The 113647-nt window shown below is 61.1% G+C and carries 106 protein-coding genes and 3 pseudogenes (2 of these 109 only partly in view); 50 read left to right on the forward strand and 59 right to left on the reverse strand.

Translation table 11 applies throughout. The features are described 5' to 3' along the window. Positions 1 to 238, reverse strand: the start of a protein-coding gene (locus tag A6U98_RS34365) for a zinc-dependent alcohol dehydrogenase family protein (protein ID WP_064655841.1). 746 nt of this gene lie to the left of the window's left edge; only the first 238 of its 984 coding nucleotides appear in the window; the start codon lies at positions 236 to 238; its stop codon lies off the left edge, out of view. A gap of 164 nt (positions 239 to 402) precedes the next feature. Between A6U98_RS34365 and A6U98_RS34370 the strand changes: the two genes are divergently transcribed. Beyond that, a complete protein-coding gene (locus tag A6U98_RS34370; protein WP_064655675.1) occupies positions 403 to 702 on the forward strand; it encodes a hypothetical protein in 300 nt (99 codons plus the stop codon). A gap of 1 nt (position 703) precedes the next feature. Then, positions 704 to 1114 carry a universal stress protein gene (locus A6U98_RS34375; RefSeq protein ID WP_064655676.1) on the forward strand — a complete coding sequence of 137 codons (411 nt, stop codon included), beginning with the start codon at positions 704 to 706 and terminating at the stop codon, positions 1112 to 1114. Positions 1115 to 1124: 10 nt separating this feature from the next. Here A6U98_RS34375 and A6U98_RS34380 read toward each other — a convergent pair whose 3' ends face one another. Together A6U98_RS34380 and A6U98_RS34385 are read right to left on the reverse strand one after the other, a co-directional pair. Beyond that, a complete protein-coding gene (locus tag A6U98_RS34380) occupies positions 1125 to 1496 on the reverse strand; it encodes a hypothetical protein (protein WP_064655677.1) in 372 nt (123 codons plus the stop codon). A 46-nt stretch (positions 1497 to 1542) separates the two neighbouring features. After that, entirely contained in the window at positions 1543 to 2001 is a 459-nt protein-coding gene (locus A6U98_RS34385) for a pyridoxamine 5'-phosphate oxidase family protein (RefSeq protein ID WP_064655678.1), read from the reverse strand. A 129-nt stretch (positions 2002 to 2130) separates the two neighbouring features. Between A6U98_RS34385 and A6U98_RS34390 the strand changes: the two genes are divergently transcribed. Continuing rightward, positions 2131 to 2952: a universal stress protein gene (locus A6U98_RS34390; protein ID WP_064655679.1), complete on the forward strand. Its 822-nt coding sequence runs from the start codon at positions 2131 to 2133 to the stop codon at positions 2950 to 2952. Here the strand turns inward: A6U98_RS34390 and A6U98_RS34395 are convergent. Together A6U98_RS34395 and A6U98_RS34400 are read right to left on the reverse strand one after the other, a co-directional pair. Then, a complete protein-coding gene (locus A6U98_RS34395) occupies positions 2949 to 4811 on the reverse strand; it encodes a heavy metal translocating P-type ATPase (protein WP_064655680.1) in 1863 nt (620 codons plus the stop codon). The genes A6U98_RS34390 and A6U98_RS34395 overlap by 4 nt on opposite strands. 28 nt (positions 4812 to 4839) lie before the next feature. Further along, positions 4840 to 5163, reverse strand: coding sequence for a TraR/DksA family transcriptional regulator (locus A6U98_RS34400; protein WP_064655681.1), 324 nt, complete (start codon positions 5161 to 5163; stop codon positions 4840 to 4842). Positions 5164 to 5388: 225 nt separating this feature from the next. On the opposite strand from A6U98_RS34400, the gene A6U98_RS34405 reads away from it, so the two are divergent. Further along, a complete protein-coding gene (locus A6U98_RS34405) occupies positions 5389 to 8064 on the forward strand; it encodes an HAD-IC family P-type ATPase (protein ID WP_064655682.1) in 2676 nt (891 codons plus the stop codon). A gap of 67 nt (positions 8065 to 8131) precedes the next feature. Further along, a complete protein-coding gene (locus tag A6U98_RS34410; protein ID WP_064655683.1) occupies positions 8132 to 8965 on the forward strand; it encodes a universal stress protein in 834 nt (277 codons plus the stop codon). Positions 8966 to 9184: 219 nt separating this feature from the next. Here A6U98_RS34410 and A6U98_RS34415 read toward each other — a convergent pair whose 3' ends face one another. The 5 genes from A6U98_RS34415 to blh are packed head-to-tail and all read right to left on the reverse strand — an operon-like array spanning position 9185 to position 12435. Continuing rightward, positions 9185 to 9982 (reverse strand): sulfite exporter TauE/SafE family protein, encoded by a 798-nt coding sequence (locus tag A6U98_RS34415; RefSeq protein ID WP_064655684.1) that lies wholly within the window; start codon positions 9980 to 9982, stop codon positions 9185 to 9187. Beyond that, the gene (locus tag A6U98_RS34420) at positions 9964 to 10395 is read right to left on the reverse strand and encodes a YeeE/YedE family protein (protein WP_064655685.1); all 432 of its coding nucleotides are present in this window, start codon (positions 10393 to 10395) and stop codon (positions 9964 to 9966) included. The genes A6U98_RS34415 and A6U98_RS34420 overlap by 19 nt, the downstream gene beginning before the upstream one ends. Beyond that, the gene (locus tag A6U98_RS34425) at positions 10392 to 10802 is read right to left on the reverse strand and encodes a YeeE/YedE family protein (RefSeq protein WP_064655686.1); all 411 of its coding nucleotides are present in this window, start codon (positions 10800 to 10802) and stop codon (positions 10392 to 10394) included. The genes A6U98_RS34420 and A6U98_RS34425 overlap by 4 nt, the downstream gene beginning before the upstream one ends. After that, positions 10799 to 11146, reverse strand: coding sequence for a sulfite-sensing transcriptional repressor BigR (gene bigR, locus A6U98_RS34430; protein ID WP_156667928.1), 348 nt, complete (start codon positions 11144 to 11146; stop codon positions 10799 to 10801). Before bigR ends, A6U98_RS34425 begins: the two co-directional genes overlap by 4 nt. After that, complete coding sequence (gene blh, locus A6U98_RS34435) at positions 11137 to 12435, reverse strand: bifunctional sulfur transferase/dioxygenase Blh (RefSeq protein ID WP_064655842.1); 1299 nt, start codon at positions 12433 to 12435, stop codon at positions 11137 to 11139. The genes bigR and blh overlap by 10 nt, the downstream gene beginning before the upstream one ends. Positions 12436 to 12554: 119 nt before the next feature. On the opposite strand from blh, the gene A6U98_RS34440 reads away from it, so the two are divergent. Continuing rightward, positions 12555 to 12791, forward strand: coding sequence for a hypothetical protein (locus tag A6U98_RS34440; protein ID WP_064655688.1), 237 nt, complete (start codon positions 12555 to 12557; stop codon positions 12789 to 12791). Between the two features lie 172 nt (positions 12792 to 12963). Here A6U98_RS34440 and A6U98_RS34445 read toward each other — a convergent pair. Beyond that, positions 12964 to 13681: pseudogene (locus A6U98_RS34445) on the reverse strand (IS6 family transposase). A gap of 294 nt (positions 13682 to 13975) precedes the next feature. On the opposite strand from A6U98_RS34445, the gene A6U98_RS34450 reads away from it, so the two are divergent. The 5 genes and pseudogenes from A6U98_RS34450 to A6U98_RS34470 all read left to right on the forward strand — a co-directional run bounded on the left by A6U98_RS34450 (position 13976) and on the right by A6U98_RS34470 (position 18229). Next, positions 13976 to 15361, forward strand: a complete 1386-nt coding sequence (locus A6U98_RS34450) for a TadE/TadG family type IV pilus assembly protein (RefSeq protein WP_064655689.1) — start codon at positions 13976 to 13978, stop codon at positions 15359 to 15361. Further along, positions 15358 to 15888 (forward strand): TadE/TadG family type IV pilus assembly protein, encoded by a 531-nt coding sequence (locus A6U98_RS34455; RefSeq protein WP_064655690.1) that lies wholly within the window; start codon positions 15358 to 15360, stop codon positions 15886 to 15888. Before A6U98_RS34450 ends, A6U98_RS34455 begins: the two co-directional genes overlap by 4 nt. Before the next feature lies 1 nt (position 15889). Beyond that, positions 15890 to 16474, forward strand: a complete 585-nt coding sequence (locus A6U98_RS34460; protein WP_064655691.1) for a TadE/TadG family type IV pilus assembly protein — start codon at positions 15890 to 15892, stop codon at positions 16472 to 16474. Between the two features lie 80 nt (positions 16475 to 16554). Then, a pseudogene (locus tag A6U98_RS34465) lies at positions 16555 to 17105 on the forward strand (hypothetical protein). 2 nt (positions 17106 to 17107) lie between these two features. Then, positions 17108 to 18229, forward strand: coding sequence for a hypothetical protein (locus tag A6U98_RS34470; protein WP_064655692.1), 1122 nt, complete (start codon positions 17108 to 17110; stop codon positions 18227 to 18229). Between the two features lie 10 nt (positions 18230 to 18239). Here the strand turns inward: A6U98_RS34470 and A6U98_RS34475 are convergent, their stop codons facing one another. After that, positions 18240 to 19091 carry a hypothetical protein gene (locus tag A6U98_RS34475; protein WP_064655693.1) on the reverse strand — a complete coding sequence of 284 codons (852 nt, stop codon included), beginning with the start codon at positions 19089 to 19091 and terminating at the stop codon, positions 18240 to 18242. A gap of 302 nt (positions 19092 to 19393) precedes the next feature. On the opposite strand from A6U98_RS34475, the gene A6U98_RS34480 reads away from it, so the two are divergent. Continuing rightward, positions 19394 to 20176, forward strand: a complete 783-nt coding sequence (locus A6U98_RS34480) for a pyrroline-5-carboxylate reductase (RefSeq protein ID WP_064655694.1) — start codon at positions 19394 to 19396, stop codon at positions 20174 to 20176. On the opposite strand, the gene A6U98_RS34485 is transcribed toward A6U98_RS34480, so the two are convergent. Beyond that, positions 20173 to 20721: a cupin domain-containing protein gene (locus A6U98_RS34485; RefSeq protein WP_064655695.1), complete on the reverse strand. Its 549-nt coding sequence runs from the start codon at positions 20719 to 20721 to the stop codon at positions 20173 to 20175. The genes A6U98_RS34480 and A6U98_RS34485 overlap by 4 nt on opposite strands. A 143-nt stretch (positions 20722 to 20864) precedes the next feature. Here A6U98_RS34485 and A6U98_RS34490 point away from each other — a divergent pair, with 143 nt between their 5' ends. Next, positions 20865 to 22199, forward strand: coding sequence for an aspartate aminotransferase family protein (locus A6U98_RS34490; RefSeq protein WP_064655696.1), 1335 nt, complete (start codon positions 20865 to 20867; stop codon positions 22197 to 22199). A gap of 84 nt (positions 22200 to 22283) precedes the next feature. Here the strand turns inward: A6U98_RS34490 and A6U98_RS34495 are convergent, their stop codons facing one another. The 3 genes from A6U98_RS34495 to alr form a co-directional block, all read right to left on the reverse strand. After that, positions 22284 to 23306: an AraC family transcriptional regulator gene (locus A6U98_RS34495; protein ID WP_064655697.1), complete on the reverse strand. Its 1023-nt coding sequence runs from the start codon at positions 23304 to 23306 to the stop codon at positions 22284 to 22286. Between the two features lie 86 nt (positions 23307 to 23392). Continuing rightward, entirely contained in the window at positions 23393 to 24643 is a 1251-nt protein-coding gene (locus A6U98_RS34500; protein ID WP_064655698.1) for a D-amino acid dehydrogenase, read from the reverse strand. Positions 24644 to 24672: 29 nt separating this feature from the next. Next, on the reverse strand, positions 24673 to 25806 hold the full coding sequence (gene alr, locus A6U98_RS34505) for an alanine racemase (protein ID WP_064655699.1): 1134 nt from the start codon (positions 25804 to 25806) through the stop codon (positions 24673 to 24675). A gap of 126 nt (positions 25807 to 25932) precedes the next feature. Here alr and A6U98_RS34510 point away from each other — a divergent pair, with 126 nt between their 5' ends. Continuing rightward, a complete protein-coding gene (locus tag A6U98_RS34510; RefSeq protein WP_003550368.1) occupies positions 25933 to 26397 on the forward strand; it encodes an Lrp/AsnC family transcriptional regulator in 465 nt (154 codons plus the stop codon). An 88-nt stretch (positions 26398 to 26485) separates the two neighbouring features. Here the strand turns inward: A6U98_RS34510 and A6U98_RS34515 are convergent, their stop codons facing one another. From A6U98_RS34515 to A6U98_RS34545, 7 genes are all read right to left on the reverse strand, one after another. Further along, positions 26486 to 27520, reverse strand: a complete 1035-nt coding sequence (locus A6U98_RS34515) for an L-idonate 5-dehydrogenase (protein ID WP_064655843.1) — start codon at positions 27518 to 27520, stop codon at positions 26486 to 26488. Positions 27521 to 27530: 10 nt separating this feature from the next. Then, positions 27531 to 28937 carry a TRAP transporter large permease gene (locus A6U98_RS34520; RefSeq protein WP_064655700.1) on the reverse strand — a complete coding sequence of 469 codons (1407 nt, stop codon included), beginning with the start codon at positions 28935 to 28937 and terminating at the stop codon, positions 27531 to 27533. Positions 28938 to 28941: 4 nt separating this feature from the next. Continuing rightward, complete coding sequence (locus A6U98_RS34525) at positions 28942 to 29514, reverse strand: TRAP transporter small permease (RefSeq protein WP_064655701.1); 573 nt, start codon at positions 29512 to 29514, stop codon at positions 28942 to 28944. A 280-nt stretch (positions 29515 to 29794) separates the two neighbouring features. Next, a complete protein-coding gene (locus tag A6U98_RS34530) occupies positions 29795 to 30769 on the reverse strand; it encodes a sialic acid TRAP transporter substrate-binding protein SiaP (RefSeq protein ID WP_064655702.1) in 975 nt (324 codons plus the stop codon). A gap of 23 nt (positions 30770 to 30792) precedes the next feature. Further along, on the reverse strand, positions 30793 to 31551 hold the full coding sequence (locus tag A6U98_RS34535; RefSeq protein WP_064655703.1) for a FadR/GntR family transcriptional regulator: 759 nt from the start codon (positions 31549 to 31551) through the stop codon (positions 30793 to 30795). 190 nt (positions 31552 to 31741) lie between these two features. Beyond that, positions 31742 to 32062 carry a hypothetical protein gene (locus tag A6U98_RS34540; RefSeq protein ID WP_064655704.1) on the reverse strand — a complete coding sequence of 107 codons (321 nt, stop codon included), beginning with the start codon at positions 32060 to 32062 and terminating at the stop codon, positions 31742 to 31744. 195 nt (positions 32063 to 32257) lie between these two features. Next, positions 32258 to 32962: a transcriptional regulator NanR gene (locus A6U98_RS34545; protein WP_064655705.1), complete on the reverse strand. Its 705-nt coding sequence runs from the start codon at positions 32960 to 32962 to the stop codon at positions 32258 to 32260. Positions 32963 to 33101: 139 nt separating this feature from the next. Here A6U98_RS34545 and oiaX point away from each other — a divergent pair, with 139 nt between their 5' ends. The 20 genes from oiaX to A6U98_RS34650 all read left to right on the forward strand — a co-directional run bounded on the left by oiaX (position 33102) and on the right by A6U98_RS34650 (position 59205). Next, the gene (gene oiaX / locus A6U98_RS34550; protein WP_245304606.1) at positions 33102 to 34397 is read left to right on the forward strand and encodes a 3-oxo-isoapionate-4-phosphate decarboxylase OiaX; all 1296 of its coding nucleotides are present in this window, start codon (positions 33102 to 33104) and stop codon (positions 34395 to 34397) included. Between the two features lie 5 nt (positions 34398 to 34402). Continuing rightward, positions 34403 to 35740: a four-carbon acid sugar kinase family protein gene (locus A6U98_RS34555; protein ID WP_064655845.1), complete on the forward strand. Its 1338-nt coding sequence runs from the start codon at positions 34403 to 34405 to the stop codon at positions 35738 to 35740. A 145-nt stretch (positions 35741 to 35885) separates the two neighbouring features. Beyond that, positions 35886 to 36713: a phosphogluconate dehydrogenase C-terminal domain-containing protein gene (locus A6U98_RS34560; RefSeq protein ID WP_025396970.1), complete on the forward strand. Its 828-nt coding sequence runs from the start codon at positions 35886 to 35888 to the stop codon at positions 36711 to 36713. A gap of 75 nt (positions 36714 to 36788) precedes the next feature. Then, on the forward strand, positions 36789 to 37730 hold the full coding sequence (locus A6U98_RS34565) for a D-ribose ABC transporter substrate-binding protein (protein WP_003550404.1): 942 nt from the start codon (positions 36789 to 36791) through the stop codon (positions 37728 to 37730). Between the two features lie 73 nt (positions 37731 to 37803). Beyond that, complete coding sequence (locus A6U98_RS34570) at positions 37804 to 38448, forward strand: DUF2291 domain-containing protein (RefSeq protein WP_064655706.1); 645 nt, start codon at positions 37804 to 37806, stop codon at positions 38446 to 38448. Then, complete coding sequence (locus tag A6U98_RS34575; RefSeq protein ID WP_064655707.1) at positions 38445 to 39995, forward strand: sugar ABC transporter ATP-binding protein; 1551 nt, start codon at positions 38445 to 38447, stop codon at positions 39993 to 39995. Before A6U98_RS34570 ends, A6U98_RS34575 begins: the two co-directional genes overlap by 4 nt. Further along, positions 39992 to 41056: an ABC transporter permease gene (locus A6U98_RS34580; RefSeq protein ID WP_017957302.1), complete on the forward strand. Its 1065-nt coding sequence runs from the start codon at positions 39992 to 39994 to the stop codon at positions 41054 to 41056. The genes A6U98_RS34575 and A6U98_RS34580 overlap by 4 nt, the downstream gene beginning before the upstream one ends. 2 nt (positions 41057 to 41058) lie before the next feature. Further along, on the forward strand, positions 41059 to 42093 hold the full coding sequence (locus A6U98_RS34585; protein ID WP_064655708.1) for a Gfo/Idh/MocA family oxidoreductase: 1035 nt from the start codon (positions 41059 to 41061) through the stop codon (positions 42091 to 42093). Beyond that, positions 42090 to 43970 carry a hypothetical protein gene (locus A6U98_RS34590; RefSeq protein ID WP_064655709.1) on the forward strand — a complete coding sequence of 627 codons (1881 nt, stop codon included), beginning with the start codon at positions 42090 to 42092 and terminating at the stop codon, positions 43968 to 43970. The genes A6U98_RS34585 and A6U98_RS34590 overlap by 4 nt, the downstream gene beginning before the upstream one ends. A gap of 56 nt (positions 43971 to 44026) precedes the next feature. Then, entirely contained in the window at positions 44027 to 45031 is a 1005-nt protein-coding gene (locus A6U98_RS34595; RefSeq protein WP_064655710.1) for a dihydroxyacetone kinase subunit DhaK, read from the forward strand. Positions 45032 to 45034: 3 nt separating this feature from the next. Continuing rightward, positions 45035 to 45679, forward strand: coding sequence for a dihydroxyacetone kinase subunit DhaL (gene dhaL, locus A6U98_RS34600; protein WP_064655711.1), 645 nt, complete (start codon positions 45035 to 45037; stop codon positions 45677 to 45679). 55 nt (positions 45680 to 45734) lie between these two features. Continuing rightward, positions 45735 to 46988 (forward strand): extracellular solute-binding protein, encoded by a 1254-nt coding sequence (locus A6U98_RS34605; protein ID WP_064655712.1) that lies wholly within the window; start codon positions 45735 to 45737, stop codon positions 46986 to 46988. Between the two features lie 93 nt (positions 46989 to 47081). Then, positions 47082 to 47981 (forward strand): sugar ABC transporter permease, encoded by a 900-nt coding sequence (locus tag A6U98_RS34610; RefSeq protein ID WP_064655713.1) that lies wholly within the window; start codon positions 47082 to 47084, stop codon positions 47979 to 47981. Continuing rightward, a complete protein-coding gene (locus tag A6U98_RS34615; RefSeq protein ID WP_197496479.1) occupies positions 47978 to 48862 on the forward strand; it encodes a carbohydrate ABC transporter permease in 885 nt (294 codons plus the stop codon). The genes A6U98_RS34610 and A6U98_RS34615 overlap by 4 nt, the downstream gene beginning before the upstream one ends. 34 nt (positions 48863 to 48896) lie before the next feature. Beyond that, positions 48897 to 50417: a DUF5060 domain-containing protein gene (locus tag A6U98_RS34620; protein ID WP_064655714.1), complete on the forward strand. Its 1521-nt coding sequence runs from the start codon at positions 48897 to 48899 to the stop codon at positions 50415 to 50417. A gap of 20 nt (positions 50418 to 50437) precedes the next feature. Beyond that, on the forward strand, positions 50438 to 51508 hold the full coding sequence (gene ugpC, locus A6U98_RS34625; protein ID WP_064655715.1) for a sn-glycerol-3-phosphate ABC transporter ATP-binding protein UgpC: 1071 nt from the start codon (positions 50438 to 50440) through the stop codon (positions 51506 to 51508). 121 nt (positions 51509 to 51629) lie between these two features. Beyond that, on the forward strand, positions 51630 to 52139 hold the full coding sequence (locus tag A6U98_RS34630; protein WP_064655716.1) for a GNAT family N-acetyltransferase: 510 nt from the start codon (positions 51630 to 51632) through the stop codon (positions 52137 to 52139). A 310-nt stretch (positions 52140 to 52449) separates the two neighbouring features. Continuing rightward, complete coding sequence (locus A6U98_RS34635; RefSeq protein WP_064655847.1) at positions 52450 to 53361, forward strand: rRNA adenine N-6-methyltransferase family protein; 912 nt, start codon at positions 52450 to 52452, stop codon at positions 53359 to 53361. A 3406-nt stretch (positions 53362 to 56767) separates the two neighbouring features. Next, positions 56768 to 57847: a YihY/virulence factor BrkB family protein gene (locus A6U98_RS34645; RefSeq protein WP_064655718.1), complete on the forward strand. Its 1080-nt coding sequence runs from the start codon at positions 56768 to 56770 to the stop codon at positions 57845 to 57847. A 74-nt stretch (positions 57848 to 57921) separates the two neighbouring features. Next, complete coding sequence (locus A6U98_RS34650; protein ID WP_064655719.1) at positions 57922 to 59205, forward strand: cystathionine gamma-synthase family protein; 1284 nt, start codon at positions 57922 to 57924, stop codon at positions 59203 to 59205. A 47-nt stretch (positions 59206 to 59252) separates the two neighbouring features. Here the strand turns inward: A6U98_RS34650 and A6U98_RS34655 are convergent, their stop codons facing one another. Both A6U98_RS34655 and A6U98_RS34660 read right to left on the reverse strand, forming a co-directional pair. Next, complete coding sequence (locus tag A6U98_RS34655; protein WP_064655720.1) at positions 59253 to 59666, reverse strand: cupin domain-containing protein; 414 nt, start codon at positions 59664 to 59666, stop codon at positions 59253 to 59255. Positions 59667 to 59728: 62 nt separating this feature from the next. Then, positions 59729 to 60493 carry an SDR family oxidoreductase gene (locus A6U98_RS34660; RefSeq protein WP_064655721.1) on the reverse strand — a complete coding sequence of 255 codons (765 nt, stop codon included), beginning with the start codon at positions 60491 to 60493 and terminating at the stop codon, positions 59729 to 59731. A gap of 382 nt (positions 60494 to 60875) precedes the next feature. Here A6U98_RS34660 and A6U98_RS34665 point away from each other — a divergent pair, with 382 nt between their 5' ends. Continuing rightward, positions 60876 to 61334: a carboxymuconolactone decarboxylase family protein gene (locus A6U98_RS34665; protein WP_064655722.1), complete on the forward strand. Its 459-nt coding sequence runs from the start codon at positions 60876 to 60878 to the stop codon at positions 61332 to 61334. A 76-nt stretch (positions 61335 to 61410) separates the two neighbouring features. Here the strand turns inward: A6U98_RS34665 and A6U98_RS34670 are convergent, their stop codons facing one another. The 4 genes from A6U98_RS34670 to A6U98_RS36590 all read right to left on the reverse strand — a co-directional run bounded on the left by A6U98_RS34670 (position 61411) and on the right by A6U98_RS36590 (position 65467). Beyond that, positions 61411 to 62160, reverse strand: a complete 750-nt coding sequence (locus A6U98_RS34670) for an ATP-binding protein (protein WP_064655723.1) — start codon at positions 62158 to 62160, stop codon at positions 61411 to 61413. Between the two features lie 151 nt (positions 62161 to 62311). Continuing rightward, positions 62312 to 63514 (reverse strand): thiolase family protein, encoded by a 1203-nt coding sequence (locus A6U98_RS34675; protein WP_064655724.1) that lies wholly within the window; start codon positions 63512 to 63514, stop codon positions 62312 to 62314. Next, positions 63492 to 65021 carry an AMP-binding protein gene (locus A6U98_RS34680; protein WP_064655725.1) on the reverse strand — a complete coding sequence of 510 codons (1530 nt, stop codon included), beginning with the start codon at positions 65019 to 65021 and terminating at the stop codon, positions 63492 to 63494. Before A6U98_RS34680 ends, A6U98_RS34675 begins: the two co-directional genes overlap by 23 nt. Before the next feature lie 29 nt (positions 65022 to 65050). Next, positions 65051 to 65467, reverse strand: a complete 417-nt coding sequence (locus A6U98_RS36590) for a thioesterase family protein (protein ID WP_011649139.1) — start codon at positions 65465 to 65467, stop codon at positions 65051 to 65053. Positions 65468 to 65520: 53 nt separating this feature from the next. On the opposite strand from A6U98_RS36590, the gene A6U98_RS34690 reads away from it, so the two are divergent. After that, complete coding sequence (locus A6U98_RS34690) at positions 65521 to 66495, forward strand: zinc-dependent alcohol dehydrogenase family protein (protein ID WP_064655727.1); 975 nt, start codon at positions 65521 to 65523, stop codon at positions 66493 to 66495. A 12-nt stretch (positions 66496 to 66507) separates the two neighbouring features. Here the strand turns inward: A6U98_RS34690 and A6U98_RS38185 are convergent. Further along, positions 66508 to 66612 (reverse strand): annotated as a pseudogene (locus A6U98_RS38185) (transcriptional regulator); the annotation flags it as partial. Between the two features lie 109 nt (positions 66613 to 66721). Between A6U98_RS38185 and A6U98_RS34695 the strand changes: the two are divergent. The 3 genes from A6U98_RS34695 (at position 66722) to A6U98_RS34705 (ending at position 68080) form a co-directional block, all read left to right on the forward strand. Continuing rightward, entirely contained in the window at positions 66722 to 67276 is a 555-nt protein-coding gene (locus tag A6U98_RS34695) for a DUF3299 domain-containing protein (protein WP_064655728.1), read from the forward strand. 136 nt (positions 67277 to 67412) lie between these two features. Next, the gene (locus tag A6U98_RS34700) at positions 67413 to 67673 is read left to right on the forward strand and encodes an AbrB/MazE/SpoVT family DNA-binding domain-containing protein (protein ID WP_064655729.1); all 261 of its coding nucleotides are present in this window, start codon (positions 67413 to 67415) and stop codon (positions 67671 to 67673) included. Beyond that, on the forward strand, positions 67670 to 68080 hold the full coding sequence (locus A6U98_RS34705) for a type II toxin-antitoxin system VapC family toxin (protein ID WP_064655730.1): 411 nt from the start codon (positions 67670 to 67672) through the stop codon (positions 68078 to 68080). Before A6U98_RS34700 ends, A6U98_RS34705 begins: the two co-directional genes overlap by 4 nt. Before the next feature lie 64 nt (positions 68081 to 68144). On the opposite strand, the gene katG is transcribed toward A6U98_RS34705, so the two are convergent. Then, complete coding sequence (gene katG / locus A6U98_RS34710) at positions 68145 to 70331, reverse strand: catalase/peroxidase HPI (protein ID WP_064655731.1); 2187 nt, start codon at positions 70329 to 70331, stop codon at positions 68145 to 68147. A 143-nt stretch (positions 70332 to 70474) separates the two neighbouring features. Here katG and A6U98_RS34715 point away from each other — a divergent pair, with 143 nt between their 5' ends. Next, the gene (locus A6U98_RS34715) at positions 70475 to 71389 is read left to right on the forward strand and encodes a hydrogen peroxide-inducible genes activator (RefSeq protein ID WP_064655732.1); all 915 of its coding nucleotides are present in this window, start codon (positions 70475 to 70477) and stop codon (positions 71387 to 71389) included. Between the two features lie 21 nt (positions 71390 to 71410). On the opposite strand, the gene panB is transcribed toward A6U98_RS34715, so the two are convergent. Further along, entirely contained in the window at positions 71411 to 72232 is an 822-nt protein-coding gene (gene panB / locus A6U98_RS34720; protein WP_064655733.1) for a 3-methyl-2-oxobutanoate hydroxymethyltransferase, read from the reverse strand. Further along, entirely contained in the window at positions 72229 to 73140 is a 912-nt protein-coding gene (panC, locus tag A6U98_RS34725; RefSeq protein ID WP_064655734.1) for a pantoate--beta-alanine ligase, read from the reverse strand. The genes panB and panC overlap by 4 nt, the downstream gene beginning before the upstream one ends. A gap of 279 nt (positions 73141 to 73419) precedes the next feature. Between panC and A6U98_RS34730 the strand changes: the two genes are divergently transcribed. After that, on the forward strand, positions 73420 to 73905 hold the full coding sequence (locus tag A6U98_RS34730; protein ID WP_064655735.1) for a ProQ/FINO family protein: 486 nt from the start codon (positions 73420 to 73422) through the stop codon (positions 73903 to 73905). A gap of 162 nt (positions 73906 to 74067) precedes the next feature. Here A6U98_RS34730 and ugpC (A6U98_RS34735) read toward each other — a convergent pair whose 3' ends face one another. The 6 genes from ugpC (A6U98_RS34735) to A6U98_RS34760 form a co-directional block, all read right to left on the reverse strand. Then, positions 74068 to 75129, reverse strand: a complete 1062-nt coding sequence (gene ugpC / locus A6U98_RS34735; RefSeq protein ID WP_064655736.1) for a sn-glycerol-3-phosphate ABC transporter ATP-binding protein UgpC — start codon at positions 75127 to 75129, stop codon at positions 74068 to 74070. Positions 75130 to 75151: 22 nt separating this feature from the next. Next, positions 75152 to 76006, reverse strand: coding sequence for a sugar phosphate isomerase/epimerase (locus tag A6U98_RS34740; protein ID WP_064655737.1), 855 nt, complete (start codon positions 76004 to 76006; stop codon positions 75152 to 75154). Positions 76007 to 76049: 43 nt separating this feature from the next. Further along, positions 76050 to 77288 carry an ROK family transcriptional regulator gene (locus A6U98_RS34745; protein ID WP_064655738.1) on the reverse strand — a complete coding sequence of 413 codons (1239 nt, stop codon included), beginning with the start codon at positions 77286 to 77288 and terminating at the stop codon, positions 76050 to 76052. Between the two features lie 38 nt (positions 77289 to 77326). Further along, positions 77327 to 78169: a carbohydrate ABC transporter permease gene (locus A6U98_RS34750; protein ID WP_011649125.1), complete on the reverse strand. Its 843-nt coding sequence runs from the start codon at positions 78167 to 78169 to the stop codon at positions 77327 to 77329. Beyond that, on the reverse strand, positions 78166 to 79095 hold the full coding sequence (locus tag A6U98_RS34755) for a sugar ABC transporter permease (RefSeq protein ID WP_003550501.1): 930 nt from the start codon (positions 79093 to 79095) through the stop codon (positions 78166 to 78168). Before A6U98_RS34755 ends, A6U98_RS34750 begins: the two co-directional genes overlap by 4 nt. Positions 79096 to 79266: 171 nt before the next feature. After that, positions 79267 to 80565: a hypothetical protein gene (locus A6U98_RS34760; protein WP_064655739.1), complete on the reverse strand. Its 1299-nt coding sequence runs from the start codon at positions 80563 to 80565 to the stop codon at positions 79267 to 79269. Between the two features lie 370 nt (positions 80566 to 80935). On the opposite strand from A6U98_RS34760, the gene A6U98_RS34765 reads away from it, so the two are divergent. Further along, positions 80936 to 81982, forward strand: a complete 1047-nt coding sequence (locus A6U98_RS34765; RefSeq protein WP_064655848.1) for a Gfo/Idh/MocA family oxidoreductase — start codon at positions 80936 to 80938, stop codon at positions 81980 to 81982. A gap of 11 nt (positions 81983 to 81993) precedes the next feature. On the opposite strand, the gene A6U98_RS34770 is transcribed toward A6U98_RS34765, so the two are convergent. Then, complete coding sequence (locus A6U98_RS34770; RefSeq protein ID WP_064655740.1) at positions 81994 to 83133, reverse strand: ROK family transcriptional regulator; 1140 nt, start codon at positions 83131 to 83133, stop codon at positions 81994 to 81996. Between the two features lie 149 nt (positions 83134 to 83282). On the opposite strand from A6U98_RS34770, the gene A6U98_RS34775 reads away from it, so the two are divergent. Beyond that, positions 83283 to 83825: a hypothetical protein gene (locus A6U98_RS34775; RefSeq protein WP_064655741.1), complete on the forward strand. Its 543-nt coding sequence runs from the start codon at positions 83283 to 83285 to the stop codon at positions 83823 to 83825. Between the two features lie 65 nt (positions 83826 to 83890). Here the strand turns inward: A6U98_RS34775 and A6U98_RS37950 are convergent, their stop codons facing one another. Continuing rightward, positions 83891 to 84079: a hypothetical protein gene (locus A6U98_RS37950; RefSeq protein ID WP_082934055.1), complete on the reverse strand. Its 189-nt coding sequence runs from the start codon at positions 84077 to 84079 to the stop codon at positions 83891 to 83893. 490 nt (positions 84080 to 84569) lie between these two features. On the opposite strand from A6U98_RS37950, the gene A6U98_RS34780 reads away from it, so the two are divergent. Then, positions 84570 to 87596, forward strand: coding sequence for a glycoside hydrolase family 38 C-terminal domain-containing protein (locus tag A6U98_RS34780; RefSeq protein WP_064655742.1), 3027 nt, complete (start codon positions 84570 to 84572; stop codon positions 87594 to 87596). A gap of 154 nt (positions 87597 to 87750) precedes the next feature. Here the strand turns inward: A6U98_RS34780 and A6U98_RS34785 are convergent, their stop codons facing one another. The 3 genes from A6U98_RS34785 to A6U98_RS34795 are packed head-to-tail and all read right to left on the reverse strand — an operon-like array spanning position 87751 to position 90372. Then, on the reverse strand, positions 87751 to 88419 hold the full coding sequence (locus tag A6U98_RS34785) for a TetR/AcrR family transcriptional regulator (RefSeq protein WP_064655743.1): 669 nt from the start codon (positions 88417 to 88419) through the stop codon (positions 87751 to 87753). Beyond that, positions 88409 to 89581 (reverse strand): amidase family protein, encoded by a 1173-nt coding sequence (locus A6U98_RS34790; protein ID WP_245304607.1) that lies wholly within the window; start codon positions 89579 to 89581, stop codon positions 88409 to 88411. Before A6U98_RS34790 ends, A6U98_RS34785 begins: the two co-directional genes overlap by 11 nt. Positions 89582 to 89583: 2 nt before the next feature. Then, positions 89584 to 90372 (reverse strand): cysteine hydrolase, encoded by a 789-nt coding sequence (locus tag A6U98_RS34795; protein ID WP_064655745.1) that lies wholly within the window; start codon positions 90370 to 90372, stop codon positions 89584 to 89586. Between the two features lie 332 nt (positions 90373 to 90704). Here A6U98_RS34795 and A6U98_RS34800 point away from each other — a divergent pair, with 332 nt between their 5' ends. From A6U98_RS34800 to ggt, 5 genes are read left to right on the forward strand one after another with little or no spacing between them, the layout of a single operon-like run. After that, positions 90705 to 91652, forward strand: coding sequence for a BMP family protein (locus A6U98_RS34800; protein ID WP_245304608.1), 948 nt, complete (start codon positions 90705 to 90707; stop codon positions 91650 to 91652). After that, complete coding sequence (locus tag A6U98_RS34805) at positions 91652 to 93214, forward strand: ABC transporter ATP-binding protein (RefSeq protein ID WP_064655747.1); 1563 nt, start codon at positions 91652 to 91654, stop codon at positions 93212 to 93214. Before A6U98_RS34800 ends, A6U98_RS34805 begins: the two co-directional genes overlap by 1 nt. After that, positions 93211 to 94299 (forward strand): ABC transporter permease, encoded by a 1089-nt coding sequence (locus A6U98_RS34810; protein ID WP_064655748.1) that lies wholly within the window; start codon positions 93211 to 93213, stop codon positions 94297 to 94299. The genes A6U98_RS34805 and A6U98_RS34810 overlap by 4 nt, the downstream gene beginning before the upstream one ends. After that, complete coding sequence (locus A6U98_RS34815; protein ID WP_003550518.1) at positions 94296 to 95201, forward strand: ABC transporter permease; 906 nt, start codon at positions 94296 to 94298, stop codon at positions 95199 to 95201. Before A6U98_RS34810 ends, A6U98_RS34815 begins: the two co-directional genes overlap by 4 nt. A 33-nt stretch (positions 95202 to 95234) precedes the next feature. Beyond that, on the forward strand, positions 95235 to 96824 hold the full coding sequence (ggt, locus tag A6U98_RS34820; RefSeq protein WP_082934056.1) for a gamma-glutamyltransferase: 1590 nt from the start codon (positions 95235 to 95237) through the stop codon (positions 96822 to 96824). A gap of 35 nt (positions 96825 to 96859) precedes the next feature. Here ggt and A6U98_RS34825 read toward each other — a convergent pair whose 3' ends face one another. Beyond that, entirely contained in the window at positions 96860 to 97498 is a 639-nt protein-coding gene (locus A6U98_RS34825; protein ID WP_064655749.1) for a TetR/AcrR family transcriptional regulator, read from the reverse strand. 201 nt (positions 97499 to 97699) lie between these two features. Here A6U98_RS34825 and A6U98_RS34830 point away from each other — a divergent pair, with 201 nt between their 5' ends. After that, positions 97700 to 100162, forward strand: coding sequence for a glycoside hydrolase family 3 C-terminal domain-containing protein (locus A6U98_RS34830; protein ID WP_064655750.1), 2463 nt, complete (start codon positions 97700 to 97702; stop codon positions 100160 to 100162). 93 nt (positions 100163 to 100255) lie between these two features. Here A6U98_RS34830 and A6U98_RS34835 read toward each other — a convergent pair whose 3' ends face one another. The 14 genes from A6U98_RS34835 to A6U98_RS34900 form a co-directional block, all read right to left on the reverse strand. Beyond that, positions 100256 to 100792, reverse strand: coding sequence for an OmpA family protein (locus A6U98_RS34835; RefSeq protein WP_064655751.1), 537 nt, complete (start codon positions 100790 to 100792; stop codon positions 100256 to 100258). Positions 100793 to 100805: 13 nt separating this feature from the next. Then, the gene (locus tag A6U98_RS34840; protein ID WP_064655752.1) at positions 100806 to 101480 is read right to left on the reverse strand and encodes a L,D-transpeptidase; all 675 of its coding nucleotides are present in this window, start codon (positions 101478 to 101480) and stop codon (positions 100806 to 100808) included. A gap of 204 nt (positions 101481 to 101684) precedes the next feature. Further along, on the reverse strand, positions 101685 to 102620 hold the full coding sequence (locus A6U98_RS34845) for a dihydrodipicolinate synthase family protein (RefSeq protein WP_064655753.1): 936 nt from the start codon (positions 102618 to 102620) through the stop codon (positions 101685 to 101687). A gap of 26 nt (positions 102621 to 102646) precedes the next feature. Further along, positions 102647 to 103600, reverse strand: a complete 954-nt coding sequence (locus tag A6U98_RS34850) for an ABC transporter ATP-binding protein (protein ID WP_064655754.1) — start codon at positions 103598 to 103600, stop codon at positions 102647 to 102649. Then, the gene (locus A6U98_RS34855) at positions 103601 to 104617 is read right to left on the reverse strand and encodes an ABC transporter ATP-binding protein (RefSeq protein WP_064655755.1); all 1017 of its coding nucleotides are present in this window, start codon (positions 104615 to 104617) and stop codon (positions 103601 to 103603) included. An 8-nt stretch (positions 104618 to 104625) separates the two neighbouring features. After that, a complete protein-coding gene (locus A6U98_RS34860; RefSeq protein WP_064655756.1) occupies positions 104626 to 105543 on the reverse strand; it encodes a dihydrodipicolinate synthase family protein in 918 nt (305 codons plus the stop codon). A gap of 18 nt (positions 105544 to 105561) precedes the next feature. Next, positions 105562 to 106440 carry an ABC transporter permease gene (locus A6U98_RS34865; RefSeq protein WP_064655757.1) on the reverse strand — a complete coding sequence of 293 codons (879 nt, stop codon included), beginning with the start codon at positions 106438 to 106440 and terminating at the stop codon, positions 105562 to 105564. Positions 106441 to 106442: 2 nt separating this feature from the next. Then, entirely contained in the window at positions 106443 to 107402 is a 960-nt protein-coding gene (locus tag A6U98_RS34870; protein WP_064655758.1) for an ABC transporter permease, read from the reverse strand. A 71-nt stretch (positions 107403 to 107473) separates the two neighbouring features. Further along, the gene (locus tag A6U98_RS34875) at positions 107474 to 109072 is read right to left on the reverse strand and encodes an ABC transporter substrate-binding protein (protein WP_064655759.1); all 1599 of its coding nucleotides are present in this window, start codon (positions 109070 to 109072) and stop codon (positions 107474 to 107476) included. Next, a complete protein-coding gene (locus A6U98_RS34880; RefSeq protein ID WP_003550551.1) occupies positions 109056 to 109799 on the reverse strand; it encodes a FadR/GntR family transcriptional regulator in 744 nt (247 codons plus the stop codon). The genes A6U98_RS34875 and A6U98_RS34880 overlap by 17 nt, the downstream gene beginning before the upstream one ends. A 167-nt stretch (positions 109800 to 109966) precedes the next feature. Beyond that, positions 109967 to 111259, reverse strand: a complete 1293-nt coding sequence (locus A6U98_RS34885; RefSeq protein ID WP_082934057.1) for a GGDEF domain-containing protein — start codon at positions 111257 to 111259, stop codon at positions 109967 to 109969. A gap of 274 nt (positions 111260 to 111533) precedes the next feature. Next, on the reverse strand, positions 111534 to 112538 hold the full coding sequence (locus tag A6U98_RS34890) for a C-terminal binding protein (RefSeq protein ID WP_064655761.1): 1005 nt from the start codon (positions 112536 to 112538) through the stop codon (positions 111534 to 111536). Positions 112539 to 112556: 18 nt separating this feature from the next. Further along, the gene (gene msuE, locus A6U98_RS34895) at positions 112557 to 113117 is read right to left on the reverse strand and encodes an FMN reductase (protein WP_064655762.1); all 561 of its coding nucleotides are present in this window, start codon (positions 113115 to 113117) and stop codon (positions 112557 to 112559) included. 74 nt (positions 113118 to 113191) lie between these two features. Then, positions 113192 to 113647: the 3' portion of an acyl-CoA dehydrogenase family protein gene (locus tag A6U98_RS34900; RefSeq protein ID WP_064655763.1), read on the reverse strand. It continues 726 nt past the right edge of the window; 456 of the gene's 1182 nt are visible here — the last part of the coding sequence; its start codon lies off the right edge, out of view; it ends in the stop codon at positions 113192 to 113194.

Here is a 113647-nt window from a genome sequence, read left to right on the forward strand (position 1 = left end):
GACCGATAAGACGACGAGGAACGCCCTCGCCCGCTGCGATCACGGTTCCCACAATCTCATGCCCCGGAACGAGGGGAAGCTTTGGCTGGGGAAGGTCTCCGTCGCAGACGTGAAGGTCCGTCCGGCAGACGCCGCAGGCCTCCACCTTGACGACGACGTGGCCGGGCGACGCTGGCGGGTCCGGCCGCTCCACGAGACGGAGCGGCCGCCCCACCTGTTCGAGTACCATCGCCCTCACGCTTCCCTCCACCGGCATGTGCCACGCTCTAATCGTATCACCACCTTCCCGATCTTGGCTTGATCCCGGTCAAACATCCGGATTGATGCTCGTCAAAGACGGAACGCGTTGGAGCAGATAGGCTTCTGGACACAGCGCCACGACCTCATCCAAAGGAGACGGACATGCGCGAACAAGAAAAGACCCGCAAGGCAGCAACCGACATAGCCACGACCGTTCCTCCAGTCGAGCGAACGTCCGCAGACCTTGTTCTCGAACGTCGGGACGAGGATCGCTGGGAGGTGACGGCGGCCACGCCGCGGGGCCAGGCGTGGGCGAGAGACCATTTCTGCTGCGCGCTCCGGCAATCCTTCGCTGGCACCATGTGTCTCGACATCATGAGCGCCGATCGGCTTCTCAAGGAAGCGCATGGCGATGGACTGACCACCGAGTTCGTCAGCCTGTCTGGAAAGGACATATACTGACATGTTCGCCACAGTCGTCTGCGCCATCGGCCGAGGATCCCGGCAACGCATGCTCCAGCTGGTCGAAACGGCCCGCGCGCAGCTCGCGCCCAACGGAAGCCTCCACCTCGTTCACGCGCTGGAGGGTCTGCCCTCGTCGGCTACGCCGGACGTTTGGCCGGTCGAGGTGATGGCCGCCGCCGAGGCCAGACTTTCGGAAGCGTTGCGGTCGACCGGCACTCCTGCTTCGATACACGTCCGCGCGGGAAACCCGCCTCAGGTCATCGTCGCCATCGCGAAGGAGATCGCCGCCGATCTCGTCTTGATCGCCTCTCACCGGGACGACGTGCTCGACCGGGTCTTCGGCTCAGTCGTGGACCATGTCGTGCAGCGCGCACCATGCTCCGTGCTCGTCTTGCGAACGACCCGGTGAGCCGCGCGCTTCAAACAACCGTCTTCGCTTCAGCCTCCCGGACCTGACCGGCGGCGGCGTCTCGATACAGTTCGGCGGCGTGCGACAACGTTCGTGACCCGGCCTCGCACAGCCGCGCCACCTCCCTGGGATACTCCTCCAGCTCGCTCTCAACGTAGTCCGAAAGGACCTCGACCGCATCACTGTTGTCGATACTACAGACAAGTCGAGCCAGGAAATCGAAGTATCGGAGCCCCCGTCGCGCGGCGGACGCCGTCAAATCCGTGGTGACCCTCACCGACGCGGCGCAGATCTCGTCTTGAAACAGGAACCCCGTGCGAACAATTGGCGCGAGGTTGGCATTGAGCGTGGCGCTGCGATGCAGGCTGGGGGGATATGGCATGTGGTGCTCCTTTTGTGGGATGTGGTCTCGACTCGAGCTTCGGCGTTCACTCCGTGCTGACTGCGCTCCGTCCCGACACGGCCGTGACGGCAATGCCGTAGAAGACGTGAGGAGAACCATCGAGCATTGGGACCTCGTGGGGCTTCATGGAGCCGATCTCCCACCAGTCCGAATACTTTTGGAGAAGCGACCACGCATGGAGCCTTTCGCTTCGTCGCGCGTCGCTGTCCGGAAACTCCTCGAACCGACCGTCGACGACGACGCTTTTCCAACCGCCGGCGGCAGGACGCTGCTCGACGTGAAGGCAGACCTTGTCGTTCCCCCGCATCCAGTCGAGCTTCTTGCCAGGCATGGTGAAGCTATAGGCGACGCCGCTGGAGAAGGCGAAGTAGATTGCCGCCACGTAGGGCTGGCCATCCTTGCAGCATGCGAGATGACCGAAGCGCTCGTTCTCAAGGATCCGGTAACACTCACCGGGGTTGATCTCCGTCAGCTTGATCGTCATGGCCGTGTTCTCCAGCTTTAGTGAAGGCACGATCATAAGAGCATCGTTGCGCCGAGGCTTTGACAAAGCGCAATGCAAACTCTCTCTGCGGGATGCATCATGACGGCTGTTTAACCTCAGGAGGCCAGCATGAAGCCGCAGTTCCATCTTCCGTTGTCGACCTATCCCGACGCGAGTTCCTTCGCCATAATCGACAATGCTATCGGCCTCGCTCGGCAGAATGACGCCCATCTCGTCGCCAGTATCCCGCAAGTCCGGATCCCCCAGGTCCATCCGCCCTTTCCCACCGTTATCGATGTCGAGACATGGCGGGGACAAGCAGAACGGTATAGCCGGGACAGCGGGACTTCGCTGCGGGAACACGTCGCCGACGCTATTTCGGAAACTGGCTTCGAGGTGCGAATTCACGGATTCGAGGTCAGGGAACCGTTCGTCTATGAACGCTTTTCTGAAATTGCCAAGTGCTACGACCTTTCCATCGTCGAAGCCTCGGAGCTCTCCCGACAACTCTCCGAAACACTGCTATTCGGAAGCGGCCGTCCGCTCGTGCTATTTCCAGCCACCAGCGTCTACTCTCGTGTGGACACGATCGCCGTCGCCTGGGACGGCAGCGCCACCGCAGCGCGCGCCCTTTCCTGCGCACGGGTCTTCATCGAACGCGCGATCAAGGTGCAGGTCATCTCGATCACCGACGACAAGGAGATCGACGAGGCGAACCGCGCCCTCCTGATCTCTTCTTTGAAGCATTCGGGACTCGACGTGGATGACGTATCGATCCAGGCATTCGGCGAGCCCGCGACGGCCGCCATTCAATCGGCCGCGCTGGAACGAAAAGCAGACCTATTGGTCGCGGGCGGATTTGGCCATTCGCGGCTTCGAGAATTCATCCTGGGCGGCGTCACTCGGGAACTGCTCGTCAAGGCCGAGCTACCAGTGCTTCTCGCCCATTAGAGGGCGCGAAGGGCGTTGAGAATGACCGCGACGTCGATGGCCTCCTGAAGCAATGCGCCGCCGACCGGCGGAAGGTATCCCGCTCCTGCGAACCCCATCGCGAGGAGCGAGAGACCTATGCCGGCATAGATGCTTTGAAGCGCGATCTTGCGCGAACGACGCGCAATGCCGATCGCCGTCGCTATCTTGGTGAGGTCGTCCCGGACGAGCACGATATCCGCGGCCTCCGCGGCCGCCGCAAGGTTCTCGACGCCTACCGCGATTCCTACATCGGCTGCTGCCAGCGCTGGCGCGTCGTTCACGCCGTCGCCGACCATCAGCACTTTCCCGTGGACGCGTTCCTTTTCGATGACTGCGACTTTGTCCGCGGGATCTAGCCTCGCCGCGACGTCGTCCAAGCCCAGCGCGCGAGCTATGGCTGTCGCGATAGCCAACTCGTCACCAGAAGCCAGGACTACTCGAGAGATTCCTGACGCCCGGAGCTGGGTGACGAGTTGGACAGCGTCTTCGCGAAGCCGGTCTTCGAGCGTGATCGTGCCAGCCGGCGTGCCGTCAAACAGTACCTTGACACGCATTGCGCTGCCTGACCCGTTCGCCCCGGACGGCGGCGCCTCTCCGAAATAGGCGTCTCCTCCGACGCCGACGCGCACCCCATCGACGATTCCGGAGATTCCGGATCCCGCGGTCTCGGTCACCTCCGATGGGCGGCTCAGTACCAACCCACGTCTATGCGCCTCGTCCACCAGCGCGCGTCCGACCACATGGCCCGACGCCTGGTCCAGCGAGGCGGCCAGCCGCAGGATCCTGTCCGGATGCTCCGGGCCCTCTATTACACCGACTTCCGGCTGTCCCGCGGTGAGCGTCCCCGTCTTGTCGAACACCGCTACTGTGGCCTGTGCGAGGGCCTCGAGAGGTCCCGCGCCCTTCACCAGAACGCCCTCCTTGGCGGCTTTCGAAGTGCCGGCCGCAAGTGCGACGGGTACCGCCAGGATCAACGGACAGGGCGTGGCGACGACAAGCACGGCCACGATCCGTGACATGTCTCCGGAAATGAATGCAGAGACTCCTGCGACCGCGATCGTGGCGACCAGGAACCAGACCGAGAACCGGTCGGCCAGGCGCATCAGTTTCGCCTTGGAACGTCTCGATGCTTCCACGAGCCTCACTATTCCGGCATAGGTGCTGTCCTCGGCCCGACTTAGAACGCGGATTTCGATCGCATCGCCCTCGTTCGTAGCGCCGCTCGAAATGTTGCCACCCATGACGATGCGCACCGGGAAAGGCTCTCCGGTCAGCACCGCCTGGTTGATCGTCGCGACTTGGCCGACGAGCGCCCCGTCGGCGGGTACGACGTCGCCCTTGCGTATCAGGAGCACGTCGCCGACCGCGACCGTCTCGATCGGAATTTCTTCGAAACCGTTTCCGGCAAGCCGCAGGGCCGTCCGCGGAACTTGCGCCAGCAAAGCCGACATGCCCTCGTCGGCGCGACGATGTGCGTATGCCTCCAGAAACTGACCGCCGGAATACATGAGACCGACGATGGCGCCGGCGAGATATTCGCCAAACCATAAAGAGGACCCCATGGCCAGGGCCGCGATCAGGTCCAGACCGTATTCCTCTTTCTGCAGCTTCTTGGCGATTTCCACGCAAAGAGACAGCAGACTCAGGCTGGTGCAGCCCGCCAGGATTAACCGATATCCAGGGCCGTGACCCGCGAGATAGAAGGCGAATGCGGCCGCAAGTGCAAGCAGCGACGACAGCACCAGAAGGCCCGACCGGGAGCCTCCTTCCCTCAGTCGCGACAGCCCGCCCTCAGGCCACGTCCACCTACCAGCCCACCAAGCCGCCGCTGTAGCCACCTCTCACCCTCCCATCAATCCAGAAGCCTCAGCGGAACGATTTTGCGCAATCGATGCAGAACGGTGTATAGGGGACCGCCGCGAGCCGCTCTTTGCCGATCGAGCGGTGGCATTTGACGCATCGCCCGTATGTGCCGTCGTTCAGCCGGTCGATCGCCGCGTCGATGGCCCCGATCTGGTCGCGCCCCTCGGCTTGCATCTCGCGAAGAACCTCATCGTTTTCAACCTGGGTCGCGCGCTCCTCGCTGTCCTTCTCGAGCGCGACGCAGAGGTCCGCATCGATCGCTCCGAGACGACGGACAAGGTCATCCTTCATCGTCTGCAACACGGCCTGTACTGAGCTTTTATTCATTTTAGTGCCTTCCAATCTTGCCTGATCAATGCGGGTCCACACGCGGCATCGTCGGGAACCAATCCAAGCGCAGCGTGTGGCCGCATAAAGCCGCGGTCCATAAATCGGCTCCAGCATATCTCAGTTCGATCGAAGCTCCTTGATCCCGGTCAATGCCTCGTGCGCGGGAGCACATAGGCTGTCGGGGGAGCCTTCAATGAAATCGTCGCGACAAGCCCGGAGCCCATGATGAATCTGACGGCGCAGACACCCGCCCCCACGACGCCTGCGGTGATCGGACTGACAAGCATCGAGGCCGAGGAACGCCTCGCCGAGCTTGGACCCAACACGCTGCCCGAGCCTGAGCCCCCATCGCCGCTGCGGGTCTTTCTCATCCAATTTCGCAATCCGATCATCTACATCCTCTTGCTGGCATCGGCGCTCTCGTTTGCGACCGGCAGAATCGAAGACGGCCTGTTCATTCTCGTCGTGCTTCTGATCAATGCCTCCATAGGCACCTACCAGGAGTATTCTGCGGATCGAGCGGCCGCCGCCCTTCGCAAGCTTGAGCAGCCGTCGGCCAGGGTCATACGGGACGGCGTGGCTTGCAGGATCGAGGCCAAGCGGCTGGTCGTGGGCGACCTCGTTCTTCTGGAATCCGGCGACCGAATCCCTGCCGATCTGATGCTTGTCGATGCAAGTGATCTCCGATGCGACGAGTCGCTTCTGACCGGCGAGTCGATGCCGGTCCCCAAAGGGCGAACCGTCGAAGGATCGTCGGATGAAACCGCCAGTTCCATGCTGCTCGCGGGTTCCTTGGCGACGCGCGGGCGAGCCAAGGGCGTCGTGACCGCTACGGGTACCGCGACGATGCTTGGCGGCATCGCCGCTGAGTTGGGAAGAGCCAATTCGTCGCAGCCCCCGCTTGTTGCCCGTCTGGCGAAGTTCACGAATGCGCTCGCGGTTTTCGTAGGATTGGCAGCTTTGGTGCTGGTCGTCGCGGGCTTCCTGCGGGGTCTCCCTCTGCACGATCTTGTCATGATGTCCGTAGGTCTGGCGGTGAGCGCTGTTCCCGAAGGGCTCCCGATCGCGATCTCCGTCGCGCTTGCCGTCAGCATGCGGCGGATGGCCGCCCGCAACGTCATCGTCCGAAGCATGCCGGCCGTTGAGGCCCTAGGTTCGACCACGATAATCGCCACGGATAAGACGGGTACCTTGACCAGCAACGTGCAGACGGTGACCGAAATTCGCCTGCCGGACGGCACGGACATCGCCCTGGACGCCCATGCAGATCTCGACAAGTGCGAGATCAGGGCGAGCGGCCTGGACAGCGACCTTGTCCGCGAGAGGGCGCGCAGGCTGCTACGCGCTGCATTACTCGCAAACGAAGGAACCCTGGCTCGCCGCGACGATCTCTGGGTCGCCGCCGGAGACACGGTCGACGTGGCGCTTCTTGCAGCAGGACGGAAGGCCGGGTTGGGACAGGAAGAGTTGAACGACCGATACCCGCTGGCGGCAAGGATCGCCTACGAGCCCGAGCACAAATACGCTGCATCCTTCCACCATGGCAGTGATCGGATTCATGTCTTCGTCAAGGGGGCGTCGGAGGTGCTCATAGAAATGTCTGATCGCATGGACTCCGCCGGAAACGCAGTCGAAATCGACCGTGCGTCGCTTTTGGCGCAGAAGGAAGAAATGGCCGCTCGAGGCCTCAGGGTGCTCGCGTTCGCCGAAGGGGAAATCAGCGCGTCCCTCGCCGGAAGCCTCGGACACGGTCACCTTGTCGATCTCGTGTTCTTGGGGCTGGCCGGACTGCAGGACCCGGTCCGGCCTGAAGTGCCGAACGCTATGAAAGACTGCCACGCGGCGGGCGTGGAGGTCGTGATGGTGACCGGGGACGACCCGCGGACTGCTGCCGCGATTGCCCGAGATGCCGGCCTGGGCTTTCACGCGGGCCAAGTCGTTTCGGGCCACGACATCGATGAAGCCGCTCGAGCGGGCGACCAACGGCTGGACGAAATTACGAGAGAGGCCCGCATCTACGCCCGCGTGCAGCCGGCGCAGAAATCGGCGATCGTCGCATCTCTGATCCGCAATGGCCACATCGTCGCCGTCACCGGAGACGGCGTGAACGACGGTCCGGCGTTGAAGAAGGCGCATGTCGGCGTCGCGATGGGACTCAGGGGAACGGAGGTGGCGAAGGAAAGCGCCGATCTTGTCGTCACGGACGACAACTTTGCATCCATCGTCGCGGGGATCTCAGAAGGCCGGGCGGCCTATCGCAACATCCGCAAGGTGGTGCTGATGTCGGTCGCAACGGGCGCCGCCGAGGTCCTGCTCTTCATGCTCGCGCTGCCGTTCGGCCTGCCCATGCCGCTCCTCCCTGTTCAGCTTCTATGGCTCAATCTCGTGACAAACGGCATCCAGGACGTCGCCCTTGCGGGCGGCAGGCCGGAAGGAGACGAACTGGCGGGGCCGCCACGTTCTCCGCTCGAACCTGTCCTCGACCGGACGATGATCCGGCGCGTCGTCCAATCGACGGTCGTGATCGGCGGAGCAGCGTTCCTGGCATTCCAGTGGATGATTGCGCATGGATATGGCGTTCCCGAAGCCCGCAACATAACGCTTCTCATCTTCGTGATGTTCGAGAACGTCCAGACCCTGGCATGCTCCTCCGAAAGACGATCGATATTCTCCGTCGATATCCTTCGGAACCGGTTCCTGCTCCTCAGCGTGCTCGCCGCCCAGACGATCCACATCTCGGCGATGTACGTGCCGTGGCTTAGCGGAACGCTCGGCCTGTCGCCAATCACGCCTCTTGAATGGGGCCTCAGCATGCTGATCGCTAGCTCCCTCGTTCTCGTGACCGAGGTCGACAAGTTCGTCTCCCGGCGACGCCGCGATCGTTCATCCCATGCTTGACGAAGATCAAAGAACGTCGCCGCAAGTGCCGTTATCCTCTCGATATTCAACAAGAGAGGTGATCGAAATGTCCATTCGCACGGTAATGAGCATCCTGACTTCCAAATATTTCGACGAAGACCTGAAGGCCGCCGTGGAGTTTTGCGGAGCCTCCGGAGCGCATCTCAGCGCGGTCGTGATCTGCATGGGCGCGTCGCCGATGATGGGAGAATACAACTCCTTATCCACCGTCTGGCTGGAAGAACGCCAGCGCGAAATCGAGGAACTCGTCAAGAAAGCCGAAGAGATCAAGGCGTATCTCTCGAGCACCGGACTGTCCTACGACGTGCAGGACGTCTATACGGAATATGCTTTTGCGCGGGAGGACGTTGCAGAACGGGCGCTCTACGCGGACGTCGTACTCGTCGGCCGCCAAGCCTGCAAGGACGAGGAACTCCAGAAACGGGTCATGGATGGCGCTCTGTTCCAGACGCCGACGCCGGTCATCATCAACCGTGGACGCCGGCCGCTCTCTTCAACTTCAAAATCGATCGTACTGGCATGGGATTCGAGCGACGAGGCGTCGCGTGCCGCAAGGCAGGCCCTCGACCTGTTGAAGACGGCGGACTGCGTCTACGTGACGATGGTCGATCCAGTCTCGCGAGAGCGGGTGAATGGAGAAGAACCAGGCGCCGACATCGCGAGCTTCCTCGCCCGTCACGGGGTCAAGGTTCAGGTGGATCGCGTGGCCAGCGGCGGAAACACGGCCGACGAGGTCCTGAGGCGACATGCGATGGATGTGAACGCCGACTTGATCGTCATGGGAGCATACAATCACCCTCGCTGGCAGCAGACGCTCTTCGGAGGCGTGACGCGCAACATGATCGAGCAAAGCAGCATGCCAATATTCATGGCGCATTGACGGGGGAGGACACGGCCGCGCTCATGCGCTGCCGTGCCGGAGTGGCGGCATTTCGCATTCACACGATGGGTACGACCATCTCCATCAGCGACGCCGCCGCTGGTCTCTACAAGATGGTCAACGTGTTGGTGTTGCAAGGGTCGCTCGCTCTTCATACGCAAGGGTCACTTCTGGCCGGAAGTCGCGGCTCGCCTGCTGTCGAGCCCTTCGCTTGGCGCCTTAGCCCGGCATCACCGTCCCCCAGTTCCGATACAAAATGTATGCGGCAACCACGAAGATGAGCGCTGCGAAGAGGCGGTTGAGGATGTTCTTGTAGGCGCTGAGCCGCGCAGCGAGCAACATGCCAAAAACGCCGCCGACAATGCCACCGCCAATAAACTCGGAGGCAAGCCACCAATCCACCAAGCCTGAACTGGCATAGTTCAAGGCCGTGGCCAGTCCGAACGCAGCGACGGAGAGGAGAGATGTGCCGATCGCGTTGATCATCGGCATGCCCGTCGCCAGCATGAGGCCGGGGACGATCAGGAAGCCCCCGCCGATGCCGAAGAAGCCGGATGCAACGCCGGCGGCGAGTGCCACGGCGGCGGTGGCAAGGCACATCTTAAGATCGATGGGCCGACATTCTGCCGATACTGGCTTCCTGGGCTTCAACATCAGGACGCCGACGACGAGCATGAGAATGCCGAACAGGAAAATCAGGCGATCTCCGTCCATCGCCTTGCCGAGACTGGAGCCGCCGAGGGCGCCGATGACGCCGAGCGCGGAGAAGACGGCCGCGCAGCGCCACCAGACGTGCGCCTTGATCGCGTGACTTGCGAAGTTCGCGAAGGCATTCACCGAGACCGCAAGCGCACCCGTTCCAATCGCGATGTGCGGCTGGGTCACGCCAACCACGTAGAGTAGTAGCGGCGTCGCCAGGATGGACCCGCCGCCGCCGAGCAGGCCGAGCATGAAGCCGACGATCCCGCCGGAGCCAACGGCCGCCAAAATGGAGGTGTTCACGTCCGCCTGCTCCATACTCTGTCAAACAAGGTCATCCCGACCAGCATGGCGATGACGAACAGGAACGTCTGGGGGAGGCCGACCGATAGGGATGCGACGGCCGGACCGGGACAGAAGCCACCGATCCCCCAGCCCAGGCCGAACAAGGCCGAACCCACGACCAGCGGAGCATCGATCCGACGGTTCGTCGGCACGTGGAAGCTGTCGTCGAAGGCGGGACGCTTCATCCGTTTCATCACCTGCACGCCGATAAAGGCGACGACGACGGCGCCGCCGAGAACGAAGGCAAGGCTCGGATCCCAGGCGCCGAACACGTTGAGGAAGCCTTGGATCCGGACCGGGTTCAGCATGCCGGAGAGGGACAGTCCGAAGCCGAAGACGATACCCGAGGCGAGAGCGGCCACGAATTTGTAGATGTTCCGGTTCACAGTCCGGGACCTCGCAGAATTGCGACGGCGATAACGCCAGCCGTCAGGAACGTGGCGACCGCCACCATCGACCGCGGCGACAGGCGGGCAAGCCCAACCACGCCATGGCCGCTGGTGCAGCCCGATCCCATGCGCGAGCCGAAGCCGACGAGCAGCCCCGCGACGATGATCAGCGGCCAGCCGACGGTGATCTGAACAGCCGGCCAGCCGCCGAACACGAACAGGTATGCGAGTGGCCCGAGCAGCAGCCCGAGCACGAACGCAAGATTGGTGGTCAGTCCCACGCCTTGGGCGAGACGCCCGACGATCCCGCTGATCCCGGCAATCCGGCCGTTGAGGAGCAGAAGCATGACGGCCGACACGCCGATCAGCATGCCCCCGACCAATGATGGCAAATACGCGTTCACTTGTCATCCTTTACGCAGAAAATGTCATAGAGGGCGGCGACCAGTTGCGCGGCCTTCTCTTCCGTCAGGCGGTAGAAGATCTGTTTCCCCTCCCGCCGGGTTTCGACGATCCCGGAGCCACGCAGTACCGTCAGGTGCTGCGACAGATGCGGCTGGTGGAGGTCGAGCTTCGCTTCAAGCCCGCCGACCGAATACTCGCCTTCCACCAGGGTACAGACGATCATCAGGCGCGCCGGATGGGACAGCGTCTTCAGGAGGTTCGCTACCTCTCCGGCCCGGCTGGCCATCTCGGCGGGGGAAAGCCCCGCCCTCCTCATCGCATTTAGATCGGTGGTCATTCCCATGCTGCTCCCTGTAATGCATCGAGCGGAAATTTGAGGTAGCGCTGGCCGTTGGCTTCCGGCTCCGGCAGGCGCCCGCCGCGGATGTTCACCTGCAGGGCATGCAGGATGAGCTTCGGCATCGGCAGCGTCTTGTCGCGCTTCGTCCTGAGCGCCACGAATTCTTCTTCCGTCACGCCAGCAAGATGCGGGTTGAACTTCTTCTGATCGGCCACCGTGCTTTCCCAGCGAGGTGCCCGACCGTCTGGCTGGTAGTCGTGGCCGGTAAAGATCCGCGTCTCATCCGGGAGCGCGAGGATGTCCTGGATCGACTTCCACAGGACGCGGGCGTCACCGCCGGGGAAATCGGCGCGTGCCGTACCGCTGTCGGGCATGAAGAGCGTGTCGTGCACGAAGGCAGCGTCGCCGATCAAAAAGGTGATGGAGGCGAGCGTATGTCCAGGAGAGAACAGCACCTTGGCATCGATCGAGCCGACCTTGAAGGTCTCGCCATGGGCAAACAGCCGGTCCCATTGCGAGCCGTCGGTGGCAAGCCCAGGCCAGTTGTAGATGCCCTTCCACAGCTTCTGGACGTCCACGACGCGCTCGCCGATCGCCATTTGTGCGCCGGTCTTCGATTGCAGATAATGGGCGGCGGAGAAGTGGTCGGCGTGCGGGTGGGTGTCGAGGATCCACTCGACCGTCAGCCCGTTGTCGTGGACGTAGTCGAGGATCGCGTCGGCATTGATGGTCGCCGTCGCACCGGCCCTCTCATCGAAGTCTAGCACCGGGTCAATGATGGCGCACTTGCGGGTCGCGGGATCGGACACCACGTACTGGACGCTCCAGGTTCGTTTATCGAAGAAGCCCTCCACCTGTGGACGGCGCTCGGCCTGCTTCTCAAGCCAGCGTGCCGCGGCGCTGGTGTCGAAGCCGCGGCTGCGTCCGAACGCGACGACCTCGTCGGCAGATATGCGGCCGTCAAGAACCTCTCCGATGAGGTACAGGTTCAGCGACCGAGCACCGGTCTTGCAGTGGGCGAACGCAGGCCCTTCGGATTCGTCGAGCGCGCGTTGAAACGCACGTATGTCCGCCTCAGTGATCGTGCCGGCCGTGACCGGGATGAACGCATAGGTCAGGCCGCGGTGCATCGCTTCCTGACTTTCCGCTTGCGTGCCCGGCTGTGAGGGATCCTCGTCGTCCGGTCGGTTGTTGATGAGGGTCTTGAAACCTTTGTCGCGGAGCGACTGGATGTCCTCAATACTCGGCTGCGGCGAGACGGAAAGCTTCTCGGATATCGTTGTAATGGGCATGACTGGCTCCGGGTGAATTTTCATTATATATTCTCATATAATATATATCGACGTTTCATCAAGGCCGGGCGCGGAACTTTGTGCTTGCCCTGTGGTTGCCGCGAAGAGGAGGACGCATCATGGCCACGACAGCAAACCGAGTCAGCGCGCAGACATCAAACGAGATCAACCGACGCCTGCGCTGGCAGATGGAGGATCGGCTCGCCTACTACGAGGCTCATTCCGACCAGATCGAATCCAGGCTGGCGGAACTGGACCGGGAGTGGGACATCGAACGAACGCTCGAGGCGAACGCCTGGACATTGGCATTCACGGGAACTGTTCTGGCGGCCACGGTGGACAGCCGGCCATCGTGACGGGCTTGCTGTTACAGCAAGCCGTCCAAGGAGGCACCCTCGCTGCCGATCCTGCGCAGGCTGGCCAGCCGCCGATCACGGAGCCGTCTCCGCACTTCGGGCGTGCCGACCTTGCGTTTGGGCGATGTCACGTTGCTTCATCAACGCCCGGTCAAGGCTTTTGTCTGGAACCTCAGACTGTTGCACCGGCCACGGCATTCCACTGCGCCATCGCGCGGATCCGATGAATGTGGGTGGCGAGGGCTGAGCGTTTTTGGTGCGGCGGGACGAAGAGATTTCGGATTGCTGAAAAGACTGAGATGAAACGTTGCAAGCCGCCGGCAGATCGAAATCCCTGCATCATCCGTTCTCGTTTTCGAAGTGGCACGTGAGAATTCTCCGCGCGATTGTTCAGCCCCTTGTGGGATCGATGTTCGACGCCGGGTATTACATCGCGCCTTGCCGCACCGTATGAGCGCAGTTTGTCGCCGACGATGCGCTTCGGCGACAGGCCTTGCTTCTTCAGCAGCCTGACCAGCAATCGCTTGGCAGCCTTGGTATCGCGGCGGGCCTGGACGATCTCGTCGAGAACGTAGCCGTCCCGGTCAACGGCGCGCCAAAGCCAATGTTTCCGGCCGCCGATGGAAATCACCACCTCGTCCAAATGCCAGACATCCTTTTGCGACGGCTTCTTCTGCGCAAATGCTTGGCATAAGCCGCCCCGAATTTACGGCCCCATCGCCGGATCGTTTCGTAAGATACGACAATGCCCCGCTCCAACAGCATTTCCTCGACCAACCGCAGGCTCAACGGAAACCGGAAATACAGCCACACAGCATGGGCGATGATCTGCGGTGGAAAGCGGTGGTCCTTGTAACTGATCGTCGTCGAGCTCATCCTCGCCCAATTATCCGTCAACCGTTAAGTTGCAGACAACGTGACATCGCAGTGCTTGGATAGCTCAGGCTGTTGAACGAAAATGCTGGAGAGGTCGCGGATGGCGCCGGGCGTGTCCCGCTTCCGGCTTCACTCACGCATGCGGATCCCCGCAAGCATGAATGAAAGATATGTCATTGCACGGCTATCCAAAATTCGCAGACATATACAATTTGCGCACGAAACATTGCGTCGGCAGTCCGCACTCCATCGGAAAACGCAGGAATTAACAAAGACTTAAGCACTTCGGATATTTCTTGCACATTAGTATGACTTATTTGACGGTGGTTTTATTGCGCTCGGGTCTTTCATATTCCATTGGTAGGGCCTTCAAAACCCTTCGCGGTCTCGGAAGGGACAGGGGCGGCAATGTCGCGATCGTTGTTGCCCTCACCCTGGTGCCGATGATAGTCGCAGTCGGCGCGAGCTTTGACTACATCCGTACTTACAATGTCCGCCAGAGGATGCAGAGCGACCTCGACACGGCCCTGATCGCCGCAGTCAAAGAGATCGATACCGACGACGCCGACGCCCTCAAGGAAAAGGTTGCGGACTGGTTCCACGCGCAGGTGGAAAACAGCTATACGCTTGGCGACATCGACATCGATACGTCAAACCATAAGATCACCGCGACGGCCAGCGGCACGGTTCCGACGACGCTGATGAAGATCGCCAACATCGACACCGTTGACGTCAGCGTGGCAAGCGCCGTCAAGGGGCCGGCCACCTCCTATCTCAATGTCTATATCGTCATCGACACATCGCCGTCGATGCTTCTGGCGGCAACAACGGCCGGCCAGTCGACCATGTATTCGGGCATCGGCTGCCAGTTCGCCTGCCACACTGGCGATGCACACACTGTCGGCAAGACGAAATACGCCAACAATTACGAATACAGCACGGCCAAGAACATAAAGCTGCGTGCCGATGTTGCCGGCGACGCCGTCAAGGACGTGCTTGCCTTGATCGACACGTCCGACAGCAATCATCAACGCATCAAGGTCGGATTATACAGCCTCGGCGATACCCTCACGGAAGTTCTGGCGCCGACGCTCAGCACGGACACGGCGCGCAATCGCCTCGCGGGCGCAAGTTACGGCCTCACCAGCGCGACCTCCAAGGCAGCCACCTATTTTGACGTGTCGCTTGCGACGCTCAAGCAGAAGGTCGGCACCGGAGGGGACGGAACGTCGTCGGGCTCGCCGCTCAAGCTGGTTCTGCTGCTGACCGACGGCGTCCAGTCGCAGCGCGAATGGGTGACCGACAAGGTCACATGGAAGGACGGAAAGGCCACGTATGGCGCATACTGGAACAAAGTGGCGCCGCTTAATCCGGATTGGTGCGCCTACGTCAAAAACCAGTCCGCCACCATGGCGGTGCTTTACACCGAATATCTGCCGATCACCTCGGACTGGGGTTACAACGCCACTGTGGGCTCGACCATGGCAAGCGCCAACTGGAAGAGCACCTACGGCGGCACCATGCAAAGCGGCGTGTCGACCAGCATCACCAGACGGGATTACATTCCCTATGCGCTTTCCGACTGCGCATCCTCCAAGAGCCTGTTCCTATCAGCGTCGTCGTCGGCCGAGATTACGGCGGGCCTGTCGGCGCTTTTCACCCAATATCTCGCATCCGTCCGGCTGACCCAATGAGGCGAGGGAAACACTTCGCATCGTTGCGCCGCCTGCTTGGCGATCGCAAAGGGGTCGCTGCGATCGAATTTGCGATCCTGGCTCTGCCACTCTTCATCATGATATTCGGCATTATCGAAGTGTCGCTGATGTTCTTCGTCAATTCGGCGCTGGACGCTTCGGTGCACAAGATCTCCCGGATGATCCGCACCGGCGAGGTTGCGTCCTCCAACATCACGCTGGCCGATTTCAAGGCCAGAATCTGCAACGACATGCTTCTCTCGTTCAGTTGCTCCAGCGATCTGCTGGTCAAGGTGATCGTGCTTTCCGACCTCTCGTCCGCCGCCAGCACCGACCCCATCGACGACAGCGGCAATCTCACTGTGACCGAGACCTATGATATCGGCAAGGGCAGCGACTACATCCTAGTTCAGACGTTCCTGCCATGGACGGCCGTCGTCAATTTCTTCAGCCTGTCGAGCGCCAAGCTTTCCGACGGCCGCTACCTGCTCGGATCTTCCGTTCTGTTCCGCAACGAGCCTTTCTGACATGATCATAAAACGGAGCCTGTCCTTCTTCCGCTTCGCCCGATCCCGCGCCCGCCATCTCATGCGCGACCGGTCGGCGGCTTCGGGTGTGGAATTCGCGCTGGTGTTGCCGATCCTGGTGATGCTCCTGTTCGGCACCGTCGATCTCGGCCATGCACTCACAGTCAGCCGAAAGATAGATGAGATCGCCTCTTCCACAGGCGACATGATTTCACAGCAGGGTTCCTGGACGAAATCCGACGTCGCCAAGCTTCTCTCCGGCGCCAGCTTCATCCTGCAGCCCTACGAGATGACGGGGCTCACGATCACCGTCGCCGTGGACGATATCGCCAAGAGCGGCAGTGCGACGGTCAACTGGTCTGCAGCACTCAACACCTCCGCTCTTACCTCCGGCTCGGCGAGCACAATCGAGGTCCCTTCGGAGATCCAGGATGACGGCGTGCAGGTGGTGCTGACCCGGGTGCAGTACACATTGACGACACCGGTCTCGGCGTTCTTTTCAAACTTCACCGGGCAGAATGGCTACAGCTTCGATCGCCATTACTTCAATCGCCCGAGGGTCGGCGACAAGATCACCTACAACTGAGCTGCGGGGCCCGTCGCAATCGGCGGGAGGTCCGCCGGATTGTCCACCAATAAGTCATGACAATGGTGATTGTGGACGATATGGAAGCCCCTTCACCAAGGGAGCACGAAATCATGGCAAAACGAGTTTTCGGCGGCATACGGCGGTCGCCTGTTATCGTGCCGATCGCGCTGGTGATGACTTTGTATTTGAATGGCACTGGCGGGGCAGCACCGACCGATCTTCAATGGTCCCAGGATCCGGGCAGTCATTGCAAATTCGTCGCGCCGGCATCCCTGACAAGCGGCCCCACCTTCTGGATCGGAGCCTGTGTCGACGGCAAGGCGTCCGGAGAAGGGATGCTGCGTCGCCGGGATGGCGACCGGCCCGGGCCTGCCTTCTTCGGCCGGATGAACGATGGTGTCCCCCAGATCGGCGTCATCGATCTGGGGGACGGATACAGAGCCGGCAGTTTCAGCGATGGCGACATCGGCGGTGGAGCCGAGCCTGACCCCGGAACCGGATAGACGCCTTTCGTATCGCAGCTGAGGCCGCGCGGTCGGTCAGCGCCAAATATGCTGGCGAGAACAACGCGGGATCTGCCCACCTTTACGAAGAGCTTGCCAAGACACTGGAACTGCAGACGGATTGAGCATGAGCGAGAAGCTGCAACGGCGATCCTTTCTGGCAGGGCTATGGGCAGCCCTGTCGGCAATGTTTGGAGGCAGCATGCCTGCGGCGGCGGAGAACCAATCTCCGCAGAGCGCCGAAGGCCGCGAAGGCAGAGCTGGCATCCATCCTTGGCTCGGTGTCGGAGAGCGGGTGACCGCTGACGTCGTGTTGGATGGCAAGCTGGTGGCCCAGCTGAACGACACGGCGACGCTTCCCGGCTTGAAAAAACTGCCCGCACTGGTGTTCAACTTGCCGCCGGGACTGAAGCGGCTGCAACTGCGCGGCTCGCTGAGGGATGCCGAGGGCCGGGCCGGATCGTTCTCGAAGACATGGACCGTGCGCGACATGGCCCCGATTTCGGCGACGCTCTATGACGGCTCGCGGCCATTGATCGAACGGGTGCGGGCTTTTGCCGAGAAAACCGAACTGGCGGAAGCGGCCGCTCCCCGGCTGCCTGCCGGCACGACGGCGCAAGCGGCTTTCCGGCAGCTGGAACGACGCCTGCATGTTCAACTGCCCGCGCCGCTGCGCCAACTGCTGGGCGAAGCGGACATACAGATCGGCGACTCCTATTTCCTGGCGCCACAGGATCTCGGGACGGTGAGCGAATTCCTGCTCAATGGTTGGGGTTATACGCGCATCGGCGGCCCGACCGCATTGGACGCGTTGCTGCCGGAGACCGTACTGGCTCGCTACGACCGCAGCGTGGCTGTGTTCATCGAGGTAGGCGACGGCCTTGGCGCCCTCGCCTGGGACCCGGCAGGCGTCAGCCTGCACGAGCAAACCAATAGCTGGGGCGACAAGGGCAACCCCGGCGCCCGGCCTGCCACACCCAATGAGGGCGTGTGGTACTGGCTGCATCAGGAGCACATAGACGAGCCCGAGCTGCTGCTCGACGACGACTATCAACCGAAGAGCGCGGAAGCGGCGCTCACCAACGTGTTCCAGCGCTTCGCGCTGTCCCAGGCCGCTTATCCCGAGACCGATGACGAGCTGGTCATCGACAGCGCCCATCCGCGCAATCTGCTGCAGCTCAGTTTCGACGGGCCCAAAAAACCGCGGCTCTGGTTCCGCAGCTACGATTATCACTACAGCCTCTATTGAGCGGAGCGGCTCACTCGGCAAGCCTGACGATGCCGTATGGATTGAACTTGAACTCGTCGATTTCGTAGGTGGAATCGAAGGAGAGGCTTGCGTGGCGTTCCTTCAGCGTCAGGTCGAGACCCCGCCCGGCGATCTCCTCGGCAACCGCATCAATGATGGCGACGACCTGTCTTTCGTTGCCGGCCGTCTCAGGCACATAGACCTCCGGCAATCCGACGAGATGGAAGCCGACGCTTTCCAGATATCCGCGCGCCGACAGCGGCCGCTTCGCGAAGGCCAGGCGGCCGATCCGCTGCTGGGCAAGAGAGTCCGCGGCTTTCACAGCGGCGGCGCCTTGCCGGATCAGCTCTCTCCATCGGTCCAGCCCATGGGCTATACCGGCGGATTCGCCCTTGACGGCGACGGCGCCTGCGCCGATCAACCGTTCGACAAGAAGGAGAGCCGCCATCGAAACCGTCACGGTCTCCCCCTGCTCCATGCTCGGGCCGAGGACATAGAGGACGGATTGATGATGGGCGACGGCGTCCTCGTCTTCAGGACCCCACGCATCGGGTTCGACCCGGTCCCAGCACACGGCGAAGGACTGGCTCATGCGATCGTCGGGCTCGGCCTGCGAGTAGTTGTCGTCGATGCTGAACCCGCCGGCAAAGTCGGCGATCGCCTGCGATGCCGCCTCGGACAGGTGGCTGAGATCACGATCCTTTCCGAGAAAGCAGAGGACATGCCGGGGCGTTACCGATGAGGCCTCGGCTCGCGCCTTGGTTTCCTCCCCGGTTTCAGGACCGGATTGCTTGGCCGACGACGACGTCCAGCCGATCATCGCCCATATGGACCCAAGGAGCGTGCGACGCATGAGATTCATGAAACCTTCCGTTCGGTCGAATGTTCACAGGCCACGACCTTGTAAGCGTATGAATTCCGAAACGAAAGCAGGATCATGAATGGAGATTGCGCCGTCATCGCCGTCACCGGGCGATACAGGGAAAGCGCAGCGGGCGAAGAGTACGGTTCCACTCGTCGGCCCCGGCTGTTTCTGTTATTTTCATCTCGGCGCATATTGGCTAGGGAGTCACGTCGGCAGCATGTCGGCAAATCAAGCGAAAATGCGCGAGAACTACACGACCGATGTCGCGCTAGGGCCGCTGCAAGCTGCGGAGTAATCGAGTGACAATAGACAGCATTGGGTTCGTCGGAACCGGCGCGATCACCGAAGCGATGGTTCGCGGGCTTCTCACTGAGCCGGCCTATGCCTCCGAGATTCACGTGTCTCCACGAAGCGCTCACATCGCCGCGACGCTGGCCGACGAATTCGCCGCCGTCAGAGTTGCCAAGGACAATCAGGACGTCGTCGAGCGCTGCGACATGGTGTTCCTGGCGATACGGCCGCAGGTCGCCGAGGAGGTCGTGCGCGCGCTATCGTTCAGGGATGGCCAAATGGTCGTCAGCCTCGTTGCGGCGACGGAGCGCCAGGCCCTCTCCGAATGGATCGCCGCCGACGTGCATCTGGTGCAGGCTATACCCCTGCCCTTCGTCGCCGGCCGGCAAGGCGTCACTGCCATCTATCCGCCCGATACCGCCGTCGCAGCGCTTTTCGATGCGCTCGGAACGGCTGTCCAATGCCAGTCGAGGAAGGAATATGATCTTCTCGCGGCAGCGAGCGCAATGATGTCGACCTATTTCGGCATCATGGAGCAGGTTGCCCTCTGGCTGGAAAGAAGCGGCCTCGAAAAGGCGAAGGGACAGGCCTACATTGCCCCGCTGTTTGCAAGCCTCGCGCAGAAAGCGAACAGCCCCGGCAACGAACCGTTCAGCGCGCTGAGCCGCGAATTCGCGACCAAGGGCGGACTGAACGAGCAGGTTTTCTCAGACTTCGAGAAGAAGGGCGGCGTTGTCGCGCTGACCGCTGCACTCGACGGGGTGCTTGCCCGGATCGAGGGCAAGAACTAGAAAGTCGGCGGCGTGCAGGCGCTGATGACCTCGCAGGGCACCGGTCCGACGCAGCGGAAGCGGTGCGGGCGCCTGCTTTCGAAATAGTAGGCGTCACCCGGCCCGAGGATCCGCCGCTCGTCATCGACTGTCACCTCGAGCCGTCCCGAGAGCACGATCCCGCCCTCCTCCCCCTCGTGAACAAGGGGAACCTTTCCAGTGTCGGAGCCCGGCTGGTAACATTCCTTGAGGATTTGCAGGCTGCGGCCGAACAGGTTTTCCCCAACCTGCCTGTAGGAGATGGCGCCCTTGCCGATCTCCACCAGCTCCTCGGCCGCATAGAAGGCCTTCCTTGGACGCTCGGGCTCGAAGGCGAAGAACTCCGCCAGACCGATGGGGATGCCGTCCAGGATTCGCTTCAAGGCCCCGACCGACGGGTTGGAGGCGTTCGATTCGATGAGCGAGATCGTCGAATTGGGCACGCCGGTGCGCTTTGCGAGCTCACGCTGGGAAAGCTTATGGGCGATACGGAGATGGCGAAGACGGTTGCCGATGTCGACGGACATGATGCGGTTCGTTTGTGTTGTTCAGAATATCCAAAATCATACTTCTCTATCCATTGAATTTCAACAGCTTGCACCGACAAAGAAAAGGACTTGTTTGAAAGGGAGAAGTTGCCATTCTCGGCGCCACCCCAAAGGAGGCCAGGATGGACCAGCTCAGCAAAACGAACGCGCCCGTACTTGAAAATTTCTGGATGCCGTTCACCGCGAACCGGCAATTCAAGGCCACACCCCGGCTTCTCGCGGCAGCCGAGGGCATGTATTACACCGACATCGATGGAAATCAGGTGCTCGACGGCACGGCCGGGCTCTGGTGCTGCAACGCCGGCCACGGCCGCAAGAAGATTGCCTATGCCGTCGAGCGACAGCTCGCAACCCTGGACTATGCGCCGACCTTCCAGATGGGGCATCCGATTGCCTTCGACTTCGCCTCGAAATTGGCTGCCACCGCGCCTGGGGGGCCGCAAGCCAAGCTCGACAGGATCTTCTTCACCGGCTCGGGCTCGGAATCGGTCGATACGGCGCTCAAGATCGCCATTGCTTACCAGCGGGCGATCGGCCAGGGCACCCGCACGCGGATCATCGGGCGCGAGAAGGGATATCATGGCGTCGGGTTCGGCGGGATTTCCGTCGGCGGTCTCGTCAACAACCGGCGGGTCTTCCCGCAAATACCGGCCGACCACATGCGCCACACGCTCGACGTCGAGCGCAATGCGTTTTCAAAGGGCCTGCCCCCGCACGGCGTCGAACTGGCGGACGATCTCGAGCGCCTGGTGCAGCTGCACGGCGCCGAAACCATCGCAGCCGTCATCGTCGAGCCGATGTCGGGATCGGCCGGCGTCGTCCTGCCGCCGAAGGGCTATCTGGAGAAGCTGCGCGCGACCGCCGACAAGCACGGCATCCTGCTGATCTTCGACGAGGTCATCACCGGCTTCGGGCGTCTCGGCACTCCTTTTGCGACCGACTATTTCGGCGTCGTACCCGACCTCATCACCACGGCAAAGGGCATCACCAACGGCACGATCCCGATGGGCGCGGTCTTTGCGAGCCGCAAGATCTACGACGGCCTGATGGTCGGACCTGATAACGCGATCGAACTCTTCCACGGCTATACCTATTCCGGCCATCCGGTCGCCTGCGCCGCCGGGCTCGCTACCCTGGAGATCTACGAGGAGGAAGGCCTGCTGACGCGCGCAGCCGATTTGGCCGAGTACTGGCAGGAGGCCCTTCATTCCTTGAAAGGAATGCCTCATGTCGTCGATATCCGCAATCTCGGACTGGTCGGCGCGGTCGAACTGGCTTCTCGTGACGGGGCGCCTGGAACCCGCGCCTACGACATCTTCGTCGACTGCTTCAACAAGGGACTGCTGATCCGGGTGACCGGCGACATTATCGCCCTCTCCCCGCCGCTCATTATCGAGAAAACCCAGATCGACACGATTGCCTCGACGCTCGGTGATGCCTTGAAGCGCGCGGCATAGATCCGCATCCCGCATGACGCTCCCGTCGGCGATCGGACGTCTGGTCCATCGTCGACGGAACCATCCGGCACGCCGAGATGGAGCTCAGCGCTTCAAGGTCTGCGACGGCAATTGGCCGAAGCGCTTCCTGTATTCGGCAGCAAACCGCCCCAGATGCGTAAATCCCCATCTGAGCGCGACGTCGGCGATGGCTTGCTTCTCATCAGACTCGAGCAAATCGCGATGGGCGGCGGCCATCCGAAGGTCATGCAGGTAAGACATCGGGGTCGTATCCCTGAACTGCCGGAAACCCTGCTGCAAAGTCCGAACGCTTACCTTGGCTGCCATCGCGATATCGTTGAGCGAAATCGGCTCGACGATGTGTTCCTGCATGAAGTCGATGGCCCATTTCACATGGCGTGGGGCTGGTGCCGGAGCAGGGAGCGCAAGCTCGTTCGAATAACGATGGGGGCAGGTCTCCAGAAGCAGATAGATCGCCGCGTCGCAGAGCGAACCGGCGGCCAGCGGCGAGCGCTGCAGCGGTCCGTTCCCGCTGAGGCCGCGATGGAGGCTCGAGACAAGTTGCTGGAATACAAGCCCGGGACCGGTCGTCAGATCGATGTGAGGATGAAAATCGACGTCGCCGCTGATCGTTCTCTCGAACATATGCGTCAGGTGGCTGGTGATCTTCGCCTGATCGACGAACAGGCCGAAATGACGGCGGGGGCCAAACAGGCGAGCACCCGCGGCACGACCTGCCTCAAGGATCGTGCCACGAGCGGGAACGGAATAGATTTGCTCCCGCATGCCTTCGAAGGATGCGTTCCCTGCCATCGGCAGAAAAACGATCATCCTGTCGCTGGGCGCCTCCCGCCTGATCAGGATTGTGCCTTCGTAGGTACAGTCGGCTACTGTTACCTCTTCTCCCACGGAGACGAAATTGCAGTGGTATGCAATTGGCATATTGCCTTCGGCCGCAACCTTGATCGGCGAGGTTGGCGTCGACAATATTTCCGAGAGTTCATCCGGGTCCGTTCCGCTGTGCGCCGTTTCCCGAAACAACATGCTCTGCACTGCCAGCTGTCGGGCGAGGCTGCCGTCGTTATCTATATGAGAATTAACGGACATTCGTGACCTCGAAAGGCGAGGCAAACAAGTGATAATGGATTTGCGCAATCATGTTCATCCCTCTTTTTGTGTTGCCCCGGGGCGGTTTAGCCGTAGCGGCTGATGGCGAGATCCCTCACATCGATTTCCGGCTGGCGGCCGCCGACGAGATCGCCGATGAGCCGCGCCGAACCGGTGCTCATGGTCCAGCCGAGCGTGCCGTGACCGGTATTGAGGAAGAGACCGGCGACCTTTGTCGGGCCGATGACCGGCGTGCCATCGGGCGTCATCGGACGCAGGCCGGACCAGAAGGAGGCCTTGGAAACATCGCCGCCGGGGAAGAGATCGGTGACCGAATATTCCAGCGTGCTGCGGCGGGCGAGGCCAAGATCGTTGGTATAGCCTGATATTTCAGCCATGCCGCCGACACGAATGCGATCGCCGAGCCGGGTGATCGCGATCTTGTAGGTCTCGTCCATCACGGTCGATTCCGGCGCGCGTGACGCATCGGCGATCGGGATGGTGAGCGAATAGCCCTTGACGGGATAGACCGGCAGCCGGATGCCGAGCGGCTTGAGCAGCAGCGGCGAATAGCTGCCGAGCGCGACCACCACCGCCTCCGCACTCATCCGCTCACGATCGGTGGTGACACCACGCACGCAGCCGGCCTCGACATCCAGCGCCTTGATCGTCGTCCCGTAAGCGAAACGGACGCCGAGCGCCTCGGCTTTGGCCGCCAGCGCATTGGTGAACTTGAAGCAATCGCCGGTTTCGTCCTTCGGCGTCAGCAGACCGCCGACAATCTTGTCGCGCACATGCTTCAGCGCCGGTTCGAAGCGGATGCAGCCGTCCCGATTCAGCACTTCATAGGGAATGCCGTCGGCAGCCAGCGCCTTGACATCCTTTGCCGAGGCATCGAGCTGCTGCGGCGTACGGAACAGCTGCAGGGTTCCCTGCATGCGTTCATCATAGGCGATGCCGGTCTCGGTGCGAAGGTCGGCCAGCGCGATGCGGCTGTAATCGGCAAGGCGCAGCATGCGGCTCTTGTTGATCGCATAGCGCTCGGAGGTGCAGTTCGACAGCATCCTCGCCATCCAGGAAAGCATGGCCATGTCGAGTTTCGGGCGCAGGATGAGCGGCGCGTGCTTCATGAACAGCCACTTCATGGCCTTCATGGGAATGCCGGGCGCTGCCCATGGCGAACAATAGCCGAAGGAGACTTCGCCGGCATTGGCAAAGCTGGTCTCCAGCGCCGGACCCGACTGCCGGTCGACGACCGTGACGTCATGGCCGGCCTTGGCCAGCTGATAAGCGGATGTGACGCCGACGATGCCGGCTCCTAGAACGATGACCTTCATAATGTTCCCAATGATGGAGCCGCCGGCTCTTAGCGATATTGCCTGTCGTAACGATCGCCCAGGCCGGTTAGGATTTCGTAAGAAATGGTGCCGGCGTCGCGGGCAATGTCCTCGAGCGTCTGATGGCGGCCAAGCACTTCGACGAGACTGCCGAAGGTCAGCGCGCCCTCGGGCAGTGCTGTGATGTCGACGGTCGTGCTGTCCATCGACACGCGGCCGACGATCGGCAGGCGGATGCCCTTGAAATAGACGGCGCCGCGATCGCCGAGGCATCGCGGCAGGCCATCGGCATAGCCGGCGGCAATGGTGGCTAGACGCGTTTCCCGTTGCGCCACATGCGCGCCGCCATAGCCGACCTTCGCACCCGCCGGCACGGTGCGCGTCTGCACGACGGCGACATTGAGGCTGACGACCGGCTCCATCGGGTTCTTCTCGCCGGCGTTCGGAGCGCCGCCATAAAGCGCGATGCCGGGGCGGGCGAGCACGCCGTGATAGGCGCCGCCCAGGAAAACGCCGCCGGAATTGGCGAAGGAAATGTCGAAGCCGGGAAATTCGTCGGCAATGCGGGACATCTCGGCAAACTGCTCGCCGTTCTGTTCGCTGTCCATGTCATCGGCCGAAGCCAGATGGCTCATGATGAACAGGATTTCGACGTTGCTGCCGTCGCCAAGAGCCGCCGCCAGCTCCGCTCGCTCTTCCCTGGGAAACCCGAGCCGCGACATGCCGGTGTCGAATTGCAGGACGGCGGGCAGGCAGCGCTTCAGAATGCGCGCGGCCGCCGACCATTGCCGCCACTGCGCCAGCGAATTGAGAACCGGGACAACCCCCATCTCGGCGCAGGCGATCTCGTTGCCCGGCTGCAAGCCGTTCAACACGAAAATCTGGGCGTCGTGCGCAAGGGCCGGTCTGAGCCTCACGGCCTCGATAAATTGGGCGACGAAGAAATGCCTGCAAGCTTCACCGTAAAGCGTTCTCGCCACCCGCTCGGCGCCGAGACCATAGGCGTCGGCCTTGACGACAGCGCCCGCGCGGACCGGCGCCAGCATCGATACCAGCTTGCGATAGTTGCGGCCGAGGGCGGCAAGATCGACTGTCAGATAGCCCGTGGCTCCTTGCGCGGTCGTGGCAGTTCGTGTGCGGGAAACCAAAATATCGCTATCCATGTCCACCCCTTTTTGATCTCGGGGAGCTTATGAAATAATGGGCGAAATTGCCGATCATTCAGTAGTCGATTATTGTTTGATTTGCTTAGTGGCCGCATAATCAACGAAAATTTGGAACGATCTCTCATGCCCGCTCTAGACGCCATCGATCGCAATATCCTGAGACTGCTGCGCCTCGATGCCCGCATGAGCAATGCCAAGCTCGCAGCCGAGATAGGCCTCTCTCCCTCGGCCTGCCTCAGGCGCATTAAGATCATGGAAAAATCAGGCGTGATCCGCGGCTATACGGTGCTGGTCGACACCGGCAATGCGGATGAGATGATCGCCGTGATCATCAACATCACTCTCGAACGACAGACGGAGGACTATCTCGACCGCCTTGAGGCGGCGGTCCGCCGGCATCCCGAGATCCGGGAATGTTTTCTGATGACGGGTGGTTCGGACTACCTGCTGCGGGTGGAGGTTGCCAATGCGGGCGAGTTCGAGCGGATCCATAAAGAGATCCTTTCGACCTTGCCCGGCGTCCTCAGGATTCATTCCAGCTTCTCGATCCGCAACGTTCTGGCGACGCGCACGAGGGGCAGGCGCTGAAACGCGAACATCAAGCGGCGCCTAATTGCCTATCAGCAGGACCCAATCTCTTACTCCGCTCCGTCGACGGAGCGGCAACCGCCCTGGACTAAAAGGTGAGTTGCACCTTGCAGGCGGTCGCCCGGTCACCGGCGAGGATGAAGGCTGCGTCGGCTTCTTCGAGCGGCAGGCTGTGGCTGATGATTGGACGCACATCGATCTTGCGGCTGGAGATCAGCTCGACGGCGGTCGCGAATTCCTCGTGGAACCGCTGCGTTCCGTGAATGTGAAGCTCCTTGCCGACGATGGCGTTGAGAGGGATCGGGACGTCTCCTGTGACGCCGACCTGTACGATCGTTCCGCGTGGTCTGATGGCGGCAATCGCGCCGCGGATGGCCGGAGCGGCGGCCGAGCATTCGAAGACGAGATCGAAATAGCCCTTTCCCGCCTCGTATTCTGCAAGCGCCGGGGCATCCTTGGAAACATTGATGGTGCGGGTGGCGCCCATCGCTTTTGCCCTGGTGAGCGCCGCATCCGCGAGATCGGTCACCACGATCTCGCTAGCCCCATAATAAGCTGCGACGGCAACCATCAGGGCGCCGATCGGCCCGGCGCCGGTGACCAGCACGCGTTTGCCTGTGATATCTCCCGCACGCGATGCCGCGTGCAGGCAGACGGAGAGCGGCTCGCTGCAGGCCGCTTCCGCAGCAGTTGTCGCAACTCCGACCGCAAAGCACTGCTTGGCCGGCACCACCAGCCACTCCCGGAACATGCCCTGCTCATGCGGCAGGCGCATCGCGCTGCCCATGAAGCGCATTTCCAGGCAGTGGATCGGCATGTTTTTCTGGCAATATTCGCAATGCCTGCAGGGCTGGCTGGGATTGACCGCCACCAGCGTGCCAGCCTTCAGATCGACGCCCTCGCCTGCCTGGCTTACGGTTCCCGATGCCTCGTGGCCGGGTATGATCGGCTCGCGCACTCGGACCGGCCCGAAGCCGCCATCCTGATAATAATGCAGGTCGGAGCCGCAAATCCCTGCGGCCGCCATCTTGAGAAGCACCTCGCCTGGACCGGGGACCGCAACCGTATCGGTCTCGATCCTGAGATCGCCCTTTTGGTAAAGCCGTGCCAGACGTGTCCGCATCGTTTCCATCCTATCTCAACAGTCCAAGCTGCTGCGGCAGCCACAGCGATATGGCCGGGACAAAGGTTATCAGGATCAGCGCCAGGAAGAGCGGCACCAGCCAGGGCAGGATTGCCATGGTCGTGCGTTCGACGGATAGTTTCGCGACCCTCGACAACACGAAAAGCACCATGCCGAGCGGCGGATGCAGCAGTCCGATCATCAGGTTCAGCGTCATGATGAGACCGAACTGGACGGGATCGATCCCGAATTTCAGGACGATCGGGAGAAGGATCGGCACGAGAATGGTGATGGCCGCGATCGTATCCAGGAAGCAGCCGACGAAGAGCATCAGCAGGTTCACGAGGATCAGGAAAACCCATTTATTGTCGGTGATCGACAGGATCGCATCGGACAGCAGCTGGGCCGCCTGGCTCACCGTCAGCAGCCATGCGAAGACCGATGCCGCGGTGACGATGAAGAGAACGGATGCCGTCGTCTCGATCGTATCGAAGCTTGCCTTGGCGAGCGTCGAGGGCGTCATCGTGCGGTAACGCACCAGGCCGAGGAACAGAGACCAGAGGACGGCTGCGACGGCGGCCTCCGTCGGCGTGAACCACCCCATCGTCATGCCGCCGATCAGGATGACCGGCGTCATCAGCGCCATGACGGCGGAGAAGCGGAAATACCAGTCGAGGGCAAGAAGAAGGGCAAGAGCAATGCCCGCCGCAACATTCATCGATACGCCCGCCTGCATCATCAGATAGATGGCCAGCGGCACCGCCAGGACGACAACGATTTCCATCCCCGCCGACAGCAGCTGCCTCACATCGAACGGCGCGTCCGAGCCCCAGCGCTTCTTGTAAGCAAAGGCGGCGACGGTGATCATCATCAGGAGCGTCATGACAATGCCGGGCAGGATGCCCGCCATGAAAAGAGCGCCGATCGAGACGTTCGCCATCATGCCGTAGATCACGAAAGGCAGCGACGGCGGGAAGATCGGGCCGAGCGTTGCCGAAGCCGCCGTCACGCCGACCGCGGCCTCGACCGGATAGCCGTGATCCTTCATCGCCTTGATCTCGATCGTGCCGATACCGGCTGCGTCGGCGAGCGCTGTGCCCGACATGCCGGAGAAGATCACCGAACCGATGATGTTGACTTGCGCGAGACCGCCCTTCATCCAGCCGACGAGAGCAACGGCAAAGGAATAAATGCGGCCGGTGACGCCCGCCGAGTTCATCAGGTTGCCCGCGAGGATGAAGAAGGGCACGGCGAGCAGCGGGAAGCTTTCGACGCCGGCGATCATGCGCTGGGCGACGATGATGTCGGGGGCGACGCCGTAAAGGACAATGTAAAGCACGGATGCGACGGCCATAGAGATGGCAACGGGCACCCCGACCAGCATCAGCACCAGAAACGAGCCAAGAAGCAGTAGCATCAGATCAACCCTCGATGGTCTGGAATTCTTCGGGACGCTCCAGAACGGAGTAGCCGCGGCGCATGTTGGCGATGAAGACGATGATCGCGCGGATCAACATCAGCACGAAGGCGACGAGAACGGCGTAGAAGACGATGTTGCGCGGCAGATCGATGGTGACCATCTGCTCGTCCGCGACGATGTCGACGTAGCGCCACATCAGATGGCAGCCATAGGCGAAGAAGCCGATGCGGACGATATCGACAAAAGTGGCGAGCACGCGCGCCAGGCCTGCAGGCATATAGTGATAGAACACATCCACCTGGATATGCCGCGACGTGCGCACGCACATGACGGATCCGAGAAAGACGACGCCGATCAGGCAATTGATCGCTATTTCCTCGGTCCATGCATAGCTGTCGTTCAGCACATAACGCGTGAAGAACTGCAGGAACACGCAACCGGCCATCAGCCAGAAGACGATCAGCGTGATCCAGTCTTCAATGGCATAGTCCGAGACGTTTGCGGTCGGAGCGTGCCCTTCGAACTCGTGACCGATTTCTTCGGCCGTGATTTGCGTATGGATTTCTTGCGACATGATCGGCCCTGTTCCAGTTGGGGAAGAAGGAGCGCGCTTGGCGGCGCGCCCTTCAGTTGTCGACAAACATCGTCCTTTGCTCGGCGTGATCCTCGGCTCAGTGAGTGCCGATACCTGCCCCTCATCCGGCTGCCGCCACCTTCTCCCCGCCAGCGGGGAGAAGGGACATGGCGCGCCGGCTTCTTTCAACCCTAACCGCTGCGTTTGGCACGTCCCCTCTCCCCGTCTAACGGGGAGAGGGTTAGGGTGAGGGGCATGACGAAAAGGTGGTTTGCAGAGTTTACTGGATCGCGCGGATTGCTTCCCAATCGGCCTTCTCGTAGCCGAAATCCTCGAACTTCACCTTTTCCATCACGGTCTTTTCGAAGTCGGCCTTGTCGACCTCGGCGACGTTCAGGCCCTTTTCCTTGAAGGTCGCAATAAGACCGTTTTCCTTGCCGGCGATCGTCTTGCTGGTGCGCTCGGCCGCCTCCTGCATGACCTCGCCGAAGATCTTCTTGTCCTCGTCGGAAAGGCTCGCCCACCGGGTCTTCGAGATCACGGTGTTGAGGTGATCGACGATGTGGCCGGTGAGGATGATGTTCTTCTGGACTTCATAGAACTTCTTCGCCTCGATTGTCGTCAGCGGGTTTTCCTGTGCCTCGACCGTGCCGTTCTGCAAAGCGAGATAGACTTCGGCAAAGGCGATCGGCGTCGTGTTGGCACCGCAGGCGCGCGGCATGGCGAGATAGGCCGGAACGTCAGGCACCCGGATCTTCAAGCCCTGCATATCGGCGCATTTGGCGATCGGCTTGTTTGATGTCGTGTGGCGCGTGCCGTAATAGCTGACGGCGGCGATGTGGTTGCCGGTCTTGTCTTCATAGCCTTTGGCAAGACGCTTGAAGACATCGCTCTTGGTGTAGGCGATCAGGTGATCGGGACCGCGGAAGATATAGGGGAAGTAAGTCACGCCGATCGGCTTGTAGTCTCGGGCCGCGAAGCTCGATCCCGAGATGATGATGTCGACCGTCCCGAGCTTGAGGCCCTGGTTGATGTCGGCTTCCTTGCCGAGCTGCGACGCCGGATAGACCTCGATCTTGTAGCGCCCGTCGGTGCGCTTGTTGATCTCTTCTGCGGCCCAGACGGAATCCGTGTGGAAGGGCTCTGACGTTTCATAGACATGTGCCCATTTCAGCACTGTCTGGGCCTGCGCGATCGCGCTGCTCGCCATGATCGCGGCTGCAGTGCAAAGTATCGTTGCCAGTCTGCTTTTCATTGCTCTCTCCTCCCGAGCTTGGGTTAAGTCTTGGTCGTTCCTTTCGACGGCCGCTTGTTGCGGCCGCGCTCCTCTTCCCCCGAGAACTCCTCCCCGAAGCTCTCGGAAAACCTCTTCTGCGACATTGTGAGATGGGCGCGCATGGCGGCCTTGGCGCCAGCGGCATCGCCGGCGGCGATCGCGTCGCGAATGGCGCGATGCTCGTCCAGGGCCCTGCGCCATGTCGTCGGCCCCTCGAAGTGGCTGGCGAGCCTTGCGAAATAAGGGGTCATGCGCATGTCGAACATCTCGCCCGTGACGCGGATCAATGTCGCATTCCCAATGATGGCGGCAATGCCGGTGTGGAAGGCGCGATCCGCATCGAGCACTGCGATCGCATCGTTTACCACACCACCCATGCGCGTCAGAGCTTCATCGAGCAGAGCGATATCGTCCGGCTTGGCACGACCGGCAGCTTCTTCGGCGATGGCGCATTCGATGAGGGCGCGGGCCTGCAACAGTTCGAACGGCCCCTCCACCGGCTCGCGCTCAGCCCCGGTGACCGCCGCAGCATGCTGGCGCACCACGTAGATGCCGGAACCCATGCGGATGTTGACGAGTCCTTCGACCTCGAGGACGATCAGCGCCTCGCGGACGGTCGGGCGTGAGACCGAGAGTTGCTCCGCCAGGTCGCGCTCGGCCGGCAGCCGCTGGCCGACGGCAAGCTCGCCGCTGGCGATCATCAAGCGAATCTGATCCGCGACCTGTCTGTAAAGACGGCGTGATTCAACAGGCGAAAACATCTGGGCCTCCCCGGCGGCTTCTCCTCAAGCCGCACAGCTGGTCAACTGGCCTGACCAATTAAGGTACAGGTATCATCACAGAAGTTGTGCGTCAATCCGCCGCATAAACTTAATAGGAGAGTTCACATCCTTGGCTGAGCCGGGCAAGAAAAAACCCCGCCGCAGCGGGGTTCTTTGCGTAGAGGGGTGATCAGTTGTTATGCGCTGCACAGGCCTCATCCATCGGCGTGGCGTTGCTTGTGCCGCCTTGCGTTTGAAGATTGCTGGAGTTGTTGACCGGATTGGGGCACTTGGTCCTGTCGGTTTTCATTGTGCCGGTGGTCGTGGAGCCGGTCGTGGTGGTATCGGTCGCCATCGGCTTTTTGGCCTTCATAGTGCCGCTTGCACCGCCACCCTGATCGGCCTGGTTTTTATCGATCGTGGCCCCGGCCGGCGCCGGATTGGATTGGGCGAAAGCAGACGTGGCCATGCCGATAGAAAGAAGCGAGGCTGCTAAGAGTTTCATACGCATCTGATGTCCTCCTTAGGATCTTTGCGTGATCATTCAGAACCTCGCCGGCGCGTCATTGTTCCGCATTTGCTGCTTACAAATATACACTAGGCTCGGGTCTGCAGGCGCGCAGCCGAGGGTCAAGGCGTGGGGCCGGATCAGGAGACGAGCGATGACCCGTCGCTCGCCAACCGGCGATCGCCGAGTTCGTTAAATTTATTTCGCGTAAAGCGCTCGCGACCGCTCGAGATGCTTGAGAAGGGCCGTTTCCGAACCATCCACGTCGTTTGCGGCCAGACGGTCGACGATCTCGTCGTGTTCGGCGAGCGTGAACTTTTCCTTGCCGGTCCAGATCAGCATCTCGGTATGGTATTCCTTCAGCCAGGCTAGCATTGCTTCGCTGACGGCGACGTAGATCGGGTTGCCCGATATCTGCGCGATGCGGGTGTGGAATTCCATGTCCGCGTCGATGAACTCTTCGGCCCGCCCAAGCGACATTCGCTGGCGTTCGATGACGTTCCTGAGGTCGGCGATATCATTTGCGGAGGCCCGCTGCGCGGCCTCGCGTGCCATGCCGCGTTCGAAGAAGATGCGGGCGCTCTTGAGATGCTCCAGCGAGTCGGCCGATTGCGACAGCATGATCTTCGCGGTGAGATCGACCTGGCGGAATATCGACTTTGCCGTCAGCCTGAGAACCTTCGCCCGCTCACCGTGCGAAATGCTGACAAGACCTTTGTTGGCAAGGGACTGCATGGCCTCCCTGATCGCCGGCCGGCCAACGCCGAAGCGTTCCATCAGCACGCGCTCGGAGGGCATTTCGTCGCCGGGCTGAAGCTCACCCGAGGTGATCATTCGCTCAAGTCGATCAAACACTTCGTCAGAGAGTTTCCGGCGGACGATTTGTTCGAGGGGCTGGGTCATCACATCTCGCTGGCTCAAAATGTTTCCTCCTAACAGTTTTCCGGGTCGAGAACAAAGCTGTCGGTGAAAATTTGCGGATCCGAAGATTCTACTTTTCATAAGTTGGAATACTCATTATACCAGATCATGAGTTGACGCCATGGCAATCTACGTGGCGAGAGGAGCAACCGTCAGTTTCATGATGATTACCCTGACCTACCGTATCGAAACGCCCGGCAGCGTCGAGGCGATGGCGGAAAAGATCGCGAGCGACCAGTCGACCGGAACTTTCGTGCCCGTCCCGGGCGAGACCGAGGAGCTGAAGTCGCGTGTCGCCGCCCGCGTCCTGGCGATTCGTGCTCTCGAAGGCGCAAATCATCCGACCTGGCCCGAGATCGCCCCCGGCACGCTACTCAATCGCGCCGATGTCGACATCGCCTTTCCGTTGGAAGCGATCGGGACCGATCTCTCCGCATTGATGACCATTGCGATCGGCGGCGTCTATTCCATCAAGGGCATGACCGGCATCCGCATCGTCGACATGAGGCTGCCCGATGCCTTCAAAAGCACGCATCCCGGACCGCAGTTCGGCATCCCTGGAAGCCGCCGCCTCACCGGCGTCGAAGGTCGCCCCATCATCGGAACGATCGTCAAGCCGGCGCTTGGCCTCAGACCGCAAGAGACGGCGGAACTCGTCGGCGAGCTGATCTCATCCGGCGTCGACTTTATCAAGGATGACGAAAAACTGATGAGCCCGGCCTATTCGCCGCTCAAGGATCGGGTTTCGGCGATCATGCCGCGCATTCTCGATCACGAGCAGAAGACCGGCAAGAAGGTCATGTACGCCTTCGGCATCTCACATGCCGATCCCGACGAGATGATGCGCAACCACGACATCGTCGCCAAGGCCGGCGGCAACTGCGCCGTCGTCAACATCAACTCGATCGGCTTCGGCGGCATGAGCTTTCTGCGCAAGCGCTCCAATCTGGTGCTGCACGCGCATCGAAACGGTTGGGACGTGCTGACGCGCGACCCGGGCGCCGGCATGGACTTCAAGGTCTATCAGCAATTCTGGCGGCTGCTCGGGGTCGACCAGTTTCAGATCAACGGCATCAGGGTCAAATATTGGGAACCGGACGACAGTTTCGTCTCGTCCTTCAGGGCCGTCAGCACGCCGCTATTCGATGCCTCCGATTGCCCGCTTCCGGTTGCCGGTTCGGGCCAGTGGGGAGGACAAGCGCCTGAGACCTACAAGCGGACCGGCCGGACCGTCGATCTTCTCTATCTCTGCGGCGGTGGCATCGTCAGCCACCCCGGCGGACCGGCGGCCGGCGTTCGGGCCGTGCAGCAGGCCTGGCAGGCCGCGGTCGCGGACATCCCGTTGGAGGTCTACGCGAAAGATCATCCGGAGCTTGCCGCTTCGATTGCAAAATTCAGCGACGGCAAGGGCGCGTGACCACGATGGATGGACCTCTCGTCAGCTATTACGGTGATGACTTCACCGGCTCCACCGATGTCATGGAGGCCTTAGCCTCGAACGGTGTGTCGACCGTGCTCTTCCTCGACGTTCCGACGCCGGAACTGCTTGCGCGCTTTAAGGATTGCCGCGCGATCGGCATTGCCGGAACAAGCCGCAGCGAGACCCCCGCATGGATGCAAGAGCACCTTGCTCGCGCTTTCGAGTGGCTGAATTCGCTTGGCGCTGACATTTGCCACTACAAGGTCTGCTCGACCTTCGATTCCAGCCCCGAAGTCGGCAATATCGGCAAGGCGATCGAAATCGGCCGATCGGTATTCAGGCAATCCGTCGTGCCCGTCATCGTCGGCGCGCCGCAATTGAAGCGCTACACGGCATTCGGCAACCTCTTTGCCGCTTACCAGGGCCGGATTTTTCGCATCGATCGCCATCCCGTCATGAGCCGCCATCCGGTCACCCCGATGGACGAGGCGGACCTTGCGGTCCACCTGTCGAAGCAGACCCGCCTCCCCGTCCTGGTCGCCGATCTTATCGCCATCACCGCGACGGACGCAGATAGGCGGACCGACGAACTGGCGTCGGGTTGCGAGGGGATCCTGCTCATCGATGTCGACTCCGAAGCGACGCAGGAGGCCGCAGGTCGGCAGTTGCTTCGTGTCACCGGCCGTTCCGGAAGCTTCGTCGCCGGCTCGTCGGGGGTCGAATACGCCCTGCTCAGCGCATGGCGTCGGAGCGGCTTCATCGGCGAAAGCAAAGCCGCGTTCTCCGATGTCGGCCCGGCCGACCGCCTTGCCGTCGTGTCGGGCAGCGTGTCGCCGACAACCGAGCGCCAGATCCGGACAGCTGTCGAGAACGGCTTTGAGAGCATCGCGCTCGATCCGCTTGCACTGGTCTCGGAGCATGGCGAAGGCGCGGTCAATGCTGCGGTGGAGGCTGGAACGCAGCAGCTCAAGCAAGGCAAGAGCGTCATCCTCTACACCGCGCTTGGACCGTCTGCAGACCGGGGCACCGACATCGACAGGCTTCCGGGTGCGCGTCACCGGCTCGGAAGCGCGCTCGGCACGATCTTGCGCCGCCTGATCGAGAACGAAGGGCTTTCCCGTGCGGTCGTCGCCGGCGGCGACACATCAAGTCACGCGCTCAGGCCGTTGAAGATCGACGCGCTGACGACGCTTCTCCCGCTGCCCCAGACGCCGGGCTCTCCGCTTTGCCTTGCGCATGGCGACTATCAGCCGACCAACGGCCTGCAGATCGCGCTCAAAGGCGGCCAGGTCGGGACTGACGACTATTTCACGCAGATCCGCGACGGAAGGAAACACTGATGGTTTCCCAAGGTTTCATCGGTCGAACGCGCGATCGACCGGCTTCACGCAGAAAACGCCGGTCCTAACAAATCTAATAGTGATATGGTGATTGACTCATCATACCAGTTGTGATCCTATTGAGAACGGAAAAGGTGAGGAAAACATGACTAAGATTGCCCTCTTCGGCGCAGGCGGGAAAATGGGGTACCGGCTCGCCAAAAATCTCAAAGGCTCGCGTTTCGAGGTCCGCCATATCGAGGTGAGCGACGCAGGCAAGGCCCGTTTGAAGAATGATCTCGGTGTCGATTGCGTACCCGTCGATATCGGGCTCGACGGCGCCGAGGTGGTAATCCTTGCCGTGCCGGACACGGCAATCGGCAAAGTCGCGGCAGGCATCGTCGACAAGCTCACTTCAGGCACCATGGTGATCGCGCTGGACGCTGCGGCTCCCTTTGCCGGCCACCTGCCGAAGCGTGATGATCTTACCTATTTCGTCACCCATCCCTGCCATCCGCCGATCTTCAATGACGAGACGGACATGCAGGCGAAAAAGGACCACTTCGGCGGCCTCTTTGCCAAGCAGCATATCGTCTCGGCACTGATGCAAGGTCCCGAAAGCGCCTACGCGCTTGGCGAGGAAATCGCCAAGCTGATCTGGGCGCCGGTCATGCGCTCGCACCGGGTCACGGTCGATCAACTTGCCATGCTCGAACCGGGCTTGTCGGAAACCGTCTGCGCATCGCTGCTCGTCGTCATGCGGCAGGCCATGGACGAATGCGTGGCGCGCGGCGTGCCGGAACAGGCCGCCCGCGATTTCCTGCTCGGCCATATGAACGTACTCGGCGCGGTCATCTTCAAGGAAGTCGACGGCGTGTTCTCGGATGCCTGCAACAAGGCGATCGAGTTCGGCATCCCGGCGCTGATGCGCGACGACTGGAAAAAGGTATTCGAACCGCAGGAGATCGCCGAAAGCATCCGGCGCATCACCTGAACCGGCTTGGGGAGGCAAGCCCTCCCCGCAACTGCCCCAGGGAGAAGGGGCTTCATTCACAACAGGGAGGAAAATATGAAACTGACGCGCAGACTGACACTCGCAGCTTTTGCCGGCGCACTGGCGCTCGGAACGGCTCTTCCGGCCTTTTCGGCCGATCTCATCGCCATCATCACGCCGGCGCACGACAATCCCTTCTTCAAGGCCGAAGCCGTCGGCGCCGAAGCCAAGGCGAAAGAGCTCGGCTACGAGACGTTGCTCATGACGCATGACGACGACGCCAACAAGCAGTCGGAAATGATCGACACGGCGATCGGACGCGGCGCCAAGGCGATCATTCTCGACAATGCCGGAGCCGACGCCTCCGTCGCGGCCGTCAAAAAGGCGAAGGATGCAGGTATCCCCTCCTTCCTGATCGACCGCGAAATCAACGCGACGGGCGTTGCCGTCGCGCAGATCGTCTCGAACAACTATCAGGGCGCCCAGCTCGGGGCGCAGGAATTCGTCAAGCTGATGGGCGAGAAGGGCAATTACGTCGAGCTGGTCGGCAAGGAATCCGACACCAACGCCGGCATCCGCTCGCAAGGCTATCACGACGTCATCGACGACTATCCAGACCTGAAGTCCGTTGCCAAGCAGTCGGCCAACTGGAGCCAGACGGAAGCCTATTCGAAGATGGAAACCATCCTCCAGGCAAATCCCGACATCAAGGGCGTCATTTCAGGGAATGACACGATGGCCATGGGGGCGATCGCAGCACTGCAGGCGGCCGGCCGCAAGGACGTGATCGTCGTCGGCTTCGACGGTTCCAACGACGTGCGCGACTCCATCAAGTCGGGCGGCATCAAGGCAACGGTCCTGCAGCCCGCCTATGCGCAGGCTCAGTTGGCGGTAGAACAGGCAGACGCCTACATCAAGAACAAGACGACGCCAAAGGAAGAGAAGCAGTTGATGGATTGCGTTCTCATCAATGCCGACAATGCCGGCAAACTCGAAACCTTCGCCCTGACGAACTGATCAGCCGCGAATTGCGGAGGGCGCAGCGCTGCGCCCTCCGCAATGCATTTCGCAAGACGTCGAGGTTTAAAGCATGTTGAGAATGAAGGGCGCCCTCGTCGCTGCCGTCGTGGCGGCCGCCTTGCCCGGTTGCAAGATCATCAAGACCCCGACCGCAGAGGAAAAGGCGGCGGCAGCGGCCAAGACCGCCTTCGACCCGAATGCGAAGGTCGAGTCGATCTGGCAATCCGAGGCAGTGCCGTATTTCGAGAAGCACGCCGGGGATCTCAAGGACGTCATGCAATTGGCCGCCTCCAGCCCCGACGCCGCGGGCGAGAAATACGGCAATCCCCGCAAGCAGAGCAGCTCGCCATGGACCTATGCGGTGAAGATCACCGGCAAGGTTGTCGCGGCCGATACGGCCTCTCGCGCGGCAACGCTCGATGTCGACGCAGATGGCGACGGCAAGGCCGACGCCAAGGTGCAGATCGGACCGGCGCTGCGCGGCACGGCGCTGCGCGACACGTTGGAGTTCGTCAATTTCAACGAATTCAAGAACCAGATCGAGTGGGCACAGTTCGGCAAAGCCTTCAACGAGAAGGCCAATACCACCTTTCTCTCCGCCATCCCCCGTGAGGGCCTCGCCGGCAAGACGGTGACCGCGATCGGCGCTTTTCCGCTGCCGAAGAGCGGCGAGCTGCCGCTCATAACGCCTTCGGAACTGAAGGTCGGTCCATGACCACAGCAGAGGCACAAAAAGACGATGTCATCCTGCGCCTCGACGACGTGTCGAAGGTCTATTCGGGCATTGTCGCCGTCAAGCGCGCCAATCTCGCGCTTCGCCGCGGCGCAGTGAACGTCCTTGTCGGCGAAAACGGTGCAGGCAAGTCGACGCTGATGAAGATCATCGCCGGTGTCGAGCGTCCGACGCTCGGCCATATCATCCTGGATGGCAAGCCCGTATCCTTCGACAGCCCTGCAGACGCGCAAGCGCACGGCATCGGCATGATCTTCCAGGAACTCAATCTCTTCGCCAACATGTCGGTCGCAGAAAACATCTTTGCCAGGCGTGAAATCACCCGTGGCATCCTCGGCATCGATCACAAGGCGCAGGTGCAAAAGGCCAATGCGTTTTTGAAACGTCTCGATGCGGGGATCGAGGCGGATACGATGGTCGAGGATTTGCCGATCGGCCAGCAGCAGCTCGTCGAGATCGCCAAGGCGATGTCGCTGGATGCCCGTATCCTGATCATGGACGAGCCGACGTCGGCTCTTTCGGCGGCCGAAGTCGAGATCCTGTTCAAGGTGATCGCGGAACTGAAAGCCCAGGGCGTGGCGATCGTCTATATCTCGCACCGGCTCGAAGAGCTGATGCGGATAGGCGACTACATCACGGTGCTGCGTGACGGCCAGGTCACCGGCGAGGCAATGGTCCGCGACATCGACACGCGCTGGATCGTGCGCTCGATGATCGGCTCGGATGCCAAGGATTTTGCAAAGTCCGTGGACCACGCCGTCGGAGCTGAAGTCTTTCGCGCCGAAAATATCAGCCTGCCGCGGCCGACAGGTGGTCTTTCGGTCAACAATGTCTCCCTGTCGGTCAAGGCCGGCGAAATCCTCGGCATCTACGGTCTGATGGGTGCCGGGCGCAGCGAATTCTTCGAATGCGTGATCGGCCGGCACACACACTCGACCGGCAAGATCTTCATCGACGGTAAGCATGTTCGCGCCCGCGACACCACGCGGCGCATCCGCCGCGGCCTTGCGCTCATTCCGGAAGACCGGCAGCGGGAAGGCCTGGTTCAGGTGCTTTCCATCGCGTCGAACCTGACGCTGGCGAGCCTTGGCCGCTTCACCCGGCTCTTCCATATCGACAGGGGCGCTGAGAAGAACGCCATTCGCGATGCGATCCGCGACCTCTCGATCAAGGCGCCGAACCCGGATTTCGAGGTGACCTCGATGTCCGGCGGCAATCAGCAGAAGGTCGTCATCGGTAAGGCCTTGATGACCAATCCGAAGGTGCTTCTGATGGACGAGCCGAGCCGCGGCATCGATGTCGGCGCCAAGGCCGACGTCTTTCGCACCATGCGGCGGCTGGCGGCGAACGGGCTCGCCATTCTGTTTTCGACTTCCGACCTCGAGGAGGTCATGGCGCTTTCCGATCGCATCGCGGTCTTGAGCAACGGCCAGCTCATCGCCGTCTTCGATCGCAACGAGGCCACGGAAGAAGCCATTATCGCGGCTTCGGCCAAGGGACACGGACATCAAGGGAAACTCGCGTCATGATGGCGGCTACATCAACCACTCTTGCGCCGAAGGGCGCCAACGGCTCGGCGCTTCTGACACTGATGAAGCTCAGGACGTTCATCGCATTATTTGCGGTCATCATCTTCTTTGCGATCTTCGCCCCGAACTTCACCTCGACGGCGAACATGATTTTGATGTCGAAGCATGTGGCGCTGAACGCCTTCCTGGCGATGGGCATGACCTTCGTCATCATCACCGGCGGCATCGATCTCTCGGTCGGATCGATCGTCGGGCTTTGCGGCATGGTCGCCGGCGGACTGATCCTTTACGGCATCGAATTGCCGATCGGCTACACGATCTTTTTCAACCTCTTCGAGATCGTGCTGATCACCTTGTCGATCGGCCTGCTCATCGGCCTGATCAACGGTCTGCTGATCACCAAACTCAACGTCGCGCCCTTCATCGCCACGCTCGGCACGCTTTATATCGCCCGCGGTCTCGCTTTGCTGTCGTCGGACGGCCAGACGTTTCCGAACCTTGTCGGCCGACCGGAATATGCGACGACCGGCTTCGATTTCTTCGGCGCGGGACGCATTCTCGGCCTGCCGGTGTCGATCTGGATCCTGATCGTGCTTGCGCTGCTGGCCGCCTATGTCGCGCGTTCAACGCCGATCGGCCGTCATATCTTCGCCGTCGGCGGCAATGAGCGGGCCGCGCGCATGTCCGGTATCCGGGTCGATGTCGTGAAGATCTTCGTCTACATGTTCTCCGGACTGTGCGCGGCAATCGTCGGGGTCGTCATCTCCTCCGAACTGATGGCAGCCCATCCGGCGACCGGCGAAAGCTTCGAACTCAATGCGATTGCCGCAGCCGTGCTCGGCGGCACCTCGATGTCGGGCGGCCGCGGCACGATCGGCGGAACGATCATCGGCGCCTTCGTCATCGGCATCCTCTCCGACGGACTGGTGATGATGGGCGTCTCCTCCTTCTGGCAGATGGTCATCAAGGGCCTCGTCATCATCATTGCCGTCGTGGTCGACCAGGCACAGCGCCGCCTGCAGCAGCGCGTCACCCTCATGCAGATGGCAAAGGCAGGTTGATTATGACGGAATTGAAAGGGGCTTTGATCGGATGCGGCTTCTTTGCGGTCAACCAGATGCATGCCTGGAACGACGTTTCGGGCGCCGGCATCGTCGCGATCTGCGATCGTGATCCTGAGCGGCTGAAGATCGTCGGCGATCAGTTCGGCATCGATCGCCGCTATGGCGATGCCGAGGCCTTGTTCGCCGATGGCGGTTTTGATTTCGTCGACATTGCCACGACCGTCCAAAGCCACCGCACCCTCGTCGAAATGGCGGCTCGGAACAAGGTGCCGGCCATCTGCCAGAAGCCGTTCGCCAAGACCTTGTCGGACGCGAAGGCGATGGTCGAGGCGTGTCGCAATGCCGGCATTCCCTTGATGGTGCACGAGAACTTTCGCTGGCAGACGCCGATCCAGGCGGTGCGGAAGGCGCTGGAGACAGATACCATCGGCACGCCCTTCTGGGGCCGCTTCTCCTTCCGTTCGGCCTACGACGTCTTTTCGGGTCAGCCCTATCTCGCCGAGGGCGAACGGTTCATCATTGAAGACCTTGGCATCCATACGCTCGATATCGCCCGCTATATCCTTGGCGACGTTCGCTCGCTCACGGCCCGCACCAAGCGGGTCAATCCGAGAATCAAGGGCGAGGATGTCGCGACCATTCTGCTCGATCATGAAAATGGCGCCACGTCGGTCGTCGACGTCAGCTACGCCACCAGGCTTTCCAGGGAGCCGTTCCCCGAAACCTTGATCGAGCTCGACGGTTCAGAGGGCACGATCCGCCTGACCCAGGGTTACGGCCTCGAAATCACCAACGCCAAGGGCACCACCACCACGGACGTATCGCCGAAGCTGTTGTCATGGGCCTCGCGGCCCTGGCACAACATCCAGGAGAGCGTCTACGCGATCCAGCAGCATTGGGTCGATCAGCTGGAGCGCGGCGCGGAACATTCGACGTCAGGGTCCGACAATCTGAAAACTTTCGCGCTCGTCGAGGCCGCCTATGACAGCGCGGCCAGGGGACAGACGATCGATGTCGGAGCGATGCTGCGATGACGGTCGATGCGTTCCAGCTCTACGGTACTCGCCTCGTCGAAACGCCCCCGGTTCGCCTGAGAGCCGGAAAACTGGAAGCCGATCTCGCCAACGGCAACCTCCGCACCATCCGCTACGATGGGACCGAGGTGCTGCGAGCGATCTCCTATCTCGTTCGCGACCGGGACTGGGGCACCTACGGCCCTGAAATCACCGACCTCCGGATCGAGCAGAATGACGATCGTTTCGCAGTCGCTTATCGAGCCCGCTGCGAGGGGCCTGACAATACGAGGCTTGTCATCGACATTCGCATCACCGGAAGCGCGGACCGGCTCGACTTCGAAGCCGAAGCCATCACAGGGACCGGCTTCGAGACCAATCGCTGCGGCTTCTGCATCCTGCATCCGATCGTCGGCGTCGCGGGCTCGCCGGCAACGATCGAGCATGTCGACGGGCAGATCGTGGCAACGCGGTTTCCTCATCTCATCGAGCCCTGGCAACCTTTCAAGGACATGCGCGCCATCACCCATGCGGTCACGCCTGACGTTCAGGCGGAATGCCGGATGGAGGGCGACACTTTTGAAATGGAAGATCAAAGGAACTGGTCGGACGCATCCTATAAGACTTATGTCAGGCCGCTCGCCCTGCCCTGGCCCTACCAGATTGCCGCCAATCAACCCGTTCGGCAAAAGACATCGCTTGTTATCAGGGATATCAGCGGTGCAACACGGCATCATCCTCGAGTGTCAGGCGGCGCCATAAAACTTGAACTCGGTGCGCGGACCGGCACCATGCCCGATATCGGCATGATCATTACGCCCGAAGAGGCCGATGCGAGCCTTTCGGCAAAGTCCGTCCTGATGGAGATCGCTCCCCAGGAACTTCTCTTCCATTTCGACCCCGGTGCCGGGCACGGCGTCGAAGCGTTCAGGCGGTTCGCAGCAATGGCGACGGTCCATCGCGGCCGCTCGACGCTGGAGATCGCCCTTCCCTGCAAATCGTCGCCGTCAAGCGAGGCGGCCGAGATCGCCCACCAGATGCGTCTGGCGGAATTCAAGCCGGATGCGATCATGATCTCGCCTTCCGTCGACCGGCAATCGACGCCGCCCGGCAGCACATGGCCGGATTGCCCGCCTTTGGACGAGGTCTATGTCGCCGCCCGCGCCGCCTTTCCCGGCATTCGCATTGGCGGCGGCATGCTGAGCTATTTCACCGAACTCAACCGGAAGCGCGTGCCGGATGGGCAGCTCGACTTCGTCAGCCACTGCACCAACCCTATCGCGCATGCGGCCGACGATCTCAGCGTCATGCAGACATTGGAAGCGCTGCCCTTCATCACCCGGTCGGTGCGTGCGATCTACGGCGACAGGCCCTACCGCATCGGCCCATCGACGATCCCGATGCGGCAGAACCCCTATGGCAGCCGCACGATGGACAATCCGTCGGGCGCACGCATTCCCATGGCCAATCGCGACCCGCGCCACAATGGACGTTTCGCGGAGGCCTTCGCGCTCGGTTACGCGATACGGGTGCTGGATGCCGATCTGGAATGCCTGACCCTATCAGCCTTATCAGGTCCGTTCGGCCTGATCGCCGGTCCGGGGGAACCGACCGAACCAGGCGGGCGTCGTCCGCTGTTCGATACCGTGCGGAGACTGTGTCAATTGGCTGGCACAACCTGGCGGGAATGCGTCTCCTCCTCTCCCTCCGAGGTCCTGTCTTTCGTTGCAAGAGATGCTACGGGCGCCAGGCTTTACGTCGTCAATCTGACGAGCGAAGAGCGAAAGGTCGATTGCCATGCATGCGGGCCGACCGGGAAGGACTCAAGCGGGGATCTGCTGCTTGCCCCATTGGCTGTCGCCGTCTTGCCGCTGGAGCACCACGCGCTGGCGGATTGACCTCCAGTGGTGCAGCTGCATCTATGCGATCGGAACTCGCTCTCGGGAGGATCGATGTGAAGACGAAGAAGCTTATCAATTCCGGCGCAGATGCCGTCGATGAGATGCTGCAGGGGGTCCTGGCGGCGCATCCGCGCCATCTCTACGCGGTAGAAGACATGCCCCGCGCGATCATCGCCAAAAACGGGCCACGCAAGGGCAAGGTCGGACTGGTCATCGGCGGTGGATCCGGGCACGAACCGACATTTCTGGGGTTTGTCGGCAAGGGGCTTGCGGACGCGGCCGCAATCGGCAATGTCTTTGCGTCGCCGCCGCCCGACCCGATTATCGCCTGCGCCATGGCGGTCGACGGCGGCGCCGGTGTAATGTTCATGTATGGCAATTATGCCGGCGACGTGATGAACTTTGACATGGCTGCCGAGATGCTTGCGCTTGACGAGATCGAGGTACGCACCGTGCTTACCACGGATGACGTGGCATCTGCTCCTCCCGATCAGAGGGACAGGCGACGCGGCGTGGCGGGCAACGTCTTCATCTTCAAAGCCGCCGGCGCAGCCTGCGATCTTCTCTACTCGTTTGACGATGTCGAGCGCGCCGCCCGCCATGCCAATGCGCGAACCTATACGATGGGTGTGGCGCTTTCCCCCTGTTCGCTGCCCCAGACCCTCCGGCCAAACTTCCTGATCGGCGAAGGGGAGATGGAGATCGGAATGGGTATCCATGGGGAACCTGGCGTGGCGCGCGAGCCGCTGAGGCCGGCCGACGCGGTGACCGACGAACTCATGGACCGCATTCTTCGCGAAATGAACGCAGATCGGGGTGATCGTGTCGCGGTGCTCGTCAATTCGCTGGGCTCGACCCCGATGATGGAACTCTACATCATGATGCGGCGCGTGAAGTCCCGGCTCGACGATGCCGGGCTCGTCCTCCATACGTCGCTCGTCGGGAATTACTGCACCTCTCTCGAAATGGCCGGCGCGTCGATCACGGTCATGCATCTCGACGATGAGCTTCAGCGATTGATCGACCACCCCTGTGATTGCGCGATGTTTGCGAGGTAATCGATGACGTTTACGACCGAAGACCTGCAGCGCATGTTTGCCGGGATTGCCAAGGATATTGCGGCAGAGAGCGACCATCTCTGCGCGTTGGACGGCGCCATCGGCGATGGGGATCACGGCCTTGCCATGGATGCGGGCTGCCAGGCCGCGGCGAAAGCGGTCGGCGAACTTGACGCCGGGATTGCCCCGACAGCCGCATTCAACGTCGCGGCAAAGGCATTCCTGAATGCGGTCGGCGCTTCGTCCGGCCCGCTATATGCCACGGCCTTCATGCGCGCCGGAGCAGCCGCCAAAGACAAGCAGACATTGAGCGATGACGATTTCCTGCGCGTCTTTGCGGCAATGGCGCAGGGAATTCAGGAACGCGGAAAGGCCGAACCCGGTGAAAAGACGATGGTTGACGCCTGGAAACCCGCGGCTGACGCAGCACTCGATGCCCGGCAGTCGGGAAAGCCCCTCCCCCAATGCTTCGAGGCGGCCGAGCGGGCAGCGCGCGCAGGCTGCGAAGCGACTAGCAACATGACGGCGGCCAAGGGACGGGCTTCGCGCTTGGGGGACCGTGTGATCGGGCACATCGATCCCGGCGCCGCGTCCGCAGTCATCATCATCGCCGCAATGGCCAAATTTGCCCAACATCACAATGGTTAGCTCGTCATACCAGTTGACATGTCAATNGGCCCGGCTTTACAAGAGGAGGACGGTAATGCTGACCCTGTCTGCGAAATTGAAGACCGCGAGCATCGTTGCGATCGCCGTGGCGTCACTATCGGCTACGCCGGTTCTTGCTGAAGACATCACGCTCTGGACCCTCAACTTCGACAATAATGCTGCCAACACAGCTCTGAAGAAGGTGGCGACAGATTTTGAAGCCGCAAATCCCGGAACGCATGTCGAGATCGTCCAGCGCGCCGTCGACGAGCACAAGACCGCATTGCGCGTCGCTGCGGGCTCCGACAAAGGGCCTGACATTTATTTCAGCTGGGCCGGCCTCGGCCTCGGCGGCGAATATGTGAAGGCCGGCCTGTCCCTTCCCCTCGACAAATATTATGCCGAGTACAAGTGGAGCGACGAATTGTTGCCCTCGGCAGCGGCTTTCGCCGACCTCTATCCCGGCGGCAAGCACGGCGTTCCCTTCACCTTCAAGGGTGAGGCCGTCTATTACAACAAGAAGCTTTTCGAACAGGCCGGCATCAAGGAAGAGCCGAAGACCTACGACGAATTCCTTGCCGCAGCCGACAAGCTGAAGGCTGCAGGCATCCCCGCATTCACCTTCGGCGGCACGGTCAACTGGCACGTCATGCGCCTCATGGACGTTATCCTTGAGACGAAGTGCGGTGCTGAAAAGCACGATGCGCTGAAGGCGATGACGTTGGACTGGACCAAGGAACCCTGCGCGACGGAATCCTTCGCGGAGTTTGCGAAGTGGACGAAGGACTATACGCTGCAGCCATTCATGGGCATCGACAACAAGCAGTCCTACAGCCTCTTCACCGCAGGCCGTGCGGCGATGATGCTCGAAGGCGACTGGCTGGTCAGCCAGCTTAACGGCTCCGGCGCCAATCTCGACGACTACGGCATTTTCCCCTTCCCGACCAACACCGATCGTCTCTACGGTTTCGCCGAGTACAACTACATCAGCACCAAGAGCAAGAGCCCTGACGTAGCGGCGAAGTTCCTCGACTACTTCCTCTCGACGAAAGTCCAGCAGGACCTGCTCGGCCAGCTGAGTTCGACCTCCGTCAACAAGAACGTACAATATGCCAACCAGAAGCCGCTCGAGGCGGAATGGCTGGCGATCTTCCAGAAATACGGCAAAGTGTACATGAACGGCGACCAGGCGTTCCCGCTCGACGTCACGACGGAGTACTTCCGGGTCATCAACGATGTTGCTTCCGGCAACACCGAGCCGGCCGATGCGGCCAAGCAGTTGCAGAGCTTTATCGCAAGCCGAACCTGATTCCTCCCGAGGTGCCAGTCGATCGACCCAGCTGTCGATCGACCGGCACATTCTTTCATCAGCTGGCAGCCGCTTCACTGCCAGGAGGAAAGCATGTCACTTCGACAATCGACACATGATCCGCGCGTACAAGCGCTCATCCTGCTCGTGCCGGCCCTGGCAATCTATGCCGTCTTCGCCCTCTATCCGATGCTCAATGTCGTCATCCTGAGCTTCCAGAAATGGAACGGGCTGGATCCGCAGCGGCAATTTGTAGGGCTTGCAAACTACTCGGCGATTTTCACGAAGGATCCTGTCTTCTGGGTTGCCTTCCGCAATACCGTCATCTGGACCTTGATGAGCCTGATCTTCCCGCCGATGGTCGGACTGCTGCTGGCGCTCAGCCTCAATCAGAAGATATTCGGGCGCAATGGCCTCAGGGCCATCTTCTATCTGCCGGTCATCATCGCGCCGATCGCCGTGGCCACCATGTGGAAGTGGATGTACGATCCGTTCTTCGGCCTTTTCAGCCAGCTTCTCACCTCGTGGGGCATGCAGGGCTGGATCAATGACTGGCTGGGCAACAGGGACATCGCCCTTTATTCCATTTTCGTCGCCTATCTCTGGCAGACGGTCGGCTTCTCGATGGTCCTGTTCCTGGCGGGCCTGCAGAATGTCTCTCAGACGCTCGTCGAGGCAGCGCGCATCGATGGCGCCGGCCGCTGGAAGGTGTTCAAGCACGTGACATTGCCGGCCTTGCGCCCGACGATCACGATCGTTCTCGTTCTTTCCGTCATCTCGTCCCTGAAGGCTTTCGACATCGTCTATGGTCTGACGGGCGGCGGGCCGGCGCAGTCCACCCAGATGCTGGCGCTCTGGGCGTTCACGCAGGCGATGCAGATCTTCGATTTCGGACGAGGAGCGGCGATTTCGGTCGTGCTGCTGCTGATCACCATGGCCGTCGTCATTCCCTATCTCAAATGGACCCAGCAGCACGAGGAGGTCGAATCGTGACAGCAGTACCGACCGACCAGACCGCAGTGGATTTGCAGGTCGAACCATCGTCGATGAAGCGGGATCCCATTCTGATCGGTCTCTGGATCACTCTTGTTGTCGTGGCGCTCGTCTGGGTCGCGCCATTCGTCTTCATCGTGTTCACCTCCTTGAAGACGCCGGCGGCAGTGACGGGCACCGGCGCCTTCGTGCCGCCAACCGAGCTCGCTTTCGAAAACTACAGCGCTGCATGGAGCCGCGGCAACTTCGCAAGCTCCTTCTTCAACAGCGTCATCATAACCGTCATCAAGGTGCCGCTCGGGCTGATCCTTTCGGCGATGGCCGCCTATGCCCTTGCCAAGATCAAGCTGAAGATCACCAAGGCCCTGCTGCTGCTCGTCGTGTTCGGCACGATGATCCCCTTCCAGGTGATGCTTGCGCCGCTCTTTACCCTAGTCAATTCACTCGGCCTGATCGACACCTACCCCGGCGTCATCCTTCCCTACATCGCCTTCGGCGTTCCCTATCAGGTTTTCATCCTGCACGGCTTCTTCAAGAGCATTCCCAAGGAGCTGTCGGAAGCAGCCCTGATCGACGGTGCAAGCCACTTCATCATCTTCAGACGGATCTTTCTGCCGGTGTGCCTGCCCGTGCTCGCCGCACTGCTCATCCTCGACTTCGTCTCCACCTGGAACGAATTCGCCATGGCGCTGGTGCTGCTGCAGGATCAGCACATGTGGACCTTACCGCTCGGCCTGATGTCCTTTCAGGGACAGTTCTCGAGCAATTACGGCCAGCTCAATGCGGCCATCGTGATGACCGTCCTGCCGGCGACGATCGTCTATCTCATCTTCCAGCGTTACTTCGTCTCTGGCCTGACCTCCGGCGCCGTCAAAGGCTAGGGCCACGAAAAGCATTCCACGAGGAGAATATTCTATGTCTGATGCAACAGTCGAAAAATGGGGCGTGTTCGAGGCCTCCTTTGATGGACCCTCCGGCGGCAATCCCTATCTCGACGTGGCATTCGATGCCGTGTTCACCCACAAGAGCCGCGAAGTCCGCGTGCCGGGCTTCTATGACGGCAACGGGACCTACCGTATCCGCTTCATGCCGGACATCGAAGGCGAGTGGTCGTTTCTGACCCGTTCCAAGACTGCTGCACTCGACGGCAAGACCGGCGCATTGACCGCGACCGAGCCTTCGACCGGCAATCACGGCCCGGTGCGCGTGCGCAACAAATTCCACTTCGCCTATGCCGACGGCACCCCATTCCTGTCCTTCGGGACGACCTGCTACGCCTGGACGCACCAGCCGCTCGACATGCAGAAGCAGACCCTCGAAACCCTCAGGAAGGCCCGCTTCAACAAGATGCGGATGGGCGTGTTTCCGAAGGATTATCCCTACAATGTCAACGAGCCGCTGCACGCCTGCTTCGAACGCGGAGCTGACGGAAAGGAAAACTTCGATCGCCCGAACCCCGCCTCGTTCCAGCACTTCGAAAAGCAGGTCGCAGCGCTCTGCCAGCTGGGGATCGAAGCCGATATCATCATCTTCCACCCCTATGACCGGTGGGGCTATGCCGACATGTCGGCCGAACAGGATTTTCGCTATGTCGAATATCTGGCCGCTCGTCTCGCCGCCTACCGGAATGTCTGGTGGTCGCTTGCCAATGAATATGATTTCCTCATCGATACGAAGCCGATGGAGCAGTGGGATCGCTACTTCCACATCCTGGAAGAGAACGACCCCTACCAGCACCTGCGCTCCATCCATAATGGCGACGTGACGGCGAATTTCGATCATCGCAAGCCGTGGGTGACGCACACCTGCATTCAAAACCCTGACGTCAAGCGGACACAGGAATGGCGCAATGCCTACGGCAAGCCTGTCGTCAACGACGAGCCCGAATATGAGGGTGACATCCTGCAGTCATGGGGCAATCTCAATGCGCAGGAGCTCGTGCATCGCTTCTGGATCACCATGGCCCGCGGCGGTTATGCCGGCCATGGCGAAACCTATTCTCATCCCGAGGACCTGATCTGGTGGGCCAAAGGCGGGGAACTGCGCGGCGAAGCGTGGAAGCGCATCGCCTTCCTCCGGGACCTCCTGGAAGCCGATGTCAAGCACGGCCTCGAGCCGCTGGGCATCATCGGCGAATGGCCATGGTCCCGCGTGTCGGGCGCGCGCGACGGCGACGGCGATTTCCGCCTGATTTATTTCGGCGAGCATCAGCCGGTGATCTGGTCCACGGGCCTGCCCGTCGACGGCGACGACTATGATGTCGATCTCATCGACACATGGGAGATGACGATCACGCCGGTGGAGAAGGTGGCGGCGCCCGTTCCGCATCCGACGCGTCATGGCTCGGTCGTGCGCGGCGGCAAGCCGGACGCGGCCTTCGGGGTCAAGATTCCGCGCAAGCCGTACCAGGCGCTGCGCGTGCGCAAGAAGCGCTAGAAGATGACAAGAGGTACGAAATGTCTGGCTTGAGCATCAGAAACGTCAAGAAATCCTTCGGCACGGTCGACATCATCCATGGTGTCGACGTCGAGATCGCCGACGGCGAATTTACCATTCTCGTCGGCCCCTCCGGCTGCGGCAAGTCGACATTGCTGCGCATGATTGCCGGGCTCGAGGATATCACCGCCGGTCAAATCAGCATTGACGGCCGGGTCGTGAACAATCTGCAGCCGAAGGATCGCGATATCGCGATGGTCTTCCAGAACTATGCGTTGTACCCGCAGATGACGGTCTCCCAGAACATGGGATTTGCGCTCGAGCTCGCCGGGGTCAAGCGACCGGAAATCGAACAGAAGGTCGGTGAGGCTGCCGCAATTCTCGGATTGCAGCCGCTTCTCGATCGAAAGCCGGCTCAGCTGTCGGGCGGACAGCGGCAGCGCGTCGCGATGGGCCGCGCCATCGTTCGTGATCCGAAAGTCTTTCTCTTCGACGAGCCGCTGTCCAATCTGGATGCGAAACTGCGCGTGAAGATGAGGGCGGAGATCAAGGCTCTGCATCAGCGCCTGAAGACCACGATCGTTTACGTCACCCACGACCAGATCGAAGCCATGACTATGGCTGACAAGATCGTCGTGCTCCACGGCGGTCGCGTCGAACAGATTGGCACGCCGCTCGAACTCTACGACCGACCACGCAATATCTTTGTTGCCGGTTTCCTCGGTTCCCCCGCGATGAACTTTCTCGAGGGAACCCTTGAGGGCGCAGGCAACCCGGTATTGTCGCTGCCGGGTGGGTCACGCGTCACGCTTTCGCGGGCTCCAGCCAATTCCGCCAAAAGACCGCTGACGTTGGGTATTCGTCCCGAAGACATCACCTTCGGTGGCGAAAACGGTGTGGATGCCGTGGTCAAGGTGGTCGAGCCCACCGGATCGGAAACCCATGTCGCCGTGGAGCTCGAAGGCAGGGAGTTGACATGGGTCGTTCGCGAACGTGTCGAGCTGGTTCCGGAACAGCTGGTGAAGCTTTCTTTCGAAACGGCCAAGGTTCACTTCTTCGACCGGGAGACGCAGCAGCGTTTGAGCGCCTGACTAGGTCGCATCAGCAGGTCCGTCGAACGCGGAACCGGAATTTGCCCTTGCAGACGAAACGCTGACTTGTACTTTCTGGTCTCGCCAATAGGCTGTTGGTCGAAGACGAGGTAGCCAGGACATGCACATTCGAAGGGCCGTCTCTACTGACGCGGAGGAGCTGAGCAGTCTCCTGAACGAAATCATCCTTGCCGGCGGAACGACCGCGCTCGAGACTCCGCTTTCGGCTGCCGAGTTCGCGGACTGGTTCATCGATGGCGAGTTTCCTCTGACCTGCCATGTTGCAGAGCACGATCTGTCGCTCGTCGGCTTTCAGTCGCTCAGCCTATACGGCGACCCGCCGAAAGGCTTCGCCGACATCGCCACCTTTGCGCGTATGAGCCCAAGGACCCCAGGCGTCGGCAGCGCTCTTTTCCCCGCAACCCGAGCCGCGGCGGGAGAGCTCGGGCTCGAATTCATCAATGCGACCATCCGCGCCGACAATGTCAGCGGCCTTGGCTATTACGCAAAGATGGGCTTCGAGACCTATGACCGCCTGGTCCAGGTTCCGCTTCAGGACGGGACGCCCGTCGACAGGATCAAGAAGCGTTTCAGAATAGACGCTGGGTATCGCGCGACAGCTCATTCCTGAACGTGTCGATGGCGCAGTCGAAGTACTTTGCATTCAAGGGCCGGACCGCCTCAGCCTTGGCCAGCGTCGCCTGCTGCGGAGACCGAGAGCCCGATGCTGTCTCTCCGCAAGTCACACTTTGATGTGTGGCGACAAGGTCAAATTATGTAGCCTGCGAAATATTAACATCATGAAGTAACAAGGTAGTTTTCCATAAAGGAAGAGAATTGGCATTTAGCTTCCGTCACGAGTTCTCTCCCCCAAACATCAAACATCCGGGATGGAGATGGATTTGGAGCCGCAAAGACGTAAAAAGGAACAGATCAAAGCCATGTCCGGAGATTTGCTCATGCCGACTGCGATGTTCACGGCCGACGAACTGGCGGTGATCCGCCGCGCTTACGCCCATCAGGTGGTGGCAACCGCCGCAACGACGAACCCGCGGATCGAAGCTGCCTTTGCCACCGTCCCGCGCGAAAAATTCCTCGGTGCGCCGCCTTGGCAGATCGCCAATCTGGGCGGCGGATATCGCCCCCTCCCCTCCTCCGACCTGGTTCTGGCCTATCAGGACGTGCTATTCGCCCTGCAGTCCGACAAGGGCGTCAACAATGGCAGTCCGTCACTGCATGCTCGGCTCCTGGCTGAGCTGGACATCCAAATCGGCGATCGCATCGCCCATATCGGTGCCGGCACCGGCTATTACAGCGCCATTCTTTCAGAGCTTGTCGGCGCTTCAGGCCATGTCTATGCCGTCGAGATGGATCCCGATCTGGCTGCCCACGCTCAAGCAGCGCTTGCTGATCGGGCCAATGTCAGCGTCGTTAACGCCGACGGCAGTCAATGGCCGCAGCAAGAGGTGGATGCGATCTATGTGAATTTCGCCGTCGCGCGGCCCGCGGAACCCTGGATCGAACGGCTTCGGCCTGGAGGGCGCCTGGTGCTGCCGCTCGGCGTACCGCGCCAGGACCGACCGCCGAAGGGCGGCCGTCATGCATCCCATGGTGCTGCGCTTCGTATTGAGCGCGGCGAGGGTGGATTTGCGGCGCGTTGGATCGGTACAGCTTATTTCGTCTGCGCCAATGGTGGATTGACAATCGACGATAACGAGATCGACGCGCTGACCGCCGCCTTCAGGCGCGGCGGCATCGAGTTCGTCAAAAGCCTGATCTGGAAGACGGAGCCACGGATAGGGCGCTGCTGGCATATCGGCGACCAATGGGCGCTCTGCTATGACGACGTCTGAGCGATCCGCCCGCCGGCTCCGCAAAACCGACCGTCCATCTCTGCGGCGAACGGGAGCGACGTAGCCCGCCGCAGCACCGGAGCGCTTGACGTCCTCGACACCATCCTTCTTCCTTTGACCGGCGCGATCAGCGAGCCGCACGTCCGACCGACGGTGACGTCGCAACCACAAACATCAGGCGCAAGGGATGGGCGACAACACGCTCAGAGCGCCGACCTCGGAGCTTGGTCCAGGCTCGCCACCGGCACCCTTCCCTCCCCGCTGCTGGAGCGCCCGCGGCGGAAATCCACATCCATCATCTCTCTGATTCAGCCAGCGCCCAGCATGGATCTGAGCCACGGCAATCGACGGAGATCGAGATGGGATTGGGCGCCGACGGCGTACTGACTTGCAGTGGCCAGCGCGCAGCAGATATGGCGCACCGACAGCTGACTCGATCGGCTCCAATAGACTGGCTCGACATGACTAGGGCATTGCACGCCTCCTCTTGGCAGGCGCCGCACAGACCGACGGCTGAGATCAGCAAGCGGCGGCGGCCGCGCCATCGTCGATCGGGTGGCGCTCTTGGCGCATGGCTTGCTCGCCAGCGACCTCACGCGACAACCACGCGCGGCTCTCCTGCTGTTGGCGACGCGGCGGTCGCGGCACAAATCGGCAGCGCAGACAACCCATCGCCGCCCCAAGCCTCCCTGACCTCGACAGATCTCGCGAAGTCGGATCGACACGAATGGAAAGTGAGGATGCGCTGCCTGCCCGGCGGCGGGTTGCCAGAATGACAAAAGCCCGGCGCGGGAGAGATGCGCCGGGCTTCGATAGTGACCGACAGCCTGGGAGGAGAAGTGCCGTCCGTCGGACCGAAGCGGCCAGGAGGGGAAAGCGCTTCGGTCCATCACGAGGTAATGTCGCAATGCGGCAAATTCAAGCCTGGGAGTTGCCGCGGATGTCTCAGACGAAGTGCCAGGCAAGCACAGCCTTCTCTCGCACGCGATCAGGGCTAGGCGAGGGTTGTCCGCGGACAACTTGCCGTCAGCGATCCGGCGGAGGGAGTTTAACAGTTTTCAGAGCGGGCCGACCTGCTCCATCCCGAAATGATTGATGAGGGCAGGCTAGCGCGAACTCGTGGTGCGCCAAGAGCCGGACGCGCGAATGGAGATTGACTCAATGATCGACGACGATCCGCCCTGGGACTGCCTTGCATGACCCTTCACCCGATCAAGGGTGCAGCCTCGCTTGTCTCCACCTGACTGAGGTCGAGGCCGAGCTATCGAACAAGGCGATCACCAAACTGGCCGATCTGGCGCCGACGCCCAACGACGGCGACACATCCATCCGCCCATCACAGGCGAAAGCTGCCGTCGGCATTCAGCCATCCGCCGCATCACTAAAGGCTTCGGCCTCAGACCAGCAAACCTCAAGAAGGGGATCCATCGGTATAGCTTGGACGGACGAGCCGATCGATGCACCGCGAGTTCACAGGCTGCTAGATTCGTAGCCCTCACGTGCCGCGCCCTCTCCCGCCCTCTCCTGAGACGCGTCGCAGGGGCTTCGAAGGACGGAACCGCCGCCTACCAATTTGCCCAGCGAAGCATTGCCGTTAGCCAAACAGCCTAACGCCGAGCGACGGGCGGCTTCGATTGCCGCTTCGTCAACGAGACACAAGAGCGGCGAGAATGACGCCTCATCGGCGCCTTGCCTTCTGGTCGCGGATCACACTCGGAGAGAGAACTATAGCGCCGCAGCCTCTCTGAATGGGTGGCGCTCTGCCCCTGCCCAAACGGGTAGCAAGTTCTTGGTATCGCGGACCCGTCCGCAGACCCGACAGAGATCATCGAAACTCTTGGAGCCGATGCGCCACGTCTGCTCGGCAAGACGCATGAAACCGCTGTTCCATGCTGCCGGGCAGGGACATCGACGAGGCCACATTCCCGCAGGTCCATGGCATCCTTCAGCGGCGCGGTATCAAGGATATTTTCCGGCCGCGCGCACCAATTGCTGAGGAGATCGGCTCGTGTGCAAACGATCTGACAGCCGCCAGATTGATCATCCGGTTGTCCGCGGACAACGGCACGATCAGGCGACATTCGGCCTGCACGGGTTTCGCAGATTCGCCTGAGGGAAGACTGGAGGGTCGACAGTCCTCCCGTCATCGAGGCTGCGCCTTCCGTGCGACAGCCGACCGACAGAACGCTGTCTCGCTGCCACCGCATTCGGCTCTTCATGCGACCGAGCGGAAGGATCACTCGACAGGGGAGGGGCTGGCTTTCGACCTACGGGATCGGCAGGCCGCAGCGAGGCTTTCCGACGCATCAGCTCATTGCGAACGGTGGCCGCCGATATCGACCGACAGTCCGTCAGCGCACATGATCCAGCGGACGACTATCGCCGATCTGCTTGCGGCAGCGAGCGCGCGTATGTGGGAACGGGAGCCACCCGTTCGCCTTATCCTAGGATAGCCGACCGTGGCGCCACGGCCTCGCCGCCATGTCAGATGGGGCGGCGACCTCATTGATGCACGTTGTTTGACGACGCGCAGCCCGTCGCTCTCAAGGCAATGTGGAAGACCTGCGTTAATCCCGGCCGATATGGCAGGAGATGATCCTGCGCCATACAAAGGGGCGCTGGAGATTCCCAGCAATGAGCTGCCCGGAGCAGCGCTGGCAGTGACAGTCCGGGGGGGGGGGCGGCCGGTGGCACATAACGCCAGGCTGCGAGCTTGCCGACGTCCGGAGCAGCGCGCATCATGTCACCGCTTTGCCGCACAGTTGCTATCGCGTGGAGGCTTGGCGATCGCGATACGCGGTCTGCCGATTACCGAGACGCTATCAAGCAACCACCGTGGCCATCAAGATCGCATCAGCAGGCAGGCAGTGTCTCGACGACACTCCGTTATGCGGCGCGCCGGTGAGAGCAATCGGCTTGCAGGCAGCCGGCCTAGTATTTGCCCGTTGATAACGCAAACGGCTATTGCAGGCCATTGTCACCGGCGCTATTGTTTGTTGGACTTGCTGCAAGCACATCGCCTGAGGCGCCGGTCGCAGGTAGGCGCCCGCTTCAGATCGCAGCAGGTGGAATTCAGATCCAAGCCGCGCCTCCGATACGGCTGCGCACCAATCTACCGCTTCGCGGCTGCCAAGCCGCCCCATCGGTAGACTTGTCGAAAAGACACCCAGCACCGCAGTAACGAAACTAAAGTCCCGATTTGCTTCCGTAGCAAGATGCGACTGCAGTGATATCAATAGCTTATAAACGTACCGGCTGCGCGGCTCAATCGTTCCAATCCCTGTTCCCTGACCCGATTGGAGCAACGAACGATCAGGCCCCGCATCAAATGTCCGCAGGAAAGCAACGGCTTGCATCCTTTAGCGGCACCCTGCGTTATCTCCGCACCAGATCGGAGAACATCCTCATGCCAGATGTACTTCACCTCAAGAAATTCCCCGTTGCGGCGACAATGATGGCCGCAGCGATTGGCGCACTTGTGTTGATGCAGGCAACCGAGCGCAGGTCGGTCACCTCGTCTGCGGATACCGGCCGCGCAACTGACGATCATGGCCGCAATGCCAGCACGCCCGAGGCTATCCCATTGAGTGGCCTTCGCGATGTGTTCTGGCGCGTCTTCCACGAGGTCCTCGCCGACCGGGTCACGTTGATTGCCGCGGGCGTGACCTTCTATCTGCTGCTGGCGCTGTTTCCAGCCATGGCCGCGTTGGTATCACTCTACGGGCTGGTTGCAGATCCGGCCACCATATCCGAACATCTTCGCGAATTGGCTGGCCTCATGCCATCTGGAGCGTTCGATCTTCTTGCCAATCAGATCAAGGAACTCGTTGATCGGCGCGATGCCACGCTCGGCATCACCTTCTTCGTCGGCCTCGGCATCGCCCTCTGGAGCACGCATAGCGGTACGCTGGCGATCTTCGACGCGATGAACGTGGCTTATGAGGAGGAGGAGAAGCGGGGGCTCATCCGGTTGAACCTGATCGGCCTCTGCTTCACCTTATGCGCAACGCTTTTGACGGTGGTCATGGTAGCGCTCGTCGGGATCATGCCGGTTGTCCTTTCCTATCTCTGGCTCGATCAATTCAAGGAGCACTTGGCCCTTCTCATGCGATGGCCGCTGCTTCTGCTGGTCGTCGCAGTGGCCGTTACATCGGTCTACCGCTTCGGCCCCAGCCGGGAGCCTGCCAAGCTCCGGTGGATGACTTGGGGCGCGGTTCTGACCACGGCCGCCTGGACCGCCATGTCCCTCGGCTTCTCCTACTATCTGGATCACTTCGCCAATTACAACGCGACATACGGCACGCTCGGCGCACTGATCGGCTTCCTCATCTGGATCTGGCTTTCCGTCGTCATTCTCATCATCGGAGGCGAGCTTAACGCCGAACTGGAGCATCAGACCGCGAAGGACACGACGACAGGAACGCCGATGCCGATGGGAGCGCGCGGAGCCTATGTCGCGGACACTCTGGGCGAGACTATGAGCTGACCGCTATGATTGCTCCTCTCATATGGTTTTGATGTATTCTGACATTTCTGCCAGTCCCGAAACAGGAGACGATGATGACCGCCCCGCATCCTTCCAAAACCCATATCGGCAATCATGCCCTGCATCCCGAAACACAGATGCTGAATTACGGCTACGATCCGGAGCTCTCGGAAGGGGCGGTCAAGCCGCCGGTATTCCTCACCTCGACCTTCGTGTTCAAGACGGCCGAGGATGGTCGCGACTTCTTCGATTACGTGTCGGGCCGTCGCGAGCCGCCAGAGGGGAAGGGGGCGGGCCTCGTCTATTCGCGCTTCAACCATCCGAACAGCGAGATCGTCGAGGACAGGCTGGCCGTCTACGAACGAACGGAAAGCGGCGTGCTGTTTTCATCCGGCATGGCGGCGATCGCCACCACTCTGCTCGCCTTCATCCGGCCGGGGGATGCGATCCTGCATTCGCAGCCACTCTACGGAGGAACGGAAACATTGCTGGCGAAGACCTTCCTGAACCTCGGCGCCGCCGCCGTCGGGTTTGTCGACGGCGTCAGCGAAGGATCGGTGCAGAAGGCGGCGGAAGAGGCGATGGCCAAGGGCCGCGTTTCCGTCATCCTGATCGAGACGCCTGCCAATCCGACCAACAGCCTGGTCGATGTCGCGATGATCCGACGCGTTGCCGACACGATCGGCGCAAGACAGGGCCATATGCCGATCATCGTCTGCGACAACACTCTGCTCGGACCGGTCTTCCAGCGGCCGATCGAGCACGGTGCCGATATTTCGCTCTATTCGCTGACGAAATATGTCGGTGGTCATTCCGATCTGATCGCCGGCGCCGTTCTTGGTCGAAAGGCGGTAATCAAGCAGATCAAGGCCCTGCGCGGCGCGATCGGCACGCAGCTCGATCCACATTCCTGCTGGATGCTCGGCCGTTCGCTGGAAACGCTGCAGCTCCGTATGGAACGGGCAAACAGCAATGCGCGGACCGTCGCCGACTATCTGCGCGATCACCCGAAGGTCGAGAAGGTCCACTATCTGCCCTACAACGATCCGGAATCACCGGCCGGCCGGACCTTCACCGCGCAATGCACCGGCGCCGGCTCGACTTTCTCTTTCGACATTCGCGGCGGGCAGCCAGCCTCGTTCAAATTCCTGAACGCGCTGCAGATCTTCAAGCTTGCGGTCAGCTTGGGCGGCACGGAATCGCTTGCGAGCCATCCAGCCGCCATGACACATTCCGGCGTGCCCGCCGATGTCCGCCAGCGCATCGGGGTTCTGGAATCGACGATCCGCCTTTCGATCGGCATCGAGCATCCGGACGATCTGATCGCCGACCTGGAGATGGCGCTGCAGGCGGTGTGATCGGGGGAGAAACGATGCCCGGCGGCGCCGGGCATCGAGCATGGCCTTTACTTGTCGTCGATTGTCAGTTCCGTCTCGTCGGTATCCAGCACGAACACCGCAAGCAGGCGCGCCGGCTTTGTCTTGCTGGCGTTTTTGCTGACGCTGTGATGATCGCCGGGAAATTCGGGAAAGCTTTCGCCGGCCTTGTAGACCTTCTCCGGCCCGTCATTCACCTTGCTGGTGATCGCCCCTTCGAGAACAGTGGCATAGATGAAGGCCGACGCCGGGTGCGTATGGCCGGGCGAGGAACCGCCCGGCGCATATTCGACGAGCACCCCCCGCATGCTCTTGCCGGGAACATTGGGAAGCTTCTGGTCAAAAACGACGCTTATCTTCGCTTTCCCACCTCCGGCGTGAGCCTGAGTGCCGGCGGCAAGGACAAGGGCGAAGGCTGCTGCCGAGATCATTTTCCTGAGCATGTCTGGTCTCCTCAATTGATAGAATGGGTCGACAGGCTGGGTCGACAGACGCAGCCTCGCTGTCAGGCGCTCTTTTTCTGCGGCGGCTGACGGCTGAGCCAATCGTCGAAGCGGATCTGGCCGAGCCGAGCCTTGGCCCCGGTCACAAGCGAATTGTCCTCGAGCTCGACGCCGAAATAGCGGGCATGCGGATCGGCGACCACCTGGCGGGGATCGTTCATCGCATTGAAGAGACGCGTCACGATTTCGGTGAGGCGGATTTTTTCCGGCCCGCCGATTTCGATCGTACCGTTGACGGGCTGGGCGAGCGCCACATCGGCCATAACGTCGGCGACGTCGTCCGAGGCGATCGGCTGCAGATAGGCCGGCGACAGATGCGCCGTCTGGCCGATCGTGTTCGACTGAGCAATGCCAGCCATGAACTCATGAAACTGGGTGGAATGCACGATGGTGTAGGGTATGCCGGAGCTCTTGATCAGCTCTTCCTGGGCCATCTTGGCGCGCATATAGCTGCTGCCCTGCAGCCGCTCCATGCCGACGATCGACAGCGCGATATGATGCTTCACGCCGGCGGCAGCACCTGCCTTGAGCAGATTGCGGCCCGACGTCTGGAAGAATTCCAGGACGGCCTTGTCCTCGAACGAGGGCGAGTTTGCGAGGTCGAGCACCACCTGTGCGCCGGCGAGCGCTTCCGCCAGGCCTTTGCCGGTGATCGTGTCCACACCCGAATTCGGCGAAGCCGCCAAGACGTCGTGCCCCTTGCTGCGCAATCTTTCCACGGTCTTTGAACCGATGAGGCCCGTGCCGCCGATAACGACGATTTTCATGGGTAGTCTCCTTTTCCTTTACGAGGAGTTTCCTCTGTTGACCTGAAAGCGAGCAGGCAACTGCTCGGCATGCCCCCGCGCCCTCGATGAGCGAAGCGACTTCATCGGCACCGTTGCCGGTGCGGCCGGTGTAACCGATGGGCAGGAGGATGCGCCGGATCGCGGCCCCAAACTATTCTACCTCGGTCGCTGTCACCCTATGCGAACGTAGTAGGCGATCTGGCTCTGCGGTCGAGGCAGTCGGCCGAAGTGGCGGGACATCACATCGACAGGCCTCGAGCAAACCTACCATCGGGGCAGATGGTCGACCCGGAAAGCAAGGCGTATTCACTGGTCCGCAAGCCAGTGACTCCGGCCATCAATCCGCACGATGGAGATAAGAATGATCAAGCGTCTGAACTTCATGGCCCATAAGAACAGCGGCATCGACGGCCTGGTGGCTGTTGAAGGCTGGATAGCGAGCAGCTTCGATCCAAAGCTGCTCGAACTCGTCAAAGTGCGCGTTTCCCAAATGAACGGATGTGCGCATTGCCTGCATATGCACCGCCAGGACGCGCTGAAGCTCGGCGAAACGGATGACCGGCTACTGCTTCTGAACGCGTGGCGGGAGTCGCAGCTCTTCACCACTCGGGAGCGGGCCGCACTCGCCTGGGCCGAGGCTCTCACTCAGATCGCGAAAAGCCATGCGCCGGATGATGTTTATGAAGAGGCGCATGCCAACTTCCCGGATGACGAGCTCGTTGCGCTTTCGATCGGTGTTGCGATGATCAACGCCTGGAACAGGCTGGCGATCGGCTTTCGGCTTCAGCATCCGGCAGATCACAAACGCGCCGCCGCCTGACAGCTGCATGAGCAATAGGCCGGGCGAAAAGCTTCGCCCGGCTATGCAAACTGAATTTGGCCGGGATTGCTGGGTCTCAGCCTTCGACGGGCAATCGCAGTGTCACCACCGTGCCTCGGCCGGGCTCGCTTTCCAGACGGAGATGGCCCCGTGCTTCCCGAACGAAGCGGTTCACCATCGGCAATCCGAGGCCGCCGAGCCCCGATGCTTTCGTCGTGAAGAACGGATCGCTCGCCCGGCGTAGCACATCTTCTGTCATCCCGAGACCATTGTCCGAAATCCGCAATTCGATCCCGGCTGCGGCGCGTTCGTCGTCGATGGCGGTGGCTATGATTGAAATCACGCCGCCATCCGGCATAGCGTCGCGTGCATTGAGCAGCAGATTCATGATGGCGCTTTGCAGCCCTACGCGACTGCATCGGAAAATCGGAAGCGTCTCGCTGGCATATATCTCGAACGCGATATTGCGATCCCAGGTGGCTCTGGCCAGGGCTTCGATCTCCATCAGGCAAGCCCTGACGTCGACCGGCTCGGCCGCGGCATTGCCGTCGCTCGCAAGGCGCATCGTCTGCTGAACGAGCGTTCCTGCCCGCTGAAGCGAAATCCTGGCACTGGCGAAGACCGGCAGGAGGGTAGGGCCGATCTCGATGTCGGGACTGCGTGAAATCATGTTCAGCGCGGAGGTGGCGACCTGGATCAGATTGCCCAGATCGTGCACGACGCCGAATATGCCGTCGGCAGAATTTGCGTCGAGGGAAATTGCATCCGGTCGAGTGTGGGAAAAGTAAGCTTCATCGGCAAGACTGTTGGTATCTGACTGCGACATGTTTTGCTCCTCATCCGCTCCAGCAACAGACATGTCGTTCCCGAGCAAATGGAGGCTATGACGCGAGCGGGGTTGTAGTCGATTGGTTCAAGGGTGAGGGCAAGCAATACCGTCGTATGGTCTCGCGCCGGATGCCGTTACCCCTTTTGGGTCAGGAAAGCTGGGTAGCCTCGAACATGGCGGTGAGGCCGATGCCTCCGCCGATACCGATCATGGCCAGGCCGGTCGCGCCCGGCGCCCATCCGCTGAGATCGCGGATCAGCTGGCTGTAGAGCCGGGTCACGAGGATTGCGCCGGAGGCCCCGAACGGGTGGCCCAAGGCAATTGCTCCGCCGTTCCTGTTGATCGTGTCGGCAGGAATATCGAGCTGATCGAGCGATGCCAGAACCTGGGCCGCGAAGGCCTCGTTGAACTCGATGGCATTGATGCCGGAGAGCGGGACCCCGGGCTGACGCTGCAGCAGCTTCCTGGTCGAGGCCACCGGCCCAATGCCGAGCAGATTGGGATCCACACCGGCAGCGGCGCTATCGATGAAGGCAAGGCCCTTTTCGATATCCATGCTTCTCGCCATTGCGCGGCTCATGACAAGCACCAGGCAGGCGCCGTCGTTCAGCGGGCATGCATTGCCTGCCGTCACCGAACCATCGGCCAGGAAGACCGGCCGGAGGTTTGCGAGCGCCTCGAGAGATGTTGACGCGCGTGGGCACTCGTCCCGTTCGACCAGACCGTGGCCGGTGGAAATGTCGACGATCTCTGGCCGAAAGATGCCCGCCTCGGCCGCCTGTACGGCGAGCCGGTGGCTGCGCAGGGCGAATTCATCCTGTCTCTGGCGCGATATGCCGAACTGACGCGCGACATTTTCGGCGGCAATTCCCATTTCCGGGTCGCCGATCGTTTCAGGCGAAAACCGGGCGCGCCCGTAAAATCGCGGCGGCATCCCATTCGCCTTTGGTCTTTCGACGCGCCATGGCGCGGTGCTGACGCTCTCCACGCCGCCGGCCAGAAAGCACGAACCGGCTTTGGCCTGGATCAACCGGGCTGCCGTGATGATCGCTTCCAGGCCCGAGCCGCATTGCCGATCGATCGAAACACCCGGAACCGCCATGGGCAGACCTGCGGTCAGCGCTGCCAGCCGCGCGATATTTCCGCCGCCGCCGGCGGCGTTGCCCACCAGAACGTCGTCTATGGTGTCAGGTGCAATTCCCGTTTCGGAAAGGATCCGATGAATGATCGGCGCAAGCAGGTCTTCCGCCGCGACAGTCGCAAGCGATCCGAAAGCCCGGCCGATCGGCGACCGGTAGGCGGCAACCACGACCGGCTGCCAATCCACGTCAGGCTGGAAGGCGTAGGACAAGATCGTCTCCAGAAACCACGGCCCGCTCCACTTGCCCCCTCGAGATTTTCCCACTGCTTGTCATCGGCCAGGACCTTATATGGTAAAAGTGCTTGGGGATCTTGTACTTCCCGAGCATCTGCGCGCAATGATCGGCCAGGATTTTTGGGTCCATCGTCTCTCCCGAGACGACGGCGACCATCCGCTGACCGAAATAGGCGTCCGGCAGCCCGAAGACAACGGCATCCTCGACGCCGGGGCAGGCCTTGAGCGCACCCTCGACTTCGGCGGGATAGATGTTGTTGCCGCCTGATATCATCATGCCGCCCGCCCTGCCGATCACCCGCAGCATGCCATTGGCATCGAGTTCGCCGAGATCCCCGACCGTCGCTCCAGCTTCTGTGACCCGGAATGCCTGACCGTCGTCGCCCCAGAGATATCCATCCGCGATCAGGTCGCTGTCGACGAATATGGTTCCCGCCGCATCGGTCCCGACATCCTTTTCATCGGGATCGCGAATGGAAATTCCCACGCCGGGATAGGCTTGTCCGACCCGCTCGATCGGAAAATCGATCTCGCCGCCCGCGAGGGTCGAGACGGTCATGAAACCAATTTCGGATGCGCCGTAATATTCCCGGATACGGGCCTTCGGAAACAGGCGACGCATGGATTCGACCCCGTTCCTGTCGAGCTTTGCGCCAGCGGTCAGAACGTCGCGCAGGGAGGTCAGAGCGGGTTCGCTTGCCCAGGCTCTTGCAATGCCGGCTATATGGGTGGGTACGGCAACCAGCCTCTCGATTTGCCGGGAGGAGAGCGTGCGTGCCACCGCGACGGGATCCCATTTCCGGACTGAGTGAAAGGTTGCCCCGGCATCGAAAGCTTCGACCAATGCATAAAGCGCCAGGCCATGCGCGAGGGCTCCCGGGCACATTGTCGACGGCGCGTCTTCGAGTTCGAAAACGACGCGTCCTCGATCGAGGCTCCGGCGCCATTGTTCGCGCGAGCGATAATAGGCCTTCGGCTCGGCGGTGGTCCCCGAGGTGAAGCCGATCAGAAAGATCTTGTCGGCATCGAGCGGCAGTTCGGTTTCACCTTCCGTCGAGGCGAGGTCGAAAGCCTCCGCTCCGGCAGCGATAACGGGAATGCCGAGTCTTCGGGCAATTTCGGCGCTCGGTCCAGCATCGTCGTCGACAATCAAAACGTCAGGCGCCAGCCGCTCGATTATGCGTTCGATCCTTTCCGCCGGCATCATCGGGTCGATAACCGCGCAGGCATTCGGGAAAGCGGTGGCCGCCGCAAAATACTCGGCAAAGCCGATATGGTTGCCAAGGGTGAGAGCGGCAAGCTTCTCCACACCGGGCAGATCGAGCGTACGGCGGTTCGAGCGAGGGAGATCTTGGAGAAAGCGATAAATTGCGTTGGCGCGCACATAGAGCTCGCCATAGCTGAGCGAGTGCCCGTCGATCACCAGCGCCGGCTTGTCCGGTGTCTCCGTTGCATGTCGAAGAAGCTGCGCATGAATCGGCATGGACACCCGCGGGTTTGAATGATCGGCCGTCAGCCTGGAGACAGAGCGGCTCTGGTCGCTTCGGGAATCGGAGTCGGGCGGCTGTCGGAGAGGCCGACGCAAACCCAGACGAAATGCGCCGATGCGCAATGAGCACCATCGCGCTGGCGAAAGAGTTCTATCGCAAAGGACAGGCTCGTACGCCCAATTTTCTCCACGTCCACCTTTGCCTCGACAACATCGTCAAGGTCGATGGGGCTGTGAAAGGTGATCTCCGCCTTCTTCACGTGATATGCGACGCCCGAGGAGGTGTGACGGAAATGGCTGAGAATTTGCCGTTGCCGCAGGAACTCGACGACAGCATCCTCGCAATAGTCGAGATAACGGGAGTTGTGGACATGACCATAAATGTCGATGTCTCGCATCGAGACCCGGAACGATGCTAAAGGCCTGTCGTCAACGCTCATTCGATCACCGAAAATTCGACGGGGTGATCTAACCGCAGTGTGTGGGGGATGCAATGCAATATCAGGCGGTCGTGCGAAAATTCGGCCCGGCTCAGGATGTCGTCGAACTCGAGCAGGCTGCGCTGCCGTCGCTGGCGCGCGACCAGGTGAGGGTGCGCCTGCTGGCGCGGTCGATCAATCCCTCCGATATCATAACCATATCAGGGGCCTATAGCGGACGCACGACATTGCCCTTCATTCCCGGCTTCGAAGCGTTCGGCGTGGTCGAGCAGTGCGGTGAAGAGGTTCATGTGCTTTCCCCCGGGGCACGCGTGCTGCCGGTGCGCAGCGCCGGCGGCTGGCAGGAATTCAAGGATACCGATCCCGATTGGTGCCTTCGTGTTCCAGACGAACTCACCGACTTCGAGGCTGCGACCAGCTACGTCAACCCGATGACGGCCTGGCTGATGCTGCATAATAAGATCGGGCTGAGGCCCGGCATGCGTATTGCCATCAATGCCGCCGCCTCTTCGATCGGAGCGATATTGATCGGTCTCGCCAATGCCGCAGGCGTGGAGCCTGTCGCCATCGTCCGTAGCGAAGGATCACTTGAGCGCCTGCGCGGCCGGGTCGAGGCTGTTATCATCGATAGGGAAGAAAGCGAAAGCGATCTGGTTGCCGGGCTCGCCGGCCGGCATGGGCTCGACGCGGTTCTCGATTGCGTCGGCGGCGTGCGTGCATCCGTCCTCGCCGATGCGCTGAGGCCGGGCGGACGCTTCGTGCATTACGGCCTGCTTTCGGGCCAAAGCATTCCGGCTTCCTTCTGGGCCTCCCATCCCGATATCGCCTTTTCCTATTGTCACCTCCGGGAATGGGTTCATTCGCAGGCCATGGGCGATGTCCAACGGGCCTATTCCGAGGTCGCGGCACACATCGTTTCGAAAGTCATCGCGACCGAGGTGCGGGAGGTATTCCCCTTGGAAAATGTCCGCCAAGCCCTGCAGTCCGCTCTTCCCTTCCGAACGGGCGGCAAGGTTCTGCTGGCCTGACGAACAGGGTCACTAGGCGTTTTCGTGCCGTTGCCGCGCGCTAGTGATTGCCGGGTGGTTCTGCTCGGCCCATCCGATCAGGGTTTTCATGGGATTGAGGAAGGATCGCCCCAGTTCCGCGGCGCGCACTGAGCGCCGGAAGCTTTGACGGCCGAGCGGGATCGAGAGTAGCATCCATGCGGCAGCGGCAAGGTGGTCAAAGCGGCCGGCCCGTGGAGATGCAACGATGAAACACAAACCTTTCCTCCTGACGTTCGCGGCGCTGGCATTTTGTTCCGCATGGCCAATATCCAGCGCCTTTGCTGCAGCACAGCCTATCTTCTGGAACGCTTTACGGCCGGCCGATCAGCCCAAAGCGACAGTGCCGCTGTCGGGCAAGGCGGTCAGCGGCCCACAAGGCGAAACACTCGCCTGGCATGGCGAGGAACATCCGATCGAATTGACGGGCTTCGTTCTGCCGATCGACCAGGATGGCGATCTTGTCTACGAATTCATGCTGGTGCCCTGGGCCGGAGCCTGCAGCCACATGCCTTCCCCTCCACCCAACCAACTGGTCCGTGTCGTTCCGGAAGAGCCTTTGCACCTGGCAAGAATGTACGAGACCGTCACCGTGACGGGTACCCTGCGGCCGGGCCTGGATCAGGCGCAATTCTTCATGATCGACGGTGACCGCGTCCTCACCTACGGCTACAGCATAAACCATGCCCAGGTAGCGACAGTAACGGCGACGACCGATCCCGATCTGCTGTCACTTTCGCCTTTCGGCATTTTGCCTCGCTAGAACAGGATGTCGTCCGACAAGCCGCTCACACTTTTCGGCATCATGTTCAGTAGAAGGCGCAGGGACGGCTTCTTGCATGAATACCGCCAACTGCGTATATACAACAACATATATACAAACTGCGGAGGACCCTCTAATGCCGCAATATGCGCGTGTATTTCAATCCGGTAATTCGCAAGCCGTCCGGCTGCCGAAAGAATTCCGCTTCAACGTCGACCAGGTGGAGGTGACGCGGGAGGGAGATGCTGTGATCCTTCGGCCACGGGCCGATCGCAGCTTGCGGTGGGCATCGTTGTATAGCGCCTTGGAGCGCGGCCTCAGCGACGATTTCATGGCGGAAGGGCGAGAGCAGCCGGATGAGCAGGAGAGACTTGGTCTTCAGGACCTGTTCAAGTGATCACGCACCTTATCGACACCAATGCGGTGATCGCCCTGATCGGCAGGAAATCGGAAACACTGCTGAAGCGCGTGATCGACAGCGATGAGGGATCGATCGGGCTGTCGACCGTGGTGATGCACGAGCTCTATTATGGCGCCTATAAAAGCGCGAAAATTTCCTACAATCTTGAAACCCTGCGCCTGTTCGTGGCGGATTTCTCAGTTGTCGGTTTCGAGCAGGAGGATGCGTTGGCCGCTGGAGAGATCCGTGCCGCAATGGCGGCAAAGGGAACACCGATCGGTCCCTATGATGTTCTGATCGCCGCTCAGGCGAGGACCCGGGATCTGGTTCTCATTACGAACAATGTCGGGGACTTCCGCCGCGTCGACGATCTGCGTGTCGAGGACTGGACGGTCGGGCGGTAGGTCCGGTCTCAGACGAAAAAAGCCCGGGCGCAGCCTAAACTGCGCCCGGGCAAATTGTCGCCGATTAGACGAGATCGAAACGATCGGCGTTCATGACCTTGGTCCAGGCCGCGACGAAGTCCTTGACGAACTTCCCCTTGGCGTCGGCCTGGCCGTAAACTTCGGCGAAGGCGCGAAGCTGCGAGTGCGAGCCGAAGATCAGGTCGACGCGGGTGCCGGTCCACTTGGTGGCGCCGGTCTTGCGGTCGCGGCCTTCATAGACGCCTTCCTTGCCAGCGAGGGGAACCCACTGCGCGCCCATGTCGAGCAGGTTGACGAAGAAGTCGTTCGTCAACGTCTCGGGACGTGAAGTGAAGACGCCGTGCTCGGGGTCGCCTGCCTTCAGCACGCGCAGGCCGCCGACGAGGACGGTCATCTCTGGCCCGGTCAGCGTCAAGAGCTGGGCGCGGTCGACGAGTGCTTCTTCCGGCTTCATGAACTGATGGCGCTTGCCGTTCACATAGTTGCGGAAGCCGTCGATGCGCGGCTCGAGTGCTGCGAAGGAATGCGCGTCGGTCTGGGCTTCGGAAGCATCCATGCGGCCAGGCGTGAACGGCACGCTGACGGCATGACCGCCGGCCGCTGCCGCCTTTTCCACACCGGCTGCTCCGCCCAGAACGATCAGGTCGGCGAGCGAGATCTTCTTGGCCCCGGTCTGAGCGGCGTTGAAGTCCCTCTGGATGCCTTCGAGAACGCCGAGCACCTTGGCGAGCTGCGCCGGCTGGTTGGCGTCCCAGTCCTTCTGCGGGGCAAGGCGGATGCGCGCGCCATTGGCGCCGCCGCGCTTGTCGGAACCGCGGAAGGTCGAGGCCGACGCCCAGGCGGTCGAGACCAGTTCCTGCACGGTGAGGCCGGTGGCGAGAACCTTTTCCTTCAGTTCGGCAATGTCCTTGTCGTCGACGAGTGGATGGTCGACGGCCGGGATCACATCCTGCCAGATCAAATCTTCGGCCGGAACTTCCGGGCCGAGGTAGCGCACCTTCGGTCCCATGTCGCGGTGGGTCAGCTTGAACCAGGCGCGGGCGAAAGCGTCGGCGAACTGGTCGGGATTTTCGAGGAAGCGGCGGGAGATCTTCTCGTAGGTCGGATCGAAACGCAGCGCGAGATCGCTTGTCAGCATGGTCGGCAGGTGCCTCTTCGAGGCGTCGTAGGCATCCGGAATGGAGGCCTCGGCATTTTTGGCCTGCCACTGCTTCGCGCCGGCCGGGCTCGTCGTCAGTTCCCATTCGAAGGCGAAGAGGTTTTCGAAGAAGTAGTTGCTCCACTTGGTCGGCGTCTGCGACCAGGTGACTTCGAGGCCGGCGGTGATCGCATCCTTGCCGACGCCGGTTCCGAACGAGCTCTTCCAGCCGAGGCCCTGATCCTCGATCGCGCCGCCTTCCGGCTCGGCGCCGATCAGGGACGGATCGCCGGCGCCATGGGTCTTGCCGAAGGTGTGACCGCCGGCGATCAGCGCCACGGTCTCTTCGTCGTTCATCGCCATGCGGCCGAAGGTTTCGCGGATATCGCGCGCCGAGGCGATCGGATCGGGATTGCCGCCCGGGCCTTCCGGATTAACGTAGATGAGGCCCATCTGCACGGCGCCGAGCGGCTCTGCCAGCTCGCGTTCGCCGCTGTAGCGCTCGTCGCCCAGCCAGGTTCCTTCAGGACCCCAGAACAACTCCTCGGGCTCCCACACGTCGGCGCGGCCACCGGCAAATCCGAAGGTCTTGAAGCCCATGGATTCGAGCGCGACGTTGCCGGTGAGGATCAGCAGGTCGGCCCAGGAGATGCGGTTGCCGTATTTCTGCTTGATCGGCCACAGCAGGCGGCGGGCCTTGTCAAGGTTGGCGTTGTCAGGCCAGCTGTTGAGCGGCGCGAAACGCTGCTGGCCCTGGCCGGCGCCCCCTCGGCCGTCGGTGATGCGGTAGGTGCCGGCGCTGTGCCAGGCCATGCGGATGAACAGGCCGCCATAATGGCCGAAATCTGCCGGCCACCAATCCTGCGAATCCGTCATCAACGCATGAAGATCCTTCTTCAGGCCATCGAGATCGAGCTTCTTGAACTCCTCGGCATAGTCAAAGGCTTGGCCGAGCGGGTCGGCGCGGCCGGAATTGTGATGAAGAATCTGCACGTTCAACTGGTCCGGCCACCAGTCGCGATTGGATCTGCTGCGAGGCGTATTGCCGTGTGCAACAGGACATTTGCCTGCGCTGTCAGTGGGATTGTCCATGATCGTCTCCTTCATTGTTTGGTCTGTCTGCGCGTCAAAAAGATGAGCCGAGCTGGTGCCCCACTCTCCCCTTGCAGTCTTCATATCGGAAGCGCTTCATAAATTTAAGTTGGATTTACTGATCGTTGCGATAAGCTGAGATTATGAAGAATCTTACCCTGAAACAGCTACGCTATTTTGAAGCACTGGCAAGAGATGGCCGCTTCCGACGCGCTGCCGACGCCTGTGCGATCTCCCAGCCGGCATTGTCAATGCAGATCAAAGAACTTGAGCAAGAGTTGGGCGGAGAGCTTTTCGAGCGCAACGCGCGTGAAGTGAAGCTGACCGCCTTCGGCCAAAGCGTCGCGCTCAGGATCCGCGAAATCCTGCGTGGTGTGGACGAACTGGCGGATCTGGCGCGCGCCGCACGCGATCCTTTCCTAACGCGGCTGCGCATCGGCATCATCCCAACGATTGCACCCTATCTGTTGCCGGCAATCATCAACGATCTGAACAGAAGCTTTGCCGGTATCCAGATCGAGGTGCGCGAGACGCAGACGTCGAAGCTGGTTCACGAGCTGGCGCAAGGTCAGCTGGACACGGCCATCGTTGCCTTGCCCGTGTCGGAACCCTCCCTGGCAGAACTTGAGCTCTTCAAGGAAGAGTTCGTGCTGGTTCGGCGGCCCGAAGACGAGGGTAAGCCGGTGCCCGAACGCGAGGCGCTGCGCGAAATGCGGTTGCTTCTGCTCGAGGAGGGCCACTGCTTTCGCGATCAGGCCTTGTCGTTCTGCAAGATAGGGCAGGCCCGTCCCCGCGAAGTCATGGAAGGCAGCTCTCTCTCCACCCTGGTCCAGATGGTCAGCGCCGGTATCGGCATCACCTTGATTCCGGAGATGGCCGTTCCCCTCGAAACGCGCTCTGCGCATGTCTCGATCTCCCGTTTTCAGTCTCCGCAGCCGTCGCGAACGATCGGCATGATCTGGCGCAATTCGACGCCCATGGCCAAACAGCTCCAGCAGGTTTCCGAGGCGGTTCGCCGGTCGGCCGACAGCATGCGCGAACAGTATGCCGCCCGGTGATGAACCTGATATGACCTCGCCTCAAGATCGCCGTTTGAACGTATGCTCCGCTGCCGGAAACTGTCGCGATCGGACCTCGTCGGCATAAGCGGCGGCGGCGGCCGAAATCCTCTTGCCGAGTTCGTCGTAGCGCTTGACGAAGCGCGGGGTGAAATCGTTGAAGAGTCCCAAAATATCGTCGGAAACCAGAACCTGGCCGTCACAGGCGGAAGAAGCGCCGATACCGATGGTCGGGATGTGGATAGCGGCCGTCACCTCCCGGGCGAGCGGCTCCACCGTGCCCTCGATGACGACGGCAAAGGCGCCCGAGCCGCCAACGGCGTGGGCGTCACGGCGGATCTTCGACGTCTCGTGTTCGGAATGGCCGACGGACCGATAACCGCCTGAGGTCTGAACCTGCTGCGGCATCAGGCCGATATGGCCCATAACCGGGATCCCCCGCTTGGTCAGAAAGGCGATGGTCTCGGCCATCTCCTCGCCGCCCTCCAGCTTGACGGCATCGCAGCCGGTTTCCTGCAGGATGCGAACAGCGTTGCGGAAGGCAATCTCCTTCGATTCCTGATAGGTGCCGAACGGCATGTCGACGACGACGCAGGCCTTGCCGACGCCGCGCATCACGGCCTTTCCGTGTGCGATCATCATGTCGAGCGTGACGCCGATGGTGCTCTCCATCCCGTAGAGCACCATGCCGAGCGAATCCCCGACCAGTAGCAGGTCGCAATGCTCATCGAGCAGCCGCGCCATGGGCGTCGTATAGGCGGTCAGGCAGACGATCGGCTTGCCGCCCTTCATGGCTGCGACGCGCGCTGGGGTCAGGCGCTTCTGAATTGCGGCAGCGCTCATCTGGTCACTCCCTTTCCCGGCAAGCCCCGCCCGCCGGTAATCCTGTTGTTCGCGATCACTCGGTTGCCACCAACAACCCTGTTATCGAGCAGCCGTGTCGAGCCGACCCGAACGAAGAGCGCCACGACAACAGGGTCCGCGATCGACGTGACCGGCTGCAGCGTCGCGGCATCCCTGACGGCGACGACCTCGGGCTTTGCCAGAGGCTCGCGATTGAGAAATGCCGTGAGCTTTGCCTCGAGTTCCGTCGGTTCGATAAGGCCGTCGGCAACCAGACGCTCCGCCTCGTCAAGGGTCTGAGGGACTATCACCGCGGCACGCCGCTCCGCCTCGCTGAGATAGACGTTGCGCGACGACAATGCGAGGCCGTCGCCGTCCCTGACCGTCGGCACCGATATCACGCGCACCGGCAAGGCCAGATCGTCCACCATGCGCTTGATGATGACGACCTGCTGGTAATCCTTCTCTCCGAAATAGGCGGTCTGCGGCTGCACGATGCTGAAAAGTTTGCAGACGACGGTGGCGACGCCGGCAAAATGCCCAGGCCGTACCGCCCCTTCGAGCTCGCGCCCGAGATCGGGAACGTCGACGACGGTCAACATCGCGCGGGGATACATGTCCTCGACGCCAGGCGAAAAAAGGAAATTGACGCCGGCTTGCCTCAGCATGGCGGCATCGCGCTCCAGATCGCGCGGATATTTGCTCAGATCTTCCGCCGGTCCGAACTGCAGCGGATTGACGAAAATCGAGACGACGACGATGTCGTTCTCTGCGCGGGCGCGCGAGACCAGCTCCATATGACCGGCATGGAGATAGCCCATCGTCGGAACAAGGCCGACGGTCCGCCCCTGCCGCCTCAGCGCATCGAGCGTGTGGCGCAGCTCGTCAATGCTCGAGAAAACCCGCATATATCCTCCCCTGGCCGGTCACTCCATCTTGGGCGCGGATAAGAAGTGTAATCGATGCGGCAGGTCAATGCATATTCCTCGATAAAAACGATTAGATGAGACGCCAGCGATGACACCGGACCATATCAGCCCCGGGGGAACAGATTTTTCGTCCCTTGGCTGCTGTTCCGCGTCTCTCACCTGCTTGCAGTGGAACCGACGATGTGCGACTTCCGTTACTCGCCCTGTCCGTCAAGATACCATCACAGTCGGTCGCTATGGACGTTACATGGAGGACGCATGGACAAGCCCTGGAAGATCAGCCGCGGACCGATTGCGGCAACCGAGCTCGACGTCGAGAAGGCAAACGCGATCAACATGCTGCTGATCCGGCCGGTCGACGTCCTTCCGGCCAAGGCGGGAGATCCTGTCCTTCCATTTGCCGTCGGCCTTTTCAACGAACTCCGCCCGCTGTTGAAGCCCGATATCGGCGTCACGACGCTCAGGCGAGCGACCGCGGCCTATGTCCACTGCCGGCGCTACTATTTTGCCAGTGCCCAACCCGATTCCATGCGCCATAGTCTTGATGGGGAACCGGTCGAACCATTGTCGTCCGAAGACCGGCTGGTCGCGCAAAAACGCTTTCTGAGCCTCAAGCAGACGACCGGAAAGACAGAAGCGCCCGAGCAGACAGAACCGGTCCCCGCTCCCCTGTTGAGCAAAAGCGAACAGATCCGCGCAGCCCTCCTCGGCAAAAAAGGAACGCCGCCAGCTAGCGCGGGATGACATCAGCTTCGCATATACGGCTTGCAGTCATTGCGCCTTCTTGCGTAGGGCGATCGTCATTCGCAGGGGCGACGTAGTCGCTCGATGAGTTTGGCCGCATCGGGGGCGCGGAAAACGCGCCCCCGGCCGGCGCCGGCCGAAGGGGAGGGGCAGTCGGCCGGGTCAGTTCAACGGGGCTTCGCCTGATGTGATCCGCTGCTCGTCTGCGGCAAACAGATGAACCGCATCGTGGATTGGCGCGATCTTCAGCACCTCGCCGGGGGCTGCCCTGATCCGCTCCCTGAAGACGCAGGTCAGCGTCTGCGTCCCCAGCCGGACGATAACAAGCGTTTCCGAACCCGTCGGCTCGACGACCACCGTCGTGACCTCGATGCCGCCTGGGTCCAACCGGATATGTTCGGGACGAATGCCGTAGATGACGGCATCTGCCGGACGGCGCTCACTCGGCAGGAGCAGGCCGTCGGCGGTTCGAAACCCGTCTTCCGTCATGTTGCCACTGATGAAATTCATCGCCGGGGAGCCGATGAAGCCGGCGACGAAGAGATTGTTCGGACGATCGTACAATTCCAGCGGAGAACCCGACTGCTCGATCAGGCCGTCCTTCATGACGACGATCTTGTCGGCCATGGTCATGGCTTCGATCTGGTCGTGGGTGACATAGATGGTCGTCGTCTGCAACCGTTGATGCAGCTCCTTGATCTCCGAGCGCATCTGCACCCTGAGCTTGGCGTCGAGGTTGGACAGGGGCTCGTCGAAGAGGAAGACGGCTGGGTCGCGCACGATCGCCCGCCCCATCGCCACACGCTGTCTCTGGCCGCCCGACAGTTGCTTGGGATATCTCTCCAGGAGACTTTCGAGACCGAGGATCTTCGCGGCGTTGCCGACCCGCTGAGCGATTTCCGACCTCGGCATCCGTTTCAGCCGCAACGAAAAGCCCATGTTCTTGGCAACGGTCATATGCGGGTAGAGCGCGTAATTCTGGAACACCATGGCGATGTCCCGGTCCTTGGGAGCAAGCTCGTTGACGATATGTTTGCCGATCTGGATCTGCCCTGAGGTGATGCCCTCGAGGCCGGCGATCATCCTCAAAAGCGTGGATTTGCCGCAGCCCGAAGGGCCGACCAGAACGACGAACTCCCCGTCGCCGATATCGACCGAGACGCCTTTGATGGCTTTGAACGCGCCGTAATCCTTGCGCGCATTGTTGACCGAAACATGGGCCATTACCGTCCTCCCGAAATCGCTGTCAAAGTCCGCTCAGGACATTTCTCAAATAATCGAGGCCGAGGCGCTCGCCGTCTTTGCGCGTGGCCAAGTCCTTGCCCGGCCAGCCAAAGGCGGCATCCTCGTGTTCGATCGACAGCGTGCCGTCGAAGCCGGCCCCGCGGGCCTGGCGCAGAAACCGCGGCCAATCGATGAGGCCGAGCCCGGGCAGCTTGTATTGCCACCAGCCCTTGCCGTGATAGCCGACAGCCTGCAGGCTATCCTTATCGATTGCCGTGTCCTTGGCATGAAGGATAGCGATGCGATCCTTCACCGCCTCCATCGCCCGATAGGGATCGACGCCGATGCGGATGAGGTGCGAGGGATCAAATTCCAAGCCGAAGCGGGGGTTCTCGATCCTTTGAAAAAGCTCCTGCCATCCTTTCGGCGTCGTACCGATGAAATTGTCCTTCGGACCGGGCCAGTTCTCGATTGCGAAGGTCAGGTTATAGGGCTGCGTCTGCGCGATCAGCCCGTTGGCGAAATCGGCAAAGTCATCAAAGTTGGCTTCATCGCTTGCGGTGTCGTCGCGGCCGGGAAAGATCACGAAGATCGGGACACCTGCTTCACCGATTGCGTCGGCAAATTCGGCGGTCTTCGCCCGAAGTGCCTCACGCTTTGCGCGGTCAGCATCGAGCTGATTGCCGAAATAGGTGATTGACGACACGAAGAGGTCGCGGCTGCGCGCGAGCGCGACGGCGGCGGCCACTTGATCGGGCGTCTTGATATGGCCGCCGACATCGATCTCGATGGCGTCGAAACCGGCAGAAGCGGCGAAATCCACCACTTCCTCGAAGGGGCGATCGTTGAATGTCGAAGTGTAAAAGCCGATCTTCACCAAAATCCTCCTTCACCAAAATACCTGGGGCCTTGCGGCCGTTTCAACCGTTCAGGCGATCCATGTTTTTAAGTGGCGAACGTGTGCGTTGCGCAGCGTCCGCCGATGCGAGCATGAGGGCTGCTGCCATCGGCATGGCCGCCGCTCCCATGGCCGACGCATCCTCTCCGAGCGAGGCGCGATGAAGCGAGGGAAGGTTGGTGTCCTCGGCATCGAGATGCTCGTGCACATAGCGCAGCAATTCGTCGACGATGCGGATCGGCAATCTACCGCCGACAAGGACGGCGTCTGGGTCGACGACCATGCCGATATGCTTGACGGCGACGGCCAGATGCGCGCTCATTTCCTTCAGCCACTGCGACACAAGGCGCCTGCCATGCGCATCCAGCGTCAGGAGATCGTGGGGAACACTCACCTCGACGCCGTGTTGCGCGAGGAAATCATAGAGGAAGAACAGCGAGAATATCTCGCCGAGCAGCTGGACCTTGTGGGCCTTCCCGTCCCGGCCGTCGGCGATCGGCAACCAGCCGATTTCGCCGCTGAGGCCCATGGCGCCACGATGACCGTTGCCATCGAGCACGAGGCCGCCGCCCGGGCATGGATTGATGGCGATGTAGAAGAAGCTGCTGCTTTCAGCACCCAGACCGTAATCGAGCTCGGCAAGGGCTGCGGCATTGGCTTCGTTTTCGATGAAGACGGGATGCGGCGTCAGGTTCTCCAGTGCGGCGCGCACATCGAATGCCGTCCATTCCTGATAGGCCTTGGGCTTGCCGAGAAGCGAAATCTCGCCGAGCCAATCCGGCATAGCCAGACCGATGCCGGCGAGGCGCGCGTCATCGATGAGCCGGCTGCGCTGGAAATGCGAAATCGCATCGGCCGTGAGCTGCAGGAATTCCGCCGGCAGGATGAAGCGTTTCTCGTGGTGCACGCGGGCGCGGACGTTGCCGACGGCATCGACGGCCAGGATCGTCAGATGGTCGCGATCGATGTTGATGCCGATGGCAAAACAGGCATCCGGATTGATTTCGAGTTCGATCGCCGGTTGGCCTCTCAGCCCATGCCGCCGGCGAGCTTCCATGATCAGGCCTTCGTCCAGCAAGCGATCGACGATCCGGGCGATCGCCGGTTTGGTAAAACCCGTCCGCCTGGCGATTTCAGCACGCGAAATCGGCGCCTGGCGATGGATGCAGCGCAGGACGACAGCCCTGTTGTGCTCGCCTGCTTCTTCGACATTGGCGCCGGTCAGATCCGGGGACAGCCTGGCGCCGAGTGTCTGGTTCATGCTCGAAATCCTTCCGTGCGCATAGCCTGAACCCTTCGTCATCCCTTGACCGCGCCGCTGGTCATCGCACCGAGGATCAGCCGCTGGAGCGACAGGAAGGCGACGATCGCCGGAACGACCGCGATGAGGCAGGCCGCGGCAAGCAGTTGGATGGACGAGTCGGTTTGCATGCCACGGAAGTTAAATATCCCGACGCCGATCGGCATCAGATCATTTTTCGTGAGCAACAGAAAAGGCACCAGAAATTGCGACCAGCCGGCAATCACGGTGATGATGAAGACAGACGCAATGCCCGGCGCCGATAGTGGCAGAATGATGCGCCAGAAAACCGAAAATCGATTGCAGCCATCGATCATCGCCGCTTCGTCGAGGCTGCGCGGGATGCCGTCGACCGAACTCTTCAGGAGCCAGGTCGCCAGCGGAACGCCAAGCGCAATATAGACCATGACGACGGCAAAATGCGTATCCAGCAGGCCGAGGCGGTTCATGTAGCGGTAGAGCGGCACCATGATGACAAGCGGCGAAATCATCTGGAAGAGTAGCAGGCCCATCATCGACAGGCCCTTGCCCCGGAACTGAAAGCGGGAAAAGGCGTAAGCCGCGGGCAGTGCGACGATCAGGACGCCGAGCCCGCTGAGGGCGGCAAGCTTGAGGCCGTTCCAGAGATAGATCGGAAAATAGCTGTTGTTCAAAACGGTGATGAAATTGTCGATGGTGGGATTGTTTGGAATATATCGCGCCGCACCGCGATAGATCTCACGCTTGTCGCGCATCGCCATCGACAGGAGGTAGGTGAGGGGGCCGGCGAAGAACACGAACATTACCAGCATGAAGAGATAGCTCATGGCATCGCCGAGCCGCGTTCCGGTCCGTCCACTCATTGCTCTTCCTCCTTCGGCAGGAACGACGCATAGATAAAGGCGAGCCCGAGGCTGATGATCAGCATGAGCACGGAAAGCACGCTGCCGCCGGACAGGTCGTAGTTTCTAAAGACGATATTGAAGACGTAGAGCGAGATGACCTCCGTCGCACGCCCCGGACCGCCGCCCGTCAGCGTGATGATCGCATCGAAGGTATTCACCGTCTGGATCGTAATGAGGATCATGTTGACGAGGATCGCCGCGCGCAGCTGCGGAAGCGTGACGAAGAAAAACTGCTGCGATGCCGTCGCGCCGTCGACTTCAGCTGCTTCATAGAGCGAGGGATCGATCGACTTCAGCGCCGCATACATGACGACCATCGAAAATGCGGTGCCGCGCCATATGTTGGAGATGAGGGTGGACCACGGCGCAATAGCAGGGTCCGAGAGCCAGGCGACAACAGGCATGTGCATCAGCCTCAGAATGCTGTTCAGCGCGCCATAAGGCGCTTCGGAAAAGAGCATCTGCCAGATGATGCCGCCGGCAATTCCGGGGACGACCCAGGCCACCAGCGCCGTCGTTCTGAGGATGGTGGTGCCGAACAGGCCGCGCTTTTCGCCGCGGATGACCACAACAGCCACCGCAAGACCTAAGATCTGCTGACCGATGACGCTTCCGCCGACAAAGATGAGGGTCGCCCATAAAATGTCGGGCAGTTGCGGCGAGCTCAACGCATTGGTGATCGACCCCAGCGTATAATCCTGGTTGTCGCCGATCAGCGTGGCATTGGTGAATGAAAGCCTGAAAACGTCGATGACGGGATAAAGATAGAAGATGCCGATGACGACGATCACGGGCATGATCCAGGGCAGGGGCGCACCGGCGAAACGGCGCATGAACGTTCTGCTTTGAGGCGGGCTGTCAGCCTCGATGGCAATGGGGCTCATTGGCTTCTCTGTCCGGGGTTTCGCTCGCGCATCGGCCCGAAAATCAGAATCGATTTTCGGAAAGCACGATGCGCAGATTCAAAGTTTTACAGCGTCCTTTGCGCGTCTGAAAAGACGTGCGGCGCTGTAGGTCGACGGCGCCTGGGACAGGCGCCGTCACGCTCAGAAGCACTAGAGACGCTTGTAAGCCTCCAGCGCCGCGTTGAAGGCGGCATTCAAGGCGTCTTCGGGCTTTTTGGTCCCCGAGAGCACGTCGCCCATCATGATCTGGATCTGGTTGGAGATTTCAGGATAGATCGGCACGCCTGGGCGTGCCTGTCCGTCGACCAGAGCCTTGGCGAAGGTCTTGTTGGCTTCGGTGGAGAAGACCTCATATTTGTCGAACAGCGATTTCCTGGTCGGCAACTGCTGCTGCAGCGCGTTTGCCGGCCCCATATAAACCTCCCGTGCGAGGTTGGCGCACATCTCGATCTTGTCCTTGTCCTTGCTGAAGGAAGCGATCGTCCAGCCGCCCGTGCCGGTCGAGCGCTGATCGGCGCTGGGGCCGGGGATCGGCGAGAAGGTCCAGTTGTTGAACTCGTCCTCGTCGAGCGTGGCCTTCAGCTGCGCATATTGCCAGTTGCCGCCGATGAAGAGAGCCGTCGTCGCCGCTGCGGCCGCAGCATTCATATCGTCATAATTCGCGATCGTGCTGACGCGCTTAGGCGCTGCCCCGGAGTCGACGAGATCCTTGAAATAATTCAGCGCCTTCAGGAATTTCTCCTTGTTCTCTCCTTCGCCGAACACTGGCTTGCCTGAGTCGTCGACGAGCTTGCCGCCCAGCGCCCAATAATTCGCGAGCCAGTCGAACGTCGTCCCTTCCCAGCGCCCGCCATTGAAGAGAACGCCTTCCATGCCTTCCTTGGTGGAGGCGAGCGCGGCCTTTTTCAGGTCGTCCCATGTCTGCGGCGCATCCGCAACGATCGACTTATTGCGGTAGAGCACACGAAGGTCCGTATCCCACCACCAGGCGCGGACCGTCTGGTCCTTATCCGTGATGCCGCTGCGGATGAAGGGGAACAGGTCATCCACTTCCTCCTTCGAAAAATACGGCGTGAAGTCCGCAAGAACTTTATTGACCATGAACTGCGAGAGAACGAAGGAGTCGACAGCGGCGCAATCAGGCGCGTTGCCGGCCTTGGCCTGCTCCAGCATCTTGGCCTGTTCCGTGCCGATGTCGGAGGACATGAATTGCATCTGCAATTTCCAGTCCGGATGCTTCTTGATGAAATCGACGAAGAGCTTCTGATAGCCCTCGGCGATCGCCGGATCCGAATTGTTGGGACTATCGTTCGTCAGACGGACGACGAGGGATTTTGGCGCATCGGCAAGGCCGATCCTGTCCTTCGTGGCAAGCTCCTGGGCAAATGAAACGGATGCTGAAAATAACATGGTGCTCAGCGCAAATGCGCTGACGGTGGCGCTCTTCATGATGGGTCTCCTCCCCATTTTGAACGGATACAGCCTGGCGGTCAGTTGACCTCTCCTCATTTCCGTGCTGCATTAATTAGATTAAGTTACTTTGATTTGATGTCAAGCCACAGCTTGGGAGGACAGAACCTGGGAGGTTGAGATGCTGGCGACAATCAACAGCAGCTAGCGCACAGTTCCGGAAAATCGAGATCGATTTCCGGAAAAGGATATGCGCCGTGAAAGTGATGGAGCGTCCCGCGACACGTGCGGCGCATCCACCGCAATTTTCCTGAAGAAGAGCACGAGGCAATCGCGGATGGCTGCGATGGCGCGAGTGCGCTTTTGCCCGGCTGAACTGCCGCGGGAAGTTAATTCCATGGAGGATAAGATGCGTCTACTCATTCTCGGTACCGGCGGAATGGCCAACCAGCATGCCGCCAACTTCAAGGCGATCGAAGGCGTCAGCGTCGTGGGCGGCGTCGATGTCGTCCCGGAAAGGCTCGCGGCCTTTTGCACCGAACATGGCATCGCCAATCACTTCACCACCCTTGAGGACGCCCTCGCCTGGGGCGAGTTCGACGCAGTGGCAAACGTGACGCCGGACCGCATTCACCACCCGACGACGCTTCAGGCGATTGCCGCCGGCAAGCACGTCTTCTGCGAAAAGCCGCTCGCCACCGATGCCATCAAGGCCATGGAGATGACCGAGGCCATCGAGCGATCGGGCAAGGTCGGCATGGTCAACTTCACCTATCGCAACTCGCCGGCTCTCCAGAAAGGCCGGCAGATGGTGCTCGCCGGCGAAATCGGGGAGATCAGGCACGTCGAGGCGTCCCACCTTCAAAGCTGGCTGGTCGGCCGCCACTGGGGCGACTGGAAAACCGAAAGCAAATGGCTGTGGCGGCTGAGCAAGAAGCACGGATCCAATGGCGCGCTCGGCGATATCGGAATTCATATCGTCGATTTCGCATCATACGGTTCCGGGCTCGACGTTGCTCACGTCTTCGCGCGGCTGAAGACCTTCGACAAGGCGCCGGGACACAAGATCGGCGAGTATGATCTCGATGCGAACGACAGCTTTACGATGAATGTCGATTTCTTCGGCGGGGCGATCGGGACGATCCAGGCGACGCGCACGGCGGCCGGACAGATGGATCAGCTGCGCCTCAGGGTCTATGGGGAAACCGGCTCGATTGAGATGATCTACGACACCGGAAAGTCGACGCTTCGCGCCTGCCTTGGCGAAGACGTGCACACGGCAACCTGGCGCGACGTCCCCTTCGATCCGGTCGAGACGAACTACCAGCGTTTCGTGCAGGCCGTGCGGGCGGGCAGGACCCAGGAACCCTCGTTCCGGCGGGCGGCCAATATCCAGAAAGTCCTGGACAAGGCGCTGGCCTCCGATCTCAGCCATACCGATGAAGCGCTCGCCTGAGGTAAGATGCATCACGCCGAAGCAGGCGGCAGAAGCAAAGTGTTGAGGAAGGGCAGGAGGGCTGCACCCAGCGCAACGCCGCCGCCGCTGAAGCTTGCAGGCTTCATCGGCGAAATCCAGGGTGTCAGCAAGGGCCTCGTCGAGGTATCGCGCCGCTCGATGGAAAGCTGATGGATCAGCGCTTCGATCACGCCCTGCGGCAGATCGCTGCCGATCATGACGACGCTCGGGGCGAGAAACCCGGCCATGGCGATGATCGGGTCGAGCAGATGGCCTGCGGCCTCCCGTATCCATTGCGACAGTGATGGCGAGGAGATTTCCTCGCCCTTCAGCAGGCTAGTGAACGCCTGGTCGCCGATCCGTGATCGCAGGGATTGGAAACCGACGACGGTATTGAGCTGGACATTGTCCGGACCTGTCAGCATTTCGCCGATACTGCCCGCCCGCCCATGCACGCCGGAATAGGGAATACCGCGAATGAGAAAGCCGGCCTGAACGTCGTCGTCGATAATGATCATCGCAAGTCCGCCTTCCCTGCCAGAGCTGCCGATCGTGCGTTCGGCGAGAAGGCTCGCCGTACACTCGTTCTCGACATAGGGACGCGCAATCGTCGACATCGCGGCGATCTGATCGCTTTGATCCTGCGTCCAGTCGTTGGCGGCGATGCCGAGGCCGATGATCGGCAGGGCAGCGTGGCGATCGACCATATCCCTGACGGACGCATGCACCAGGCCGACTTTGTCTGCGGGGTCCAGCTCGATATAGACCCGGTCATGGACCTGACCACTCAGATCGATGAGCACGGCCTCGCCACGCCTTTGGCGAAGCTTGACGCCGATCGAGAAAGCGCCTTCCGGGCGCAGGGCAAACTCGGTGGCGGCGGCGCCCCCGCCGAGGCCATTGCGGCGGTTGGAGGTGACAAGCCTTTCCTCGGCCAATCGACGGAGAATGTTGGTTATGCCCGGACCGGTCAGACCGCAATGCCGGCCAAGCTCCATCCGTGTCAGCGGACCGTGGCGGCGGATGGCCTCCAGGATGACGCGAATGTTGCGATCGGCAATTTCGCCGGACCGCAGACCGATTGTTTTGGCGCGCGGGGCGCCCATGTCCTGGGTTTGAAGCCGACGCGGCCCTGATCGAAGATACCGCATGACTGTCTTCCTAGAGCACCATCTCGATTGTGTATCACGCTTGCAGGTGTTCGTAACGATTTTCCAGTAGATGCTTGTAACGAAGGGCCGCGGCTCCACACAGTTAAGATGTGCTCGGAATTACTTGCATGGAGAGTTGAATTCAACCGATGACTGATGAATATTCTCCCGCCGCCGACCGCGACCCAAACGCCACCCAGCCAATTCTCGTATTGCGGGGGAGCGTTAGATACCTCTTCATGTTCCTTGGCGTCATGGCGCTCCTTTTCGTCTACCTCTCACTTATCGCCCTTGGGCAGATCAAAATGAGCAGACCTACGAGCGGTGTCGGAGAGGGCCTGTTCGCGATCCTGTTCCTGGTCGTCATCGTTTATGTTGCGGTAAAGGCTCGGCAGGTGGACTTCCGGAAGCCCACAATGGTGATCGGGCCCGACGGTATCGCTGGTCAAAAGCTGCCGAAGCTCATCCCTTGGTCAATGATCGAAAGCGTTGATATCCCTCAGGCCGGGCAGGCGGGATTTATCTACCTGACTGTGCGGAAAGATGCTGATCCGGAGATACTTGAACAGTTGCGCAAGCGGCAGCCTCTTGAAAGGACCGTCGCGATACCGCACAGATGGGTTCCGGAGTTCAGTTCAAGCGAAGTCAAGGACATCGTGAATCGCTACTTTGAACGCTCACGACAAAGCTGAAGCGGAATGAATATTTGCTTCCGACGGCTCATCCGCTGCTGTCGCGCGTCGAGCAGCCATTGCCTCTAATAACTGCAAGGATGATCGTTGCCAAAGCCGTCGCGGCAGGCAGGTCTAAGCGAATAGTCGGTGCCGGTATATCCAACCGAGCCGGTTTGCATCGAGTCATTCGAGCTCGTCGTGCAGGATGACGACGATAAGGCAACCACGATGACGGCTGTCGCGGCTGTCAACAATTTAGGGACTTGAAGCATCCCACCCTCCCCAGCTGCCTGAAATCTGCCATATCAGTGCAATTCTCGGTCAAATAGGGCGGCCAGGGGTTTCGATAACTGTTGTCGCCGATCAAGATCTCGTTATTCCGTGAAGGCCCAAGCGTTTCATTCAATATCTCATCTCACGGCAGCACAGCACCGTTTCGACCTTTCCAGCACCCGCGTTGAAGCGGACGATGAGATTTCCAGGTAATCGGCGTTGATATTCGCGTAGCCGCGACGGGTTCCACAAACAGTTCCGCCATCGGCGAAAATCTCGATGATTCCGCAAGCCGGAGCGGGTTCGCTTCTTCCGGGCTTGACGCCAAATCAAAGTTACTTAATCTAAGACTCTGCAAGCCCGCTTGGAGGAGGGGTCGGGCAATCGCGATGTCGGTCGCGCCATCTTCATCTCCCCCAAAACCATGACCACGACCCCAAAAAGCATGACGACAAGATTGTCAGCCGTCGATTTTCAATAGGATAAGCCATGCCTCTGACCATTGCCCAGCGCCTCGATCGTCTCAAAGTTCGCATTGCCGAGTTGGCCCATTGGCGCGATCGACAAAGTGCTGCGATCGACGGCTGGACGTTCGAGGGCGAGCCGATCGGCCATCACCAGGATTGGCCCCACCGCCAGGGGGTGGTGCATTTTGCCGTGAGCGCTGAAGCGCCGGAGGCGTGGCCTCTGGCAGATATTCGCCTGCAACTCGATCTTGGCGGCGAGAGCCTGATTACGCTGAGCTATCCCGATGGAGAAACGGAAACATTCGGTCTCGATCCTTATCATCAGGAATTCCCGGTGAAGGGCCGCCGCTTTTCGATCGCAACGGAAACCGTCGCCCGCTTTCCGTTCGGCGAGCCCAATCGAGCGCCCAAGCTCAACAAGGCCCGGTTGATCTGGCTCGATGGTCCCGCTCACCGCCTGCATCTTCTGTTGAAGCAGGTGGCCGAGGCAATCGATGCGCTGGGTGAACATGAAGTCGTGCCACATTTGATGGATGCCGCCGAGCATGCATTGCGCAGTCTCGATTGGCCGTCGGATACGGCGGCTTATATCTCCCGCACATCTGGCGCGGTCATGCAGCAGAAGATCTGGGAACTGCCGGAGCTCCAGGAAAATCCGGCGGGTCTCACGGACGAGGAAAGCGCTTCGGCAGCCGCAGCCTTCGATGCCCTGATGGCAAAGCTGAAGAAACTGCAGAAGCGCTTTCCCCCGAATGGAGAACTGCTGCTGACGGGCCATGCGCATATCGATCTTGCCTGGCTTTGGCCTTATCGCGAGACACGGCGGAAAATGCGGCGCACCTTCAATACGGCGCTGTCGCTGATGGAGCGCTCCGAGGATTTCCGCTTCAATCAATCGACCGCCCATTATTACGCGCAGATGGAAGAAGAAGACCCGGAGCTTCTCGAGCGCATCAAGCAGAAGGTCGCGGACGGAAAGTGGGAAACCGTCGGCGGCATGTGGGTGGAGCCCGACACGAACATGCCGACCGGCGAAAGCCTCGCCCGCCAGGTTCTCTATGGCCAGCGTTATTTCGAAAAGACCTTCGGCACGCGCCATACGGTCTGCTGGCTGCCCGATTGCTTCGGCTTTTCAGGCGCGCTGCCGCAAATCCTGAGACAGGGCGGCATCGACAGCTTCTTCACGATCAAGGTCAATTGGAGCGAGACCAACCATATTCCCTCCGATCTCTTCTGGTGGAAGGGTCTCGACGGCAGCCGGGTGCTGACCCATACGTTCGACAATCCGATGCAGGGTTATAACGGCTTCGTGCAACCCGATTGCTACGTGCCTACGTGGAAGAATTTCCGCGGCAAGACGCAGCACGATACCTCGCTGCTGGCCGTCGGTTATGGCGACGGCGGCGGCGGCGTCACGCCCGAGATGGTCGAGCGCGAAGTGCAACTGCGCGATTTCCCGGCTATCCCGCAGGCACGCTGGGGCACCGTCAAAAGCTATTACGAACAGGCGCACCGCACCGCAGGCGAAAAGAACCTTCCCGTGTGGGACGGTGAAATCTATCTCGAACTGCACCGCGCCACGCTGACGTCGCAAAGCGGCGTCAAGCGCAAGCATCGTCAGGCCGAACGTGCGCTGATCACCGCCGAAACCATCGCTTCGCTGGCGCATATGCTCGGAGCAGACAGGCCGAAAAGCCTCGAAGCGAACTGGCGCGTTGTTCTGAAGAATGAGTTTCACGACATTCTGCCGGGCTCGAGCATCCGCGAAGTCTATCAGGATGCAGAGCAGGAACTGGACGGCGTCATCGAATATGCCAAGGCCGAGCAGGCAAAGTCATTTCAGGCGCTGTCGGTCAATCTGCCGAAGGGCGGGGTTGGCGATGCCCTCGTCGTCGTCAATCCGTCTCTTGCGGCCAGACCGCTCAGCGCAACGCTTTCCGACGGTACGATCGTCTCGGCCGCCGATCTCGTCGCACCCTTATCCGTCGCGGTCTTCGACAAGGGCTCGCTCAGGCCGGCAAGCGGGCTGAAGGCAGGCCCCGAGCGTCTCGAAAACGACCACCTCTCGGTCGCTATCGGCAAGGACGGAGCGGTTGCAAGCCTCCTTCACAAGGCAACGGGCCGGGAAGCGGTCGACGGCTCGGCAAATCAGCTCTGGGTCTATCCGGCCGACAAGCCGCGCAACTGGGACGCCTGGGACATCGATGCGGATTATGCCGAAAAGGCCGTCCGCCTCGATGCGCCTGACAGCATCACTCTCGTTGAAGACGGCCCGCACCGCGCGGCGATCCGTGTCGTTTACCGCTACCGGAATTCGAGCGTGACGCAGACCTATGTGCTGACGGCCAACGCCAGGCGGCTCGATATCGAAACGACGATCGACTGGCATGACCGCCGCACCCTGCTGCGAACATTGAACCCGATTGCCGCGCAGGCCCGAAAGGCGACGTTCGAATGCGCCTTCGGCATCGTCGAGCGGGCAACGCACACGAATACGTCCTGGGAGCAGGCGATGTTCGAGGCCGTCGCGCACCGCTTCGTCGATATCAGCGAGCCGGACTTCGGGGTCGCACTGCTCAACAATGCCAAATACGGTCATAGCGCGCGCGGCAATGTGATCGGCATGAGCCTCGTGCGCGGGCCGATCTATCCGGATCCGCTGGCCGATGAAGGCAAACAGAACTTCACCTATGCGCTCATGCCGCATGAAGGCACCTGGCATGAAGGCGGCGTCCTCGGCGAGGCGATCGATCTCAATCAACCGCTCGTCGCGGCTGAGGCCAGCGGCCTCTCCGCCGGCACTTTCGCGCCGCTTGCGGTCACCGGCATCCCTGTCGCGTTCTCAGGCCTGAAGCCGGCGGAAGAGGGCGACGGCCTCATCCTGCGCCTTTACGAACCGGCCGGCCGGCGCGGCAGGCTCGCCCTCAACTTGCCTTCCGGATGGGCAGCATCGCAGCCGCTGAACATTCTCGAGGAGCCGATGGAGCGAAAGGGACCTGCCGACATCATGCCGTTCGAAATCCGGACCTGGAAGCTGGAAACTGCCTGACGCTGTGTCACGCAGACCAAATCCTTTTTGACTTTGAATGCCGCGGAATGATCGGCGGCATTCAAAGAATGAAACCAGGGTGCAATCACAACGCACTCCAAGGCTAGCGTTGCGACCTTCCAGAGCATCGCCCAGGCAGGTTTGCCGCGGGACATTATTTCGGGATGCCTAGCGGCTTGAGAAAGGCTTTGACCATTTCGATGGTGAAGGCGAGATGCGCCTTGCGCCAGTCTTTTTTTGTCAGATCCTGATCGAAAATGAACGACAGCGTGTGTGCATTCGACAAGTGAAACTGACTTAAAGCCACCATTGTCACGTAATAATGAAGCGGATCGACGCCGGTGCGAACCGATCCGTCCTGCGCGCCGCGCGCTAGAAAGTCCGCGATTAATTTGAGCACCGGCGACGACATTTCCCGAACGCGCTGCGATGTCTTCAGGTGCTTGGCTTTTTCGACGTTTTCATTCCTCAGAAGCTGCACTAAACGCAGATCCGAATCGAAATGCTGGTGGATATGCTCAAAGAGCGCGATCAAGCCCTCCAACGGGTTGAGATGATCCACATCGATTTTCAGTTCCTGCTGGCGCAGGTTGAAGAGCGCCTCTTCCAGGACCACCACATAGAGACCAGATTTGCCGCCAAAATGATGATAGAGCATGCGGGGGTTTGCGCCGGACGTCGAAAGTATGCGCTCGGTGCGCGCGCCGGCGAAGCCATGTTGCGAGAACTCCTCGCGTGCGGCTTTCAGGATTTTCGCACGCGTATCGGGCGCGGCGCGCATCTTCCCGGCCGGTGCTGTCACCGCTTTGACGTCAGCGCCCATCGTTGCTTTTCTCCAGACCGCTTTCTAGCGCAAAATCGAGGAGGGCACGATCCGAACCGCATCCACCCATCAATGATAAAGGACTGCTTCCGCATTGGAGTTGTGGTGTCCCCGCATGGCCCGCAAGCGCGGTGAGTGCAAGTGTCGAAGCGTAAAAACGGCCGATTTCTTCGCTAGGTGCGTCGATCCGCAGGTGCGGCACGGATGTCACCGGCAGTAGGGCCACAGTACCGGGCGGCAGCCGGTCTTGCAGCCAACCCGCAAAGTTTTGGCGGACCGCCGCCGCAGTCTCATAATCGGCATAGCTGACGGCCGATGCCCTGGCAAAGCGCTCGCCAATATCCATCGCGAAACGAGGCTTCAGCGCGTTCAGCCGGGATCCAACGCCGCAGGCAATTTCATAACCCTGGATGGTCGAATAGGCCCACTGCAATTGCGCACACGGCCAATGCTCGAACACCCGCATCGGCGCCGCATTTGCAAGCCGTCGTGCGGCGTCCCGGAAGGCATGCGCATCCGCCGGATCCAGCATGTCCAACGTATCTTCAACAATCGAAATCGTTAGGCAATCCACATGCTGCGCCGGCGGCAAGAGCACGTCACCGACGCGAGCGAGGGTCTGTGCGTCGCGGGAGAACCAACCAATAGTGTCATAAGTCGGTGCGAAAGGAAGAACACCATCAAGCGGTACTGCATCGTGGCTCGGTCGCATGCCCCAAATACCACTGAAGGCAGCCGGAACGCGAACCGATCCGCCGGTATCGGTACCGAGTGCAAAATCCACCAGTCGCGCTCCGACCGCAGCGGCTGATCCGCTGGATGATCCTCCCGGCAGCCAATCCGGATTTTGAGGATTGCGCGGCGTGCCATAGTGAACGTTGCGTCCTTCCAGGCTGAAGGCCAATTCGTCAGTCACGGTTTTGCCCAGAAACGTGGCTCCGTTGGCTAGCAATCTGGTTACCACGGGCGCATGTGCCGGGGCAGGGGTCGCGGCCGCGCGCCAGTCGGGATTGCCGCCGCCAGTGCGCCGACCGGCTATGTCGATCAGGTCCTTGACCGCGAAAGTAAGACCCGCAACCGGGCCTTGCGCCGTTGCATCCAGACGAAAAATTTCTCCGGGCACAAAGGCTCCGGCAGTATCGACAATATCCTGGTTGTCCATCATCACACTTGGGGCAAGGTCTTGAGGACGGCGTCCGAATTGCAGACGAAGCCGAAGCATTTCTTGACGTTCCAGATCGTCGCCTCGCTGCAGAAGTCTGGCGAACTGGTGGCACAGCAATCGGCCAGCATGATGCAGCCATAGCCAAGGAAATTGGCATCGGTCAGCGTATGAAGCACGCATTGGTCGGTGTTGCAGCCGGCAAACAGGATGGTACGCGTGCCGAGATTGCGCAGGATGGAATCCAGCGGCGTGTCCCAGAAACCGCTGATCCTGTACTTGTCGACCCGAACGTCACCGGGCTGCGGTTTGAGCTCATCGACCACCTCGGCCGCCCAGGAATCCTTCTCCAGGACGTGCGCGCCGTTGGACGGCAGTGGATCGCCGAGCCCGATGCCCTCGCCACTGTTCTTGTAGAGATGAAGCTGGTTCGGCGGCATGTTGAGGAGGTCCGGTCTATTTCCCCAGTTTACCCAGATGACAGGCACCTCGGCTTGGCGGAGTTGCGGAAGGAGTTTCTGCAAAGGCGCGATCGCGGCGCGATCCGCCTCATAGTTGCCGCCGATATGATCCACCCAACCATCCTTGGCACAAAAATCGTTCTGCATGTCGATAACCACAATTGCTGTGCGGGCGAGGTCGATGGTCACGCCTTGCGGTTCGGCATCGATTGTCACGACCCTTGGCAAAATGGCGGGCAAAGTCATATCGACATTGGTCGGCGTTGCCCGCCAAGCGGTGTTACGGCCCTTTCCGAGGATGCCGCCACTCGTCGCATCTAAGCCCGCCATTTCCCATTCTCCTGCTGCTCTCGAACCAATTGCAGTCGTCGATGCAAGCGTCATGCCATAGCGGGAAAGCCCGGTCTGCCGCAGAAAATGGCGGTCCTCGCACCCGGACTGCAGATCAATTGTGCAGCATCGAGCTGGATCTGGATAATAAATAATCATTTACTTACTTCGTTGAAGCTGAAGTCACAAATTTGTATTTATAATCAAATGGATATTGATGTGGCATAGGCTTTGCCTCCACTTTTCAATGGGAGCTAAAGCGGTTCATCCGCCATCGTTCCGGCGTTCAATCAACAAAGGGAAGCAAAATGATCAAACGGCGAAATGTTCTCATGGCTATGACCACGCTTGCACTGGTCGGAACGAGCCTTGGCGGCGCGATGGCGCAAACCCCGTTGTCGGTCGGTATCCTTATTCCGGGATCGAAGACCGATAAAGGCTGGATGGAATCGGGTTATGACGGTCTGGTCGCGGCGCAGAAGAAATATGGCGACAAGATCGCCGTTCAGATGATTGAAAACATCAACTATGCAGATATGGAGCAGGCGCTTACGCAACTCGCCTCCTCCAACGCACTGGTGATCGGCGTCGGCGGCCAGACCCAGGCTGCGGTGATGAAAATCGCGAAGCGTTTTCCCGACATCAAATTCTCGATCGTCGGCGGCAATGCCGGCGCCGAACTCCCGAACGTCGCCGGTTATGATGTGAAACAGGCCGAGATCGCGTTCGTCGCAGGCGCGGCGGCCGCAATGCTCTCGAAGAGCGGCGCAGTGTCATATGTCGGCGGCATGGAACTTCCGTCGATCGTCAACGCCGGCAAAGAATTCGGCAACGGCGCGAAATACGTCAATCCGAATGTCAAATATTTCGAAGCCTATACCGGCGACTTCGATGACCTCGCAAAGGCCAAGGAAGCGACGTTGACGGCGATCGCGCAAGGTGCGGACGTTCACTATCACATCCTGAACCTCGGCCTGCGCGGCATGGAGCAGGCCGCCAAGGAGAAGGGCACCCACATCATCGGCTCTTACACCAATTATTGCGGCACCGATCCGCTCTATTTGGCATATTCGATCACCGGGGTGGGCTTCCAGGTGAAGTATGCGATCGACGAAACAGTCGGGGGCACCTGGAAGGCCGGTTACAAGCCCTTCGGCTTGGCGATGGGCCCGGAAGCTTCCGACATGGCTGTCTGCAACGCCACCGACGAAATGGCAAAGAAGCTCAAGGCCATCATCGAGGACATCAAGTCCGGCAAGATCAAGGTGCTGGAGGGCTGATGCGCAGCGAGAGAAGCATAGGGGCCAAGGCAGCGCCACTCCTTTCGTTGAAGGGTATCGGCAAGCTCTTCGGCGCGTTCGAGGCACTGGCGGGAATCGATATCGATTTTCACCCTTTCGAAGTCCATTGTCTCCTGGGCGAAAACGGCGCTGGGAAATCCACCCTTTGCAATCTCATCTTCGGCATCAATCGCCCAAGTGCTGGCCAAATGATTCTCGAGGGCAGACCCTACCTGCCCTCGAAACCGCGCGAGGCGCTAACAAGTGGCATTGCCATGGTTCACCAGCATTTCAGCCTGGTGAATGAACTCTCGGTCATCGATAACCTCCTGCTCGGCCGTGGCTTCGGGCGGCTGGACAGAAAAGGCGAAAGTGAACGGCTCGAGGCGATGTCGCGGCGTTTCGGCCTTGAAATTTCGCCAGCCGCGATCGTCGGCGACCTGTCGGTCGGCCAGCGGCAGCGGGTCGAAATCGTCAAATGCCTCATGAACAGTCCGCGCGTCCTGGTGCTCGACGAACCGACCGCCGTGCTGTTGCCAGACGAGATCAGTGCCCTGCTCGGTATCTGCCGGCAGGTGGCCGAAAGCGGCTGCGCCGTGGTCATGGTTACCCATAAGCTCGCTGAGATCGAGCGCGTCGCAGATCGGGTCACCGTCCTTCATCGCGGACGAATTGCCGCTCGGTCGGATCAGCCCGCGTCCGAGATCAGCCGGCTTGTCGGAGCAATGATCCACCGTCCCGACATCGATCCGGATGCGGTGATCGGTGCCCGGGCCGTTGCCTCCCGCAAGCCTGAAACTCCCGTACGCCCGACCCGCGAAGCCATGCAGATAGACGGGATCACAGTTGTCGATCGTCTCGGTGTCAAGCGTCTCGACGACATCACTCTGACGGTCGGCTGCGGCGAAGTGGTTGGTATCGCCGGCGTTGAAGGCAACGGCCAAAGCGAACTCGGCGCCGTCCTTGCCGGCCTGCTGAGGCCAAGCGAGGGTCGTTGGTTTGCCGGGAACCGAGAACTCACGAAGGCGACCCCGCGCCAGATTACCGGGGCGGGCGTCGGCATCGTGCCGGAGGATCGCCATGCGGTCGGAGCGATTTCCAGGATGACGCTGGCGGACAACCTGTTTCTCAATCGCATGCATCAGTTTAGCCGATTCCGCATGATCGACCGTCGTGCACAGCGAAAGGCGGCCGAACAGGCAATGGCGCGTTTCGATGTTCGCGCCGCCGGACCGCTCGTGCCTTTTGGCAGCCTTTCGGGAGGCAACCAGCAGAAGGCGGTTCTCGGGCGGGAACTGACCACGCAGAATCTCAACTTCCTACTTGCCGCGCAACCGACGCGGGGCCTGGATGTCGGCGCGATCGAAGCCGTCTACGGGCTGGTCCGCGATGCCGCCGATGCCGGCGTTGGCGTACTTCTGATTTCATCCGAACTGGACGAATTGATTTCCGTCGCCGACCGGATCCTTGTCTTCTATCGTGGACGGATCGTCGGTGAACATGTCGCGCGGCCCGAGAACGGCCACGCTATCGGGGCACTGATGTCGGGGCAGGCAGCATGAGTGCAAGCACGACAGCAAATCCATCATCCCTTTCACCTCTCTCCGCCCTTCTGCCCGTGCTTCTTCCGGCTGCTGCCGTGCTTGCGGCCGTGGTGGTGGGGATGATCGTCGTGGTCGCCATGGGTGTAACGCTCGACAAGGCGGTCATGGCATTCTATCGCGGCGCTTTCGGAAACGCATATGCGATCTCGGCCTCGCTCAACCGCGCAGTCGCGCTCGCGCTCGTCGGCGTTGGCTTCATCATCGCCAACCGTGCCGGCCTGACCAATGTCGGCGGCGAGGGCCAGATCGCTATCGGAGGCATCGTCGCCACCGCATTCTGTCTGATGCCCGGAATGGCAGACCTGCCCCTCGGGCTTTCCTATCTGCTGCCGCTGCTGGCTGCATCACTTGCCGGCGGCCTTTGGGGTGGGATTGCCGGAATGTTGCGGGTCAGGGCCGGCACCAATGAGGTTATTGCCACCCTCCTTCTCTCCTTTATCGCTGTCTGGCTTCTGTACTGGTGCGTGCAATCGGAGAACCTGTTGCGCCAGCCAATGACCAGTGCGGCGACATTACCCGAATCGCTTGCCATTCCAGAGGCAACCCAGGTGCCGTTGCTGACCGGATCTTACAGCTCCCCGGTAACGCTCGGCCTGCCCATCCTGCTGGGGATTGCAATCATCGCGGCAATCCTGTTGCGCAGGTCGCTTTATGGCTTCGCCCTAAGCGCCGTCGGGCTGAACCCCATTGCCGCCGCCCGGGCGGGTGTGGCGGTCGGTTTTACTATCATATCGGCCATGTGCCTCGCCGGCGCATTGGGCGGGCTGGCAGGCGGCCTGATGCTACAGGGTGAGCAATATTCGCTAAAGGCCGGCTTTTCCTCCGGCTACGGTTTCGACGGTCTGGTGGTCGGACTGCTTGCGCGCGGATCGGTGACGGGCGTGATTGCCGGCGCATTGCTGTTCGGGTTCCTGCGTTCGGGGGGCATATCCATGGAAATGGCAGCCGGCGTGCCTTCGGCGTTGATCGACGTGCTGCAGGGCCTGATCGTCCTGACGATCGCCAGCGCCGCTTATTATCTCGAGCGGAGAATTGCACGATGACGGCAGAGCTCTTCACCCTGTTCCTCGCCTCGACAGTCCGGCTCGCGGTGCCGCTTTTGTTTGCGGCGACTGGAGAACTCGTGTCCGAGCGAGCGGGGGTCGTCAACATGAGCGTCGAGGGCATGATGCTGACCGGCGCTTTCGGTGGTGCGATGGGGGCGGCCTACACCGGATCGCCCATGCTCGGACTCTGCTGCGCCATCCTCGCCGTGCTGCCCATCGCTGTGCTGCAATCGGTGATGACCAACACGCTGCGTGCCAATCAGATTGTCACCGGCATCGGCATCAACATCATGGCTCTCGGCCTGACGACGCTGGGCTACCGAGCCCTTTTCGGTGCAAGATCCCGTGACATCATCCCCGGCTTCGATGCCTGGTCGCCGCCGTTGCTCGGACAAATACCGCTGGTGGGGGGCGTTTTCCAACAAGTGTGGCTGTTTTACCTGGCAGCCGCCATTATCGCTGTCGTTGGCTACGTCCTGGCACGGACCGGCCTAGGCATCGTTTTGCGCGCCGCCGGCGACAACCCGCAATCGGTCATCCGCTCGGGTGCGCCATTGAAGGGTGTCCGGCATGCAGCCGTGATCTTCACCGGGGTGATGTCGGCCCTTGGCGGCGCCTTCCTGTCCATCGGCGACATTCACACCTTTACCGAGGGCATGACAAATGGTGCCGGTTACCTGGCGATCGTCGCCGTGATCTTCGGCAGTTGGCGGCTCTGGCGCACAGTGGCCGCCTGCCTCCTGTTCGGCGCGGCAACCGCACTGCAATTTCAATTGCCGGCCTTTGGCATTCATATTCCGAATGCCCTGCTGATCATGATGCCTTATCTGCTGGCATTGCTGGCTGTTGCAGGTGTGGTTGGCCACCAGACAGCACCGCGGGCGTTGACCCAGAACTAAAAAAACACGCCAATAGACGAAAAGGCAGGAATCGTGAGAGAACGCAATTATATAGACCCCGGCCGCTCGCCGGCCATCGGCGAAAACGGCATGGCGGCAACCTCGCACCCGGCCGCAACGCTAACAGCGATCGACATTCTGCGCGCCGGCGGCAATGCCATCGATGCCGCTCTGGCGGCGGTCGCCGTTCAGAGTGTCGTCGAGCCGGCCATGACCGGCATCGGCGGTGATTGCTTTGCGATCGTTGCCCCAGCCGGAAAACCCATCATTGCGTTCAACGGATCCGGCCGATCCTGTGCGGGGGCTGATGCTGAGCGCTTGCGTGCGAAAGGCTTGTCGCGGATCGATGAAGAAAGCCCGGACGCCGTCACCATTCCCGGCGCCGTCGATGCCTGGTGCCAGCTTTCGCAGACATTCGGCCGAATGGAACTCGCCGAGATCCTGGCGCCGGCCATTGCGCTCGCAGACAACGGCTTCCGCGTTGCCGGCCGGGTAGCGTATGATTGGGCGCGCGAAGGTAAGCGGCTGGAGCACCATGAGGCGGCGCGTACGCAATTCCTGCCGGGTGGCAAGGCGCCGACGACCGGCGACCGCTTTTCCATACCCGCATTGGCGGCCACCTTGCGGGCGATCGCCGCCAATGGCCGTACCGCCTTCTATGAAGGCGCCGTTGCCGAGGAAATGGTCTCCGTGCTTCGCGAATGCGGCGGCCGCCATACTGTAGATGATTTCTCACGCCATCGCGGCTTTGCGACCGAGCCGATCGGTGCGGATTTCCGCGGCCGTCGTGTGCTGGAATGCCCGCCAAACGGCCAGGGTCTCGCCGCTCTGCTGATTGCCCGGATCCTTGACGGTTTCGATCTGTCGGATAACGCCGTAAGCGAGGCCGATCGTGTTCACCTCTTGGCTGAAGCCAGCAAGGCAGCTTATCATCAGCGTGACCTGCTGATCGCCGATCCGGACCATATGCGGATTTCCGTCGAGGAAGTTCTGGGCGACCGTTTCGTTTCCGCATTACGATCCAGAATACGAATGGACCGGGCAAGCGAAGCATCGATCTGGGATGGTCCGGTTCATCGCGATACCGTCTACCTGTCGGTCGTCGATCGTGACGGCAATGCAGTTTCGCTGATCAATTCGCTATTCTCCGCGTTTGGCAGCGGCATCTACGCACCGGTATCGGGGGTCCTGTTGCAGAACCGCGGAAGCGGCTTCTCACTGAACGAAGGCCACGCCAATGAACTCGCACCGCGAAAGCTGCCGCTGCACACGATCATTCCGGGCATGGTGGTCCACAATAACTTGCCCGTGATGCCCTTCGGCGTCATGGGCGGGCAGTTCCAAGCGACGGGCCACGCACATTTCCTCTCGCATCTCTACGACCGCGGCTTCGATCCGCAGCGCGCCAACGAGGCGCCTCGCAGCTTCTCCTTTGACGGCAGACTGTCGCTTGAGCCCGCGTTCGGCGATAAGGTCCGCGCCGACCTGGAAGAGCGCGGCCACCGTACGGAATGGGCAAACGCACCAATCGGCGGCTGCCAGGCAGTTCTTATCGACAGGGCTCGGGGCGTGTTTATTGGAAGCTCGGATCACAGGAAGGACGGGTTTGCGCTTGGGTATTGATACTAAACGAAACGAGCTGCGCGCGCGCCTCGTACTCACTGCTCGAAACCAAGGCTCGCCAGCAGGCGACTGATATAGCCCTCCAACCCGCCGATCATGTCGAAGCGGGTTGGATCGCGCAGCCAGAGCATCTGAAGGCCGTCCATCACGGCGATCAGCTCGGCTGCCATCGCCCGGCCATCGATCTTGCCGTCTATCGAGCCATCGGCGACGGCCCGTTCGAAGGTGACGGCGATGTCATTCTGCAGCTGAGTGGCGCGATCGAGAAACCATGCCTTGGCCGGATGATCCTTCATCAGGCTTTCGGCATTCAGGATGGCGAAGGCCCTGATGACCTCGATCATTTCGGCGTTGCGGCGGAAGACCCCGACCATGCCCTTGAGCAGGCCGCGGAGGTCGGAACGGTAGGGCCCGATGAAGCTTTCGCTTTCGAGATCACGCTTGTCCAGAATGGCAAGCAGGAGATCGACCTTGGTCGGAAAATGGTGCAGCAGGCCGGGCAGCGAGAGGCCGACGTCGCGGGCGACGTCGCCGATGGCGGCATTCTGGTAGCCGTCTTCGGCAAAGCGCCGCATCGCAGCCGTCAGGATCTCCGCGCGGCGGGCTTCGCCCTTGCGGGATCTGCGTCGTCGCTTTTCGTCCTGTCCGGTCTTCGATTCGAATAACTCTGCCATCGTCTCTCCCGCCAATTTCTCCGGCGCTCTTTATCCATACATCAGGCTTCGCCAGTTGACATCTTAAAAATACCGAGTAATCGGTAGGTTTAAGAACTACGTTACGTGCTGAGAAGTGCGCGTTTGCCGCCGGATGAGTTAGCAAGCGCATGCTCCGGCAATACTTCGCAGCACCCGAAGTCCATTGAAGGGGAGGTTTGCATGATCGATTCCATTCTCGACAAGATGACGCTCGAGGAGCAGGTCTCGCTGCTCTCGGGCGCGGATTTCTGGACGACGGTTCCCGTCGAGCGTCTTGATGTGCCGAAGATCAAGGTGACGGACGGACCGAATGGGGCTCGCGGCGCGGGTTCGCTGGTCGGCGGCGTCAAGGCGACCTGCTTTCCTGTCGCAATCGCACTCGGCGCCACTTGGAATCCCGATCTGGTCGAGCGCATGGGCGTGGCGCTTGCCCACCAGGCAAAGAGTAAGGGAGCCGCCGTGCTGCTTGCGCCCACGGTGAATATCCATCGTTCCGGGCTCAACGGGCGAAATTTCGAATGTTATTCCGAGGATCCGATGCTTACCGCGGAACTGGCCGTCGCCTATATCAAAGGCGTGCAGAGCCAAGGGATCGCGGCGACGATCAAGCACTTCGCCGGCAATGAATCCGAGATAGAGCGGCAGACCATGTCTTCCGATGTCGACGAGCGGACGCTGCGCGAAATCTACTTTCCGCCCTTCGAACAGGCTGTCAAACGCGCCGGCGTGATGGCCGTCATGTCTTCCTATAACCGCCTCAACGGCACCTATACGAGCGAGCATGAGTGGCTGCTGACCAAGGTGCTGCGCCAGGAATGGGGATTCGACGGTATCGTCATGTCCGACTGGTTCGGTTCGCATTCGACGGCCGAGACGATCAATGCCGGGCTTGATCTCGAAATGCCCGGCCCGGCGCGCGATCGCGGCGAGAAGCTGGTTGCGGCCGTGCGTGAGGGCAGGGTCGAAGCCGTCACCGTGCGGGCGGCGGCGCAGCGGATCCTGCTTCTACTCGAGCGGGTCGGCGCGTTCGAGAAGAAGCCCGACCTTACGGAGCAGGCGGTCGACCTGCCGGAAGACCGGGCGCTGATCCGGCGTCTCGGCGCAGAGGGCGCAGTCCTTTTGAAGAACGACGGCATACTGCCGCTTGCCAAGACATCGCTCGACCGGATCGCCGTCATCGGACCCAACGCCGCGAGCGCGCGCGTCATGGGCGGCGGCAGCGCACAGATCGCGGCGCATTACCTGGTTAGTCCGCTCGAAGGAATTCGAGCCGCCCTTTCCAATGCCAACAGTGTCAGCCACGCTGTCGGCTGCCGCCACAACCGTCTGATCGAGGTGGCCAAGGGGAAGATCACCGTCGAATATTTCAAGGGGCGCGGCTGCCGGGGCACGCCGCTTCATGTCGAGACCGTCGACAAGGGTGAGTTCTTCTGGTTCGAACTGCCGGCGGCCGAGCTCGACCCCACCGATTTCTCGGCTCGAATGACGATGCAATTCGTGCCGGAGGAGAGCGGCGATCATGTCTTCGGCATGACCAATGCCGGACTGGCGCGGCTCTTCGTCGATGGCAGGCTGACGGTTGACGGCCGTGACGGCTGGGCACGCGGCGAAAACTATTTCGGCACGGCCAATGACGAACAGCGCGGCACGGTGGCGCTGGATGCGGGCAAGGCCCATGCCGTCACCGTCGAGTATGACCCGCCGGCGGCATCAGGAGAGGGGATCAACCTCACGGCCATTCGGTTCGGCGTCGAAAAGCCCTTGGGCGAGGCCGATATCGAGGACGCCGTCGAGACGGCGCTGAATGCCGATGTGGCGCTTCTCTTCGTCGGCCGGGATGGCGAATGGGATACCGAGGGCTTGGATGTGCCCGACATGCGGCTTCCGGGTCGGCAGGAAGAGCTGATCGAGCGGGTTGCGGCCGTCAACGCCAACACCGTGGTCGTGCTGCAGACCGGCGGTCCGGTGGAAATGCCGTGGCTCGGCAAGGTTCGCGCCGTGCTGCAGATCTGGTATCCTGGGCAGGAGCTGGGCAATGCCGTCGCCGATGTCCTCTTCGGCGATGTCGAGCCCGGCGGACGCCTGCCGCAGACATTCCCGAAGGCGCTTGCCGACAATTCCGCCATCACAGGCGATCCGGCCGTCTATCCGGGTAAGGATGGGCATGTACGCTATGCCGAAGGCGTCTTCGTCGGCTACCGTCACCACGATACACGTGCGGTCGAGCCGCTCTTCCCCTTCGGTTTCGGCCTTGGCTATACGCGCTTCAGCTGGGGCGAGCCGCGCCTGTCGACGAGCGAAATGGGTGCCGAAGGCGTGACGGTCAGCGTCGATCTGACCAATATCGGCGACCGGACCGGGTCGGAATTGGTCCAACTCTATGTGCGTTCGCCAAAGTCCAAGGTGGAGCGGCCGGACAAGGAACTGCGCGCCTTCGCAAAGCTTTCGCTGCTGCCCGGTGAGTCTGGGACGGCCGAAATGACGATCCTGCCGCGCGATCTCGCTTATTTCGACGTCGAGGCGGGTGCTTTCCGCGCCGAACCGGGCGATTACCAGCTGGTCGTTGCGGCAAATGCCACGGATATCAGGTTCATCATCGATCTGCCGTCACCACTCGAATATGTCCTGCCACCTTCGTCTTAAACGCAGGCTGGCGAGATCCATGTCGTATTCGAGCTGAACCCGGCCGATAACACTTGGCGCGGCTGCGCCAAGTGTTGAGTGGTTCGACCTGGATCAGGCCGCGTCGGGCTGTGTGCGGAGATTGGTGACGACGCGCCGGTTTTGCACCCTGCAGGATCGCTCCGTGCAATCGCGCACTTCACGATCGTTCCCGTAGCCCTTGGCCCACATGCGCTTGGCATCCACGCCCTTGGAGGCAAGATAGGCCATCGCCGCATCGGCGCGCTTCTGCGACAACGCCTCCATTTGAGATGCGGAACCGGAATCGTCGGCAAATCCCTGCAGCTTGAGCAGCCAAGTCGGGTTCCTGTTGAGCCAGGCGGCCTGGTTATCCAGCGTTGCCATGGCGACGGTATCGAGTGTGGCGGAGTCCTGCTTGAAGTAGATCCGTCGGCCGACATTGAGGATGAAATCCTCTTCACTGCCAGCCCGTACATTCTCGAAGCCAGGGGCGGGATCGTTGGTCTGGCCTGTCATCGGAGCAGCCACGGGTTCTTCCAGAGAGGCGATCTCAGTAGTGGAGCAGGCGGCGAGCGCCAAGAGCATGGCCGCAGCGAGAAGGCGCCTCGCATATCCTGTTGTAGCAAACATCAGGGAATATTCCTCACTCGACCGTGGTTGTTTGGCTGACCTGCGCGGCACTTTCAGCCTGGTCGGCAATATGCGGCAGAACCTGCACCGCGGTGCCGATGGGGCAACGCTGGTAAAGATCGATGGCGTCTTCGTTGAACATGCGGATACAGCCGCTGGAGGCATCCTTGCCGATGCTCCAAGGCTCCAGCGTGCCGTGGAAGCGATAGCCGGTGTCGGCGCCGTCGCGATGCAGATACATGGCGCGGGGGCCGAGCGGATTCTTCGGTGAGCCTCCCGCCACGAATTCGGGCAGTTCTGGATGGCGCTTGCGCATCTCCGGCGGCGGTGTCCAGCGCGGCCACAGCGACTTAGCGTCGATCGTGGCGCGGCCAAACCATTTGAAGCCCTCGCGGCCGACGCCGACGCCGTAGCGGATGGCCGTCTTGTTCTCCATGATCACATAGAGAAAATGGTGTCTTGTATCGACGACGACGGTGCCGATCGGCTCGCTGCTGAAATATTTGACGACCTGGCGGTGCCACTTCCTGTCGATCTTGGCGAAGTTGGTTCTTCGGAACGTCACGCCATTGTCGACGGTGGTGCCGTCAAAATAGGACGACGCCGCGGCGAATGCTGGTTTCCGGACCGCGCCGGCGCCAAGCAACGCCAATCCACCAAGCACAATATTTCTGCGAGTCCACGGCATCGGCAATATCCCCCTTAGAGCCAAGCAGCGAAGTATCAGTAAATCAGATTTTTCATTTGCGACAACAGAAAATTCTTCTCCTCCCTCAAGACCGAGATCGATCTGGGCGTCTTCTGGAGTGTATTGCGCTGGTTGTTACTCCACGAGGACGATGTTACGCGCAGCAAACTCACAGATCTTTTGAATCCGCTCAGCCGAGCAAACTCAGAGGAAAAGATCGGGGAGTTCGGAGCGTGCGATAGATCGCAACCTGACCGCTTCTGCCATGTCTATCGAGCTATAGGGAAACCGTAATCGGGTGCCGACGGGTCCCCAATTGCCGATCGCACTTAAGAGTTTGTCGAGAGCGGCGTTCGAATAGCCGAATTCCTGGCGAAAGGGGACGATATGGGCGTCCATAAACGTGCAGATGCGTCGTTCCAGACCGAGTGCGGCGTCGATATCGTGTCGCATCGAGACCGTCCAGGTCTGAGCACCGCGGGGATTAAGGCAGGCGACATTGGAAAAGGAGCCTGCCGCGACGCCCTGTTTGATGCCGGTTGCGAGATGGTGGCCGGGGACGAAGAGCGAAAGCCCGGACAGATGCAGGCGCGCCTCGGCATACCAGGAGGCGTCGCCATCGGCGAGCTTGATGCCGATCACCTCAGGCACTGCCGCGCAGACCATGCCGAGCTCCCTTGGTGCCAGCACGCGTTTTGCATGCGGCGGATTGTAGAGGATGAGCGGAATTCCGTCGGCAGCCTCGGCCGCTCGTTTCAGGAAGTCGATCGCTTCGGCATCGGTAAGCGGCCACCAGTCCGGCAATATGAGCTGAATGGCGCGGGGATCGAGCGCGGCGGCGCGGCGGACGCGATTGAGCATGATCAGCGGATCGGGCTGGCAGGCGCCGATGACGAATGGGGTTGAAGACACCTTGCAGCGCTCGGCCAGCATTGCCTGGATGCAGTCGAACTCCTCCTCCGTCTGATTGTGAAATTCGCCGGCCGTGCCGTTCGAATAAATACCATCGACGCCGGCGTCGATGAGGACATCGATCTCTTCACCGAGCTTTTCGAATTCGATGCTGTCATCGGCTGCGATCGGTAGAAGCAGGCTAGCCCAGTTTCCGCCGATGGCGGGATGTGGCGTCGTCGCATTCATCTCTTGTTTCCCCGTTGGATGACGGATCAGTTGAGGTCGTCGCGAATGCAGGCCTTGAAGTGGCCGGGCGCGACTTCCCGCAATTGCGGAACGGCGCCGGCGCAGGCCTCGAGCGCGCTCGGACAGCGCGTGCGAAAAACACATCCGCTCGGCGGATTGGCCGGACTTGGGATATCGCCTTTCAGGATCTGCCTATTACGGCGGGCATCCGGATCTGGCGACGGAATCGCCGAGAGCAGGGCGCGCGTATAGGGATGCTGTGGTCTCGCATAGAGATCGGCACTCGGCGCGATTTCCATGATGCGGCCGAGATAGAGCACGATCACCCGGTCGCAAATATATTCGACGACGGCAAGGTCATGCGAGATGAACAGCATGGTCAAGCCAAGCCGCTGCTGCAGGTCGCGCAGCAGGTTGATCACCTGCGCCTGGATCGACACGTCGAGCGCCGAAACCGGCTCGTCGGCGACGATGAATTCGGGCGACAAGGTCAACGCCCGGGCAATCCCGATGCGCTGGCGCTGGCCGCCGGAAAATTCATGCGCGTATCGATTGATCGCGTCGGCGGGCAGATCGACCTCCGCCAAGGCCGACCACGCCCGCTCGAGCCTGTCGCGGGCGGTGCCGATCCCCTGGATCTGCAAGCCTTCCGTCAGGATCTCGCCGATCGTCATGCGTGGCGACAGGCTGGCGAAGGGATCCTGGAAAATATACTGCATGCGCGGCCGCTGCCGTCTGAGCGCGGAGGCGGAAAGCGCTGTGAGTTCTGTCCCGTCGAAACGGACGCTGCCTGACGACGGCTCGACGAGGCGAAGAACGGAACGCCCGATCGTGGTCTTGCCGCTGCCGGATTCGCCGACAAGCCCGACGACTTCACCCTTGCCGATATCGAAGGAGATGCCCTGGAGAATGTTCAGCCGCGTGCCGCGAGAAGTATAATGTTTCGAAAGGTCGCGGACGGAGAGCAGCGGTACGCTCATCTAGATCTCCTGCCATCTGATACAGCGGCTGCGATGCTGCGGATTGACCTGTTCGAGCGCGGGAACGGCAGCGCGACAGGCATCGATCGCGAATTTGCAGCGCGGAGAAAAGGCGCAGCCGCTCGGCATGTTTATCAGGCTCGGGACCATGCCGGGAATGGCAGCGAGCTTTTCGCCGGCCTGTTTCATCCGCGCCGCATCACCCAGGCGCGGCATGGAGGCGAGAAGGCCCATCGTGTAGGGGTGCTTGGGATTGCGGAAAACCTCGCCGACCGGCCCTTCTTCGACGATCCGGCCGGCATACATCACCGCCACGCGATGGGCGATTTCGGCGACGACACCGAGATTGTGGGTGACGAAGAGCATGGCCATGCCGCGCTCGCGCTGCAGTTTGAGGAGCAGGTCGAGAATCTGCGCCTGGATCGTCACGTCGAGCGCCGTTGTCGGCTCGTCGGCGATCAGCAACGCCGGGTCGCAGGCGAGCGCCATGGCGATCGTGGCGCGCTGCCGCATGCCGCCCGACAGTTCGTGCGGATATTGGCCGGCGCGGCGCCGGGCGTCCGGTATGCCAACACTTTCAAGCAACGCGACGGCTGCGTCCATCGCCGCCTTGCGGTCGGCGCCGCGATGGATGCGGATCGGCTCGCCAATCTGATCGCCGATGGTGAAGACGGGATTGAGGCTCGACATCGGCTCCTGGAATATCATGCCGATGTCGTCGCCCCTGATCCTGCGCATGCTCTCTTCGTCGAGGGAGACCAGATCTCTGACCACGCCGCCGCTGGTCGCGAGGCGGATGCTGCCTGCGGCGATCACGCCGATGTTGCGGGTGAGCAACCGCATGACGGATAGGCTGGTGACCGACTTGCCGGAGCCGGATTCGCCGACGAGCGCAAGCGTCTCGCCGGCGGCAACGCTGAGGTCGATATTGTTGACCGCCGTGATCTCGCCGCCGCGGATGCGGAAGATCGTTCGCAATCCTCTGATGTCGAGTACGGGTTCGGTCGTCTGTCCCATCAGCTTGCTCAGTTCAGCAGGCCGGTTGCACGCAGGATCTCGTCGATCCGCGCGGTTTCGGCATCGTTGAGAGAGGCACGCGGCCGCGGCATGACGGCGGAATCGATGATGCCGAGGCTACGCATGGCGGTCTTGAATGCGCCAATACCCGCTGCGCCGCCGCTGACACGGCCCTGCGCGACCCAGACGATTTCGAACAGGCGGCAGAGGCGCTCCTGTTCCTTCTTCGCGGCGACCCAGTCGCCGCGCTGGGCAGCATCCCAAAGGCGGACATAGCCGTGCGGGTCGACATTGGCTATACCGGGAACGACGCCGTGGGCGCCCATCAGCAGGGCAGTGTCGACGACGATCTCGGAGCCGGTCATCAGGAAGACGTCCTTTTGTTCGGCAAGATCAAGGAGCGCGTAGCGGAAGTTGCCATCGTCGCCGCTGGAATCCTTGAGGCCGATAATCGCGCCTTCCCTGGCGAGCGTGACCACCGTCTGGCGCTGCAGCTTGATATGAACGCAGACGGGAATGTCGTAGGCGATCAGCGGAATGTCCACCGCGTCGCGGATATAGCGGAAGTGGTCGAGGATCTCGGACTGGCTGGTGACCGTATAGAATGGCGCCGTCACCACGACCGCGTCGGCACCGGCGGCCTTTGCGACCTTCGCATGAGCGATGACGCGATCCGTGGTCGGGTCAATGACGCCGACGATCAGCGGCACGCGCCCATTCACCACCTTGGCCGAATGTTCGATGATGTCCCGCCGGGTCTTTTCGTCATGGAAAATCACCTCGCTCGTCGAGCCGAGCACGAAGACGCCATGGCAGCCGGCATCGATCAGATGCTCGAGCACGCGTGTATAGGATGGGTAGTCGATGGTGAGATCTGGATTGAGCGGTGTTACGACGGGAGGGACGACACCCTTGAATTTGGTCATTTTCGCTTCTTTCGATTGTCAGTTCAGTTCGGCACGCGGATCGAAGGCATCTCTGAGGCCATCGCCAATGAAGTTGATTGCCAGGACGGCAAGGATCAGTGCGGCGCCGGGGAAGAGCCATTGCCACGGATATTGTTCGAGCACCGCGGTCGAGCGGGCCGCGTTCAGCATGTTGCCCCAGCTTGCCGCCGGCGGGGCGATGCCGAGACCGAGAAAGGATAGGCCCGCCTCGAGCAGGATGGCATTGGCGATCTGCAGCGTTGCATAGACCACGAGGATATCGATCGAGTTCGGCAAGCCGTGGCGGAAGAGCAGATGGCCGATGCCGGCGCCCATGCCGCGGGCGGCCAGGACGAAGTCGCGTTCACGCAATTCCAGCAACCGCGAGCGGATCATGCGCGCAAGCAGCGGCCAGGAGAGCAGCGAGATGACGAGGACCGTCGGCCAGATGCCGGTGCCGGCAATGGATGCGAGCACAAGCAGGAAGATGACGGGCGGCAGGGTCATCACCAGATCGACGAAGCGCATCGAGACCGCGTCCGTCCAACGTCCGGCAAGCGCCGAGATTGCCCCGAAAAGAAACCCGATGACTGCCGAAAGCGCGGTCGATGCGACGGCGACCAGAAGCGAAATCCGGCCGCCTTCGAGCACGCGCGCGAAGACGTCGCGGCCAACGCCGTCGGCTCCGAACCAGTGCGTTGCCGTCGGGCCGCTATTCATGGCGAGAAGATCGATGTCGTTCGGCCGGAAAGCCCACCACAGCGGATAGGAAAGGATCAGCAGCAGCATCGGAATGGCAATGCAGACGCCGGCAACGGCTGCGCGATTGAGCAGAAACCGACTGAAGGCGCGGGCAAGTGGTCCGGGGCTCCGGCGTTCGGAAGAGCGTGCCAGCATGGTCAGCCCACCTTGATGCGCGGGTCGACGACCGCATAGGTGATATCGGTCAGAAGATTGACGACGATAACGCAGCTACCGATCACAAGCGTCGCCCCCATGATGACGGGGTAGTCACGGGTCTGCACGGCATCGACGAGCAACAGCCCCATGCCCGGCCAGTTGAAGACGCTCTCGATGAAGATGGCGCCGCCGATTGCAAGCCCGATGGTGGAGCCGATCAGCGTCACGATCGGAAGAAGCGCATTGCGCAAGGCATGCTTGGTGATGACCCAGAACTCGCGAACGCCCTTGGCGCGGGCTGTACGCACGTAATCCTGGTTCAGGACTTCGAGCAGCGAAGCGCGCATGTAGCGCATGATCAATGCGGCTTGCGCGACAGACAGAAGTGCCGCCGGCAGGATCAGATGGTGGAGGAGATCGCCCACCGAGAATTCCTCGCCCGGCGTCAGCATGCCGCCTGACGGCATCCAGTGCAGACGGACGGAGAAAATATAAAGGCCGATCAGCGCGCTGAGGAAGGCCGGGCTCGAAATGCCGGCAAGCGCAACCACCGATAAGGAGAGATCGGCCAGCGAATTGCGGCGGACGGCGCCGATCACCCCGCAGGTGATGCCCGCGACGATGGCAAAGGCAAGTGCGGTGCCCATCAAGAGCACAGTCGGGCCGATCCGTGACAGCACCAGCCCCAGAACGGGCTGATCGAGACGCTTGATCGAATAGCCGAGATTGCCCATCAGCGCCTGCTGCAACCAGCCCAGATACTGCGCCGGCAAGGGCTGATCGAGCCCGAGGCTTCTGCGCAGATCGGCAAGATCTGACGGCGACATCGGCAGGTTCGGATCGATATAGGCATCGATCGGATCGCCGGGTGTCAGGCGCAGCAGCAGGAAGATCAGCATGCTCAGGGCGACGAGCATGCCTATTCCTATGATCAGGCGTCTGAGACTGTATTGGAGCATCGGCAATCCGTCTTATCGGGCCGTCTTGTCAGGGTGGCCGAAGCCACCCTCAAGGTTTTCCCGGAAAACGCCTATTCGGCGATCGACCATTTCTGCGGGTTGGCCTGGTAGGGGCCGCCGCCCGGCGCCGGCGTCCAGACGAAATCCTTCACCTTGGTCGAGACGATGCCGTAGCGGTTTGCCACCCAGAGCGTCGCCCAGGGCAGGTTCGTGTTCATCACCTTGCAGACGTCCTGGTAGGCGGCATCCCGCTTTGTGCTATCAGGCTCGGCCAACGCACTATCGAGTGCCTTGGTGAGGTCGGGCATGCGAACCCTGGCGACATTCGGTCCGGCCGGAGGGATCTGCTTCTCGTTGAGGCCGACATTGATGCTTCCGGCATCCGGCCCGTTCTGCAGCCCGGCATAAACCAACTGGAACTGGGCAATATCCGGCGTCGCATTGAGCACGATGCTGTTATAGGTCGGGGCATCGACGGCGCGCGGGACGATGTTGATCCCGACCTGGGCCAGCATCGCCTGGACTGCGGCAAGCACGTTGGTCGCCAGCGGCGTGGTGTAATAGGTCAGAAGCGTGATCGGCTTGCCGCCATTGATCTGCTCCCAGCCGGCTTCCGTCAGCAACTGCTTGGCCTTCGCGGGATCATAGGCATAGCTGTCGATATCAGGGGGTATTAGTTGCTCAGCGACATAGGCGCAATTGGCAGGCTTGGCCGCACCGCCATAGAGGCTCTGGATGATCGCATCGCGATTGATCGCGTACATCACCGCCTGGCGGACGCGCACGTCCTTCCAGAGTGGGGATTCGTGGTTGAAGCCGAGATAGTTGACGACGAAAGAGTTGCCTTCGATGACCTTGAAGTCCTTGTTGTCCTTGAAGGTCGGCACGTCGTTGGAATCGACATAGGTGAACTGGATTTCGCCGGATCTCAGCGCCGCGATCGCTGCGGCTGGGTTGGCGAAATAGCGATTGATGACACGTTCCAGTGCGGGTTTGCCACCGCGATAATCGGTGTTTGCGGCAAGTTCAACATATTGATCCGAGACATATTTGGTGAATTTGAACGGGCCGGTGCCGATCGGGGCGGTGGACCACCAGGTGTTCTTCGCCAGCTGGTCGGCCGGGATCGAGGAAAGCGCATGCTCGGGCAGCATCATCACCTTGGTCATCGTGTCGGGAAAACTGCTGCTCGGTGCGCTGAGCTTGATAACAACAGTGCGATCGTCCGGCGTCTCGACGGACGATATGCCCTTCAGCCGGGCAGCGAGCACCGAGCCGGTTTTCGCATCCATCGCAAGGCCCATGGTGAACTTCGCGTCCTTGGCGGTGAACGGTTTGCCGTCATGCCATTTGGCGTCCACCAGCTTGAACGTGTAGCTCATCTGGTCGGAGCTGACCTCGTAGGAGCTTGCCAGCGCGCCGACGACCTTCTGCAGCTTCTCGTCATAGGTGATCAGCGGTTCGTAGTAGACGCTGAGCCAGGTGAAGCCGGCGGTCGCGGCGAGCGGATTGAAGTTGCCCTGGAAGCCGCCGGGGCCGACATCGAAGCCGCCCGACAGCGTGGCTGCCTGAGCCTCAGCTGCAACGCCCGAAACGACAAGAGCCGGAATGGCAGCCGTCGACAGCAGGGCGCCAAGCGCAATAACGGATAGTCTAGACAGTCTTTTCATGTGTTCCTCCCACGTTTGAACTTGTCTTATTGTTGGCAATCACCCGGGCAATGCCCTCGTAGTGACGATCCAGGCGTCTGCGCGCCTCCTCCAGATCTTTTGCCTCGATCGCATCGACGATCGCGGCATGGTCGCGCCACGTCGCCATCGGATCGGCATTTTCCAGATTGACGAAATCCGATGCCTTGTAGAAGGCGAGCCAGAAGACATCGATCAGCCGCACGAGCGTTTCATTGTCCTGGCAGCGAAACAGCAGTCGATGGAACAGCTGGTCGTCTTCCGCAAAGGTTTCGCCCCGCTCGGCATGGGCGCGCATCCGATTGACGGTGGCGCGCAGCTCGGCAATGTCCTCCTCGCCGATCACGTCGATCGTTTTGCCGATCAATCCCACTTCCAGCGTACGCCGGATTTCGAGGACCTCCTCGATCTGCCGCAGGGCGCCGCCGAGGCCGTATGCGAGGTTGTCGAGAAGCGGCTCGAAGGAAAAGGCCTTCACAAAGATGCCGACGCCGCGCCGCGTCTCCAGCACACCGAGCGATTCCAACGCCTTGATGCCTTCCCTCAGCGAGTTGCGGCTGACACCGAGCTGGGTGGCAAGCTCTCCTTCGGCCGGAAGCAAGGTGCCGGGCGCAAGGCCATTGTCATCGATATAGGCGCGAAGACTCTCCTGCACGGAGACATGCAACAGCGGCGCGCGCGTCAGCGGCTTCATCGATTTCAATGTCATGCCCCGGTCACTTTCCCGCATCGCCGATAAGATGGATGTTACATATCGACTTGTAGGATATCTGTCAAATGGGCAAGCTTGGACGACTGACCGAACCGGCACGAAACCGTTTAAGGCGGTCGTTCTAAGCACCAGAAGGACAACGGAACGGCGCAGTTTTGCTGGAATTACTTCAGTGGAAGGCTTTGATCGACCTCTGGAGAGTGGACCACCACGCGGTTGCGGCCAGTCTTTTTGGCAAGGTAGAGGGCCGCATCCGCTTGGCGCTGCATGTGCTCTGCTGACACGAGGTCACCGTTTTGCATCAATATCGCCAGTCCGATGCTGACAGTGACCCAGGGACCGACGCGGGAGGTAGGATTTGGAAGAGACGCAGCTTCTACGCGGCTGCGTATCCGCTCGGCGATCACCCCGGCCTCCTGTTCATCAGAGCCTGGGAGAAAGACGAGAAACTCTTCGCCTCCGTACCGGGCGACCTGGTCCCGCTCGTCTCTCATGCTGCTCTGAATGATGCCGGCAACTTTCACCAGGCAGCGGTCGCCTTCGGCATGTCCGAGATTATCGTTGAGATGCTTGAAGTCGTCGACGTCGCACATCAGCATCGCCGCGCCGCTCGTTCGTCTAAGGTCCTCGTTCCAGAAATGATTTAGCGTTTCCATCATCGAACGCCGGTTGGCGACACCCGTCAACGGGTCGGTCCGCGCCAGCAATTCCAGCTGGGAATTTGCGTCGGTAAGCTCCGCAAGGCGACTTCGATCTCGTAACTCGAGCAAGAAAGTCTTCTGAGCGAAGATGGTTGCGGTGCGGCGGGCAACGGCGGTTGCAGCCACGCCGCTTGCGAAAAACAGCGTCCCTGCCAGAGCACTTCCCGCCTCAATGTCTGGATTGCGCAGCTGAAACACAAGGTAGATACCGAGGGCAGCAGCGCCGATCGCCATCGCCCAACCGAGTGGAATCGGAAATATGATAATGGCAGTGACGGCTACAAAAAGCATGATGGTCAAATGCCGCTCATAAAACTCGCCACCGGTGTTAACGCCCACCAAGGCGACCGACAGGAGAATGAGAAAAACAGCCGAGAGGAGGAAAACTCCCTGCACCCACAAAGCATGCGGCCGCAGGAAGGCTATCGCGGCGACAAGAGCTGCGGGGGGAAGGATAGACGCTGGCCAAAGCATCGACATGACGGTTTCGGTCGGAAGCAAGATCGCGTTGAGGCCCAACGTCAGAACATCGAGCACGATAACCCAAACCATCCACGCGCGGATGATCTTGGCAGTCCGCGGCCAGGAGCGTTCGCGAAAAAGCCGAGCCAGTTCCCCATTGAAGCGGATATCACGCGTGCGTCCACCGAGCAGGCGCTCGACTTGCTCGACAATGGCCGGCCTCAACCTCTGGAGAGGTTTCCGCGAAGACGCCCTTACCGATTTGATAGGAGCTGTGGTTCGCTCGGTATCCATGTGTCGGATCTAGGGAGCAGACGACCGGGGGCAAGACGAGCCCCGCATTCCGCTCCAAAAGACGATCTGCTTGCCCTAACGATTCTGTACCAGGGAACGACAGTATGTCGTCAACGTGTCATATCGGGCCAAAGTCTCACGAGTGCCGGGCCGAATTCACGGTTCGATTCTTTTCACGGCGATCACCTTTCGGTCGGTAGACCGACGCGTGATTTGCCCTCCGGTCAGAGCGGGAGAGCAAGTGCTCGACTGACGTCTCGTTTCCGACAGCCGCTCACGCCGTGACCTGATTTCGCAGCCGGCCCTCGTCGAGCAGGATCTTGACTGTCCGCGCTGCGTTGTGGCGCATCTCGATGGCCGCATGATCGGAGTAGAAGGCATTGTGCGGTGTTATCACCAGCCGCCCCTGCAGCCAGTCACTCCTATCGCGCCATGCTGTCAGCAGCGGATGATCGCGCGGCGGCTCCTGCGCCAGTGTGTCGATTGCCGCCGCTGCGAGATGCCCATTTCGCAATGAGGCTTCGAGCGCATCGAGATCGTCGAGCAGTTCTCCGCGCGCGGTGTTGACCAGGATGGCTCCGGGCTTGAGCCGGGAAAGTCCATCCGCGTCCAGAATGCCACGCGTCTGGTTGTTTGCCGGGCAATGCAGGGTGACGATATCCGCTTGCGCGAAGAGGTCGTCAAGCCGGTCGGGGCGTTCATAGCCGATCGCCTTCTCATGGCCTGGCGGCTGGCCGGGATCATAGCCCAGGATGCGGAATCCAAATGGCTTCAGGCGGTTCACCACCGCTGTGCCGATCCGCCCGACGCCGACAACACCCACCGTGCTCCGGTTCGAGCGGCCAAGCGGCTTGAGGCTATGGACCTGCCATCCGGACGTGTAGCCACGGGCGCGGGCGTCGTGCTCCCAAAGTCGCCGGTGCAGGGACAGGATCATCGCGACTGCGTGGTCGGCGACTTCCTCCGTGCCATAATCGGGATTGTTGGCGAACGGAATGCCGGCATCCGCAAGTGCCGAAAGATCGATCTTCTCGTAGCCGACACCATAACGCACGACGCCTCTACAGCGTGAAAGATGGGCGATGCTGCGCGACCCGAGCCGCGCGCCCCAGACCATCAGGGCATCGAGCCTCGCTAATCGATCTGGATCGAAAGATGCTTCGTCGGTGCTGGCGAAGAACTCGATCTCGACATCGTCGCCGAGCACTTCGGCCTCGAGATCGGGGGCGCCGAACATGTGATCGGTGATGCCGACGACGTATTTTTTTGGTGCAGTCATTTTTTGCCCGCCGACTGCTTATTCCGCAGCAATCGCGTCTGCTGTCGAGCGGGCCTTCACAAGGACCGAGGCCTCCGCCAGCGCCTGGTTCACGCGCCCGAGAATAGCCGTTGACGGAATGCCATCGGTGAAGTCGCGGCTCGAGGCGTAGATTGCCGTCGGTAGAACAAAGGCCTCGAAAAAAGCAAAAAGCGGGCGAAGCTGATGCTCGACAACGAGGGAGTGTCGATCGCCCCCGCCGGTTGCCGTCAGGATGACGGGTTTGCCGCGCAGGTCTGCCGGATCGAGGAGATCGAAGACATGCTTGAACAGGCCCGTGTAGCTGCCTTTGTAGGTTGGCGAACCGATGACCAGCGCTTCAGCCTCGACGATTTTTTGGATCACCGTTCTCGCGGCAGGATCGAGGTCTCCGACCGATCTTGCAGCCGCCAGCGAGGTGCCGAGGTCTTCGACGTCGAACACCGCATGCTGCAGGCCTGCCTGCTTCGCCAGCGATTGCGTGACACTCTCCACGAAGCGCCTGGTGCTGGACGGGCGGGCCAAATTGCCCGAAAAGCCGACGATCAGATCGTTGCTCATCTAAATTCCTTTCGCGAGTTCGCCCTCGAGCATGCGAGGGAGGAGGGAGGTCATCGGGCGGGGCGCTCTGTTTGCTATGCCGTTTTGAGGACCGTCAGCCCTGCCGGATAGCTCGAACGGGCTGTTTCCTCTCGATTCCACCGATCAAAGGCGGCACGGCCCAAGATCGAAATAGATGTATCTTCCTGCGGCGCGTGCACGAGGACGGATTGGATATCCCTGAAGTGCCGTTCAAGCCCCAAATCGGCGCTAAGACCCGGATTGCCGATGCCACGCACCGCGATCTGTACGGCTTCGCGCAGTTGCCGGCCTGCGATCAGCCGAGCCCTGATCATCCTTTCCGCGTCGCCATGGTTGGCTTCGAGCGCGCCGAAAATGATCTGCCGGGCGCCGGAGACGAGCAGGTCGATTTCACCCGAGAGCGTCACGAACCTCTCCGTGCGGGCGATGGGATGGCCCAGATTGGCAGGCACGCGCTCATGCGCGAAGCGGATGAAGGCCGCTTGCGCTGCCTCGGCCGCACCGAGATA

The organism is Rhizobium sp. WYCCWR10014, assembly GCF_001657485.1.
In the GTDB taxonomy this organism is placed as follows: Bacteria; Pseudomonadota; Alphaproteobacteria; order Rhizobiales; family Rhizobiaceae; genus Rhizobium.

What these genes read in the sequence shown, in the direction of transcription:
- A6U98_RS34835 (WP_064655751.1), bottom strand. Translation starts at nt 100,792, where the DNA reads ATGTTTGCTACAACAGGATATGCGAGGCGCCTTCTCGCTGCGGCCATG.
- A6U98_RS34660 (WP_064655721.1), bottom strand. Translation starts at nt 60,493, where the DNA reads ATGAAAATCGTCGTTATCGGCGGCACGGGCCTCATCGGTTCAAAGACC.
- A6U98_RS34745 (WP_064655738.1), bottom strand. Translation starts at nt 77,288, where the DNA reads ATGAACCAGACACTCGGCGCCAGGCTGTCCCCGGATCTGACCGGCGCC.
- A6U98_RS34475 (WP_064655693.1), bottom strand. Translation starts at nt 19,091, where the DNA reads ATGAATCTCATGCGTCGCACGCTCCTTGGGTCCATATGGGCGATGATC.
- A6U98_RS34500 (WP_064655698.1), bottom strand. Translation starts at nt 24,643, where the DNA reads ATGAAGGTCATCGTTCTAGGAGCCGGCATCGTCGGCGTCACATCCGCT.
- bigR (WP_156667928.1), bottom strand. Translation starts at nt 11,146, where the DNA reads ATGGGAATGACCACCGATCTAAATGCGATGAGGAGGGCGGGGCTTTCC.
- A6U98_RS34805 (WP_064655747.1), top strand. Translation starts at nt 91,652, where the DNA reads ATGCGCAGCGAGAGAAGCATAGGGGCCAAGGCAGCGCCACTCCTTTCG.
- A6U98_RS37950 (WP_082934055.1), bottom strand. Translation starts at nt 84,079, where the DNA reads ATGCTTCAAGTCCCTAAATTGTTGACAGCCGCGACAGCCGTCATCGTG.
- A6U98_RS34375 (WP_064655676.1), top strand. Translation starts at nt 704, where the DNA reads ATGTTCGCCACAGTCGTCTGCGCCATCGGCCGAGGATCCCGGCAACGC.
- A6U98_RS34530 (WP_064655702.1), bottom strand. Translation starts at nt 30,769, where the DNA reads ATGAAAAGCAGACTGGCAACGATACTTTGCACTGCAGCCGCGATCATG.
- A6U98_RS34380 (WP_064655677.1), bottom strand. Translation starts at nt 1,496, where the DNA reads ATGCCATATCCCCCCAGCCTGCATCGCAGCGCCACGCTCAATGCCAAC.
- oiaX (WP_245304606.1), top strand. Translation starts at nt 33,102, where the DNA reads ATGGCAATCTACGTGGCGAGAGGAGCAACCGTCAGTTTCATGATGATT.
- dhaL (WP_064655711.1), top strand. Translation starts at nt 45,035, where the DNA reads ATGACGTTTACGACCGAAGACCTGCAGCGCATGTTTGCCGGGATTGCC.
- A6U98_RS34650 (WP_064655719.1), top strand. Translation starts at nt 57,922, where the DNA reads ATGACCGCCCCGCATCCTTCCAAAACCCATATCGGCAATCATGCCCTG.
- A6U98_RS34575 (WP_064655707.1), top strand. Translation starts at nt 38,445, where the DNA reads ATGACCACAGCAGAGGCACAAAAAGACGATGTCATCCTGCGCCTCGAC.
- A6U98_RS34605 (WP_064655712.1), top strand. Translation starts at nt 45,735, where the DNA reads ATGCTGACCCTGTCTGCGAAATTGAAGACCGCGAGCATCGTTGCGATC.
- A6U98_RS34715 (WP_064655732.1), top strand. Translation starts at nt 70,475, where the DNA reads ATGAAGAATCTTACCCTGAAACAGCTACGCTATTTTGAAGCACTGGCA.
- A6U98_RS34510 (WP_003550368.1), top strand. Translation starts at nt 25,933, where the DNA reads ATGCCCGCTCTAGACGCCATCGATCGCAATATCCTGAGACTGCTGCGC.
- A6U98_RS34645 (WP_064655718.1), top strand. Translation starts at nt 56,768, where the DNA reads ATGCCAGATGTACTTCACCTCAAGAAATTCCCCGTTGCGGCGACAATG.
- A6U98_RS34520 (WP_064655700.1), bottom strand. Translation starts at nt 28,937, where the DNA reads ATGCTACTGCTTCTTGGCTCGTTTCTGGTGCTGATGCTGGTCGGGGTG.
- A6U98_RS34535 (WP_064655703.1), bottom strand. Translation starts at nt 31,551, where the DNA reads ATGTTTTCGCCTGTTGAATCACGCCGTCTTTACAGACAGGTCGCGGAT.
- A6U98_RS34540 (WP_064655704.1), bottom strand. Translation starts at nt 32,062, where the DNA reads ATGCGTATGAAACTCTTAGCAGCCTCGCTTCTTTCTATCGGCATGGCC.
- A6U98_RS34555 (WP_064655845.1), top strand. Translation starts at nt 34,403, where the DNA reads ATGGATGGACCTCTCGTCAGCTATTACGGTGATGACTTCACCGGCTCC.
- A6U98_RS34880 (WP_003550551.1), bottom strand. Translation starts at nt 109,799, where the DNA reads ATGACATTGAAATCGATGAAGCCGCTGACGCGCGCGCCGCTGTTGCAT.
- A6U98_RS34470 (WP_064655692.1), top strand. Translation starts at nt 17,108, where the DNA reads ATGAGCGAGAAGCTGCAACGGCGATCCTTTCTGGCAGGGCTATGGGCA.
- A6U98_RS34855 (WP_064655755.1), bottom strand. Translation starts at nt 104,617, where the DNA reads ATGGGACAGACGACCGAACCCGTACTCGACATCAGAGGATTGCGAACG.
- A6U98_RS34620 (WP_064655714.1), top strand. Translation starts at nt 48,897, where the DNA reads ATGTCTGATGCAACAGTCGAAAAATGGGGCGTGTTCGAGGCCTCCTTT.
- A6U98_RS34440 (WP_064655688.1), top strand. Translation starts at nt 12,555, where the DNA reads ATGGCCACGACAGCAAACCGAGTCAGCGCGCAGACATCAAACGAGATC.
- A6U98_RS34795 (WP_064655745.1), bottom strand. Translation starts at nt 90,372, where the DNA reads ATGGCGGGCTTAGATGCGACGAGTGGCGGCATCCTCGGAAAGGGCCGT.
- A6U98_RS34385 (WP_064655678.1), bottom strand. Translation starts at nt 2,001, where the DNA reads ATGACGATCAAGCTGACGGAGATCAACCCCGGTGAGTGTTACCGGATC.
- A6U98_RS36590 (WP_011649139.1), bottom strand. Translation starts at nt 65,467, where the DNA reads ATGAGCGTTGACGACAGGCCTTTAGCATCGTTCCGGGTCTCGATGCGA.
- A6U98_RS34870 (WP_064655758.1), bottom strand. Translation starts at nt 107,402, where the DNA reads ATGCTCCAATACAGTCTCAGACGCCTGATCATAGGAATAGGCATGCTC.
- msuE (WP_064655762.1), bottom strand. Translation starts at nt 113,117, where the DNA reads ATGAGCAACGATCTGATCGTCGGCTTTTCGGGCAATTTGGCCCGCCCG.
- A6U98_RS34690 (WP_064655727.1), top strand. Translation starts at nt 65,521, where the DNA reads ATGCAATATCAGGCGGTCGTGCGAAAATTCGGCCCGGCTCAGGATGTC.
- A6U98_RS34400 (WP_064655681.1), bottom strand. Translation starts at nt 5,163, where the DNA reads ATGAATAAAAGCTCAGTACAGGCCGTGTTGCAGACGATGAAGGATGAC.
- A6U98_RS34765 (WP_064655848.1), top strand. Translation starts at nt 80,936, where the DNA reads ATGCGTCTACTCATTCTCGGTACCGGCGGAATGGCCAACCAGCATGCC.
- A6U98_RS34845 (WP_064655753.1), bottom strand. Translation starts at nt 102,620, where the DNA reads ATGAATGCGACGACGCCACATCCCGCCATCGGCGGAAACTGGGCTAGC.
- A6U98_RS34755 (WP_003550501.1), bottom strand. Translation starts at nt 79,095, where the DNA reads ATGAGCCCCATTGCCATCGAGGCTGACAGCCCGCCTCAAAGCAGAACG.
- A6U98_RS34560 (WP_025396970.1), top strand. Translation starts at nt 35,886, where the DNA reads ATGACTAAGATTGCCCTCTTCGGCGCAGGCGGGAAAATGGGGTACCGG.
- A6U98_RS34370 (WP_064655675.1), top strand. Translation starts at nt 403, where the DNA reads ATGCGCGAACAAGAAAAGACCCGCAAGGCAGCAACCGACATAGCCACG.
- A6U98_RS34830 (WP_064655750.1), top strand. Translation starts at nt 97,700, where the DNA reads ATGATCGATTCCATTCTCGACAAGATGACGCTCGAGGAGCAGGTCTCG.
- A6U98_RS34635 (WP_064655847.1), top strand. Translation starts at nt 52,450, where the DNA reads ATGTCCGGAGATTTGCTCATGCCGACTGCGATGTTCACGGCCGACGAA.
- A6U98_RS34770 (WP_064655740.1), bottom strand. Translation starts at nt 83,133, where the DNA reads ATGCGGTATCTTCGATCAGGGCCGCGTCGGCTTCAAACCCAGGACATG.
- A6U98_RS34790 (WP_245304607.1), bottom strand. Translation starts at nt 89,581, where the DNA reads ATGGACAACCAGGATATTGTCGATACTGCCGGAGCCTTTGTGCCCGGA.
- blh (WP_064655842.1), bottom strand. Translation starts at nt 12,435, where the DNA reads ATGCCCATTACAACGATATCCGAGAAGCTTTCCGTCTCGCCGCAGCCG.
- A6U98_RS34610 (WP_064655713.1), top strand. Translation starts at nt 47,082, where the DNA reads ATGTCACTTCGACAATCGACACATGATCCGCGCGTACAAGCGCTCATC.
- A6U98_RS34800 (WP_245304608.1), top strand. Translation starts at nt 90,705, where the DNA reads ATGGCTATGACCACGCTTGCACTGGTCGGAACGAGCCTTGGCGGCGCG.
- ugpC (WP_064655715.1), top strand. Translation starts at nt 50,438, where the DNA reads ATGTCTGGCTTGAGCATCAGAAACGTCAAGAAATCCTTCGGCACGGTC.
- A6U98_RS34565 (WP_003550404.1), top strand. Translation starts at nt 36,789, where the DNA reads ATGAAACTGACGCGCAGACTGACACTCGCAGCTTTTGCCGGCGCACTG.
- A6U98_RS34680 (WP_064655725.1), bottom strand. Translation starts at nt 65,021, where the DNA reads ATGCCGATTCATGCGCAGCTTCTTCGACATGCAACGGAGACACCGGAC.
- A6U98_RS34730 (WP_064655735.1), top strand. Translation starts at nt 73,420, where the DNA reads ATGGACAAGCCCTGGAAGATCAGCCGCGGACCGATTGCGGCAACCGAG.
- A6U98_RS34865 (WP_064655757.1), bottom strand. Translation starts at nt 106,440, where the DNA reads ATGCTGGCACGCTCTTCCGAACGCCGGAGCCCCGGACCACTTGCCCGC.
- A6U98_RS34655 (WP_064655720.1), bottom strand. Translation starts at nt 59,666, where the DNA reads ATGCTCAGGAAAATGATCTCGGCAGCAGCCTTCGCCCTTGTCCTTGCC.
- A6U98_RS34885 (WP_082934057.1), bottom strand. Translation starts at nt 111,259, where the DNA reads ATGGATACCGAGCGAACCACAGCTCCTATCAAATCGGTAAGGGCGTCT.
- A6U98_RS34485 (WP_064655695.1), bottom strand. Translation starts at nt 20,721, where the DNA reads ATGTCCGTCGACATCGGCAACCGTCTTCGCCATCTCCGTATCGCCCAT.
- A6U98_RS34700 (WP_064655729.1), top strand. Translation starts at nt 67,413, where the DNA reads ATGCCGCAATATGCGCGTGTATTTCAATCCGGTAATTCGCAAGCCGTC.
- A6U98_RS34850 (WP_064655754.1), bottom strand. Translation starts at nt 103,600, where the DNA reads ATGAGCGTACCGCTGCTCTCCGTCCGCGACCTTTCGAAACATTATACT.
- A6U98_RS34630 (WP_064655716.1), top strand. Translation starts at nt 51,630, where the DNA reads ATGCACATTCGAAGGGCCGTCTCTACTGACGCGGAGGAGCTGAGCAGT.
- A6U98_RS34860 (WP_064655756.1), bottom strand. Translation starts at nt 105,543, where the DNA reads ATGACCAAATTCAAGGGTGTCGTCCCTCCCGTCGTAACACCGCTCAAT.
- A6U98_RS34890 (WP_064655761.1), bottom strand. Translation starts at nt 112,538, where the DNA reads ATGACTGCACCAAAAAAATACGTCGTCGGCATCACCGATCACATGTTC.
- A6U98_RS34840 (WP_064655752.1), bottom strand. Translation starts at nt 101,480, where the DNA reads ATGCCGTGGACTCGCAGAAATATTGTGCTTGGTGGATTGGCGTTGCTT.
- A6U98_RS34580 (WP_017957302.1), top strand. Translation starts at nt 39,992, where the DNA reads ATGATGGCGGCTACATCAACCACTCTTGCGCCGAAGGGCGCCAACGGC.
- A6U98_RS34810 (WP_064655748.1), top strand. Translation starts at nt 93,211, where the DNA reads ATGAGTGCAAGCACGACAGCAAATCCATCATCCCTTTCACCTCTCTCC.
- A6U98_RS34670 (WP_064655723.1), bottom strand. Translation starts at nt 62,160, where the DNA reads ATGTCGCAGTCAGATACCAACAGTCTTGCCGATGAAGCTTACTTTTCC.
- A6U98_RS34780 (WP_064655742.1), top strand. Translation starts at nt 84,570, where the DNA reads ATGCCTCTGACCATTGCCCAGCGCCTCGATCGTCTCAAAGTTCGCATT.
- A6U98_RS34815 (WP_003550518.1), top strand. Translation starts at nt 94,296, where the DNA reads ATGACGGCAGAGCTCTTCACCCTGTTCCTCGCCTCGACAGTCCGGCTC.
- A6U98_RS34875 (WP_064655759.1), bottom strand. Translation starts at nt 109,072, where the DNA reads ATGAAAAGACTGTCTAGACTATCCGTTATTGCGCTTGGCGCCCTGCTG.
- A6U98_RS34785 (WP_064655743.1), bottom strand. Translation starts at nt 88,419, where the DNA reads ATGGGCGCTGACGTCAAAGCGGTGACAGCACCGGCCGGGAAGATGCGC.
- panC (WP_064655734.1), bottom strand. Translation starts at nt 73,140, where the DNA reads ATGCGGGTTTTCTCGAGCATTGACGAGCTGCGCCACACGCTCGATGCG.
- A6U98_RS34450 (WP_064655689.1), top strand. Translation starts at nt 13,976, where the DNA reads ATGACTTATTTGACGGTGGTTTTATTGCGCTCGGGTCTTTCATATTCC.
- A6U98_RS34405 (WP_064655682.1), top strand. Translation starts at nt 5,389, where the DNA reads ATGATGAATCTGACGGCGCAGACACCCGCCCCCACGACGCCTGCGGTG.
- A6U98_RS34455 (WP_064655690.1), top strand. Translation starts at nt 15,358, where the DNA reads ATGAGGCGAGGGAAACACTTCGCATCGTTGCGCCGCCTGCTTGGCGAT.
- A6U98_RS34750 (WP_011649125.1), bottom strand. Translation starts at nt 78,169, where the DNA reads ATGAGTGGACGGACCGGAACGCGGCTCGGCGATGCCATGAGCTATCTC.
- A6U98_RS34775 (WP_064655741.1), top strand. Translation starts at nt 83,283, where the DNA reads ATGACTGATGAATATTCTCCCGCCGCCGACCGCGACCCAAACGCCACC.
- A6U98_RS34590 (WP_064655709.1), top strand. Translation starts at nt 42,090, where the DNA reads ATGACGGTCGATGCGTTCCAGCTCTACGGTACTCGCCTCGTCGAAACG.
- A6U98_RS34515 (WP_064655843.1), bottom strand. Translation starts at nt 27,520, where the DNA reads ATGCGGACACGTCTGGCACGGCTTTACCAAAAGGGCGATCTCAGGATC.
- A6U98_RS34460 (WP_064655691.1), top strand. Translation starts at nt 15,890, where the DNA reads ATGATCATAAAACGGAGCCTGTCCTTCTTCCGCTTCGCCCGATCCCGC.
- A6U98_RS34825 (WP_064655749.1), bottom strand. Translation starts at nt 97,498, where the DNA reads ATGGCAGAGTTATTCGAATCGAAGACCGGACAGGACGAAAAGCGACGA.
- A6U98_RS34665 (WP_064655722.1), top strand. Translation starts at nt 60,876, where the DNA reads ATGATCAAGCGTCTGAACTTCATGGCCCATAAGAACAGCGGCATCGAC.
- A6U98_RS34415 (WP_064655684.1), bottom strand. Translation starts at nt 9,982, where the DNA reads ATGGAGCAGGCGGACGTGAACACCTCCATTTTGGCGGCCGTTGGCTCC.
- ugpC (WP_064655736.1), bottom strand. Translation starts at nt 75,129, where the DNA reads ATGGCCCATGTTTCGGTCAACAATGCGCGCAAGGATTACGGCGCGTTC.
- A6U98_RS34525 (WP_064655701.1), bottom strand. Translation starts at nt 29,514, where the DNA reads ATGTCGCAAGAAATCCATACGCAAATCACGGCCGAAGAAATCGGTCAC.
- A6U98_RS34490 (WP_064655696.1), top strand. Translation starts at nt 20,865, where the DNA reads ATGGACCAGCTCAGCAAAACGAACGCGCCCGTACTTGAAAATTTCTGG.
- A6U98_RS34760 (WP_064655739.1), bottom strand. Translation starts at nt 80,565, where the DNA reads ATGAAGAGCGCCACCGTCAGCGCATTTGCGCTGAGCACCATGTTATTT.
- panB (WP_064655733.1), bottom strand. Translation starts at nt 72,232, where the DNA reads ATGAGCGCTGCCGCAATTCAGAAGCGCCTGACCCCAGCGCGCGTCGCA.
- A6U98_RS34390 (WP_064655679.1), top strand. Translation starts at nt 2,131, where the DNA reads ATGAAGCCGCAGTTCCATCTTCCGTTGTCGACCTATCCCGACGCGAGT.
- katG (WP_064655731.1), bottom strand. Translation starts at nt 70,331, where the DNA reads ATGGACAATCCCACTGACAGCGCAGGCAAATGTCCTGTTGCACACGGC.
- A6U98_RS34495 (WP_064655697.1), bottom strand. Translation starts at nt 23,306, where the DNA reads ATGTCCGTTAATTCTCATATAGATAACGACGGCAGCCTCGCCCGACAG.
- alr (WP_064655699.1), bottom strand. Translation starts at nt 25,806, where the DNA reads ATGGATAGCGATATTTTGGTTTCCCGCACACGAACTGCCACGACCGCG.
- A6U98_RS34695 (WP_064655728.1), top strand. Translation starts at nt 66,722, where the DNA reads ATGAAACACAAACCTTTCCTCCTGACGTTCGCGGCGCTGGCATTTTGT.
- A6U98_RS34585 (WP_064655708.1), top strand. Translation starts at nt 41,059, where the DNA reads ATGACGGAATTGAAAGGGGCTTTGATCGGATGCGGCTTCTTTGCGGTC.
- A6U98_RS34570 (WP_064655706.1), top strand. Translation starts at nt 37,804, where the DNA reads ATGTTGAGAATGAAGGGCGCCCTCGTCGCTGCCGTCGTGGCGGCCGCC.
- A6U98_RS34545 (WP_064655705.1), bottom strand. Translation starts at nt 32,962, where the DNA reads ATGACCCAGCCCCTCGAACAAATCGTCCGCCGGAAACTCTCTGACGAA.
- A6U98_RS34410 (WP_064655683.1), top strand. Translation starts at nt 8,132, where the DNA reads ATGTCCATTCGCACGGTAATGAGCATCCTGACTTCCAAATATTTCGAC.